The organism is uncultured Eubacterium sp. (genome assembly GCF_937958975.1).
Classification (GTDB): Bacteria; Bacillota; Clostridia; order Lachnospirales; family Lachnospiraceae; genus Eubacterium_G.
In genome coordinates, this window is record NZ_CALGRE010000014.1 from 1 (window position 1) to 115,343 (window position 115,343).

The 115,343-nt window shown below is 34.8% G+C and carries 109 protein-coding genes (1 of these 109 running past the window's edge); 94 read left to right on the forward strand and 15 right to left on the reverse strand.

The window, feature by feature from the left end; genetic code table 11:
* Window positions 1-801: 801 nt before the first annotated feature.
* From udp to Q5O86_RS01720, 21 genes are all read left to right on the forward strand, one after another.
* A complete protein-coding gene (gene udp, locus Q5O86_RS01620) occupies window positions 802-1,560 on the forward strand; it encodes a uridine phosphorylase (RefSeq protein WP_302625400.1) in 759 nt (252 codons plus the stop codon).
* A gap of 16 nt (window positions 1,561-1,576) precedes the next feature.
* On the forward strand, window positions 1,577-3,715 hold the full coding sequence (locus Q5O86_RS01625; protein ID WP_302625401.1) for an LTA synthase family protein: 2,139 nt from the start codon (window positions 1,577-1,579) through the stop codon (window positions 3,713-3,715).
* A 53-nt stretch (window positions 3,716-3,768) separates the two neighbouring features.
* Window positions 3,769-4,983 carry a D-alanyl-D-alanine carboxypeptidase family protein gene (locus Q5O86_RS01630; RefSeq protein ID WP_368074721.1) on the forward strand — a complete coding sequence of 405 codons (1,215 nt, stop codon included), beginning with the start codon at window positions 3,769-3,771 and terminating at the stop codon, window positions 4,981-4,983.
* An 80-nt stretch (window positions 4,984-5,063) separates the two neighbouring features.
* A complete protein-coding gene (locus tag Q5O86_RS01635; protein ID WP_302625512.1) occupies window positions 5,064-5,807 on the forward strand; it encodes a ScpA family protein in 744 nt (247 codons plus the stop codon).
* A gap of 17 nt (window positions 5,808-5,824) precedes the next feature.
* On the forward strand, window positions 5,825-6,391 hold the full coding sequence (scpB, locus tag Q5O86_RS01640) for an SMC-Scp complex subunit ScpB (protein ID WP_302625402.1): 567 nt from the start codon (window positions 5,825-5,827) through the stop codon (window positions 6,389-6,391).
* Between the two features lie 121 nt (window positions 6,392-6,512).
* Window positions 6,513-7,655: a D-alanyl-D-alanine carboxypeptidase family protein gene (locus tag Q5O86_RS01645; RefSeq protein WP_302625403.1), complete on the forward strand. Its 1,143-nt coding sequence runs from the start codon at window positions 6,513-6,515 to the stop codon at window positions 7,653-7,655.
* 154 nt (window positions 7,656-7,809) lie between these two features.
* Complete coding sequence (dapF, locus tag Q5O86_RS01650) at window positions 7,810-8,643, forward strand: diaminopimelate epimerase (RefSeq protein ID WP_302625404.1); 834 nt, start codon at window positions 7,810-7,812, stop codon at window positions 8,641-8,643.
* A gap of 20 nt (window positions 8,644-8,663) precedes the next feature.
* A complete protein-coding gene (locus Q5O86_RS01655) occupies window positions 8,664-10,139 on the forward strand; it encodes a UDP-N-acetylmuramoyl-L-alanyl-D-glutamate--2,6-diaminopimelate ligase (protein WP_302625405.1) in 1,476 nt (491 codons plus the stop codon).
* 30 nt (window positions 10,140-10,169) lie between these two features.
* Window positions 10,170-12,053: an asparagine synthase (glutamine-hydrolyzing) gene (gene asnB, locus Q5O86_RS01660; protein WP_302625406.1), complete on the forward strand. Its 1,884-nt coding sequence runs from the start codon at window positions 10,170-10,172 to the stop codon at window positions 12,051-12,053.
* Between the two features lie 266 nt (window positions 12,054-12,319).
* Window positions 12,320-13,771 (forward strand): acyl-CoA carboxylase subunit beta, encoded by a 1,452-nt coding sequence (locus Q5O86_RS01665; RefSeq protein ID WP_302625407.1) that lies wholly within the window; start codon window positions 12,320-12,322, stop codon window positions 13,769-13,771.
* 13 nt (window positions 13,772-13,784) lie between these two features.
* Entirely contained in the window at window positions 13,785-14,621 is an 837-nt protein-coding gene (locus Q5O86_RS01670; protein ID WP_302625408.1) for an OadG family protein, read from the forward strand.
* A 30-nt stretch (window positions 14,622-14,651) separates the two neighbouring features.
* On the forward strand, window positions 14,652-15,011 hold the full coding sequence (locus tag Q5O86_RS01675) for a biotin/lipoyl-containing protein (RefSeq protein ID WP_302625409.1): 360 nt from the start codon (window positions 14,652-14,654) through the stop codon (window positions 15,009-15,011).
* 32 nt (window positions 15,012-15,043) lie between these two features.
* On the forward strand, window positions 15,044-16,183 hold the full coding sequence (locus Q5O86_RS01680) for a sodium ion-translocating decarboxylase subunit beta (RefSeq protein WP_302625410.1): 1,140 nt from the start codon (window positions 15,044-15,046) through the stop codon (window positions 16,181-16,183).
* A 72-nt stretch (window positions 16,184-16,255) separates the two neighbouring features.
* Window positions 16,256-17,662, forward strand: coding sequence for an oxaloacetate decarboxylase subunit alpha (locus Q5O86_RS01685; protein WP_302625411.1), 1,407 nt, complete (start codon window positions 16,256-16,258; stop codon window positions 17,660-17,662).
* Window positions 17,663-17,771: 109 nt separating this feature from the next.
* The gene (locus tag Q5O86_RS01690; protein ID WP_302625412.1) at window positions 17,772-19,001 is read left to right on the forward strand and encodes an NAD(P)/FAD-dependent oxidoreductase; all 1,230 of its coding nucleotides are present in this window, start codon (window positions 17,772-17,774) and stop codon (window positions 18,999-19,001) included.
* 13 nt (window positions 19,002-19,014) lie between these two features.
* Window positions 19,015-19,671 (forward strand): (d)CMP kinase, encoded by a 657-nt coding sequence (gene cmk, locus Q5O86_RS01695; protein WP_368074723.1) that lies wholly within the window; start codon window positions 19,015-19,017, stop codon window positions 19,669-19,671.
* Between the two features lie 10 nt (window positions 19,672-19,681).
* Window positions 19,682-20,563: a 4-hydroxy-3-methylbut-2-enyl diphosphate reductase gene (gene ispH, locus Q5O86_RS01700; RefSeq protein WP_302625413.1), complete on the forward strand. Its 882-nt coding sequence runs from the start codon at window positions 19,682-19,684 to the stop codon at window positions 20,561-20,563.
* Window positions 20,544-21,671, forward strand: coding sequence for a 30S ribosomal protein S1 (gene rpsA / locus Q5O86_RS01705; RefSeq protein WP_302625414.1), 1,128 nt, complete (start codon window positions 20,544-20,546; stop codon window positions 21,669-21,671). The genes ispH and rpsA overlap by 20 nt, the downstream gene beginning before the upstream one ends.
* A 100-nt stretch (window positions 21,672-21,771) precedes the next feature.
* Window positions 21,772-22,335: a 16S rRNA (guanine(966)-N(2))-methyltransferase RsmD gene (gene rsmD, locus Q5O86_RS01710; protein ID WP_302625415.1), complete on the forward strand. Its 564-nt coding sequence runs from the start codon at window positions 21,772-21,774 to the stop codon at window positions 22,333-22,335.
* Window positions 22,332-22,811 (forward strand): pantetheine-phosphate adenylyltransferase, encoded by a 480-nt coding sequence (coaD, locus tag Q5O86_RS01715; RefSeq protein WP_302625416.1) that lies wholly within the window; start codon window positions 22,332-22,334, stop codon window positions 22,809-22,811. Before rsmD ends, coaD begins: the two co-directional genes overlap by 4 nt.
* Window positions 22,812-22,823: 12 nt before the next feature.
* The gene (locus tag Q5O86_RS01720) at window positions 22,824-23,417 is read left to right on the forward strand and encodes a vacuolar family H+-ATPase subunit H (protein ID WP_302625417.1); all 594 of its coding nucleotides are present in this window, start codon (window positions 22,824-22,826) and stop codon (window positions 23,415-23,417) included.
* Window positions 23,418-23,488: 71 nt separating this feature from the next.
* On the opposite strand, the gene Q5O86_RS01725 is transcribed toward Q5O86_RS01720, so the two are convergent.
* Complete coding sequence (locus tag Q5O86_RS01725) at window positions 23,489-24,418, reverse strand: nucleoside recognition domain-containing protein (RefSeq protein WP_302625418.1); 930 nt, start codon at window positions 24,416-24,418, stop codon at window positions 23,489-23,491.
* A gap of 112 nt (window positions 24,419-24,530) precedes the next feature.
* Between Q5O86_RS01725 and Q5O86_RS01730 the strand changes: the two genes are divergently transcribed.
* Genes Q5O86_RS01730 through Q5O86_RS01740 form a run of 3 tightly spaced genes read left to right on the forward strand, consistent with a single transcriptional unit; the run spans window position 24,531 to window position 27,036 of the window.
* Window positions 24,531-25,340, forward strand: coding sequence for an MBL fold metallo-hydrolase (locus Q5O86_RS01730; RefSeq protein ID WP_302625419.1), 810 nt, complete (start codon window positions 24,531-24,533; stop codon window positions 25,338-25,340).
* 31 nt (window positions 25,341-25,371) lie between these two features.
* Window positions 25,372-25,644 carry an ACT domain-containing protein gene (locus tag Q5O86_RS01735; RefSeq protein ID WP_302625420.1) on the forward strand — a complete coding sequence of 91 codons (273 nt, stop codon included), beginning with the start codon at window positions 25,372-25,374 and terminating at the stop codon, window positions 25,642-25,644.
* A gap of 27 nt (window positions 25,645-25,671) precedes the next feature.
* Window positions 25,672-27,036, forward strand: coding sequence for a PFL family protein (locus Q5O86_RS01740; protein WP_302625421.1), 1,365 nt, complete (start codon window positions 25,672-25,674; stop codon window positions 27,034-27,036).
* 108 nt (window positions 27,037-27,144) lie between these two features.
* Here the strand turns inward: Q5O86_RS01740 and Q5O86_RS01745 are convergent, their stop codons facing one another.
* The gene (locus tag Q5O86_RS01745) at window positions 27,145-28,374 is read right to left on the reverse strand and encodes a nucleotidyltransferase (RefSeq protein ID WP_302625422.1); all 1,230 of its coding nucleotides are present in this window, start codon (window positions 28,372-28,374) and stop codon (window positions 27,145-27,147) included.
* Between the two features lie 179 nt (window positions 28,375-28,553).
* Between Q5O86_RS01745 and pta the strand changes: the two genes are divergently transcribed.
* From pta to Q5O86_RS02050, 61 genes are all read left to right on the forward strand, one after another.
* The gene (gene pta / locus Q5O86_RS01750; RefSeq protein WP_302625423.1) at window positions 28,554-29,549 is read left to right on the forward strand and encodes a phosphate acetyltransferase; all 996 of its coding nucleotides are present in this window, start codon (window positions 28,554-28,556) and stop codon (window positions 29,547-29,549) included.
* Between the two features lie 17 nt (window positions 29,550-29,566).
* Window positions 29,567-30,760: an acetate/propionate family kinase gene (locus Q5O86_RS01755; RefSeq protein WP_302625424.1), complete on the forward strand. Its 1,194-nt coding sequence runs from the start codon at window positions 29,567-29,569 to the stop codon at window positions 30,758-30,760.
* Between the two features lie 68 nt (window positions 30,761-30,828).
* Complete coding sequence (locus Q5O86_RS01760) at window positions 30,829-31,353, forward strand: DUF177 domain-containing protein (RefSeq protein WP_302625425.1); 525 nt, start codon at window positions 30,829-30,831, stop codon at window positions 31,351-31,353.
* A gap of 3 nt (window positions 31,354-31,356) precedes the next feature.
* Complete coding sequence (rpmF, locus tag Q5O86_RS01765; RefSeq protein ID WP_021953116.1) at window positions 31,357-31,536, forward strand: 50S ribosomal protein L32; 180 nt, start codon at window positions 31,357-31,359, stop codon at window positions 31,534-31,536.
* Window positions 31,537-31,661: 125 nt separating this feature from the next.
* Window positions 31,662-33,185, forward strand: a complete 1,524-nt coding sequence (locus Q5O86_RS01770; protein ID WP_302625426.1) for a DUF6056 family protein — start codon at window positions 31,662-31,664, stop codon at window positions 33,183-33,185.
* A gap of 112 nt (window positions 33,186-33,297) precedes the next feature.
* Window positions 33,298-34,308, forward strand: a complete 1,011-nt coding sequence (plsX, locus tag Q5O86_RS01775; protein ID WP_302625428.1) for a phosphate acyltransferase PlsX — start codon at window positions 33,298-33,300, stop codon at window positions 34,306-34,308.
* Window positions 34,309-34,323: 15 nt separating this feature from the next.
* Entirely contained in the window at window positions 34,324-34,557 is a 234-nt protein-coding gene (gene acpP, locus Q5O86_RS01780; RefSeq protein WP_302625429.1) for an acyl carrier protein, read from the forward strand.
* A gap of 69 nt (window positions 34,558-34,626) precedes the next feature.
* A complete protein-coding gene (gene rnc / locus Q5O86_RS01785; protein WP_302625430.1) occupies window positions 34,627-35,316 on the forward strand; it encodes a ribonuclease III in 690 nt (229 codons plus the stop codon).
* A 1-nt stretch (window position 35,317) separates the two neighbouring features.
* A complete protein-coding gene (gene smc / locus Q5O86_RS01790; RefSeq protein ID WP_302625431.1) occupies window positions 35,318-38,878 on the forward strand; it encodes a chromosome segregation protein SMC in 3,561 nt (1,186 codons plus the stop codon).
* A 31-nt stretch (window positions 38,879-38,909) separates the two neighbouring features.
* A complete protein-coding gene (gene ftsY, locus Q5O86_RS01795) occupies window positions 38,910-39,830 on the forward strand; it encodes a signal recognition particle-docking protein FtsY (protein WP_302625432.1) in 921 nt (306 codons plus the stop codon).
* Window positions 39,831-39,862: 32 nt separating this feature from the next.
* Window positions 39,863-41,083 (forward strand): threonine ammonia-lyase, encoded by a 1,221-nt coding sequence (gene ilvA, locus Q5O86_RS01800; RefSeq protein WP_302625433.1) that lies wholly within the window; start codon window positions 39,863-39,865, stop codon window positions 41,081-41,083.
* Between the two features lie 288 nt (window positions 41,084-41,371).
* Window positions 41,372-46,192 (forward strand): DNRLRE domain-containing protein, encoded by a 4,821-nt coding sequence (locus Q5O86_RS01805; RefSeq protein WP_302625434.1) that lies wholly within the window; start codon window positions 41,372-41,374, stop codon window positions 46,190-46,192.
* 13 nt (window positions 46,193-46,205) lie between these two features.
* Entirely contained in the window at window positions 46,206-47,189 is a 984-nt protein-coding gene (locus tag Q5O86_RS01810) for a hypothetical protein (RefSeq protein WP_302625435.1), read from the forward strand.
* 47 nt (window positions 47,190-47,236) lie between these two features.
* Complete coding sequence (locus Q5O86_RS01815; protein WP_302625436.1) at window positions 47,237-48,217, forward strand: hypothetical protein; 981 nt, start codon at window positions 47,237-47,239, stop codon at window positions 48,215-48,217.
* 115 nt (window positions 48,218-48,332) lie between these two features.
* Window positions 48,333-48,668, forward strand: a complete 336-nt coding sequence (gene ylxM / locus Q5O86_RS01820) for a YlxM family DNA-binding protein (protein WP_302625437.1) — start codon at window positions 48,333-48,335, stop codon at window positions 48,666-48,668.
* Between the two features lie 11 nt (window positions 48,669-48,679).
* The gene (gene ffh, locus Q5O86_RS01825; RefSeq protein WP_302625438.1) at window positions 48,680-50,032 is read left to right on the forward strand and encodes a signal recognition particle protein; all 1,353 of its coding nucleotides are present in this window, start codon (window positions 48,680-48,682) and stop codon (window positions 50,030-50,032) included.
* A 45-nt stretch (window positions 50,033-50,077) separates the two neighbouring features.
* A complete protein-coding gene (gene rpsP / locus Q5O86_RS01830; protein ID WP_302625439.1) occupies window positions 50,078-50,323 on the forward strand; it encodes a 30S ribosomal protein S16 in 246 nt (81 codons plus the stop codon).
* Window positions 50,324-50,341: 18 nt separating this feature from the next.
* Window positions 50,342-50,572: a KH domain-containing protein gene (locus Q5O86_RS01835; RefSeq protein ID WP_302625440.1), complete on the forward strand. Its 231-nt coding sequence runs from the start codon at window positions 50,342-50,344 to the stop codon at window positions 50,570-50,572.
* A gap of 86 nt (window positions 50,573-50,658) precedes the next feature.
* Window positions 50,659-51,174 carry a ribosome maturation factor RimM gene (gene rimM, locus Q5O86_RS01840; RefSeq protein WP_368074722.1) on the forward strand — a complete coding sequence of 172 codons (516 nt, stop codon included), beginning with the start codon at window positions 50,659-50,661 and terminating at the stop codon, window positions 51,172-51,174.
* Complete coding sequence (gene trmD, locus Q5O86_RS01845; RefSeq protein WP_302625442.1) at window positions 51,174-51,908, forward strand: tRNA (guanosine(37)-N1)-methyltransferase TrmD; 735 nt, start codon at window positions 51,174-51,176, stop codon at window positions 51,906-51,908. Before rimM ends, trmD begins: the two co-directional genes overlap by 1 nt.
* Window positions 51,909-52,010: 102 nt before the next feature.
* The gene (rplS, locus tag Q5O86_RS01850) at window positions 52,011-52,355 is read left to right on the forward strand and encodes a 50S ribosomal protein L19 (RefSeq protein ID WP_302625443.1); all 345 of its coding nucleotides are present in this window, start codon (window positions 52,011-52,013) and stop codon (window positions 52,353-52,355) included.
* Between the two features lie 101 nt (window positions 52,356-52,456).
* Window positions 52,457-53,296, forward strand: a complete 840-nt coding sequence (ylqF, locus tag Q5O86_RS01855; protein ID WP_302625444.1) for a ribosome biogenesis GTPase YlqF — start codon at window positions 52,457-52,459, stop codon at window positions 53,294-53,296.
* Window positions 53,297-53,311: 15 nt separating this feature from the next.
* The gene (locus Q5O86_RS01860; RefSeq protein WP_302625445.1) at window positions 53,312-54,067 is read left to right on the forward strand and encodes a ribonuclease HII; all 756 of its coding nucleotides are present in this window, start codon (window positions 53,312-53,314) and stop codon (window positions 54,065-54,067) included.
* Between the two features lie 15 nt (window positions 54,068-54,082).
* Window positions 54,083-54,433 carry a YraN family protein gene (locus Q5O86_RS01865; protein WP_302625446.1) on the forward strand — a complete coding sequence of 117 codons (351 nt, stop codon included), beginning with the start codon at window positions 54,083-54,085 and terminating at the stop codon, window positions 54,431-54,433.
* An 11-nt stretch (window positions 54,434-54,444) separates the two neighbouring features.
* Window positions 54,445-55,299, forward strand: coding sequence for a peptidoglycan editing factor PgeF (pgeF, locus tag Q5O86_RS01870; RefSeq protein WP_302625447.1), 855 nt, complete (start codon window positions 54,445-54,447; stop codon window positions 55,297-55,299).
* 25 nt (window positions 55,300-55,324) lie between these two features.
* On the forward strand, window positions 55,325-56,647 hold the full coding sequence (der, locus tag Q5O86_RS01875; protein WP_302625448.1) for a ribosome biogenesis GTPase Der: 1,323 nt from the start codon (window positions 55,325-55,327) through the stop codon (window positions 56,645-56,647).
* Window positions 56,647-57,303 carry a glycerol-3-phosphate 1-O-acyltransferase PlsY gene (plsY, locus tag Q5O86_RS01880; protein ID WP_302625449.1) on the forward strand — a complete coding sequence of 219 codons (657 nt, stop codon included), beginning with the start codon at window positions 56,647-56,649 and terminating at the stop codon, window positions 57,301-57,303. The genes der and plsY overlap by 1 nt, the downstream gene beginning before the upstream one ends.
* Window position 57,304: 1 nt before the next feature.
* Window positions 57,305-58,318: an NAD(P)H-dependent glycerol-3-phosphate dehydrogenase gene (locus Q5O86_RS01885; RefSeq protein WP_302625450.1), complete on the forward strand. Its 1,014-nt coding sequence runs from the start codon at window positions 57,305-57,307 to the stop codon at window positions 58,316-58,318.
* A gap of 53 nt (window positions 58,319-58,371) precedes the next feature.
* Entirely contained in the window at window positions 58,372-59,940 is a 1,569-nt protein-coding gene (gene cls, locus Q5O86_RS01890) for a cardiolipin synthase (RefSeq protein ID WP_302625451.1), read from the forward strand.
* 69 nt (window positions 59,941-60,009) lie between these two features.
* Window positions 60,010-61,476, forward strand: a complete 1,467-nt coding sequence (gene spoIVA, locus Q5O86_RS01895) for a stage IV sporulation protein A (protein WP_302625452.1) — start codon at window positions 60,010-60,012, stop codon at window positions 61,474-61,476.
* 130 nt (window positions 61,477-61,606) lie between these two features.
* Entirely contained in the window at window positions 61,607-64,513 is a 2,907-nt protein-coding gene (locus Q5O86_RS01900; protein ID WP_302625453.1) for a glycoside hydrolase family 71/99-like protein, read from the forward strand.
* 192 nt (window positions 64,514-64,705) lie between these two features.
* Window positions 64,706-65,932, forward strand: a complete 1,227-nt coding sequence (tyrS, locus tag Q5O86_RS01905; protein WP_302625454.1) for a tyrosine--tRNA ligase — start codon at window positions 64,706-64,708, stop codon at window positions 65,930-65,932.
* Window positions 65,933-65,960: 28 nt separating this feature from the next.
* The gene (gene alaS, locus Q5O86_RS01910; RefSeq protein ID WP_302625455.1) at window positions 65,961-68,597 is read left to right on the forward strand and encodes an alanine--tRNA ligase; all 2,637 of its coding nucleotides are present in this window, start codon (window positions 65,961-65,963) and stop codon (window positions 68,595-68,597) included.
* A gap of 135 nt (window positions 68,598-68,732) precedes the next feature.
* Entirely contained in the window at window positions 68,733-68,909 is a 177-nt protein-coding gene (gene rpsU / locus Q5O86_RS01915) for a 30S ribosomal protein S21 (RefSeq protein ID WP_005362674.1), read from the forward strand.
* A 119-nt stretch (window positions 68,910-69,028) separates the two neighbouring features.
* Window positions 69,029-69,280, forward strand: coding sequence for a YabP/YqfC family sporulation protein (locus Q5O86_RS01920; protein WP_302625456.1), 252 nt, complete (start codon window positions 69,029-69,031; stop codon window positions 69,278-69,280).
* On the forward strand, window positions 69,261-70,523 hold the full coding sequence (locus Q5O86_RS01925; protein ID WP_302625457.1) for a sporulation protein YqfD: 1,263 nt from the start codon (window positions 69,261-69,263) through the stop codon (window positions 70,521-70,523). The genes Q5O86_RS01920 and Q5O86_RS01925 overlap by 20 nt, the downstream gene beginning before the upstream one ends.
* A gap of 29 nt (window positions 70,524-70,552) precedes the next feature.
* Window positions 70,553-71,524 (forward strand): PhoH family protein, encoded by a 972-nt coding sequence (locus Q5O86_RS01930; RefSeq protein ID WP_302625458.1) that lies wholly within the window; start codon window positions 70,553-70,555, stop codon window positions 71,522-71,524.
* Complete coding sequence (gene ybeY / locus Q5O86_RS01935; RefSeq protein WP_302625459.1) at window positions 71,525-72,025, forward strand: rRNA maturation RNase YbeY; 501 nt, start codon at window positions 71,525-71,527, stop codon at window positions 72,023-72,025.
* A 1-nt stretch (window position 72,026) separates the two neighbouring features.
* Window positions 72,027-73,112 (forward strand): DUF3048 domain-containing protein, encoded by a 1,086-nt coding sequence (locus tag Q5O86_RS01940; RefSeq protein ID WP_302625460.1) that lies wholly within the window; start codon window positions 72,027-72,029, stop codon window positions 73,110-73,112.
* 14 nt (window positions 73,113-73,126) lie between these two features.
* Window positions 73,127-74,782, forward strand: a complete 1,656-nt coding sequence (locus tag Q5O86_RS01945; RefSeq protein ID WP_302625461.1) for a polysaccharide biosynthesis protein — start codon at window positions 73,127-73,129, stop codon at window positions 74,780-74,782.
* A 57-nt stretch (window positions 74,783-74,839) separates the two neighbouring features.
* A complete protein-coding gene (locus tag Q5O86_RS01950) occupies window positions 74,840-75,184 on the forward strand; it encodes a hypothetical protein (RefSeq protein ID WP_302625462.1) in 345 nt (114 codons plus the stop codon).
* A 27-nt stretch (window positions 75,185-75,211) separates the two neighbouring features.
* Window positions 75,212-76,393 carry an aminoacetone oxidase family FAD-binding enzyme gene (locus Q5O86_RS01955; protein WP_302625463.1) on the forward strand — a complete coding sequence of 394 codons (1,182 nt, stop codon included), beginning with the start codon at window positions 75,212-75,214 and terminating at the stop codon, window positions 76,391-76,393.
* Window positions 76,390-77,973, forward strand: coding sequence for an NAD(P)/FAD-dependent oxidoreductase (locus Q5O86_RS01960; RefSeq protein WP_302625464.1), 1,584 nt, complete (start codon window positions 76,390-76,392; stop codon window positions 77,971-77,973). Before Q5O86_RS01955 ends, Q5O86_RS01960 begins: the two co-directional genes overlap by 4 nt.
* Before the next feature lie 75 nt (window positions 77,974-78,048).
* Window positions 78,049-79,248 carry a hypothetical protein gene (locus Q5O86_RS01965; RefSeq protein WP_302625465.1) on the forward strand — a complete coding sequence of 400 codons (1,200 nt, stop codon included), beginning with the start codon at window positions 78,049-78,051 and terminating at the stop codon, window positions 79,246-79,248.
* A gap of 1 nt (window position 79,249) precedes the next feature.
* Entirely contained in the window at window positions 79,250-79,462 is a 213-nt protein-coding gene (locus tag Q5O86_RS01970; RefSeq protein ID WP_302625466.1) for a DUF896 domain-containing protein, read from the forward strand.
* A 13-nt stretch (window positions 79,463-79,475) separates the two neighbouring features.
* Window positions 79,476-80,030: a 5-formyltetrahydrofolate cyclo-ligase gene (locus Q5O86_RS01975; protein WP_302625467.1), complete on the forward strand. Its 555-nt coding sequence runs from the start codon at window positions 79,476-79,478 to the stop codon at window positions 80,028-80,030.
* Between the two features lie 9 nt (window positions 80,031-80,039).
* Window positions 80,040-81,446, forward strand: coding sequence for a tRNA (N6-isopentenyl adenosine(37)-C2)-methylthiotransferase MiaB (miaB, locus tag Q5O86_RS01980; RefSeq protein ID WP_302625468.1), 1,407 nt, complete (start codon window positions 80,040-80,042; stop codon window positions 81,444-81,446).
* Between the two features lies 1 nt (window position 81,447).
* Window positions 81,448-84,138: a DNA mismatch repair protein MutS gene (mutS, locus tag Q5O86_RS01985; protein WP_302625469.1), complete on the forward strand. Its 2,691-nt coding sequence runs from the start codon at window positions 81,448-81,450 to the stop codon at window positions 84,136-84,138.
* Between the two features lie 22 nt (window positions 84,139-84,160).
* Window positions 84,161-86,047, forward strand: coding sequence for a DNA mismatch repair endonuclease MutL (gene mutL, locus Q5O86_RS01990; RefSeq protein ID WP_302625470.1), 1,887 nt, complete (start codon window positions 84,161-84,163; stop codon window positions 86,045-86,047).
* A 15-nt stretch (window positions 86,048-86,062) separates the two neighbouring features.
* A complete protein-coding gene (miaA, locus tag Q5O86_RS01995) occupies window positions 86,063-87,028 on the forward strand; it encodes a tRNA (adenosine(37)-N6)-dimethylallyltransferase MiaA (RefSeq protein ID WP_302625471.1) in 966 nt (321 codons plus the stop codon).
* Window positions 87,015-88,307: an aminotransferase class I/II-fold pyridoxal phosphate-dependent enzyme gene (locus tag Q5O86_RS02000; RefSeq protein WP_368074724.1), complete on the forward strand. Its 1,293-nt coding sequence runs from the start codon at window positions 87,015-87,017 to the stop codon at window positions 88,305-88,307. Before miaA ends, Q5O86_RS02000 begins: the two co-directional genes overlap by 14 nt.
* Before the next feature lie 226 nt (window positions 88,308-88,533).
* The gene (radC, locus tag Q5O86_RS02005; RefSeq protein WP_302625473.1) at window positions 88,534-89,220 is read left to right on the forward strand and encodes a DNA repair protein RadC; all 687 of its coding nucleotides are present in this window, start codon (window positions 88,534-88,536) and stop codon (window positions 89,218-89,220) included.
* Between the two features lie 65 nt (window positions 89,221-89,285).
* Window positions 89,286-90,317 carry a rod shape-determining protein gene (locus Q5O86_RS02010; RefSeq protein ID WP_302625474.1) on the forward strand — a complete coding sequence of 344 codons (1,032 nt, stop codon included), beginning with the start codon at window positions 89,286-89,288 and terminating at the stop codon, window positions 90,315-90,317.
* A 56-nt stretch (window positions 90,318-90,373) separates the two neighbouring features.
* Entirely contained in the window at window positions 90,374-91,225 is an 852-nt protein-coding gene (gene mreC, locus Q5O86_RS02015; protein ID WP_302625475.1) for a rod shape-determining protein MreC, read from the forward strand.
* Between the two features lie 22 nt (window positions 91,226-91,247).
* Window positions 91,248-91,781, forward strand: coding sequence for a rod shape-determining protein MreD (gene mreD / locus Q5O86_RS02020; RefSeq protein ID WP_302625476.1), 534 nt, complete (start codon window positions 91,248-91,250; stop codon window positions 91,779-91,781).
* Window positions 91,771-94,602 carry a penicillin-binding transpeptidase domain-containing protein gene (locus Q5O86_RS02025; RefSeq protein WP_302625477.1) on the forward strand — a complete coding sequence of 944 codons (2,832 nt, stop codon included), beginning with the start codon at window positions 91,771-91,773 and terminating at the stop codon, window positions 94,600-94,602. The genes mreD and Q5O86_RS02025 overlap by 11 nt, the downstream gene beginning before the upstream one ends.
* A gap of 78 nt (window positions 94,603-94,680) precedes the next feature.
* Window positions 94,681-95,478, forward strand: coding sequence for a septum site-determining protein MinD (gene minD / locus Q5O86_RS02030; RefSeq protein ID WP_302625478.1), 798 nt, complete (start codon window positions 94,681-94,683; stop codon window positions 95,476-95,478).
* Window positions 95,475-95,720 carry a cell division topological specificity factor MinE gene (gene minE, locus Q5O86_RS02035; protein WP_302625479.1) on the forward strand — a complete coding sequence of 82 codons (246 nt, stop codon included), beginning with the start codon at window positions 95,475-95,477 and terminating at the stop codon, window positions 95,718-95,720. Before minD ends, minE begins: the two co-directional genes overlap by 4 nt.
* Before the next feature lie 25 nt (window positions 95,721-95,745).
* A complete protein-coding gene (locus Q5O86_RS02040; protein ID WP_302625480.1) occupies window positions 95,746-96,894 on the forward strand; it encodes an FtsW/RodA/SpoVE family cell cycle protein in 1,149 nt (382 codons plus the stop codon).
* A gap of 105 nt (window positions 96,895-96,999) precedes the next feature.
* A complete protein-coding gene (locus Q5O86_RS02045) occupies window positions 97,000-97,398 on the forward strand; it encodes a methylglyoxal synthase (protein WP_302625481.1) in 399 nt (132 codons plus the stop codon).
* Between the two features lie 102 nt (window positions 97,399-97,500).
* Window positions 97,501-97,914: a twitching motility protein PilT gene (locus tag Q5O86_RS02050; RefSeq protein ID WP_302625482.1), complete on the forward strand. Its 414-nt coding sequence runs from the start codon at window positions 97,501-97,503 to the stop codon at window positions 97,912-97,914.
* 66 nt (window positions 97,915-97,980) lie between these two features.
* Here the strand turns inward: Q5O86_RS02050 and Q5O86_RS02055 are convergent, their stop codons facing one another.
* On the reverse strand, window positions 97,981-98,196 hold the full coding sequence (locus tag Q5O86_RS02055; protein WP_302625483.1) for a DUF378 domain-containing protein: 216 nt from the start codon (window positions 98,194-98,196) through the stop codon (window positions 97,981-97,983).
* A gap of 135 nt (window positions 98,197-98,331) precedes the next feature.
* Between Q5O86_RS02055 and Q5O86_RS02060 the strand changes: the two genes are divergently transcribed.
* The 8 genes from Q5O86_RS02060 to Q5O86_RS02095 all read left to right on the forward strand — a co-directional run bounded on the left by Q5O86_RS02060 (window position 98,332) and on the right by Q5O86_RS02095 (window position 105,195).
* Window positions 98,332-99,741 carry an HlyD family efflux transporter periplasmic adaptor subunit gene (locus Q5O86_RS02060; protein ID WP_302625484.1) on the forward strand — a complete coding sequence of 470 codons (1,410 nt, stop codon included), beginning with the start codon at window positions 98,332-98,334 and terminating at the stop codon, window positions 99,739-99,741.
* Window positions 99,742-99,769: 28 nt separating this feature from the next.
* Window positions 99,770-100,462, forward strand: coding sequence for a YggS family pyridoxal phosphate-dependent enzyme (locus Q5O86_RS02065; protein ID WP_302625485.1), 693 nt, complete (start codon window positions 99,770-99,772; stop codon window positions 100,460-100,462).
* 19 nt (window positions 100,463-100,481) lie between these two features.
* Complete coding sequence (locus tag Q5O86_RS02070; protein ID WP_302625486.1) at window positions 100,482-101,069, forward strand: cell division protein SepF; 588 nt, start codon at window positions 100,482-100,484, stop codon at window positions 101,067-101,069.
* A 6-nt stretch (window positions 101,070-101,075) separates the two neighbouring features.
* Window positions 101,076-101,831, forward strand: coding sequence for a YlmH/Sll1252 family protein (locus tag Q5O86_RS02075; RefSeq protein ID WP_302625487.1), 756 nt, complete (start codon window positions 101,076-101,078; stop codon window positions 101,829-101,831).
* A 15-nt stretch (window positions 101,832-101,846) separates the two neighbouring features.
* The gene (gene lspA / locus Q5O86_RS02080; RefSeq protein WP_302625488.1) at window positions 101,847-102,380 is read left to right on the forward strand and encodes a signal peptidase II; all 534 of its coding nucleotides are present in this window, start codon (window positions 101,847-101,849) and stop codon (window positions 102,378-102,380) included.
* A gap of 24 nt (window positions 102,381-102,404) precedes the next feature.
* The gene (locus Q5O86_RS02085) at window positions 102,405-103,316 is read left to right on the forward strand and encodes an RluA family pseudouridine synthase (protein ID WP_302625489.1); all 912 of its coding nucleotides are present in this window, start codon (window positions 102,405-102,407) and stop codon (window positions 103,314-103,316) included.
* A 103-nt stretch (window positions 103,317-103,419) separates the two neighbouring features.
* Window positions 103,420-104,127 carry a tRNA 2-thiocytidine biosynthesis TtcA family protein gene (locus Q5O86_RS02090; protein WP_302625490.1) on the forward strand — a complete coding sequence of 236 codons (708 nt, stop codon included), beginning with the start codon at window positions 103,420-103,422 and terminating at the stop codon, window positions 104,125-104,127.
* Between the two features lie 12 nt (window positions 104,128-104,139).
* Window positions 104,140-105,195, forward strand: coding sequence for a tyrosine-type recombinase/integrase (locus Q5O86_RS02095; RefSeq protein WP_302625491.1), 1,056 nt, complete (start codon window positions 104,140-104,142; stop codon window positions 105,193-105,195).
* A gap of 82 nt (window positions 105,196-105,277) precedes the next feature.
* On the opposite strand, the gene Q5O86_RS02100 is transcribed toward Q5O86_RS02095, so the two are convergent.
* A complete protein-coding gene (locus tag Q5O86_RS02100; protein ID WP_302625492.1) occupies window positions 105,278-105,673 on the reverse strand; it encodes a LysM peptidoglycan-binding domain-containing protein in 396 nt (131 codons plus the stop codon).
* Window positions 105,674-105,911: 238 nt separating this feature from the next.
* Between Q5O86_RS02100 and lexA the strand changes: the two genes are divergently transcribed.
* The gene (gene lexA / locus Q5O86_RS02105; protein WP_302625493.1) at window positions 105,912-106,529 is read left to right on the forward strand and encodes a transcriptional repressor LexA; all 618 of its coding nucleotides are present in this window, start codon (window positions 105,912-105,914) and stop codon (window positions 106,527-106,529) included.
* Window positions 106,530-106,591: 62 nt separating this feature from the next.
* Here lexA and Q5O86_RS02110 read toward each other — a convergent pair whose 3' ends face one another.
* The 11 genes from Q5O86_RS02110 to Q5O86_RS02160 all read right to left on the reverse strand — a co-directional run.
* A complete protein-coding gene (locus Q5O86_RS02110) occupies window positions 106,592-107,851 on the reverse strand; it encodes a GTP-binding protein (protein ID WP_302625494.1) in 1,260 nt (419 codons plus the stop codon).
* 81 nt (window positions 107,852-107,932) lie between these two features.
* Window positions 107,933-109,234 (reverse strand): alpha-amylase family glycosyl hydrolase, encoded by a 1,302-nt coding sequence (locus Q5O86_RS02115; protein ID WP_302625495.1) that lies wholly within the window; start codon window positions 109,232-109,234, stop codon window positions 107,933-107,935.
* An 11-nt stretch (window positions 109,235-109,245) separates the two neighbouring features.
* The gene (gene rsfS, locus Q5O86_RS02120) at window positions 109,246-109,593 is read right to left on the reverse strand and encodes a ribosome silencing factor (RefSeq protein ID WP_302625496.1); all 348 of its coding nucleotides are present in this window, start codon (window positions 109,591-109,593) and stop codon (window positions 109,246-109,248) included.
* Window position 109,594: 1 nt separating this feature from the next.
* Window positions 109,595-110,785 carry a nicotinate-nucleotide adenylyltransferase gene (gene nadD / locus Q5O86_RS02125; RefSeq protein WP_302625497.1) on the reverse strand — a complete coding sequence of 397 codons (1,191 nt, stop codon included), beginning with the start codon at window positions 110,783-110,785 and terminating at the stop codon, window positions 109,595-109,597.
* 18 nt (window positions 110,786-110,803) lie between these two features.
* Entirely contained in the window at window positions 110,804-111,097 is a 294-nt protein-coding gene (gene yhbY, locus Q5O86_RS02130; RefSeq protein ID WP_302625498.1) for a ribosome assembly RNA-binding protein YhbY, read from the reverse strand.
* Window positions 111,098-111,122: 25 nt separating this feature from the next.
* Window positions 111,123-112,406, reverse strand: coding sequence for a GTPase ObgE (gene obgE, locus Q5O86_RS02135; RefSeq protein ID WP_302625499.1), 1,284 nt, complete (start codon window positions 112,404-112,406; stop codon window positions 111,123-111,125).
* A 78-nt stretch (window positions 112,407-112,484) separates the two neighbouring features.
* A complete protein-coding gene (gene rpmA, locus Q5O86_RS02140; RefSeq protein WP_302625500.1) occupies window positions 112,485-112,769 on the reverse strand; it encodes a 50S ribosomal protein L27 in 285 nt (94 codons plus the stop codon).
* Window positions 112,770-112,771: 2 nt separating this feature from the next.
* Complete coding sequence (locus tag Q5O86_RS02145; RefSeq protein ID WP_302625501.1) at window positions 112,772-113,095, reverse strand: ribosomal-processing cysteine protease Prp; 324 nt, start codon at window positions 113,093-113,095, stop codon at window positions 112,772-112,774.
* A gap of 14 nt (window positions 113,096-113,109) precedes the next feature.
* Entirely contained in the window at window positions 113,110-113,418 is a 309-nt protein-coding gene (rplU, locus tag Q5O86_RS02150) for a 50S ribosomal protein L21 (RefSeq protein ID WP_302625502.1), read from the reverse strand.
* 141 nt (window positions 113,419-113,559) lie between these two features.
* A complete protein-coding gene (locus tag Q5O86_RS02155) occupies window positions 113,560-114,732 on the reverse strand; it encodes a DUF4317 domain-containing protein (protein ID WP_302625503.1) in 1,173 nt (390 codons plus the stop codon).
* A gap of 19 nt (window positions 114,733-114,751) precedes the next feature.
* Window positions 114,752-115,343, reverse strand: the 3' portion of a protein-coding gene (locus Q5O86_RS02160) for a vancomycin high temperature exclusion protein (RefSeq protein ID WP_302625504.1). Its footprint extends 146 nt past the window's final position; 592 of the gene's 738 nt are visible here — the last part of the coding sequence; its start codon lies beyond the right edge, outside the window — the gene reads right to left on this strand; it ends in the stop codon at window positions 114,752-114,754.

The following is a 115,343-nucleotide window of genomic DNA, read 5'->3' on the forward strand; positions in this document are numbered from 1 at the left end:
GTTCTGACGTGTGCTCTTCCGATCTGTCTTAAAAGAGTACGGAAAGGAACATATAAAGACGGGAAAACCAATTGTTTATACTTCGGCAGATAGTGTATTTCAAATAGCATGTCATGAAGATGTTTATCCATTGGATGAATTATATCAATTGTGTCGTAATGCAAGAGAGATACTGACCGGTAAATATAAAGTGGCAAGAGTGATTGCCAGACCTTTTATAGGGGACGATAATAATTTTGTAAGGACATCCAATAGGAAAGATTTTTCGGTTGAGCCGGAAGATAATTTATTAACGAAGCTAAACGCGAATGGGATTAATGTATACGGTGTTGGAAAGATTCATGACATATTTTGTGGAAAAGGTGTTACAAAAAGTATACATACAAATGATAATATGGATGGTGTGAATCAGACGCTCCAATTGATGAAACAAATTGAAAAAGGATTGATTTTCACGAATTTAGTGGAATTTGATTCGAAATGGGGGCATAGGAGAGACGTACAAGGATACGCAAACGGACTGATTGATTTTGATATTCGATTAAGGGAAATTATGAATTGTTTGAAAGATGATGATTTGTTAATTGTTAATGCTGACCATGGATGTGACCCTACTTATCAGGGAACAGACCACACAAGAGAATATATACCGGTTTTGATGTATGGGAAAAAGGCAGGAAAAAATGTGAATCTGCATACATTACAGTCTTTTGCAGATATTGGTCAGACGATAGCAGATAATTTTGGATGTCAAATTCAAATGGGAAATAGTAAATTAAAAGAGATTGTAGGAGAAAGAGAATGTGCGAACAAATGCATTTAAAAGTGAAAAAAGGTGATATTGGGAAATATGTCATTATGCCCGGTGACCCGGGACGCTGCAAAGAAATTGCAAAGTATTTTGATAATTCTTATCTTGTTGCAGAGAATAGAGAATATACCACATATACGGGTACGCTTCTGGGAGAAAAAGTTACAGTTACATCTACCGGAATTGGTGGTCCGTCCGCTGCCATTGCTATGGAGGAGTTAGTAGCATGCGGAGCAGATACATTTATAAGAATAGGTACATGTGGTGGGATTCATTTGAATGTAAAAGCCGGTGACTGTGTTATTGCTACAGGAGCGGTGAGAAATGAAGGAACGAGCAGAGAATATGCTCCGATAGAATACCCGGCAGTTTCTGATTTTGATATTAATAATGCATTGGTAAATGCTTGCAAAAATTTGAAAATGCGTTATCATTGTGGAGTGGTACAGTGTAAAGATTCTTTTTACGGACAACATAATCCGGAACGCATGCCGGTTTCTTACGAACTCTTAAATAAGTGGGAAGCGTGGAAGCGGCTCGGGGTGCTGGCAAGTGAGATGGAGTCGGCGGCATTGTTTACTGTGGCGGCAAGTCTGGGCGTAAAATGTGGTTCGGTTTTTCATGTTATATGGAATCAGGAACGCAAACAAAAAGGTTTTATGGAGCCTGACTGCTTTCGTACGGAAAATGCAATTAAAGTTTCCGTGGAGGCTATGAGATTAATCATAGCAGAGAAACAGTTACTTTAGGAGGCACAAAGTTTAGATGAAAGAAAAAATTAAAAATTATATAACAATAGTAAAAGAAAAATATCATGTGATGCGAGGATTTTTTAAGGAAACATATAATAAACATATTATTTATATGTACTTAATTACAGCAATTCTTATAAATCTCTTTATAGAAATGCTGGCTAGAAAATCTTTTTTAAAAGGAATATATTTTCTAATAGGAAATCCATATGTTTTTATATGTAATGCAGTAATAATATTGATGACATTGTCATTTACATTACTTATGAAAAGAAGGTTTTTTGGACTTACCCTTATTTCGGTGATTTGGATTATATTGGGAAGTGCGAATGCAGTTTTATTGGCAAATAGGGTTACACCATTCACCGCGGTGGATTTGATGCTGATAGACAGCGCCTTTGGAGTTATCAATAAATATTTCTCTGTGTTTCAAATTGTTTTAGTGGTAGTGGCATTATTATTAGCAGTAGCCGGACTTGTATTTATGTTTCTCAAGGCACCAAAAGTTCATCATGAGATAAAATATACAAGAAATATTGTTGCAATTATTATTATATGGGTAATTGGTCTGGGAGCAATTAATCTTGGAATTGCATCCAATCTTATTTCAATGAAATTTGGAGAACTTCGAGTATCCTATTATGATTATGGATTTGTTTATTGCTTTACGAACAGTCTTATAAATACCGGAATTGACAAGCCAAATACTTATTCGGGCGAGACAATTGAAAAGATAGTAAAAAATGATGACAATGAAAATAAGATTAAAAAGGCAAAAAAGAAACCAAATATTATTTTCTTACAGTTAGAATCCTTTTTTGATATGAATAATTTAAAAGGAATTACTATGTCGGAGAATCCGGTTCCCAACTTTGAAAAGTTAATGGAGAAGTATCCAAGTGGATATTTGAATGTACCAATTGTCGGCGCCGGGACTGTAAATACTGAGTTTGAGGTGATGACAGGAATCAATCTCGACTTTTTTGGACCGGGTGAGTATCCATTCAAGACGAAACTTGTCGATACCACATGTGAAAGTATTTGTTATAACCTAAAAGAATATGGGTATAATTGTCATGCAATTCATAATAATACAGCAACTTTCTATGGAAGAAATGTAGTGTTTTCAAATCTTGGATATGATACATTTACATCAATAGAAAATATGAATATTGATGATTTCACACCAATGGGATGGGCAAAAGATTATTTTTTGACAGATTATATACTTAAGGCACTGAAATCGACAAAAAAACAGGATTATATTTATACGATATCCGTTCAGGGACATGGAAGTTATCCGACAGACGGGGATTATGATTATCCAATTAAAGTTACAGGTGTGGATGATGAGTCTGTGAAAAATCAATACCAGTATTATGCGTGGCAGACAAATGAGATGGATAAGTTTATTGGAAAATTGATTAAAGCCTTAAAAGAGTTCGGTGAGGATACAGTTCTCATAATGTATGGTGACCATCTTCCAAGCTTTGGAATTACAGGTGAGGATTTGGTGAATGGAGATGTATACCAGACACAATATGTAATTTGGTCAAATTTTAAAACCAATTATACAAATGAGGATATTGAAGCGTACCAGTTACAGTCAAAGGTCTTAGGCGGACTGAACATGAATTCCGGAAAGATAAATAATTATACTCAGCTTCATAAAGCAGATGATGAGGAGACTTATCAGGAAGGATTAAAAAATCTTTCTTACGACTTGTTATATGGTGATAATTATGCTGCAAATGGAGAAAATCCATATCGTCCAACGGAAATAAAACTGGGGTTAAACGAAGTGAAGGTTAGTTCCATTACTCCTATGGATGATGAATTGGGAACGATATATATTTATGGAAATTATTTTACAAGTTACAGCAAAGTTTATATTAATGATGAAAAGCAGCAAACCGTTTACATTGACCCTAACACCTTAATGATTGTTTATCCTGAATTACAGGAAGGTGATAGTTTTTCTGTATATCAGCAAAATTCTGATGAACATGTTTTGACGAAGACAGAGCCGTATTCTTATAATGCAGAGGAAATGAAGCCTTCCGGAAAAAAGGCTGCGACATCTAAGAAAAAATCAAAGAAGAAATCAAAGAAAAGTACCAAAAATAAAGAGAAGGAAACATCAAAAAAATAGCATAAAATTTTTTTACTCCATTACAATGTATTAAAGGTGTAATGGAGTTTTTTATGAAAAAAATAGGATTATTTGAAAAAATAGGGAGAATTGTTTTAGAAAGAATAACTGTTTTTATAGTTATATTAAGTATGATTGCAGGCATTTCACAGGTTTCTGTCAGTGCAGAAGAAAAAAAAGAAACAGATGTTGAGGTTCAATGTAAAGCATCTGTGCTAATGGAAGCTTCTTCCGGAACAGTTATTAAATCAAACAATGAAAATGAAAAGCTGAGCCCGGCAAGTATAACAAAAATCATGACAATGATACTTATTTTTGATGCAATACATAGTGGTAAAATAAAATTAGAAGACATGGCAACGACCAGTGCGCACGCAAAAAGTATGGGTGGCTCTCAGGTTTTTCTGGAAGAAGGAGAGCAACAGAGCGTAGAGACACTTATTAAATGTATTATTATTGCCTCGGGAAATGATGCCTCGGTTACGATGGCAGAACATATTGCAGGTTCAGAAGAAGAATTTGTCAAAATGATGAATGAGCGGGCACAGGGGTTAGGAATGAAGAATACGCATTTTATTGATTGCTGTGGTTTGACAGATTCGGATGACCATTATACGACGGCTATGGATGTTGCAATTATGTCAAGGGAACTGATAACAAAATATCCGGAAGTGTTTCAATATTCTACGATTTGGATGGAAAGCTTTACACATAAGACAAAAAAAGGCGAGAGCGAATTTATGCTTTCTAATACCAATAAATTGTTAAAGACCAATCAGTACGTCAAAGGTCTTAAAACAGGAAGTACATCCAAGGCGAAATATTGCGTTTCCACTGTGGCTGAAAAAGATGGTGTAGAACTGATTGCAGTTATTATGGCAGCTCCGGATTATAAAGCCAGATTTGCGGAGGCACAAAAGCTGATAAATTATGGTTTTTCAAATTGTAAGGTTTATAAAGATGAAAAAAATCATGTAAAAGAAGTAAATGTTAATGGTGGCAGAAAAGGAACTGCCTCTGTGAAAAATAATAAATTTTCTTTTGTGGACACAGAAGGAAAGGACTTAAGCAAGATGAAAACAGAGGTAAAAATGAATCAGCAAATTAATGCACCGATAAAAAAAGGAGATGTCGTAGGAAAAATAGAGTATACTTTAGACGGTAAAAAAATAGGAGAGACAAATATTGTTTCAGATGAAAATGTAAAAAAAGCGGATTATAAATTTACATTTGTAAATATGATGCGTTACCTGCTGCAAATTTCCTAAGGGCAAATCTATTGAAAAATTATTAAAATTTATGTATAATAAAGTTTTGAGAAAAAAGTGGAGACAAAAGAAATAAAATGATAGAATTGGAAGTGAAATTAGAAGCATTTGAGGGACCCTTGGATTTGCTTTTACATCTGATAGAAAAGAATAAAGTAGATATATATGATATTCCCATTGTTGAAATAACAGAGCAGTATCTGGAATATGTCAGTAAGATGCCGAAAGACGATTTAGACCTCACCAGTGAGTTTCTTGTTATGGCGGCAACTTTGATTGACATTAAAAGTAAGATGCTGCTTCCAAAGGAAATTGATGAGAATGGTGAGGAAATCGACCCTAGGGCAGAGTTAGTAGAAAAACTGATTGAATATAAGATGTATAAGTATGCTGCCGGTGAGTTGAGGGATATGCAGGTATATGCGGGAAAGTCTATGTATAAGGTACCTACGGTTCCGGACGAGGTGAAACAGTATGAGCCTCCAGTAAATTTGGACACATTGTTGTCGGATATAGATTTATCAAAATTAAATGAGATATTTCAGATGGTTTTGAAAAGACAGATGGACAAAATTGACCCTGTAAGAAGTAAATTCGGAAAAATAGAGATGGACGAAGTCAGTTTGCCGGATAAAATCAATTATGTGTCTAATGCCATAAAAAAGAAAAAAAGGTGCAGTTTTAGACAGCTGTTAGAGACGCAGAGTAGTAAAATGGAGATTATTGTATCTTTTTTGGCAGTTTTGGAATTGATTAAAGTTGGAGAAATTGAAGTGCATCAGGACAAGACATTTGATGATATATACATAGATTCTATAGAGTAGATGAAGAAGAGGTTTATATGGAGAATAGTTACAAAGCAAAGATTGAGGCAATATTATTTACTATGGGTGAGTCGGTGGATGTTACAAAGATAGCGAATGCCTTAGAATTAAAGCCCAAAGAAGTAAAAGAAATAGTAAAGGAAATGCAGGCAGATTTAGAAAATGAAGATAGAGGAATCAAGATTATTGAGTTAGATGGAGCCTATCAAATGTGCACAAAACCTGAAATGTATGAGGCGCTCATTAAAGTGGCAAAACAGCCAAAACGGCAGGTTCTTACCGATGTTTTGATGGAGACGCTTTCTATTATCGCATATAAGCAGCCGATTACAAAATCAGAGATTGAGCGTATCAGAGGTGTAAAGTCCGATTTCGCAGTGAATAAATTAGTTGAATATATGCTTGTAGAAGAGATTGGAAGGATGGACACTCCGGGAAGACCGTTATTGTTTGGGACAACGGAAGAATTTTTGAGGAGATTTGGTGTTGCCTCAGCGGAAAGTCTGCCAATAGTCAGCCCTGACATTATAGAAGAGTTTAAGCACGAAGCAGAGGAAGAAGTTACTTTAAAGTCTAATGATTAATTATGAAAGCAGCAATCAGTTTTTATGATAGCTGCTTTTGTTTCGTTTGAAATGGTTCTGTATTTATGGAAAGTAGAATATATTATATGGATAAATTTGCATAATGGTATAAGGAGACCATATGAGAAAAATATTGGCGTGTATCTTGTGTATTATGTGCGTGAGCTGCAATTGGGGAAACATATATGCTGAGGAAAGGGAGGATATCAATGAAAAAAGTCTGATAGCAAAATCGGCGGTGCTGATTGACGGAGAAACAGGAAGAGTATTGTTTGGAAAAAATTATGAGCAGAAAATGGCTATGGCAAGTACGACCAAAATTATGACATGCATCGTCGCTCTGGAAAATGCTGAGATGGATAAGGTTGTTGATGTCAGTGCAAAGGCTTCTAAGATGCCGAAAGTACATATGAATGTTATAAAAGGAGAAAAATATTATTTAAAAGACTTATTGTATGCGATGATGCTCGAGTCCTATAATGATGTGGCGGTAGCTGTGGCAGAAGGTGTTGCGGGAAGTGTAGAAAATTTTGCAGAGCTGATGAATCAAAAGGCAAAGGAAATCGGAGCATATCATACAAACTTTGTCACGCCTAACGGATTAGATGCCAAAGGACATCTTTCTACAGCCTATGATATGGCATTGATTGGAGCGTATGCAGTAAAAAATGAAGAGTTTGTAAAAATCACAAATACAAAGTCATACAGTTTTTCTAATGTGCAGGGAAAAAGAAATTTTACAGTAGGTAATAAAGATGCTTTTTTATCTATGGATAATGAGGCAATTGGAATAAAAACCGGATTTACGGGCGAGGCGGGTTATTGCTTTGTAGGAGCAGTGAAGAGTAAAGGGCGTTTGTTTGTTTCCTGTGTCTTAGCTTGCGGATGGCCGCCAAATAAATCTTATAAATGGAATGATACAACAAAACTGATGAATTATGGAAAGAATCACTTTGCGTATGAAAATATTCTTGAAAAAGACAGGGTGGTTCATGTCAATATTGAGAATGGTACGAAAGATAAGATTTGTGCTAAAGTGGTTGGAGAATATAATGCACTTTTATCGAAAAAGGATGAGATTAAAACGCAGACAAAAATTAAATACAATTTACCGATTGAGAAGAATAGTGTAATTGGTGAAGTTGATATCTTAATTAATAATCAATGTATGGAAAAATGTAAAATTAGAGCGATGGAAAGTGTAGAGGAATATGACTTTTTTTATTGTCTGAGAAATACTTTCAATTCTTTCATATTTCAATAATAGCTTTATTTATAGTGATAACTGTGGTATATTTAAACCGAATTATGTTTCGCACAAAATGTTGGGAATAAAAATGTTCGACTTACAAAATGTTGCTATAAATATGGATTGAAACTTATATCATATGGTTTGAAAAGAAGAGTAAGGAGCGTTTATGGAATTTACAAAAATGGAAGGCTGTGGAAATGATTACGTTTATGTAAATGGTTTTACCACAAGGCTTGAAAATCCAAATAAAGTGTCAGAGATTGTCAGTGACAGACATTTTGGCGTGGGGTCAGATGGACTGATTGTAATTAATCCATCTGAAGTAGCAGATTTTAAAATGAGTATGTATAATGCAGACGGTTCTGAAGGAAAAATGTGTGGTAATGGTATCCGTTGTGTTGCAAAATATGTTTATGACAATAAAATGACGGATAAAAAAACAATTACTGTAGAAACGTTATCCGGCATAAAAACCTTAGTATTAAATGTGGAAAATGAAACAGTGAAGACTGTCCGGGTAGATATGGGTAGACCTGTCATATTGGCAAAAGAGGTTCCGGTGATATCTGACAGAAAAGAAGTGATTGACGAATCGTTGCTTGTGGATGGAAAAGAATATAGAATAACGTGTGTTTCTATGGGAAATCCTCATGCAGTGACATTTGTCGATGATACGGATAATCTTGAAATAGAAAAAATAGGTCCTCAATTTGAAAATAATGAAATTTTTCCGGACAGAATTAATACAGAATTTATTCAGTTAATTGATAGAAATACAATAAAAATGAGAGTTTGGGAGCGGGGGTCAGGAGAGACTCTGGCGTGTGGTACAGGCGCGTGCGCAAGTGTGGTTGCCTGTGTTCTCAATGGTCTTACAGAAAATAAAGTTACAGTAAAGTTAACAGGAGGCGATTTATTGATAGAGTATAACAGAGATGAGGACACTGTATATATGACAGGTCCAGCAAAAATTGCTTTTACAGGAAATATTGAAATTTAATATAGAAAGTGTGTGAAATCATGTTATTACAAAAATTAATAGAAAAAATAGATTATACATTGATTCAAGGAGATGAAAAAATTGATATTGCACATCTCCGGAGTGATTCAAGAAAAGTTGGCAGGGATGATGTATTTGTATGTATTCAGGGTGCAGGTTTTAACGGACATAAATTTATAAATGATGTAATAGATAAAGGAGTCACAGCGCTTATTGTTATGGAAGAAGTGGATGTTCCTGAAAACATTACCGTAATTCATGTAGAAGACACCAGATATGCTTTGGCATGTATGTCAGCAGCATATTTTGATTATCCGGCTGAAAAAATGATAACTATAGGTATTACCGGTACAAAGGGGAAAACAACAACGACATATATGGTAAGACAGGTGTTAGAGAGTGTTGGAATTAAGACAGGACTTATCGGTACAATTGAGACGATTGTTGATGATGAGGTAACACCGGCGAAAAATACGACACCGGAGTCGTATATTGTACAGGAGACCTTTGCAAAGATGGTTGAAAAGGGATGCAAGTGTGTGGTTATGGAGGTTTCGTCACAGGGACTGATGCTTCACAGGGTATCAGGATTTCTCTTTGATTATGGGATTTTTACAAATATTGAACCAGACCATATCGGACCAAACGAACATAAAGATTTTGATGATTATTTAAAGTGCAAGAGCATGTTATTAAAACAGTGTAAGCAGGGCATAGTAAATATGGATGCGGATTTTGTTGACAGAGTATTAGATGGACATACCTGTGAGATAGAGACTTTTGGGGTCTGTGGAGATTATGATTTTAAGGCATCCAATATTAATTTGTTTACAAAACCGGGTTGTCTTTGTGTATCATATCATTTAAATGGAAAAATGAATTTTCCTGTGGAGATACATGTTCCAGGAAATTTCAGCGTCTATAATTCTTTGTGTGCCATTGCTATCTGTAGTCATTTTACGAACGATATTGAAAAGATACAAAAGGCACTGTTGGATGTGAGAGTTAAGGGCAGAGTGGAAATAGTACCAATTTCTGAGAGATTTACTCTGATGATTGATTATGCGCATAATGCAATGAGTTTAGAAAGTCTTTTGACGAGTTTGAAAGAATATCAGCCGAAAAGACTTGTCACGGTATTTGGTTGTGGTGGAAACAGAGCCAGAGATAGACGTTTTGAGATGGGAGAAGTATCTTCGAGATTATCCGATTTTACGATTGTTACGTCTGATAATCCCAGATTTGAGGAACCGATGGACATTATTGATGATATTCTGGTCGGTATACATAAGGCTGATGGAGAATATGTCACTGTGCCTGATAGAAAGGATGCAATACGCTATTCTATTTTGAATGCAAAAGATGGAGATGTTATTGTATTGGCAGGAAAGGGGCATGAAGATTACCAGGAAATAAAAGGGGTAAAATATCCTATGGATGAACGTGTTCTTATAAGTGAAATTATTCAGGAAGAAGAAGTGAGAGCTGTACTTTAAAATGAAACGAATGAAAGAGAGATTGATGATATGTGTGGAATTTGTGGCTTTATAGGAGAAGTGAAAGAGAGTAAAGCAGTTTTAAAGAAAATGATGGATAAAATTGCCCATAGAGGTCCGGATGATGAGGGAATGTATGTGGATAAGCATGCGGCGATAGGACATAGACGACTGAGTATTATTGATTTAAGTCATGGTGCTCAGCCGATGTACAATGAAACAGGAGATATAGCAATTGTTTTTAATGGAGAAATTTATAATCACTTAGAGGTCAGAAAAGAATTGCTTGAAAAAGGACATAAGTTTGCCAATGATTCTGATACAGAATGTTTGATTCACGGTTATGAGGAGTACGGAACAGAATTACTTACAAAATTACGGGGAATGTTTGCCTTTGTGATTTGGGATAGCAGAACAAATACAATGTTTGGGGCGAGAGACCATTTTGGGATTAAACCTTTTTACTATTCCAATGTAGATGGAAAACTTGTTTTTTCATCTGAGATAAAGGCAATATTAGAGTTTCCGAATTTTAAAAAGCAGGTAAATGAAGAAGCGTTGGAACAGTATTTGAGTTTTCAGTATTCCGTCTTACCGGAGACCTTTTTTAAAGGAATATATAAATTACCGGCAGGCCATTATATGATTTATAAAGATGGAAAGATGGAGATAGAAAGATATTTTGATCCGATGATGGAGCCGGAAGAAAATGGTGACTTAGAACAGACTGTCTCTAAAATTGAGGATGTGGTTCATAATACAGTAGATGCACATATGATTGCCGATGTTGAGGTTGGTTCTCTTCTCTCCAGTGGTGTGGATTCCAGCTACGTTGTTTCTGAGTTTCCGGGAGAAAAAACATTTACTGTTGGTTTTTTGGATAAGCAGAGTAAATATAATGAAATCCGCTATGCAGAAGGCCTTGTGAAAGAGTTGGGGAAAAAGAATTTTAGCAAAAACATAGATAGTGATGAATATTTTGATTCTATATCTACAGTAATGTATTATATGGACGAGCCGTTAGCAGACCCTTCCTGTATCGCACTTTATTTTGTCGACCAGCTTGCGGCAGAACAGATTAAAGTTGTATTATCCGGCGAGGGAGCTGACGAGTTTTTTGGAGGATACAATATTTATCATGAGCCATTGTCTTTGAAAGGATATCAGAAAATACCAAAATGTATCAGAAAGGGCCTGGCAAAGATTGCCTCTGTAATGCCTGATATTAAGGGTAGGGATTTTATTATTCGGGGAAGCAAAAGTGTAGAGGAGAGATTTATTGGAAATGCCAATATGTTTTCCGTAAAAGATAGAGAAAAATTATTAAAAAATCCGGTAACACATATATCACCGCAGGAAATTGTTTCAACAACATACGATAAGGTGGGGCATTTGAATGACATCGCAAAAATGCAGTATATTGACACAAATTTCTGGCTTCAGGGAGATATTCTACTGAAAGCCGATAAAATGAGTATGGCACATTGTTTGGAATCCAGAGTACCATTTTTGGACGTAGAAGTTTTTAAATACGCAAAAACACTTCCAATTGAATTTAGATGTAATGAAGAGGCAACAAAGAGAGCGTTTAGAATTGCTGCGAAGAGACATATTCCTGAAGCTACGGCAAATAAGAAAAAACTTGGCTTTCCGGTGCCAATCAGAGTGTGGCTGAAGGAGGAAAAATATTATAGTAAAGTGATGGAAATGCTTACCGGAGATGCTGCAAAAAAATATTTTAATATAGACATTCTTGTAAAATTAATGGAAGAACACAGAGCAGGAAAGGCTGATAACAGCCGAAAAATATGGACGGTCTATGTTTTTCTCGTATGGTACAATGTATATTTTGAAAAGGAAGATTTTAAACCGCTCAACAGTAATTGGATAGAGAATAGAATTAAGACGGCATAATATAATTAAGTTTTTTGTTTGTTTTTTAGAATAAAATTAACTTGATATTTGACAAAAAAAGGGTTAATCTATATAAGGCAAAAAATTTGGTTGATATTTGACCTGATGAATACATTTGTATTTGTTATATATTTTGCTCACACATATTTCTATAGTAATATAGGCATATGTGTGGGCAAAATGCATGTTGATGATAAATATATATGTTTGCCATTAGTATCCATTTTATGGATGAAAAAGTTAATTAATTTATTGGAGGACTGATTATGAGTACAACAGCTAAAGTTACAGCAAGAGAGAGAATAGAAACTCTTCTTGATGATAACAGTTTTGTTGAAATTGGTGGTTTGATGAAAGCAAGAAGCACTGATTTTAACATTCAGGCAAAAGATACTCCATCCGATGGTGTTATTACCGGATATGGTGTTATCAATGGAAAGTTAGTGTATGTTTACAGTCAGGATGCATCTGTATTGGGTGGTTCTGTAGGTGAAATGCACGCCAGAAAAATTTCAAACCTCTACGATATGGCTATGAAGATGGGAGCGCCTGTGATTGGATTGATTGACAGTACAGGACTTAGACTTCAGGAGTCGGTAGATGGACTGAATGCATTTGGACAGATTTATATGAAACAGTCACTTGCTTCAGGTGTGATTCCACAGATTTCTGCAATATTTGGAAATTGTGGTGGAGGTTTGAGTGTTGTGGCAGGACTTTCTGATTTTACATTTATGGAAAGCGAAAAAGCACAGTTATTTGTTAATTCCCCAAATGCAATTGATGAAAACAGAAAAGAAGTCTGTGACAGTGCTTCTGCTAAGTTCCAGAGTGAAGCAGCGGGAAATGTTGATTTCACAGGAACTGAGTCAGAGATACTTGAGGGAATGAGAGAACTTGTATCCGTTCTCCCTTCGAATAATGAAGATGAGGCCGCAGATTTTGAATGTGAGGATGATTTAAACAGAGCCGCAGCGGGAATCGAAAATTGTGTCGAAGATACATTGCTTGCGCTTGAGAATATCTCTGATAGCGGGTTTGTTGTAGAAGTAAAGAAAAATTATGCACCTGAGATGGTTACGGCTTTTATTAAATTAAATGGAGCTACAGTAGGTGCTGTTGCAAATAGAACAAAAATATATGATGAAGATATGAATGTATCTGAAGAATTTGAAGCGAAACTTACATGTAATGGATGTGATAAGGCAGCTGAGTTTGTGACATTCTGTGATGCTTTTAATATTCCGGTTCTTACGCTGACAAATGTAAATGGTTACAAAGCAACAATGTGTCAGGAAAAGAGAGGTGCGAAAGCTTCTTCCAGATTAGTTTACGCTTTTGCGAATGCTACAGTTCCAAAAGTAAATCTCATTTTAGGTGAGGCTGTCGGAAGTGCATATGTAGCAATGAATAGTAAGGCAACCGGTGCAGATGTCGTTTATGCATGGCCTACAGCAAAAGTCGGAATGATGGATGCATCAAGCGCTGTTAAGATTATGTATGCAGATGAAATAGAATCGGGAGATGCAGGTACTGTGATAGCAGAAAAGACAGCAGAATATCAGAAGCTTCAGGAAAGTGTTATGTCTGCGGCTGCAAGAGGATATGTGGATAGTATTGTAGAACCGGTTGATACAAGAAAATATATAATTGGAGCATTTGAGATGTTATACACGAAGTTTGAAGATAGACCGGGAAAAAAGCACGGAACAGTTTAAATAGGAGGACAATATGAACATAAAAAGAAAATTGCGTTTGATATTTTCTCTTGCTTCTGTGCTGGTTTGTTTTGGTTTGAGTAGTACCTTTGTTCTGGCTGACGATATGGTAGATTTCAGCAATATGGAGACTCAGCAGGAAACAACATTATCTGCCGAGGATATGAAAACATATGCTGGTGGTAAGATAACGATGGCACAGGCAAAACAATTAGTAGAACAATATGCAAATGCGGTTGCACAGTATTCTAATTGTAATCATGACGAGTTAGAATATCTCGGCGAATATTTTGATTATCAGACAGATGCATTTGTGAATTTTGCCAAGACTGTGGGAGACGAAAAGTGTGGCAATTATAAATCTTATGATGATGTAAATATTGCTGAGACAGAAGAGGAAGGTATCGATGTAAGTGCGATACTCCATTTTGAAAAGAGAGATTTAAAAATGATTTTGCATGTTTCTCTCTTTGATAATTTAGGAACAGTTCCTACATCCGTTGAGTTTAGTCTTCCGGATAATGGTGATGAATCTATAGGAGCAAAAATGACTTCGGCAGCTGTGAATACTCTGATGGGTATGGGAACAGTTTTCGCTGTACTTATTTTTATTTCGCTTATCATTTCATGTTTTAGGGTAATTCCAAAGATTACAGAGGCAAAACAGAAAAGAAAAGCAAATAAAACGAAATCAATTCATACAGAACAGGTTGAGGCGAGAGAGAATACAGCAGATGTAATGCCTGTAAATGATAATTCAGAATTAATAGCAGTAATTGCAGCGGCAATTGCGGCAAGTGAAAATACGTCAACAGATAGTTTTGTTGTCAGAAGCATCAGAAGACGTTAGATTACTTATGTATATTTAGGAGGAAATAAAATGAAAAGTTATACAATAACAGTCAATGGAAATGTATATGATGTTACTGTGGAAGAGACAGGTTCATCGGCAGGTACACCGGTAAGACCGGCAAAACAGTCAGCAGCGCCTGTAGCTAAGGCACCGGCATCAGCAGGTACAGAGGGAAGTATAAAGGTTACAGCTCCTATGCCTGGAAAAGTATTGTCAATTAGTGCAAATCCGGGTCAGGCAGTAAAAAAAGGTGATACAATTTTAGTATTTGAAGCAATGAAGATGGAAAATTCTGTTGTTGCTCCAGAAGATGGAACAGTTGCAAGTATAGCATTTGGCGTAGGTGATTCATTTGATGCCGGAGCAGTTATTGCATCATTAAACTAGTTAGTATTTTATAATAAAACTGGAGGTAACAAATGAATATCATAGATACATTAGAAAATCTGGTGGGACAATCAGCGTTTTTAAGCTTAAGCGTTGGAAACTATATTATGATTGTTGTTGCTTGTATTTTCTTATACCTGGCAATCAAAAAAGGTTATGAGCCATTATTACTGGTTCCTATTGCTTTTGGTATGCTTTTAGTTAATATGTATCCGGACATCATGAAAGCACCGGCAAACGGTGAAGCAGGAGGATTACTTCATTATTTTTATATTTTAGATGAATATAGTATCCTGCCATCACTTATCTTTATGGGCGTAGGTGCAATGACTGATTTTGGACCATTGATTGCAAATCCAAAAAGTTTCCTGCTGGGAGCGGCAGCACAGTTTGGTATATATTCGGCATATTTTTTGGCAATTTTTATGGGATTTGGCGGAAAGGCTGCGGCTGCTATTTCGATTATTGGTGGTGCCGATGGACCTACCTCTATATTCCTTGCGGGTAAACTGGGGCAGACAGATTTGTTAGGACCGATTGCGGTGGCGGCGTATTCCTATATGGCATTAGTTCCAATTATTCAACCGCCAATTATGAAATTGTTGACAACAGAAAAAGAACGCAAAATAAAAATGGAACAGCTCAGACCTGTTTCACAATTGGAAAAGATTTTATTCCCAATTATTGTTACAATAGTAGTTGTTATGATATTACCTACAACAGCCCCACTGGTTGGTATGCTTATGTTAGGTAACCTGTTTAGAGAATCAGGTGTTGTAAAACAGTTACAGGAAACAGCTAGTAACGCATTAATGTATATTGTAGTTATTTTGCTTGGTACGAGTGTTGGTGCTACGACAAGTGCAGAGGCATTCCTTAATATCAGCACAATCAAAATTGTTGTTTTAGGTTTGGTTGCATTTGCAGTGGGTACGGCAGCCGGAGTTTTATTTGGAAAATTAATGTGTATTGCTACACATGGCAAGGTAAATCCACTGATTGGTTCAGCCGGAGTATCAGCGGTTCCTATGGCTGCGAGAGTATCGCAGAAGGTCGGAGCGGAAGCGGACCCTACGAATTTTCTTTTGATGCATGCAATGGGACCAAACGTAGCCGGAGTTATCGGTACAGCCGTTGCGGCAGGTACATTTATGGCTATATTTGGAATCTAAGCATCAGCAGGAATTATCGCGTGTAAAATTTAAATAGTTTTCCAGTGAAACAGATACAAGGAGGAAATATAAATGGCAGAAAAAAGACCGGTAAAAATTACCGAAACAATATTAAGAGATGCTCATCAATCACTCATTGCCACGAGAATGCCAACGGAAGAGATGCTTCCAATCATTGATACAATGGATAAGGTTGGATACTATTCTGTAGAGTGTTGGGGTGGAGCTACTTTTGACGCTTCTCTTAGATTCTTAAAGGAAGATCCTTGGGAGAGATTGAGAAAGTTAAGAGATGGATTTAAAAATACGAAACTGCAGATGCTTTTTAGAGGACAAAATATATTGGGATATAGTCATTATTCTGATGACGTAGTAGAATATTTTGTTCAAAAATCATTGGCAAATGGTATTGATATTATCAGAATATTTGATTGTCTCAATGACCTTAGAAATTTAGAAACAGCAGTTAAGGCAGCAAATAAAGAAAAAGGCCATGCGCAGGTTGCCCTTTCTTATACATTAGGAGATGCATATACGCTTGATTATTGGAAAGACACAGCAAAAAGAATTGAGGACATGGGAGCAAACTCTCTTTGCATCAAGGATATGGCAGGTCTTTTGACACCTTATCAGGCTACTGAATTGGTTCAGGCATTAAAAGAGGGAACAGATTTGCCTATAGACCTTCATACACATTATACATCCGGTGTGGCTGCAATGACTTATATGAAGGCTGTAGAGGCTGGTTGTGATATTATTGACACAGCTATTTCACCATTTTCAATGGGAACGGCACAGCCTGCAACTGAAGTTATGGTAGAGACATTTAAGGGAACGGAATATGATACAGGATTAGATCAAAATCTTTTAAAGAAGGTTGCAGACCATTTTAAGCCATATAGAGAAGAATGCTTAAAGAGTGGGTTATTAAATCCTAAGGTTATGGGTGTTGATATTAACACACTCTTATATCAGGTTCCAGGAGGTATGCTTTCAAACATGGTTTCTCAGTTACAGGAAATGGGAGCTGAGGATAAGTTTGATGAGGTATTACAGGAAATTCCAAGAGTTCGTAAAGACTTTGGCGAACCACCTTTGGTTACCCCATCCAGTCAGATTGTAGGTACTCAGGCAGTATTAAATGTTGTTATGGGTGAGAGATATAAAATGGTAAACCAGCAGGCTAAGGATTTATTGGCAGGAAAATATGGTCAGACTGTAAAACCTTTTAATAAAGAAGTACAGAAAAAAGCTATTGGAAATGAAAAGCCGATTACATGCAGACCGGCAGATTTACTCAAACCATCTCTTGAGAAGTTTGAAAAAGAGTGTGCACAGTGGAAACAGCAGGATGAAGATGTTCTTTCATACGCATTATTCCCACAGGTTGCAAAAGAGTTTTTCGAATACAGAGAAGCTCAGCAGACAAAGGTGGACCCGACTGTTGCAGATAAAGAAAACGGAGCTTATCCGGTATAGAATTAAAATATAATAAAATATTGCAAACGAATATTTAAAATAAAAATATTCGTTTGCATTTTTTGTGCTATAAAGCAATTAGCTTGTGTAAAGTGTTTAGGTGTTGAATATGAGTAAAGTATTAGTCGTTGGTGGAGGTGCAGCTGGGATGATGGCTGCAATTGCCGCTGCATATAATGGTAATGAAGTCCATTTGTTTGAGAAAAACGAGAAACTTGGAAAAAAATTATTTATTACCGGAAAAGGAAGATGTAACATTACAAATGCGTCAGATATAGAAAATCATTTTGCGAATATTATGAGAAATGCTAAATTTTTATACAGTGCATATCATTGTTTGGATAGCGAGGATGTATGCAGAATGATTGAGAGTGCCGGAGTAAAAACTAAAATTGAGCGTGGAAACCGTGTTTTTCCGGCAAGTGACAAATCATCAGATGTTATTTTTGCGTTTAATAAAATGATGCAGGATGCAGGTGTTACAATTCATTATAAGTGGAATATTGTTTCTTTAGAAAAAGAGGAAGATATTTTTATTTTAAAAGATAATAAAAGCAGAGAATTTCGGGGAGAATACTGTATAATTGCTACCGGAGGAATTTCCTATCCGTCTACCGGTTCTACAGGAGATGGATATCTGTTCGCAAAGAGAGTGGGACATGTTGTGCAGGAAACATATCCATCTCTTGTACCATTTGAGATTGAGGAGGAGTTTTGTAAAAGTCTGCAGGGACTCTCTTTAAAAAATGTTGAATTAAAAATTTTAGATGAAAAGAAAAAAATATATTATAGTGAAATGGGAGAAATGCTTTTTACGCATTTTGGAATTAGTGGTCCGTTGGTTTTATCGGCAAGCGGATATATAAGTGATAAAATAGAAAACAATACATTCAAAGCTGTGATTGATTTGAAGCCGGCATTGGATTATGAAATGCTGAATAAGAGAATCTTAAAAGATTTTAAGGAAAATATAAACAGGAATTTCAATAATTCATTAGATAAGCTTCTTCCTAAAAAAATAATACCGGTTATTATTGCGTTATCGGGGATTAATCCTTATAAAAAAGTAAATGAAATTACAAAAGAAGAACGCGAAAATTTGATTTTAACAATAAAAAGTTTATCAATGACAATTACCGGAACAAGGGGATTTCATGAGGCAATTATTACGAAAGGTGGAGTATCTGTAAAAGATATTAATCCCAAAACAATGGAATCAAAATTGATGAAAAATATATATTTTGCAGGAGAAGTGTTGGATATAGATGCGTTAACCGGAGGATATAATTTACAGGTTGCCTGGAGTACAGGTTATCTTGCGGGAAGTAGCATTTATTAAAAGAATGGAGGATATCATGTATAATATAGCAATTGATGGACCGGCAGGAGCCGGAAAGAGCACAATCGCAAAAATTGTGGCAAAGGAGTTGGGGTTTATTTATGTGGATACAGGAGCAATGTATCGTACAATGGCATTGGCGTGTTACCGGGATGGCATCAGGGCAGACGAGGAAGAAAAAGTTGTAGAAAAATGCGGTAAGGTTCATATTTCTTTAAAATACGAGAATGGTGTACAGAAAGTATATTTGGATGATGAAGACGTGAGTACGTTAATTCGGCAGGAAGAAATCGGAAATATGACAAGTGCAATTGCTGTGTATGGTCCGGTTAGACAAATTCTTGTTGCAATGCAACAGGAGTTAGCAGGTAAAAATAATGTCGTTATGGATGGAAGAGATATTGGAACAGCAGTGCTTCCGTCGGCTGATTTAAAAATTTATCTTACTGCGAGCGCCAGAACAAGAGCAGAGAGAAGATATAAGGAGTTGTTGGAAAAAGGTCAGTCATGCAATATTGATGAGATAGAAAAAGATATCAGGGAACGTGATTTCCGGGATATGAATAGAGAAATATCTCCGCTTGTACAGGCAGAGGATGCTGTCTTGGTGGATTCATCAGATATGGATATTGAACAGGTAGTAGAAACGATAAAAAAACTTGTTGATTAGGTGGGATAACATGGATATTATTTTGGCGAAAAGTGCGGGATTCTGTTTTGGAGTGCAAAGAGCAGTGGACAGTGTTTATAGTGAGATTGGAAAACAACATGATAGAATTTATACATTGGGACCGATTATTCATAATGAACAGGTTGTAAGTGATTTCGCATCAAAGGGAGTTAAGGTTGTTGAAGATATCGAACAATTGAAAAGACAAAATAATGAAACAGTTATTATAAGGTCTCACGGTGTGGAAAAAAAGGTATATGATACCTTGGAAAAGGAAAATATTAATATTGTTGATGCAACATGTCCCTTTGTGAAAAAAATTCATAAAATTGTTTTGGAGGAGAGCAGTCAGGGCAAACAGATAATTATTATAGGAAATGATAAACATCCGGAAGTTGAGGGAATTAAAGGATGGGTTGATGGGACTGCAATCGTAATAAATGAGCCGGAAGATATAGAAAAAATTGATTTCAACAAAGATTCAAAGGTGTGTGTAGTGTCTCAAACGACATTTAACCACAATAAATTTAAATATTTGGTTGAAATTATACAAAAAAAGGGTTATGATATTAATGTTGTAAATACGATTTGTAATGCGACACACGAAAGACAAGCGGAAGCGAAAGATATTTCGTCAAAAGTGGATGCTATGATTGTCATTGGCGGCAGACATAGTTCTAATACACAAAAGCTGTATGATATATGTAAAAAAGAATGTAAGAATACATTTTATATTCAGACCGCAGAGGATTTAAAAGAAGGGTCTGAGTTTGATACTTATATTAAATCGTGTGATGATAATTCATTAAAGTCTATAGGTATTACAGCAGGGGCATCTACCCCAAAGAATATTATTGAGGAGGTCGTTCTTAATGTCAGAGATGAGTTTTGAACAAATGTTGGATGAATCATTCAAGACAATTCACAACGGTGAAGTTCTTGAAGGAAAGGTAATCAGTGTAAGAGAAGACTACGCAGTTCTTAATATAGGTTATAAGGCTGATGGTATTCTTACAAGAGATGAATACTCTAACACACCTGTAGATCTGACAACTGTAATTAAAGTAGGCGATGAACTGACAGTCAAGGTTCTCAAAGTGAACGATGGAGATGGACAGGTTGCTTTATCGTATAAGAGAATTGCTGCAGAGAAAGCAAATAAGAGACTTGAAGAAGCTTTTGAAAATAAAGAAGTTCTCAAAGCACCAGTTGTACAGATTTTGAAAGGTGGTTTGGGTGTTGACGTAGAAGGCGGAAGAGTATTTATACCGGCGAGCCTTGTATCAGATGTGTTTGAAAGAGATTTGAACAAATATTTAAATCAGGAAGTTGAATTTGTTATTACAGAATTTGACCCTAAGAAGAGAAGAGTTATTGGTGACAGAAAACAGTTAGTTGCAGCTGAAAAAGAAGCAGCAAAGAAAGCTTTATTTGAGAAGATAGCTGTTGGAGATACTGTTGAAGGTGTTGTCAAGAGTGTTGTTGATTTTGGTGCTTTTGTGGATATCGGGGGAGCTGACGGTCTTCTTCATATTTCTGAAATGTCATGGGGCAGAGTAGGAAATCCAAGAAAAATCTACAAACCTGGTGATAAGGTGACAACATTTATTAAAGAAATTAATGATGATAAGATTGCTTTGAGCCTTAAATTTGAAGACACAAATCCATGGGCAAATGCAAGTGAAAAGTTTGCTGAAGGTGTGATTATAACAGGAAAAGTTGCAAGAATGACAGATTTTGGTGCATTCGTTGAAATTGAGCCTGGTGTTGATGCGTTATTACATGTTTCACAGATTGCAAGACATCATGTTGAAAAACCGGCAGATGAATTGAGTATTGGTCAGGAAATTGAAGCTAAGATTGTTGATTTCAATGAAGAAGAAAAGAAAATCAGCTTAAGCATAAAGGCATTACTTCCAGATGAAGACCCTGTTGAGGATAGTTATGATGTGGAAGAAGAAGTTGTTGAGACAGAAGAGGCAGAAGCTACAGAAGAATAAAATGGTATAGACCATTTCATTTACAATATAAAAGCAGGCAAATTATTTGCTTGCTTTTACTGTTTTTAGCAGAAATCTTTTTAGGAGATGAATATTATCAATGAGAGTTATTGCGGGAAAGGCACGAAGATTGCAGCTTAAAACGGTGCAGGGAATGAATACCAGACCGACGACAGACAGAATTAAAGAAACATTGTTTAATATGATAAATGATTTGTTATATGATGCGGTTTTTCTTGATTTGTTTAGCGGTAGTGGTGGAATTGGTATAGAGGCGTTAAGTCGTGGTGCAAAAAAGGCTTATTTTGTGGAAAACAATAAAGAGGCATTTGACTGTATCAAGGATAATTTAAAATTTACAAAATTAGAAGAAGATGCTACTGTAATGCTAATGTCCTTTAAAGAGGCATTAGAACAGTTGAATGGCAAGATTGTATGTGATATTATTTTTATGGACCCGCCATATAATAAACAATTGGAAAGAGAAGTGTTGATTTTTCTCTCAAAATCTGATTTAATAAATGAAAATTCTTATATTATCATTGAGGCATCGTTGGAGACCGATTTTTCTTATGCAGCTATGTTAGGATTTGAGATAATAAAAGAAAAAAAATATAAGACAAATAAGCATATATTTTTAAAATTATGTGGAGACAAGCTATGACAAGAGCAATATATCCTGGAAGTTTTGACCCCGTCACTCTGGGGCATTTAGATATCATATATAGAGCATCAAAAATTGTAGATGAATTGATTGTAAGTGTTTTGAATAATAAATCGAAATCGCCGTTGTTTTCGGTCGAAAATCGTGTTAAAATGCTAGAGGAAGTCGTAAAAGATATTCCAAATGTTAAAGTAATGTCGTTTGAGGGATTGTTGGTTGATTTTGCAAAAAAGGTGGATGCAAAAGTTATCGTGAGAGGGTTAAGGGCAGTCACCGATTTTGAGTATGAACTTCAAATGTCGCAAACGAATATGGTTTTAGATAGTGATATTGATACGATTTTTTTTACAACGAGCTTAGAATATGCGTATTTAAGTTCGAGCACAGTGAAAGAAGCTGCGTATTATGGCGCAGATATCAGCAGATTTGTACCTAAAACGGTTGTCAATCAAGTTTATGATAAATTTAGAAGATAAAGGAGAATTGAAATGAGTAAAATTGAGCAGATTATTACAGAAATTGAGGAATACATTGATAATTGTAAGTTTCAGCCATTATCAACATCAAAAATAATTGTAAATAAAGATGATATTGATGAATTATTGGCAGAACTGAGATTGAGAACTCCTGATGAAATTAAAAAATATCAGAAAATAATTGCTAATAAAGACGCAATTCTCAATGATGCAAAAGAAAGGTCAGAATCAATGATAGCTGAGGCAACAGCGCATATTAATCAGTTAGTCAGTGAACATGAAATTATGCAGAAGGCATATAATGAAGCAAATCAGATTATTGAACAGGCACAGCAGGAGGCACAGAACATACTTGATTCTGCCACAACAGAAGCAAATGATTTAAGAACAAGAGCAATGCAGTATACAGATGATATTTTGTCAAATGTTCAGAGTATATTAACTACAGGAATGAACAGTTTTGAGAGCGCTCAGAGTACAATGATGACTTCCCTGAACAGTTCGTTAAATGTTGTAGTGGAGAGCAGAAAAGAATTGGGCGGACAGGATGAAAGTGACATAGCATTAGATGAGGATGATGATGATTTAACAGTAGATTTACTTTAATGTTTTGTTGAATTATAAAAAAGAAACAAAGCTTTTGCTTTGTTTCTTTTTTATATGATATATCGGTATTTTTAAAATTTATTATTCAGGTATAAAACAATAATAAAAAGAACTGAAAAGATAATTATACTTTCAATTTTGCCTAAAATATAATACTTTTTTAATGTTTTATTTTTTAGTTGTCCAAGAGATTGCATGGTAATGGAAAAACCACCAAAAACAGTGCATAGTAGTAGAAAATAAATACATATTACGGGGTGGCTTATAGAAGCGGTAATGATTGGAGCTCCCGAAGTTATTTCTAAAAATCCGCAGATGAGTGCCTTAAATTCAGTATTGATTGATGTACTGGCAATTAAACCGGAAAATATCGTAAAACAAATAACGTAAACGCATAAGATAGATAGCGACTTTACAGATGAGAGGATTGGATTCCCACTGTATAATACAGGAGACAAGTGGGAGGAGTTTATGTATGTTTTGTTCCAGAATCTATTTATAATTCCTGTTAATACCGCAGGCGCATAGACAAGGAAAAGAATTATGACTGTGGTGTATGGTGTTGAAAAAAATGTATTCCATAAATTTTTTACAAAGTTAAAATAAATATAATTAATTAAAAAGGAAATGCTGCAGTTATTGCAGAAAGTTGCCAGATAGCGGGCTTCAGATAATGTTATTTTTCCTTGAGAATGCAGGTCGGAAATTACTTTTGCTCCCATTGGATATCCGCAGGAAAAACCTATGATTACAGCAAAACAGCCATTGTCGGTAATGTGAAATAGTTTGTTTAGAAATGGTTTTGTAATATAGCTGATATATCTGCAATAATCATATTTTTGCATAATATTAACAATAAGCATAAAAGGCAGTAAAGCGGGCAGTACATTATAAAGGCAAAGGATGATTCCATCCTTTACGCTTTCGGTGATTATTTTGGGAAATGAGAGAATAAGTATAATTGCAATAATACAAAAAAATGTTCCTGTTAGTTTTTTCATAAAAGCCTTTTTTATATATATTATTTCAAATATTTTTGTTTATTCCCATAATATAGGTTGAAATTAGAACAAAAATACAATAAAATGTACAAGGAAGTTTTGAGGTGTACATATGAGATTAGCATCAATATCCAGTGGAAGCAAAGGAAACTGTATTTTGATTGAAAATGCTGAATCAACAGTAATGCTGGACGCTGGAATTAGCAAAAAGAGAATTGAAGAAGGTCTAAACTTTTTTCATAAAAAACCGGAAGATATCGATGGAATAGTGATTACACATGAGCATAGCGACCATATAAAGGGATTAGGGGTATTTCTGAGAAAATATAATAAACCGGTTTATGCAACAGAAAAAACAATAGAATACATATTAAATTCATCTTCCATTGGTAATGTTGATAGTGATTTATTTCACGTTGTTGTTCCGATGAAAGAGTTTCTTGTTGGTGATACACAAATTTTACCGATGCGTATCAGTCATGATGCTGTAGACCCTGTTTGCTATAAGTTTATCAGTAACCTTTCGACAGAAGACAAGTCTTGTGCTGTCGTAACAGATTTGGGAGAGAGCAATGATATTCTTGTCAATCATATAAAAGATATAGATGCTTTGTTGTTGGAATCCAATCATGATATTGGAATGTTGCAGACGGGTCCTTATCCATATTATTTAAAACAACGTATTTGGGGAAATAAGGGACATTTGTCTAATGAAGCATGCGGTGACCTGATTAATCAAATAATCAGTGAAAAACTAAAGCATATTATTCTTGGGCATTTAAGCCATGAAAATAACTATCCGGAATTGGCCTTTCAGGCAGTAAGAAATGAGATAAATTTTGGAATGCATGATTTTTGTGCAGATGATTTAGATTTGAAGGTGGCTAGTAGAAATGAACCATCGTCCGAGATTGACTTTTAATTATATAAAGATAAATTATTAGGAGGATTTTATGAAAAAGACAATTATTACAGTTGTTGGAAAAGACACAGTAGGTATTATCGCAGGGGTATGTACATATCTTGCGGAAAATAACGTAAATATTCTGGATATTTCTCAGACAATCGTTCAGGAGTATTTTAATATGATGATGATTGTTGACTGCAACAATGCTTCAAAGCAGGCTCACGAGCTCGCAGATGATTTGGATAAACTGGGAGAAAAAATTGGTGTGAGCATCAGAATGCAGCATGAAGATATTTTTAACAGTATGCATAGAATATAATCGATTGACTGGAAATGGAGAAATACAATGATTAATAAATTTGAAGTAATTGAAACCAACAGGATGATTGACAACTACAATCTTGATGTCAGAACGATTACCCTTGGTATTAGTCTCATGGATTGTATCAGTGATAATCTTGAAACCTTAAATAATAATATATACAATAAAATAAAAAAACTTGCCGGAAATCTTGTACAGACAGGTGAGGATATTTCAAAGGAATATGGTATCCCTATTGTCAACAAAAGAATTTCCGTAACGCCAATTGGATTGATTGGTGCAAGTGCATGTAAAACACCTGAAGATTTTGTTACAATTGCTATGACACTCGATAAAGTTGCAAAAGAGGTTGGCGTGAATTTTCTTGGAGGATATTCTGCATTGGTAAGTAAGGGAATGTCAACGGCGGAAGAAAATTTGATTAAATCAATTCCACAGGCTCTCGCCTGTACAGAGCGTGTCTGTAGTTCGGTAAATGTTGGTTCCACAAAAACAGGAATCAATATGGACGCAGTCAGACTTATGGGAGAAATTGTATTAAAGACAGCAGAGGCAACAAAGGAACAGGATTCTCTGGGCTGTGCAAAGCTTGTCGTGTTTTGTAATGCACCGGATGACAATCCGTTTATGGCAGGAGCTTTTCACGGTGTGACAGAGGCAGATGCGGTAATTAATGTGGGTGTTTCAGGACCGGGTGTAGTAAGACATGCATTGAAGAAGGTGAGAGGAGAAAACTTTGAAATTCTCTGTGATACAATTAAGAAAACGGCATTTAAGATTACAAGAGTCGGTCAGTTGGTTGCAAAAGAAGCTTCTAAGAGATTAAATATACCTTTTGGAATTATCGATTTATCTCTTGCGCCTACTCCGGCAATTGGTGACAGTGTTGCAGATATTTTGGAAGAAATCGGTTTACAGAGAGCGGGAGCTCCGGGAACGACGGCAGCGCTTGCTATGCTTAATGACCAGGTGAAAAAGGGTGGTGTCATGGCATCCTCTTATGTGGGTGGTCTCAGCGGTGCATTTATTCCGGTCAGCGAAGACCAGGGAATGATTGATGCGGTCAAGGAAGGAGCTTTAACGCTTGAAAAATTAGAAGCTATGACTTGTGTATGTTCTGTGGGGCTTGATATGATTGCTGTTCCGGGAGATACCAAAGCAACGACGATTGCTGGAATTATTGCAGACGAATCTGCAATTGGTATGGTAAATCAGAAAACGACGGCAGTTAGAATTATTCCGGTAATAGGGAAAAGCGTAGGTGAAACGGTAGAGTTTGGAGGACTCTTGGGATATGCTCCTATTATGCCTGTGAATAACTTTGCCTGTGATAATTTTGTAAATAGAACTGGTAGAATACCTGCACCAATTCATAGTTTCAAAAATTAATAAAAATAGTTGAAGCAAGGGATATTATGACTTTTCTGTTATAATATCCCTTATTGTGATTGTAAGTTCGATAATAGAGGGTTATATGAATACAAACGGGAGGAGGTATTATAAGATAAAAATTTCCCGTTCAAATTCTGTGGGTAATTCTATTTTATATTTGTTCATAAAAACCATTCGGTAGAGTGAGTCGGCCTGCAAATTGATATCAAGCATTTTTTTTGACAATATATCACAATGGTTATAGTAGTCTGAAAATTTACCGATAATATCTATTGTGCTGTTTTTTTTGATTAGAGACAATATGTTTGACTTTTTATGAAAACCCAATAATCTTCCATAAAATATAAAATTATTCTGAATAAACTGTTCCATATCTTCTTTCGTAATTTCTAATACAATATGACAGAGTCCCCTTGATATTCTGGAAAAAGTATAGTTTTTTGAGTGTAATGTAGAAATAAAACTGTTTATGTCCATAAAAGTATATTTTAATTTGGTGATTCGATTGGATAAAAATTGGGTGATATCGTAGTATTTTTCAAAATCATTTTCCGAAATCAGTTTATAACCTACAATTTTGTTAAAATCTTCGGGGATAATAAATTTATTATCCTTTAGAAAGGCATGCGTATTTTCAGGTATAAATTTGCGAATACTATTTATATGATTACTCATGATTTCCTGACGGATACCGGTTGCAGAAGCAAAATCTGCCTTAAGTATTGTTGAATGATATCCGGCGCCAATTCTTTGAATAAATACTGGTTCAATAGAAGTATTTAGCTTTTTCATTGCCTTTAAATACTCAATTGCCAATATATTATTTGGAGTGGATAGAATATTAGCTATTTCGTTGTTATCTGCCAAAATACAACTAAAATCAAGATAGTTTTTTAGAGCATATAATCTTGCTGTAGGGAAAGATACACCGGTTTTTAGCTGTTTTGAAAGATATGTTTTATATTCCTCCGGTTCATTTGCAAGTATAGAGGCTATCAGCTCTAGCATTTTTGTATTTGTAGTTTCACAGCCAAAGCACAAATAATCAATACAATTTAATTTGGATAGAAAGGCAACGGAAGCGGTGGCAAATAGTTCAGCAGATGCAGTGGAATAACAGACCGGAAGCTCAAAAACGGCATCTGCACCGTTTAATACTGCCATTTTCGCTCTGAGTGTCTTGTCAAAAACAGCAGGCATTCCCCTTTGTACATAGTTACCGCTGCAAATAACAACAACATTGTCGGCATTTGTTGTTTTTCTGGCGGTTTCTATGAGATACTTATGACCGTTATGAAACGGATTAAATTCTGCGATGATTCCTACTGTTTTCATAATTTTTACCTTTACTTTTAATAAAATATTTTGTACGTTTAAGTACGTTTTTATTTTAACATTATTCCGTTATTCAATCAATTCATTGATAATTAAATTGTTGTTGTGTATTGAAAAAAGGTATATTATAATAATTTGTATGATTGGAAAATATATGAAGAAACGAGGGAAAAGGTATTATGGGTTTTATCGGGCATTTAAAGGACAAAGCGAGACTTGATAGAAAGACAATTGTTCTTCCGGAGGGTATGGACAAGCGTACTTATGAAGCGGCAGAACAGATTATCCGGGAAGATTTTGCAGATATTATTCTGCTCGCTACAGAGGAAGAAGTCGCAAAATATGGAAAAGACTATGATATAAAAGGTATTACGATAATTAATCCGAGAAAATATGAAAAAACAGTAGATTATGCTGAGGACTTTTATCAATTGAGAAAAGCAAAGGGAATGACAAAAGAACAGGCATATGCAATTTTAGTCAGTGATTATATGTATTTTGCATGTATGATGGTCAGGGCTGGAGATGCGGACGGAGTTGTATCAGGAGCATGCCATTCCTCAGCAAATACATTAAGACCATCACTGCAAATTATAAAAACTAAGCCCGGCAGTAAACTTGTCTCAGCCTTTTTTGTGATTTGTGTTCCGAATAAAGAAATGGGAAGTGATGGTGTATTTGTCATGGGAGATTGTGGATTAAATCAGAATCCGAACCCGACACAGCTCGCAGATATTGCGGCAAGCAGTGCACAGTCTTTTGAATATCTTGTAGGCGAGAAGGCAAGAGTGGCAATGTTATCACATTCGTCTCATGGAAGTGCTGCTCATAATGACGTAGATAAGGTTGTGGAAGCGACAAAAATAGCCAAGAAGGAATATCCACAATACTTAATTGACGGAGAATTACAGACAGACGCAGCGCTTGTACCGGAAATTGCAGAGTTTAAGGCGCCGGGAAGTCCGGTAGCGGGAAAAGCGAATGTGTTAGTGTTTCCGGATTTGGATGCCGGGAATATTGGATATAAATTATTACAGAGATTAGGACAGGCAGAAGCATATGGTCCTCTGTGTCAGGGAATTGCAAAGCCAATCAATGACTTATCAAGAGGATGCAGCGCCAGAGATATTGTCGGCGTTGTGGCAATTACTGCTGTACAAGCGCAGATTGATTAATTTAGTAGGAGTTTGAAATGGAAGTTTTAGTTATAAATTGTGGCAGCTCGTCATTAAAATTTCAGTTGATAGATTCTGAAAATGAGAGAGTTTTAGCTAAGGGACTATGCGAAAGAATCGGAATGGAAGGAAGCTCTATCACATATGAGAGTATACAGTGTGATAAGAGTACAAAAGAAGTGGAGATGCCAACTCATAATGAGGCAATGAATGCTGTCATTTCAGTTTTGACAGATGAAGAAACAGGCGTAATTCAAGATATGAGTGAAGTAAAGGCTGTAGGACATAGAGTGGTTCATGGAGGAGAATTTTTCTCCCAATCTGTATTGGTAACAGAAGAGGTTCTAGACAAAATTGAGCAATGCAATTATCTTGCACCGCTTCACAATCCTGCAAATATTATTGGTATAAAAGCGTGTATGGAAATTATGAGGGATACACCAAATGTGGCTGTTTTTGATACGGCATTTCATCAGACGATGCCCGAAAAAGCATATCTGTATGCACTACCGAGAGAATATTATGATAAATATAAAATAAGAAGATATGGATTTCATGGTACATCACATAGCTATGTATCTAAAAGAGCAGCTGAAATTGTTGGACAGCCATACAAAAAATTAAAGACAATTGTATGTCATCTTGGAAATGGAGCAAGTATTTGTGCGGTGGATTGCGGAAATTCTGTTGACACCAGCATGGGCCTGACACCGCTTGCAGGTGTAATTATGGGAACTCGTTCCGGAGATATTGATCCGGGGATTATTGAGGTTATTGCACAACATACAAATAAAAACATTTCTGAGATTATAAATATGCTAAATAAAGAGTCGGGGATTGCCGGTCTCTCAGGTGTGTCCAGTGATTTTAGGGATATTATAAAGGCGATTGACGAAGGAGATGTAAATGCAAAATCTGCATTTGATGCATATGTTCATAATGTAGTAAAATATATAGGAAGTTACGTTGCTGTCATGAATGGTGTGGACATGATTGTTTTCACCGCAGGTGTTGGTGAGAATAACGGACGTGTGAGAGAAGCAGTTTGCGAATATTTTGGATACCTTGGTATTGAAATAGATGATAAGGCAAACGAAAAACGTGGGGAAGAGATTATGATTTCTACGCCAGATTCTAAAGTCAAAGTTTATGTAATACCTACAAATGAAGAATTGGCAATCGCGAGAGAGACAGTAGAAATTCTAAAATAAAATAAGTATCTTGACAAAAATATAACAGATATGTATAATTGTTAAGGTGTCTTTGAAGAAGGAAGATTATGTTAATTGATTTATACGAATTATTACAGGAAGAAGACGGTCACAGAAGCGTCGAACCAAAACTCGAAATCAGTGAGTTTAAACTGAAAAAGGAATGTTTTCCTATCAAAAACAGTAAGATAAACATGTCGTTTCACAATAAAGGAAAAAAGCATATTGCTTTTCAATGCATCGGAAGTGTTACCTTAATAATTCCGTGTGATAAGTGTTTAGAGCCTGTAGATTATAAGATTAATATAGAGTGTTTCAAAGATTTGGATATGAATAAGACTTCAGAACAAAAGATTGCCGAATTAGATGAAGAAGTTTATCTGGAAGGAACTAAGTTTGATACTGAGGTATTTATTTATAACGAGATTCTGGTTAGTTTACCTATGAAAGTTCTATGCAAAGAAGATTGCAGAGGAATTTGCAATAGATGCGGCGCTAATCTCAATATGGGAGCCTGCAAGTGCGATGACGCAGAACCAGGTACGGGAATGTCGAAAATTTTAGATGTTTTTAATCAGTTTAAGGAGGTGTAAACCATGTCTATCTGTCCAAAGAACAAATCTTCTAAAGGAAGAAGAGATAAGAGAAGAGCTAACTGGAAGATGTCAGCTCCAAATCTTGTTAAGTGCAGTAAGTGTGGAGCTTTGATGATGCCACATAGAGTGTGCAAGGCTTGTGGAAGCTACAACAAAAAAGAAATTGTTTCAGTTGACTAATTATAAAAATAAGACTTTGTGGAAGACACAAAGTCTTATTTTATGTAATCGTAACGAGATGATTATGTTATAAATTGGTGGTAATACTTTATAAAGGAATCAAAAAATAATATGGAGTATAGAATATGAAAAAGAATTGTGTAAAATTAAAAGATAAAAAATTGCAGATAATCATGTTATTTTCAATATTATATATGATTATGCTTATATTTAACCCGCGTAATCTTGATGATTGGGCTTGGGGAACGAAAACAGGAATAGAACGTCTGCAACATGGATTTCAAGGATATAACGGTAGATATCTTAGTAATATAATTACCTTAATTTTTACAAGAATGCCTTCAATCCTATTTGCTATGATAGGAGCATTGATTGTTTTTACTATTTTGTATCAAATTTCAAAATTGGCACGAAAAAGTATTTTAATATTAGTGCCGGTTGTGCTGATTCTATTGATGCCGAGAAACACTTTTGTACAAACTTTCGGATGGGTGTCAGGTTTTACAAATTATGTGATTTCACTTATGATGATAATAACTTATTTGTTATTTTTGAAAAAATACTACAGTTATAAAAAAATATCTGTGAAAATGGCAGTATTTCTTTTGGTTTCGGGCATTGGAGTACAACTTATATTGGAGAATACAACAATATTTTTTGTATTAGCTGGTGTATTTTGTATTATATGGAGTGTTTATTATAATAAAAAAATGAATTTCCATTATCTATCATTATTTATCGGAAATATAATTGGAATGATTATAATGTTTACCAATTCAGCATATTTAAGCGCTGCAATTGATAATGGAAAGACATATAAGAAAATAGATATAGACTTTGATAGAAAGTCTTTTATACAACAGACATGGAAAAGTTTTTCTGGCAAAATAATAAAATATTGGTTTACGGAAAATATTTGGCTTATTATTGTCTTGGGATTGACTATGATTGGCTTTTGTATCGTTGTTGATATGAAATTTAAAAGAGTACTTTTAGGTATATTTTCGGCGATGACGGCAATGTTTTTTCTAAATAGTGTAGATGCTGATCAAACTTTTTATTTTCCTTCTATCAATAGTTTAAAGGCAGTTGCAATTATCATCTTTTGCCTGGCAATGGTAGCAGCGATAGCACTGGGGATTAAAAATTCCAAAGAGAAATTAATTTTATTAGTGACATTGTTATCCCAAATTCCATTAGTATTGCCATTGATTGTATCTGAGCCGGTAAATGCAAGATGTTTTATGAACAGTTATGTAATGTTTGCCGTTTTTGAGATGCAATTGATTTACTACATTGTGGAATATACTGAAAATAGATTCCAAAGAGATGATTTTTGTAATATGAAAAAGAATATTTGTAAATATTCTTTTCTTGTGGCAGCGTGTTTTATTCTATTTAGATTTGGCATGGATACAAACGGTTGTATTTTTATAAAGAAAGCTTTATCAGAAAGAAATAATTATATTGAAAAGATGGTCAGTGAGGGGAAAGAAAACTTTATTGTACCGTATATTCCGATGTCTGGCTTATATTGCGTAAATATGAATCCAAAGGATGAGAACTGGCAGGAGTGTTATAATGATTATTATGGTTTTCCGAGTAATATACGATACACATATATTAATTATTGGGAGTGGGAAAAATAAGATTATAATAAATAAGAGCTTTGGGGTCTATCGGTGTTGAAAACTTTCTTTATTCTTGATTTTACGGCCATTTTTTAGTATATTATCATTATGCGAAAAAGGAGGACATACAATGTCAGAGACGATAATAGCGTTAGACTGCATGGGCGGAGATAATGCACCGGAGGAAATTGTAAAAGGTGCTGTTTTAGCATCGAATGAAAACAAAGAAGTTCGTATCAAATTAGTAGGCAGAAAAGAGGCTATTGATGCGGAACTTTTAAAATATACATATGATAAAGAAGCATTAGAGGTTGTTAATGCAACAGAGATGATTGAAACGGGAGAACCACCGGTTGTGGCAATACGGAGTAAAAAAGATTCCTCGCTCGTAAAATGTATGTATATGGTAAAGAAAGGAGAGGCTGATGCCATGGTTTCAGCCGGAAGTACAGGAGCGAATCTTGTAGGAGGACATGTTATCATTGGAAGATTAAAAGGTGTTGAGAGACCACCTTTGGCTCCGTTGATTCCAACAAAAAACGGTGCGGCGCTTCTGATTGATTGTGGAGCGAATGTTGACGCAAGACCTTCCCACCTGATTCAGTTTGCGAAGATGGGGGCGGTCTATATGGAAAGTATTGTCGGTATTAAAAATCCAAAGGTTGCCATTGTAAATATTGGAGCGGAAGAAGAAAAGGGAAATTCTCTTGTAAAAGAGACATATCCTTTATTGAAAGAATTAAAAGATATTAATTTTATTGGAAATATTGAAGCCAGAGAGATTCCGGAGGGCGTGGCAGATGTCATTGTCTGTGATGCATTTGTTGGAAATGTGATTTTAAAATTATATGAAGGCGTAGCAGGAGTTTTAATTGAGAAAATCAAAGGTTCTATGATGAGCACCTTGAAGACAAAGATTGGGGCACTTTTAATTAAGAAAAGTTTAAAAAACACTTTAAAGGGATTTTCTCTTGAGGAACATGGAGGAGCTCCATTATTAGGATTAAACGGTCTTTTGGTTAAGACACATGGTAGTTCTAAGGCAATAGAAATAAAAAATTCAATTCTTCAATGTCACACATTTAAAGAAATGAATTTAAATAATAAATTTAAAGAAAAACTGAATTTAGAAAACAAATAGGTTTTAGGAGGAAAAATGGAATTAGAAAGATTAATTCAGGCAATTGCAGATGTTTTAGATTTGGACGCATCTACAATTACAGAGGAGAGTAAGTTTGTTGATGATTTAGGAGCAGATTCATTAGATGTGCTTGAGATTGTAATGGGAATTGAGGATGAATTTGGTATCCAGGTTCCTACAGACGAGGCACAATCCATTATTACAGTTGGAGATGCCTACGATAAGATTAAAAAAGCTCTTGAAAAATAGTGAAATGTTTTTTTGATTAAGCCCTAGAAATAGGGCTTAAAATACGTTATAGGAATTTAGAGGAAGAATATGAATACTGATTATACTCAGTTAGAAAATAATATTGGATATATTTTTACAGACAAAGATTTACTAATGAATGCATTGACGCATACATCCTTTGCTAACGAACATAAAAATAAAAAAATAAAAGATAATGAACGTCTGGAGTTTTTAGGAGATGCTGTTCTTGAGCTTGTGTCCAGTGAATTTATATTTAAGACAATGCCGGAGATGCCGGAAGGAGATATGACAAAGTTAAGGGCGAGTCTTGTGTGTGAGCCTACGCTTGCCGAAGATGCCAGGGAGATAATGCTGGATGAATTTATATATCTGGGAAAAGGTGAGGAAGAAACAGGTGGCAGAAAGCGCGATTCTATTGTTTCGGATGCTTTTGAGGCTTTAATTGGCAGTATATTTTTAGATGGTGGAATAGAAATGGCAAAAGATTTTATATTAAATTTTGCCTTGAATGATATAGATAATAAGAGATTGTTTCATGATAGCAAGACGATACTTCAGGAGAGGGTCAATATTGTAAAAGCAGGGAAGCTTTCTTATGAAATTATTCATGAAAGCGGACCAGATCACAATAAATCTTATGAGGCGGTAGCAAAACTGGATGAGAAAATCATAGGAAAAGGCATTGGGCATACAAAAAAGGCGGCAGAACAGCAGGCGGCGTACAGTGCCTTAAAGACTTTAGATAAGAGGGATTAACATGTATTTAAAAAGTATAGAAATACACGGATTTAAATCATTTGCAAATAAAATAAATTTTGAATTTCACAATGGAATTACGGGAATTGTAGGACCCAATGGTTCCGGTAAGAGTAACGTGGCAGATGCAGTGCGGTGGGTTTTGGGAGAACAGAAGACAAAACAGCTGAGAAGTTCTAAAATGGAAGATGTTATTTTTGCGGGAACAGAGAACAGAAAACCAATGGGTTATGCTTATGTTGCCATTACATTTGATAACGCAGACCATAAACTAAATATTGATTATAATGAAGTAACTGTTTCCAGAAGACTGTTTCGTTCCGGGGAAAGTGAGTATATGATTAACGGAACGCAGGTCAGATTAAAAGATATCAATGAAATGTTTTATGACACAGGAATCGGTAAAGAGGGATATTCTATTATCGGGCAGGGTCAGATTGATAAGATTTTAAGTGGAAAGCCCGAAGAGAGAAGAGAGTTATTTGACGAGGCGGCAGGAATTGTTAAGTTTAAACGCAGAAAAAATGATGCGATGAGAAAGCTTGATGACCAGAATCAAAATCTTGTGAGAGTGTCAGATATTTTGGGGGAATTGGAACGTCAGGTAATTCCACTGGAAAAACAGTGTGAAAAAGCTAAGAAATATCTTGTTTTAAAAGAAGATTTGAAGGTCAATGATGTAAATATGTTTTTAATTGAGTTTGATGAAATTAAAAACAGGCTGGTGCAGATTGATGAAAAAATTAAAATTGCATCTGCTGATATGCAGAATGCCACGGATGAGTTTGAAAAAATTAAAGCTGATTATACAAAATTAGAGCAGATTCTTGAAGAAATTAATAATTCAATTGAGACTAAGAAGGCAACTTTAAACGAGACGATTTTAAGTATAGAGAAATTTGAAGGACAGATTAACGTTATTAAAGAGCAGATTAATTCGGCAAAAAATAATGAGTCTTATATCAATCAGAGAATTGATTCGATTCATACAGAAATACAACAACAGCAAGGCGAATTGGAAAAGTCTGAAAACGAAAAGTCTGAAAACGAGAAAAGATTGAGTGAGGTGATTGCATCTCAGGCAGATATTAACGGGGATATTGCAAAAAAAGGTCAGGAACTTTCTGACTTAGAAGCTGAAATTGAGAGCAATAAATCAAAAATTATTGAACTTTTAAATGCAAAAGCGCTGATTAAAACAAAAATTCAAAGATGTGATACTTTGCTGGAACAGATCAATATAAGAAAATCCCAATTGAATCAAAAATTAATTGCATTTCAGAGCCAGAAAGACGGTCAGGAAAACGTAATAAATCAGTTAGAAGGACAACTTGAGGAGTCAGAAAACGATATTGAGAATATCACAGCCACATTAAACCAATACAAAAATGATTTGGCAGATAAAAGAGTTGAAAATAGCACGCTGACAAAGAATTTGTCTGAGAATCAGGAAAAATATCATAAGTTAAAGTCGAATTTAGATGCTCTTAAAAACCTTACAGAACGTTATGAGGGGTATGGAAATAGTATTAAGAAAGTAATGGAGTTGAAAGAAAGCAAAAAGGGGATAATTGGTGTTGTTGCTGATATTGTGAAGGTTGAGAAAAAGTATGAAGTGGCAATTGAGACGGCACTCGGTGGAAATATTCAAAATATTGTTACAGACACTGAGACGACCGCAAAAGAAACCATTGAGTATTTAAAGAAAAATAAATTTGGCCGTGCAACTTTTCTGCCTCTCAGCAGTATGAGTAATAAAACAAATTTTAATGCTCCGGATGCATTAGAGGAAAAGGGTGTTTTAGGTCTTGCAAGTGAATTGGTTGAGATTAAGAAAGAGTATGAAGGGGTTGCTAAATATCTTCTTGGTAGAGTGATGGTTGTGGATACGATAGACCATGCCATCGCTATTGAAAGAAAATATCGTTATACGGTGAGAATCGTTACATTGGAGGGAGAATACCTTAATGTCGGTGGTTCGATATCCGGTGGTGCATTTAAAAATAACAGTAATCTTCTTGGGCGAAGACGTGAAATCGAGGAGATTGAGAAGAAGCTGGTTTCATTGAAAGAGGAAAAAACAGCTTTAGATAAGGCGCTCGTAGACAATAGAAGTGAAATGAGTCTCATTTCTGAAGAGATTAATAAAGTTTCAAAAGGTCTTCAGGAACAGCTTCTCATAAAAAATACGATAGAAATTAACCTGAAACAGGCAAGAGATAAGAAGGATAATATTGTTCAGGAATATAAGGGCTATACAAAAGAAAATGATGATATTACACTTGAGATGGAAGATATCAATCAAAATAGTTCAAAACTCAGTGAAGAGTTGACGGGAACAGAAGATAGAAGCGGATTTCTTGAAAAAGAAGTAGTTGAAAAGACGAAAAAATTGTCAATGATAAAAGAAGAATTATCAGAGAAAAACAGCGTTCTTGAGGAAATTAATATTGAAATTGCAAATTTTAAACAGAAACATGAATTTATTGTGGAAAAGATTCAGAAGTCAAGTAAAATAATTGAAGGTTTTTTGAAAGAACTGGAAGAGATTAAAAATAATTCTAAGGAAAATGACAGTGAAATTTTATCAAGAGCAGAAGCAATTGAAAAATTGACAGAAGAAACAGAAAAGAATCGTAAGTTGATTCAGGTTCTTGAGAAAGAAATTGAGAATGCTAAGAAGGAAAAAGAAAATCAGAGCAGAGAACATAAAGAGTTTTTTGAAAAGCGTGAGGCATTATCTGAGAGAATATCTGTTTTAGATAAGGAGGTTTACAGATTAAGCAGTCAGAAGGAAGCATTAGAAGAAAAATCTGAAAACAAAGAAGCCTATATGTGGAACGAATATGAGATTACATATAGAAAAGCTGCTGAAATGAAGAATCCTGAATTTAATGATAAGTCAGCGATTAGAGAAAATATTGCGAATATCAGAAAAGAGATGAAGTCTCTTGGAGATGTAAATATCAATGCCATCGAAGAGTTTAAGGAAGTCAATGAACGATATCAATTTATGAAGAGTCAGCATAATGATTTGATGGAAGCAAAAGAAAATCTTCTCAAGATTATTGATGAGCTTGAAGTAGGCATGCGCAAGCAGTTTAAGGAAAAATTCGAGGAGATTAAGATTGAATTTGATAAAGTATTTAAAGAACTGTTTGGAGGTGGCAAAGGAACCATTGAACTGACAGAGGCAGAAGATATTTTAGAGGCAGGGATTCAGATTATTTCACAGCCTCCTGGAAAGAAATTGCAGAATATGATGCAGCTATCGGGTGGTGAAAAGGCATTGACGGCAATTAGTCTATTATTTGCAATTCAGAACTTAAAACCGTCCCCATTCTGTCTTTTAGACGAAATCGAGGCGGCGTTAGATGGTTCCAATGTTGTGAGATTTGCAGAATATCTTCATAAACTGACAAAAAACACACAGTTTATTGTGATAACACATAGACGTGGTACAATGAATTGTGCGGATAGGCTATATGGTATTACAATGCAGGAAAAAGGGATTTCCGCATTGGTTTCTGTTGATTTGTTAGAGAATGATTTGAGTAAATAGAAAGGAGGCGCAGTTTTTGCGCATTTAGAAAATGGCAGGAAAATTTTTTGAAAAACTTGTTTCAGGGTTGTCGAAGACAAGAAACAATATTGTGTCTGGTTTAAATTCTATATTTACAGGATTTTCTAGTATTGATGATGATTTCTACGAGGAATTGGAAGAAACACTTATAATGAGTGATATTGGTGTGAATACGACAGAAGAAATTCTTGAAAGCCTGAAGGAACAGGTGAAAGAACTAAAAATCAAAGAACCGATAGAATGTAAAGAGCTTCTCATTAAAAATATTGAGGAGCAAATGAATATTGGTGAGAATGCATATGATTTTGAAGATGAAAAATCAGTTATTCTTGTGATTGGTGTTAATGGAGTAGGAAAAACTACATCTATTGGAAAACTTTCCAGCCAGTTTAAAAATAATGGGAAAAAGGTTGTCTTAGCTGCTGCTGACACTTTTAGAGCAGCGGCGGCAGAACAGTTGATAGAGTGGGCTCACAGAGCAGGCGTAGATATTGTATCAGGAAAAGAAGGGTCGGACCCGGGTTCTGTTCTGTTTGACGCAATATCTTCTGCAAAAAATAAAAATGCGGATATTCTTTTGTGTGATACTGCCGGTAGACTTCACAATAAAAAGAATTTAATGGAAGAATTAAAAAAACTTGACCGAATTATTGAAAAGGAATATAGTGGTTGTCGGAGAGAAAATTTTATCGTATTAGATGCCACAACAGGTCAGAATGCTCTCGTGCAAGCAAAACAGTTTAAGGAATGTGCGGATATTACCGGTGTTATTTTGACAAAAATGGACGGTTCGGCAAAAGGTGGAATTGCTATTGCAATTCAGTCAGAGTTGGGGATTCCTGTAAAATATATCGGTGTGGGAGAGCAGATTGATGATTTACAGAAATTTGATGCGCATGAGTTTGTAGAAGCATTATTTAATCAGGAATAAATTGGTAACAGAAGAAAGAAGAGTGATTGAAGATGAGTGATAAGTTAAGTTTAAAAAAATTTGAGGAAGCAAGTGAGATAGTCAAGAAAGTTACATTAAATACGAGTTTGATTTATAGTGACTATTTTAGTGCTCAGACAGGAAATCAGGTATATATCAAGCCCGAAAATATGCAGTTTACCGGTGCCTATAAGGTTAGAGGTTCTTATTATAAAATAAGTACATTATCAGAAGAAGAAAGAGAGAGAGGGTTGATTACTGCATCTGCCGGAAATCATGCTCAGGGTGTGGCATATGCTGCAAAATTATACGGTGTAAAGGCGACTATTGTCATGCCGACAGTAACGCCTCTAATGAAAGTAAACAGAACGAAAAGTTATGGGGCAGATGTTATTTTATACGGTGATGTGTATGATGATGCATGCAATTATGCATTGAATCTTGCTTCAAAACAGGGATATACATTTATTCATCCTTTTGATGACTTAGATGTTGCCACAGGCCAGGGAACGATTGCGATGGAAATTTTCAAGGAGCTTCCTACCGTGGATTATATTTTAGTTCCAATTGGTGGCGGTGGACTTGCTACAGGTGTCAGTACACTGGCTAAGTTACTGAATCCAAGAATTAAAGTTATCGGTGTAGAGCCGGAAAATGCGGCATGTATGAATGAAAGTCTGAAAGCGGGGGAAGTGGTAACGCTTGACAGCGCAAATACGATTGCCGATGGAACCGCAGTAAAAACACCGGGAGAGAATATTTTCCCATATATTAAGGAAAACATTGACGAGATTATTACGATTAAAGATGAAGAATTGATTGATGCTTTTCTCGATATGGTCGAAAATCATAAATTAGTTGCAGAAAATTCCGGCTTACTCACTGTGGCTGCACTGAAACATCTCACATGTAAGGATAAGAAGGTTGTATCCATTATCAGTGGTGGAAATATGGATATCATAACAATGTCGTCTATTTTACAGCATGGATTGATTCAGCGTGGCAGAGTGTTTACTGTATCTGTCTTGCTTCCGGATAAGCCGGGTGAATTAGTAAAGGTTGCAAACAAGATTGCAGAACAGCAGGGAAATGTTATTAAATTGGAGCATAATCAGTTTGTATCTGTAAACAGAAACGCAGCTGTGGAATTAAAGGTTACATTGGAATGTTTTGGGCATGAGCATAAAAAGCAGATTTTGAAAGCATTAGCTGAGGCGGGATATAATCCAAAAGAGCAAATGCCAAATTTATAAAAATATAAACGAAAAAGAGACTGTCGCATGAATGAATGCGGCAGTTTTTTGAGATGGCGACGAGGAAAATGGACATCATGCCTGCATAGATGGACATTTGACGACCGCTTCCGGTGATTGTTTATATTTTTATAAAAAAGGTAAAATATTTTTGGTAAAGTATTCCAAATTGTAAAAATTTTTGTTATTATTATAATTATTATATGATAAATGGGAGAATATCAATTAAAGGGATAAGTACGGAGTAGCAGAGTAAATATTAAAGTGAAAAACGAGGGGAGTAGGAAGATGAAAAAGAAAAAAATTAAAAGAAATTTAGTGGCTTTATTATCAATTGTAACATTAACAGTGACGGGATTGCATACTGACATCATGTCAGCTCCTATTTATGCAACACAAAAAAATAATAAGGAAAATATAGGAGCAAAAAAAGAAATAAGTGTCGTAAAAGAATTGACAGAGGAACGAACGGAAAATTCCAATACATATTTAATGAGCGATGGCTCAAAAAAATTAGAAATACTTGGAGAAAATATAAGATATAAAGAAAATGGAAAGTTAAAAGACTATAATACATGTTTGTCTAATATTAATAAAAATGATAAAAAGAGAATCAGAAAAGCATTGGCAGTGAATGCTCCTGAGGATTTTGATTATGTAAATGTGAGTGGAGATTCAAAACATTACTTTCCGGATGAATTAAAAAATGGCAGTGAAATTGTGATGAGCAAAGATAAGTATTCATTGTCTTTTTTGCCGTGTATCAATAAAGAAAATATTTTAATGTCAGAGGTAAAAGATAATGAAATTACATATACGTCATCGAATACAGAGATTGAATATCAGTATACTTCTTTAAAAAATGGTGTAAAGGAAAACATTATATTTAACAGCAGACCGGAGACAAATGAGATAAAATTCATTCTAAAAAGCAGGCATATTTACTATGAATTACAGGAAAGTGGAGAAATTGGAATATATGAGGAAGGGACAAAAAAACAGGTCGGAAAAATTGTTGCTCCGAATATGATAGATTCAGAAGGAAATATAGATTATACAAAAGTTAGATATGAGCTTAAAAGAGATGGAAACGATATTGTTTTAAAGATAATAATAGATAAGGAATATTTAGATGATAAGAGTACGAAATATCCTTTGACTGTTGACCCTACGGCAGTCTGGTTTGGGGATAAGCTTCCGGCGGCAATTGTAAACAGTGTAACCGGTCGGAGTGATGATATTGTTCTTAACAATTCTCTTATTTTAGAAAATAATTATGAATATAATGAGACGAAAGATAAGAGAAGCAGTAAGGTTTATATTGATACAACAAATTTAATTGGAGGTACAGACTGGCTGGTTGGAACACCGGAAATTAGTGGAAAATATATAGAAAATTCATATTTGTATTTAGGAGAGCAGACAGCAAGCAAAGAATATGTAAAGGTGGAAGTAAAAAGCCCGGAGAGTGCATGGAATATAAATACAGTTACATGGACTAATCAACCTAAAATAAATGATGAAGTAATTGCAACTACATGGAATAAAGGAGAAGATGGAAGAAATCATGGAGTAAATCTGACAAAGTGGGTACAGGCAATTGCCGATGGAAGGAAAGAGAATTATGGATTGGTATTGGAAGCGGCAGAAGATGGAACACAGTGCTCTTATTATGGAACCTTGAAACCAGGTCAAAATTTTATGTGTATTGACATCATTTATAGAGATATTGAAAAATATGATACATCAGTGAAACTATCAGCAGAATATACGCAGGAAACAGGAAAAATAGGTGTAGCCATAGAAGATACGAATAAATTAGAAGCGGGAGTGACTATAAAGGGTTACAAAATATATGTAAGAGAAAATGATGAAGCTAGATTTTCAAGTATATATCAGGGAGATGATGTAAATGAAAAGGTGGAAATGGAAATTGATTCCGGGTGTAATAAAATAGACTACAGAGTTTGTGTTTTATATTCCGACGGGACAGTGAAACCATCGAATATAGTTTCTTTTGAAAAGCAGACGAAAACTCTTGAGAGGAATGGAATAAATGAAAATACAACTGTGTCATATAAGCAGACAATTTTTGATACAGACGGTGATGGTTTGCAAGATGGTTATGAGATTTGGGATTTTAAAACATATTGGAATACTGAAACACAAGACAGTACAGCAGAAAATCCTAGTTATAAATTGGATACAGATGGCGACGGCTTTCCAGACAGCTATGAGGTGTTTGTACTTGGAACCGACCCGGCGGTGGCAAATGAAGAAGGGAAAGATAGTGATAGAGATGGTTTGATAGATATAGATGAATTTCATCGGGGGACAGACCCGCATTTGACAGATTCAGATTTTGATGGAATCAATGATTTGAATGATTATGGCTCTACGAATCCAAGAAAAACGGATAATCCTAATATTAAGGGAACAGATCAATCAATAGCTTATAGCTCTCCTATACATATTGGATTATATGAAAGAGAATATTCAGAAGAAAACAATGGTGTAACATATTCCTATATAAAAAATATATATAGGGATAATATAAAACAAGTTGAAATTGATTATGGGAATAGTTCTCTCAATAAAACTATAAAATATTTTTATAATGCAAATGGCAACTATACTGCGATTATTGAACAGTATGATACCGAATACGACCCATTACATGAACAGACGGTATGTATTACCTATACATATGATAAAAATAATAATATTGAATTTATATGTGACCGCGAAACCAAATATACTATGTTATATAACAATGGAAAATTAAAGAATTTTAAAATCGGTGAGCAGGAAATTGTAAATTATGAAAATATTGTAAGCATGGATAAGACGGAACAAGTGAATACACTTGATTTTGGTGATATTATAAAATGTGACACAAATGAGATTAACTATAAAAATAATCAGAAGATAAAAACGAGAACTTATAGATATAAAATACAGGATAATGATTTTGATTCTACAGCATATTTGGTATATATATATTACGATTCGGCTTCGAGTCCTAGTTATCAGATTCAATATAATATAGAGGGGACAATTTTAAAACTTATTGATTACACCGAAGGTGTAAGTAATCCTGTTACATATAATTATACAAGTAGTAATGGCAATACTATGGTGACAAGAAGTGATGGATTTACGAAAAGCGTTTCCAAAAAAGAAGAAACAGATGCTGATAATAAGACGCATACGACTACAACCACAACCAGCTATACTTACAAAGATTTGAAAGGTGCAACTAAAACTAAGAGTACATCCTTGGTAACAAAGATAGATGAAGATAATCATGTGTCTTCTGAGCTAAATATGTATGATAAAGATAAGTTTATATATAGTGCTGATTCAAATAAGAGAGCTGCTACAGAGAGAATATATTCAACAGCTAAAAAGGAATATATTCTTAATATGTCGCAGATTATTCACGATAATTCATCAGTGACAAGATTTATTAAAGGTTTGGCACTTGATGAAAATGATGATTATATAACGAATAATGTAGAATATATATATGATTTAGCAGGAAATATTATACAAGTAAAGGAAAACAATGAATTAGTCCATATGTACTCCTATAATCCTAGTGGAAAAATTATAGAAGAAACTGACTTAAAAAATCGCAGAACCTATATGTATGAATATGATACAGTAGGAAATGTTACGAAAATGACTACTTATATATTAAATAAGGTTGGAGAATTAAAGAAAGTAGAGGAATTTGAATACAATAGTAGTCAATGGTCGGGACAGTTGACTGCGTATAAAGAAGAAGAGAACAAATATGAAATAACGTACGATAAGGCAGGAAATCCGATTCATTTTATTGATGGTCAGGTATTATCTTGGAATAGAGGAAGACTTCTGGAAGGAATAAGTTGTGATAATAAGTCAGATGTGACTTATAGATACAATGAAAACGGATACAGAACCTATAAATATGTAACTGATTCTAATAATGCCGAAGGTGTAACTACTATCTATGAGTGGGATGGAAATAGGCTAATTAAAGAGCGGAATATAAATGAAACAACAAATAAAACTTATGATATCTGGTATTTATATGATGATAGGGACAATATCATTGGATACGATTATGTTTATGCTGATACAAATAATACGATAAAATCCAGCCGAGTTTATTATGAGAAAGATATTCAGGGAAGCGTAATAGGATTGTGGAATGAAAATGGATATAAGTTTGCCTCATACTATTATAATTCTTGGGGTGATTTAATTCAATCGACATGTAATCCTAAGTGGAATGATTTGTATGAAGTTAATTATATTGGATACAAGGGATATTATAAGGATAATGAAAGTGGATTTTATTATTCAGGTCAGGGATATTATGTACCAAAGCTTGGAAGAAAATTAAATTTAGATGAACCAACAAAAATAATAGAACAAGAAAAAAATAAAGCAAATCAATATTTCAGTTACAAAAATTTTATATATACAACTGCTAATACTAGTTTACTTCCAACAGATAAAACGGGATATGAGATAGATTATGAAGTAGATGAATATGTAGAATATTGTGATACAAAATCATTAATATTTGAGAGCATGAATAGCTATAATACAAATTGTTATGGGTTTGCGATAAATTGCTGGACATATAAAGTTGAAAATGGTTATCATTCAAGCATTTTACCGGGAATGTGTAGAGGAAATATTGACTACTATGTATATGCTACCAGTGCAACTATTGCGGGATATGTTAAGCAGGATATGGAATATTGGGGTAAGGAAGCCACCATTTTAACAGGAAATGATAACAATCCTTATTATAGAACAGATGATGAACATTGCCTTATTGCTGTTAGAACTATGGATAAACAAAGTTTTGAAGCGCATCCAGAAGCAGATTATTGTCATTTTATGATAAGAAAGGATGATGGATGGTATTTTAAAAGTGGATGGCAGGTAGGAATATTTAAACTAAAGGGAAATCATACTCCAGATACTGTTATTTGGACACAGTATGATTATGATACAAATAATAAGGTTAAAGATCATTTTGATTATGCCTTTTATACATCTGATATTCAATACATAGTAATTCCCAAATTGCCATTGACGATAAAATAAAGAGAGGAGTAGTATGATGAAAAAAACAACAGTTATTATATGTATAATTACATTAATATTTACCCTAGGAAGTGGCATAGAGGTGACAGCTGGACAGACAGAGATAATTTACAACAATGAAGAAAAGGTGACGCATATTACTAATATTCAAGCAAAAGAACTGTATACACTTCCTGCGAAACGTTTTGGATATGGAAGTTTTGTTCCATATTATACGAGAGAGGATATTATAAAACGTATGGGAGCAGAAGCATATTGGCGAAAAGGGAAAGAGAATATAGATTATGGAATTTACAAAACGGATTTAACACATTATCTAATTGTTACATCTTATGGTGGCTCATTTTTAGATAGATGGTATGTCTCGAAAATAACATCTAAAGAACTTTTTGAAAAATATATAAAAATAGGAACAACGATGGAAGTTGTAAAACTGCTTGACCCAGATACTACAGATTCAACCAATGGAGCATTTCCGAATTATGCACTTAGTAATCATAGATTTAAGGATGGAACATTTCGATATGTGCATTATGAAAAAAATGAACAAGGAGACTTTGTTGTTTCACGAATTGATTATGAGGAAGATATCATTCCAGTAGTCAACAATCTTCTTGACATTGATTATCAATTAATTAAAAATGATAATCCGAACGAAGAAGCAGAATTTTTAGAGAAGCTAAAAAAATTAAATGAACGGCCGGTAAAACCTGTTCAAAATAAGCCAACAAAGGTAAAAATTAAATCAGTAAAACGCATTAAGAAAAAATCTATTCGTATTAAATTTAAGAAAGCGAAATATGCGAAAAAATATCAAATTCAATGCGCCTCCAATAAAAAGTTTAAAAGGGCTAAGATAAAAACCACAAAGAAAAATTATTGTACAATTAAGGTTTCGAGCAAAAAAACTTACTATATCCGAGTGCGTGGTGTAAATGGAACAAAAAAAGGTAAATGGTCCAAAATAAAAAAGGTTAAAAAAATAAACAAGTCATAACATTAATTTAGAAAAAAATATACTAGATAAAAAGAGGAGGAGATGGTATGACGAAAAAAGCAATAGTAATTTTATGTATGATTGTATTATTGTTTTCAACAGAAATCAAAGCAGAAGGGTTATACAATAATGAGGAAAAAGTGACACGAATATCCAATGTTGCTACAAAAGAATTATATACTATTCCAGCAGAAAGTTTTGGGTATGGAAGTTATATTCCGTATCGTGACAGAGAATATATTATAAAGAATGTAGGTTCAGATCCATATTGGCGTAAAGGAAAAGAAAATATTGATTATGCAATGTATAAAACGGATGCAACACATTATTTGATTTTAACATCTTATGAGGGGTCATTTTTAGATAGATGGTATGTTTCTAAAATAACATCTAAAACTCTTTTTGAAAAATATGTAAAGATAGGAACATCTATAGATGTTGTGAAACTGATTGATTCGGATGCTACAGATATTATTAATGGTGCGTTTCAGGATTATATACTTTGTCATCATAGATTTGCTGACGGAACGTATTGGGATGTGCATTATGGGAAAAATTCAAAAGGAGAATTTGTTGTTGAAAGAATTGATTATAGGAAAGATAAGATACCGGTGCTTGAAAATCTCCTTGACATTGATTATCAGTTGATTAAAAATAATAATCCGAATGAAGAAGCAGAATTTTTAGAGAAGCTAAAAAAATTGAATGAAAAGCCGAAAAAGGATGATGTGGTAAAACCGATTCAAAGGAAACCGACAAGGGTAAAGATTCAGTCAGCAAAGCGCATTAAGAAAAAATCAATTCGCATTCAATATAAGAAAGCGAAATATGCAAAAAAATATCAAATTCAGTATGCATCAAATAAAAAATTCAAAAAGGCTAAAATTAAAACAACAAAGAAGAATTATTATACAATTAAGGCGTCGAGTAAAAAAACTTACTATATCCGAGTGCGTGGTGTAAATGGAACAAAAAAGGGAACATGGTCTAAAATCAAAAGAGTTAAGAAAGAATCCGCTAAAAAGTAGATTCTAAATTATAAAGCAATAGGTGTCAAGAAAAAATACTTGACACCTATTGCTTTATGTTGTATGATACTCAAGGTGACAAAAAGCCGGTTCGTATCGAAAGGTCTGGTTTGTTATGAAAGATATATTGAAAAGTTCCATGTTATATGATTTTTATGGAGAACTTCTCACAGAACATCAAAAGGAAATATATGAAGATTTTATGCTAAATGATTACAGTTTAGGCGAGATTGCTCAGGAGAGAGGAATTTCGAGGCAGGGTGTACATGATTTAGTAAAAAGATGTGATAAACTGTTAAATGGATATGAAGAAAAATTACATCTTGTAGAGCGGTTTTCTAAGACAAAAGAAGATGTGAAAAAAATCTGTATGTTAGCTGACGGAGACATGAATCAGGAAAATATATCACAAATTAAAACAATTGCACAGGAAATTTTAGAAAATTATTAGGAGGTATGGCTTTGGCATTTGAAAGCTTATCCGATAAATTACAAAATATATTTAAGAATCTTAGAAGTAAGGGCAGATTAACAGAAGAAGATGTGAAAGCTGCGCTGAAAGAAGTTAAGATTGCACTGTTAGAAGCTGATGTCAGTTTTAAGGTTGTAAAAGATTTTATTAAAAAAGTTCAGGAACGTGCCGTAGGTCAGGATGTGATGAGTAGTTTAACTCCCGGACAGATGGTGATTAAGATTGTGAATGAAGAACTTACCGCTTTGATGGGCTCGGAGACAACGGAGCTCAGACTCCTTTCCGATAATGAAAATACTGTTATTATGATGATGGGACTTCAGGGTGCAGGTAAAACGACAACCACTGCAAAGATTGCCGGAAAACTAAAAGCAAAAGGAAAAAGACCTTTGCTTGTGGCATGTGACATTTACCGTCCGGCGGCAATAGAACAGTTAAAAATTAATGGTGAGAAACAACAGGTTCCGGTTTTCTCTATGGGAGATAAACAGAAACCGTTAAATATAGCAAAGGCGGCAATTGAGCACGCCAGAAAAAATGGAAACAATGTTGTCATCTTAGATACAGCAGGACGTTTGCATGTGGATGAAGACATGATGAATGAGCTTGTTGAAATCAGAGATAATATTGAACTTACGCAGACAGTTCTTGTTGTAGATGCAATGACAGGACAGGATGCGGTTAATGTCGCAAAAGAGTTTAATGAAAAAATAGGAATTGATGGTATTATTGTCACAAAATTAGATGGTGACACGAGAGGTGGTGCAGCTTTATCTATTAAGGCGGTGACCGGAAAACCGATTCTTTATATCGGTATGGGAGAGAAACTTTCTGATTTAGAACAGTTTTACCCGGACAGAATGGCATCTCGTATTCTGGGAATGGGAGATGTGCTGTCATTAATTGAAAAAGCTGAGCAGGCAATCGACCAGGATAAGGCAAAAGAAATGGAACAGCGTTTGAGAAAGGCACAGTTTACATTTGATGATTATCTTGAGTATATGGGACAGATTAAAAACATGGGTGGATTATCTTCTCTCCTCAATATGATACCAGGAGTTGGTGGGCAGATTAAGGAGGATATGCTTCCTGACGATAAACAGCTTGGAAAAATCGAGGCAATTATTTTCTCAATGACAAAAGAAGAAAGAGGAAATCCTGATTTGATAAATCCGTCAAGAAAGAGACGTATTGCAAATGGTGCCGGTGTAGATATCAGCGAGGTCAACAAACTTGTGAAACAGTTTGAGCAGGCTAGAAAGATGATGAAGAGTATGCCTGGCATGATGGGGGGCAAAGGAAAGAAAAGACATGGTGGATTTAAAATGCCTTTTGGCTTTTAGATAAATAAACAGATTAATATGTAATTTTACGGAGGTAAAGAAAAAATGGCAGTAAAGATGAGATTAAAGAGAATGGGAAAGAAAAGACATCCTATCTACAGAATAGTTGTTGCTGATTCAAGATCACCAAGAGATGGTAGATTTATTGAAGAAATCGGAACATATGACCCGAATCAGGAACCAAGTGTATTCAATGTAAATGAAGAAGCTGCAAAGAAATGGTTAGCAAATGGAGCTCAGCCAACAGATACAGTTGGAAAACTCTTAAAGATTGCTGGAATTGAAAAATAGTAATTGGAGGGAAAATCCATGAAAGAATTGGTAGAAACAATTGCAAAAGCGCTTGTTGACTCTCCAGATGAAGTTGTGGTTTTAGAAACTGAAAATGATAGAGAAATTGTAATTCAACTACATGTTGCTCCAGAAGATATGGGAAAAGTAATTGGAAAACAAGGCAGAATCGCTAAGGCAATTCGTTCAGTAGTAAAGGCTGCTGCTTCTAAATGTGATAAGAAGGTTAAAGTAGAGATAGCAGAATAAGTTTATACTTTAATACAAGTGCAACAAGGCTGGATTTTTTCCAGCCTTGTTATTGTTCGGTGGAAATTATAAATTGTATTAGGAGAATGAATTTGGAAAAATATTTGAGAGTAGGTGTGATTAGTTCTACGCATGGCTTACATGGTGAGGTTAAAGTTTATCCTACAACAGACGATATAAAGAGATTTGATTATTTAAAAGAAGTGGTATTAGACACAAAAAAAGAATATATAAATCTGGATGTTACAGGTGTAAAATATTTTAAAAATATGGTGATTTTAAGATTTGCGCAGTTTAATAATGTGGATATGGTTGCGCCGCTGAAGGGAATGGATTTGTTGGTAACGAGAGAGAATGCAATTCCTTTAGCTGAGGGTGAGAACTTTATTGTTGATATGGTTGGCTGTAAGGTGATTACCGATGAAGATGAAACATTAGGTGAATTAGTGGATGTTATGCAGACAGGTGCAAATGATGTCTATATCGTAAAAACAAAACAGGGAAAAGAAATTTTATTACCTGCGATTAAAGAATGTGTATTAGAGAAAGATATTGAAAACAAGTTGATTCGAGTTCATATTATGAAAGGATTGTTAGATTAATGAATTTTCATGTTTTGACGCTATTTCCTGAAATGATAGAACAGGGGATAAATACAAGTATTACAGGAAGAGCCATAAATAATGGATTCATCAGTATAGATGCCATCAATATCAGAGATTTTGCCGGAAACAAATACGGACAAATTGATGATTATCCATATGGTGGTGGAGCAGGGATGGTGATGCAGCCGGAACCTGTCTATAAAAGTTATCAGTCTGTAGTAGAAAAAATAGGGTATCAGCCAAGGGTGATATATTTGACACCTCAGGGAAAAGTTTTTAATCAAAAAATGGCAGAAGAATTTTCATTAGAAAAGGATTTGGTATTTCTCTGTGGACATTATGAGGGAATTGATGAGAGAGTGTTAGAAATGATTGTGACGGATAATGTATCGATTGGTGATTATGTATTGACGGGAGGAGAATTGCCGTCTATGGTGATGATGGATGCGATATCCAGACTTGTACCGGGAGTTTTGAACAATGATGTGTCTGCTGAATTTGAGTCATTCCATGATAATCTCTTAGAATATCCACAGTACACCAGACCGGCAACTTTTATGGATAAAGAAGTTCCGTCTATTCTATTATCAGGAAATCATCCGAAAGTAGAAAAGTGGAGAAGAGAACAGTCTATATTAAGAACAATAGAGAGACGTCCTGATTTAATGCAGGATGCGGTTCTTACAAAAGAAGACATTAAATTTTTAAAAAGTCTTGCCAAAAATGGTTAGTTATGTTAATATAACAAATGCTGTATAAAAGTAATAAAAGATGTTCCTCTGATAAACTATGTTGTAAGTATTAAGAACATCGGAATATATGAGGAGGATATTATGCAGGAATTAATTAAAGAGATTGAGGCAGCTCAGCTGAAAGAAGTGACAGAATTTAAGGTTGGTGATACAATCAGAGTTCATGCTAAGATTGTCGAAGGAAACCGTGAAAGAGTTCAGGTTTTTGAAGGTCTTGTGATTAAGAAGCAGGGTGGAAGCAACAGAGCTACATTTACTGTTAGAAAAAATTCAAATGGTATTGGCGTGGAGAGAACATGGCCATTATATTCACCATCTATCGCAAACATCGAAGTAGTTAGAAGAGGTAAAGTTAGAAGAGCTAAACTTAACTACATCAGAAGCAGAGTTGGTAAAGCTGCTAAGGTTAAAGAATTGGTTAAATAATAATGACTACTTTCAAAAGGAGCGGGTTTTACTCGTTCCTTTTTTGTAGCTGATGGCTAAACTGTTACAACAATTTATAATAGAAAGATTGGGTAGATATTATGGATTATCAGTGGTATCCGGGACACATGACGAAAGCAATGCGTCAGATGAAGGAAGATATAAAACTTATTGATTTAGTGATAGAGTTATTGGATGCAAGAATACCTATTAGTAGTAGAAATCCTGATATTGACAGCTTAGGGCAGAATAAGGCAAGACTTGTACTGTTGAACAAGTCTGATTTGGCTGATGAGACGCAAAACAATAAATGGATAGAATATTTCAAAGAAAAGGGTATTATTGCACTAAAAATAAATTCAAAAAATAAACAGGGCATAAAAGAGATAAATAATGCTGTAAACATTGCATGTAAAGAAAAGATAGAACGGGATAGAAGAAGAGGAATCATTAACCGACCGGTAAGGGCAATGGTGGTAGGCATTCCAAATGTGGGAAAATCTACGTTTATTAATGCATATGCAGGAAGAGCATGTGCAAAAACGGGAAATAAACCGGGTGTCACCAAGGGAAAACAGTGGATTAAACTAAGCAAAACTTTGGAATTATTAGATACACCGGGAGTTTTATGGCCTAAATTTGATGACCAGAGTATCGGTCTCCATCTTGCTTTTATTGGGTCGATGAACGATAATAATTTAGATATGACGGAGTTGGCATATCAATTGATAAAAAAATTGAGTGTTTCGTATCCGGAAGTGATTATTTCAAGATATGATATTGCGGGTGATGAAGACCCATTACAGATTATGTATCAGATTGCGGAAGTGAGAGGATGTAAATTAAAAGGAAATAAACCTGACTTGGAAAAAACATCTTCTATTATTATGGATGATTTTAGAAGCGGAAAATTAGGAAGAATTACAATAGATTTACTATAGACATCGGGAGTTTATATGCAAAAGATTAGCGAGATAAAGGAAGTGTTGGATAACACAGCACCGGAAAAATTATCGGAATTTATTTGTGAGTTTGAAAATGACGAGCGTGCAGGTGTAAAAGCATTGGTAAAAAAGGCCGACAAAAAGATTCATGATTACAAAACAGAGCTGGAGCGAACTTACGCCTTACAATTTTTTGAGAGGAAATATAGCAATTATCAGTATATTTGCGGTATTGATGAGGTTGGCCGAGGCCCGCTTGCAGGTCCGGTTGTGGCAGGTGCTGTTATATTACCGAAGAATTGTGATATTCTATATATCAACGATTCAAAAAAGTTGACAGCTTCTAAAAGGGAAGCATTAGCAGAGATTATTTTGGAAAAAGCAGTCAGTGCAAAGACGGCACTGGTCAGCCCGGAATATATAGACGAAGTAAATATCTTACAGGCAACATATGAGGCGATGAGAAAGGCAATAGCGTCTCTTGAAGTGGAACCGGATTTATTGCTGAATGATGCAGTGAACATACCAGGAATCCGCGTAAAACAGGTTCCGATTATAAAGGGAGATGCAAAGAGCATTTCAATCGGTGCCGCGAGTATTATCGCAAAGGTTACAAGAGATGCAATGATGATAGAATATGATAAAATATATCCTCAGTATGATTTCGCCTCAAATAAGGGGTATGGTTCTGGGAAACATATTGAGGCACTCAGAAAATATGGTCCCTGTCCGATTCACAGAAAATCTTTTATTAGGAATCTGGTATAAGGGTTGAGGGGATAGATGAATAGACGAAATATTGGAAGCTTATATGAAGAGATTGCCGTCAATTATCTAAAAGATAATAATTATACAATAATTGAACAGAATTTTAGATGTAAGGCGGGGGAAATTGATATTATTGCATTTAAGGATGGAATATTACGCTTTGTTGAAGTAAAATATAGAAAAGATACAAAATATGGATATGCAGTGTCAGCAGTTACTGACCACAAAAAGCACAGGTTAGAGAAAGCTGCCATGTGGTATCTGAACATACATAGTGAATTTCAGGAAATGCAGTGTAGTTTTGATGTAATTGCAATACAGGGAGATAATGTTGAATATATTTTTAATAGCTTTTCATCTTTTTAAATGAGGTATATATGAAAAAAATAATTGTCTTAAATAAATATAATAAAAATAGTACAAAACTAAATATAAGAAAGAATGTACCCTATATATCATATCCGGCATTAGATAAAATTTCATGGCTGGTTCATGGTTTTTCTACTCGATATGGTGGGGTGAGTCGGGAACATTTGTCTAGTATGAATTTAGGAATAGCAAGAGATGATTTATATGAAAATGTGGTGAAAAATCATGAAATTATTGCGGAAACGATAGGATTTGACGCAAAAAAAATCATTGCAAGCAAACAGACACATACTACAAATATAAGAATTGTTTCCAAAGAAGATTGTGGTAAGGGAATTTATTTGAAACGTGACTATGAGGATATAGACGGACTTATTACAAATGAACCGGGATTGGTTTTGGCTACATATTTTGCAGATTGTGTTCCACTTTATATTGTAGATACCAAAAATAGAGCCATTGGATTATCTCATTCTGGTTGGCGTGGGACTGTAGGAAAAATAGGAAAAGTTACCATTGATTTGATGCACCAGACATATGGAACAAAGGCAGAAGATGTGGTTACATGCATTGGACCCTCTATATGTCAGAACTGTTATGAAATCAACAGGGATGTGGCAGAAGCATTCCAAGAAGCCTTTCCGGATTATATTTCTGATATTCTCATAGAAAAAGAAAATGATAAATATCAGCTTGATTTATGGGAGTGTAATCGTATTATCTTTCGGGAGTGTGGTGTTTTAGCAGAAAATATCCATCTGCCTGATATATGTACATGCTGCAACAGTGACGTTTTGTTTTCTCACAGAGCGTCCAATGGAAAAAGAGGAAATTTGGCAGCATTTTTAAGTATAAAACAATAGATGTTTAAATGAGAGGTGAACATATATGAATAAGCCTATTGTTGCCATTGTCGGCAGACCAAATGTAGGAAAATCAACATTATTTAATGCTTTAGCCGGACAGATGATTTCTATCGTAAAGGATACTCCGGGTGTCACGAGAGATAGAATTTATGCTGATATTGACTGGTTGAACTATCAGTTTACATTGATAGACACAGGCGGTATAGAGCCTGACAGTAAGGATATTATTTTATCCCAGATGCGGGAGCAGGCACAAATTGCAATTGATACAGCAGATGTTATCATTTTTATGACAGATGTGAAACAAGGATTGATTGATGCTGATGCAAAGGTTGCCGATATGCTTAGGAGAAGCAGAAAACCGGTAATCCTTGTCGTAAATAAGGTAGATAATTACAACAAGATGATGGCAGACGTTTTTGAATTTTACAATTTAGGAATTGGTGACCCGGTACCGATTTCTGCGGCGCAGAGAAGTGGACTTGGCGACATGCTGGATAAAGTGACAGAGCACTTCGCTTCACTGAACTTAGAGGACAATGAAGATGACCGACCGAGAGTTGCCATTGTTGGAAAACCAAATGTAGGGAAGTCTTCTATTATCAATAAACTTACAGGAGAGAGTCGTGTTATCGTCTCTAATATTGCAGGAACTACGAGAGATGCCATCGATACAGATGTAAAATGGGATGGCAGAGAGTATGTTTTTATCGACACTGCCGGGCTTAGAAGAAAGGCAAAAGTAAAAGAAGAAATAGAGAGATACAGCATTATACGAACAGTTACAGCTGTAGAACGTGCCGATGTTGTAGTGATTGTTATCGATGCAGTAGAGGGCGTCACAGAACAGGATGCTAAAATTGCAGGGATTGCTCATGAAAATGGAAAAGGCATTATTATAGCTGTCAATAAATGGGATGCGATTGAAAAGAATGATAAAACGGTATATGAATACACTAATAAGGTAAGACAAATTTTATCATTTATGCCCTATGCGGAAATTATGTTTATTTCTGCTAAGACAGGTCAGAGACTGCCGAAACTTTTTAATATGATAGATTTTGTAATTGCAAATCATTCTATGCGTATAGAGACAGGTGTATTGAATGAAATTATGGCAGAGGCGGTCGCAATGCAGCAACCACCATCAGATAAAGGAAAGAGATTAAAACTTTACTATATAACGCAGGTGTCGGTAAAGCCACCTACTTTTGTAATATTTGTAAATGATAGGGAACTAATGCATTTTTCGTATACGAGATATATTGAAAATAAGATTCGTGAGGCATTTGGTTTTAAGGGAACACCGCTTAGATTTATTATAAGAGAGAGGAAAGAGAAATAATGGTTTGGCAGAAAATTCTTTGTATTTTAATAGGCTATGCTTTTGGATTGTTTCAGACAGGATTTATCATCGGTAAAATGCACCATATTGATATTCGTGAGCATGGGAGTGGTAATTCCGGTACTACCAATGCAATGAGAACATTGGGGAAAAAATTTGGATTTATTACTTACTTTGGAGATGCACTCAAGGCCGTTTTTGCTATCATAGTTACCTATTTTATATTTCGAAATGAATGTGACGGTCTTATGCTTATGGCATTATATACAGGGCTTGGCGTGATTTTAGGACATAATTTTCCGTTTTATATGAATTTTAAAGGGGGAAAGGGAATTGCTGCTTCCTCGGGCGTAATTTTTGCGCTTGCATTTTTCGATTGGAAGTTTGTAGTTTTAGGATTTTGTACGTTCTTTATTGCGCTTGCGCTGACAAAATATGTGTCTTTCAGCTCCCTTTGTCTGATGACCGGATTTTTAATTGAAATGATTGTGTGGGGACAGCTTGGAATGGTACATCATTTAAATAAGAGTGATAAAATTGAGGCATATATATTAGTTTTTATCATGACGTTACTATCGTTTATCAGACATAAAGATAACATTAAGAGACTGGCAAATGGAACGGAGAGAAAAATCGGTCAGAAAAAGGAGGCTTAATATGGAAAAAGTTACAGTATTAGGCGGTGGCGGATGGGCTATCGCATTGGCAAAGGTTTTATGTGAAAATGGAAATGATGTTACGCTGTGGTCGTTTCTTCAAAAAGAGGTGGATGCGTTAAAAAAAGAGAGGGAGAATAAGACAAGTCTTCCGGGAATCAAAATACCTGACGGGGTAAAGATTACAAATAATATGGAAGAGGCTGTGAAAGACTCGGCAATGATTGTAATGGCGGTTGCCTCCTCCTTTGTGAGAAGTACATCAAAAAATCTCAAAGGAATTGTTAAAGAAGGTCAGATTATTGTAGATGTGGCAAAAGGCATAGAAGAGGGAACATTTTATACAATGACAGAGGTGATTGAAGATGAATTGCCGCAGGCTGAAGCAGTTGTTTTATCAGGACCAAGCCATGCAGAGGAGGTGGGAAGAAATATTCCTACTGTTGTTGTTGTGGGTGCAAAAAAGAAGGAAACAGCATTGAAAGTGCAAAGTCTTTTTGCAAATAAATATTTTAGAACTTATATTAGTCCGGATAGAAAGAGCATTGAGCTTGGTGGTTCCTTAAAAAATGTAATTGCTCTTGCTGCAGGAATTATAGACGGTTTGGGTTTTGGAGACAATACCGAAGCGGCTCTGATTACAAGGGGAATCAAGGAAATTACCCAGCTCGGTGTCGAGATGGGAGGACATTCGAGAACTTTTTACGGTCTTTCAGGAATGGGGGATTTGATTGTTACATGTAACAGCAAACATTCAAGGAACAGACGGGCAGGAGTATTGATTGGAAAAGGATATACACTAGCCGAGGCTGTGAAGGAAGTAAATATGGTCGTAGAGGGTGCTGTATCGGCAAAAGCAGCTTTGGAATTAGCAAAAAAATACAATGTAAACGTGCCAATTATAGAAGCTGTGAATCAGGTTCTTTTTGAGGACAAGCCTGCCATTGAAAGTATGTGGGAGCTGATGGCTAGAGAGCAGACCAATGAATATCAGGATTTGCAATGGGATGAATAGAGAGCAGGAAAGAGTAATAAATTGAGATATACAAAGTTTTAAGGAGAATGAAGATGGAGCATAGAAAGGTAAATAAGCCGGAACACAAAGGAAAAAAAGGGCTTGCTGCATTCCTGTTCAGCCGTATTTTTATATTTGGTCTTATGGTAGCATTACAGGTGTTAGTTTTCGTTCTTCTGGCTTATAATGCATCTCTGAGCAAGGGAATGTCATATTTTATATCGTTTATGCAATTTGTTGTGGTAATTTATATTGTAAATGATAAATCAGACCCAACGATGAAACTTATCTGGGTAATATTTATTATGTTTGTGCCGGCTCTTGGAATCTTAATGTATTTTTATGCAAAGTTTCAGCTTGGTTCTATTATACTTAAGAAAAGGCTTGAACATATTGATGTAAGATCTGAACGTTATTTGCAGCCGGATCAGAATATTTATAATGATTTGCAGATTCAGGATAAGCAAGTATCTATGATTGCAAAATACATTTATGATAATACAGGATGCCCGGTATATAGAAATACGGAAGTCACATATTTAAACTGTGGAGAAGAAAAGTATAGAGCATTGATAGAACAGCTGGAAGAAGCACAGGATTTTATCTTTATGGAATATTTTATTATTGAAGAGGGACGTGTGTGGAATTCTATACTGAGAGTTCTGGAAAAGAAGGTACAGCAGGGTGTGGAAGTCCGCGTTATGTATGATGGGTTATGTTCCTTAACAAAACTTCCAATAGGTTATTTTAAGAAGTTGAGAAAAAAAGGAATTAAGTCAAAGACTTTTGCACCGGCAAGACCGTTTTTTACGACACAGCAGAATAACAGAGACCATCGGAAAATATTAGTGATTGACGGTAAAGTAGCATTTACGGGAGGCATCAATTTAGCAGACGAATATATGAATGTAATTGACAGATTTGGTTACTGGAAGGATACAGCAGTAATGCTTAGGGGAGATGCGGCAAGAAGTTATACACTCATGTTTCTTCAGATGTGGAATGTAAGCGAAAAGACAATCGGAAATTTTGACAGATATTTGGATGTAGAGATACCGCTGCAGTTTCCTAATAATGGTTATGTGATAGGATATGGAGACGACCCTTTTGGAAAGGAGCGAATCGGTGAGTCTGTATATTTACATATTATAAATACCGCGAACCGATATTTACATATTGTCACACCATATCTTGTCATTGATAATGTAATGATGTCTTCGCTGAAGTTTGCAGCGAAAAGAGGGGTGGATGTGAAAATTGTAATGCCGGGCATACCGGATAAAGCCTATGCTTATTGTATTGCAAGAACATATTATAATGAACTGATTGAAGCCGGTGTGGAAATATACGAGTATACTCCGGGATTTACACATGCTAAGATGTTTATCAGCGATGATGAGAAAGCAACGGTGGGAACGATAAATTTAGATTATAGAAGTTTATTCTTACATTTTGAAAACGGTTGCTTTATATATAAAAATAAAACAATTCTTGATATTGAGCAGGATTACCAGCAGATGCTGTCAGATTCTAAGAAAGTTTCGTTAATTGAATGCAGAAACAGACCAATCGTATACAAGGCATGCGGAAAGCTTTTAAGGCTTCTGGCGCCATTGATGTAATTTATATTAGGAATATATTTGTCCTCTTTGCATATATTTTAGTATTAATGTATGCAAGGGGGATTTTTTATGGATTTTAATGTATATAAAGACATTGAAAAAAGAACAAATGGAGAAATTTACATAGGAGTAGTCGGACCTGTAAGAACGGGAAAATCTACATTTATCAAAAATTTTATGGATGTTGCTGTAGTGCCAAATATTGCAGACCAAAATGAGGTGAAAAGGACAATGGATGAACTTCCGCAGTCTTCTTCCGGAAAAACAATAATGACTACGGAGCCAAAATTTATTCCAAATAATGCGGTATCCATCAAAATAGGCGGCAAGGCAAATGTCAAAGTACGGTTGATAGACTGTGTGGGATTTATGGTAGATGGGGCAACCGGTCATATGGAAGAAGATAAAGAGAGAATGGTAAAGACACCTTGGTTTGATTATGATATACCATTTTCAAAAGCTGCGGAAATCGGTACACAGAAAGTAATCTCAGAACATTCTACGATTGGAGTTGTAATTACATGTGACGGCAGTTTTACGGACTTGGACCCGGCTGAGTACAATAAAGCGTTAGATAAAACCGTGAGGGAATTAAATAGTATTAATAAACCTTTTATTATACTTGTAAATTCTCTTAATCCTGAGTCGGAGCAATGCCTTAAATTAAGAGAAGAAATTGCTAATAAATATAATGTTTCTACGCTTGCGATAAACTGTCTGAAATTGAATGAGAAGGATGTAAATAATATTCTTGAAAATATTTTATTTGAGTTTCCTATTACAGAAATCGTATTTAACGTACCGAAATGGCTGGAAATTATGGACTTCCAGCATGAGTTGATGAAGTATATTGTAGATTATTCCAAAGAAATCTTAGGAAAGGTGATTAAGATTAAAGACATAAAAAAATTAAAGCTTTTGCCGGATAAAGAGTATATGAATTCAGCACAAATGGCATCGGTAGAATTATCAAATGGAAAATTGGTGTTGAATTATGATATTGACGATAAATATTACTATGAAACTTTAACGGAAATGACAGGAACGAAGATTGACAATCAATTACAGCTGATTAAGATGGTGAGAGAACTTTCTATGCAGAAAAATAATTATATTAAAGTGAATGAGGCAATTAGTAAGGTGAGAAGTACAGGGTATGGTATTGTGACACCGGAGAAAGAAGAAATTGTGCTTGAGGACCCTGAATTAATTAAAACAGGTAGTAAGTATGGCGTGAAAATTAAAGCAACGGCGCCGTCAATTCATTTTGTAAAAGCGAATATTCTCACAGAAATTTCACCAATTATCGGAAGTGAGGAACAGGCAAAGGATATGATTAATTTTATAAACAAAAAAGAAGAGGGAAAAAGTATATGGGATACAAATATATTTGGTAAGTCAATTGGACAGATTGTTGATGAAGGAATCACCAATAAAATTAATAATCTTACAGAGGAAACTCAATCGAGAATGCAGGGAACAATTGAGAAGATTACAAATGACCAGAGCCGGGGAGTTATATGCATATTGCTGTAAAAAGGTGAGAAAATATCGTTTTTATTGTAAAATATGCTTGTTTTCTTTTTCTTTCAATGCTACTATATAGCCATATAGAGGTTTAACGTTTAACTAAATTATCAATGTTAAATGATAGGAGGGAGAAAACATGAAAAGAATATTTTCGATTTTACTTGCTTTAACACTATTACTTACAGTTATGCCGCAGCCGGCATTGACAGATACTGTTAAAGCGGCAGATGTGGCGGCATCTGGGGATTTTACCGGGGGAAATTATGAAGGACAAAATTTAGCATTTGTAGATGATTCAAATACAAGTGCCGAGGCGTATACATATAAGGTCTCTAAAAATGGAATTTTAGGAAGAATGATTGACAATAATAAGTACGCATATTTTAAAGTGGAAAATAATGCAATCACACAGAATGACCATAATCTTTTTGTTGAGATTACTTATTTTGATGAAGGAAACGATTTTTTTCAGCTTCAGTACAATGCAGTCAGTGGAAATTACAAGCAGGCGGCAATTAATAAATCAAATTCTAACACTTGGATTACAACAACAGTGTGTTTAGAAGATGCCAGCTTAAAAAAGGCACAAAACGGCGGATGCGACTTTAGAATTTGGGGACGTGGAAATGATGGAACAGTGATATCAAAAATCAGGCTGACAAAGCAGTCCGTGAATCCGGATGCAGAGCCTCTTGGAAAAAGGACAGGGGGAACGGAAAGTTCAGAATTTAGGGGGAAATCATTTACAGGATATCAGGGCTGGTTTGGAACCGGTGGACAGTATAATTCATGGCAGCATTATGCATATGGGGACGCTGACAGCGATGGAACCCGATGGCCGAGAAAGAATAAAATATCGATTGATATATTTCCTGATGTGACAGAATATGCAGATAGTTCATTGGCACAGACAGGGTTTGCCAATTTAGGAAATGGGAAAAATACGAAATTGTTTGATTCTAATGCCAAAGATGTCATCAATACACACTTTAGATGGATGAATGAGTATGGTATTGATGGTGCAGCAATTCAGCGTTTTGTCGGAGGACTTACCGGAAGAACGATTACGGGCAGTCAGGAGGCAACACAGCTAAAGAAAATACAAAACGCGGCAGAGTCAAATAACAGATTGATGTATGTTATGTATGATATCAGTGGAGGGTCACAGATTAGTGATGCAAACGATACGACATCTATCAGTTCCTATGTAAAAGATATCAAATTTGACTGGGTTTACAATATTGAACAATCTTTGGAAATGCTAAATTCATCTTCTTATGCTACGGTGAAAGGAAAACCGGTTGTATGTGTATGGGGATTTGGATTTGACAATGCAGAAAATACCAGACCAAGCAGACGTGTTGACTATGAAGAAATGATTGACTTTTTCCATGCAAGGGGATGTTATGTAATTATTGGCGTTCCAAGAGATTGGAGAAATCAGAATCAATATATAGATATATATAACAAAGCCGATATGATTTCACCTTGGTATGTGGGGGCATTGGGAGCTGATGAGGCAAGTGTAAATTCTATTTACAATAATTATTTAAGTCCGGATTTACAGTATTGTAAAAATCATAATATGGATTATTATCCTGTAGTATTTTCGGGGTTTTCATGGACATTATGGCAGGGTGGAAAACCAAATATGATTGCGAGAAATGCAGGTCAGACATTTTGGAATCAGGCATATAAATTAAAACAGCTGGGACTTGATTCATTTTATATTGCAATGTTCGATGAATATGATGAGGGGACAGCCATTGCAAAAAATGCCAGTGACTATTTTGATATTCCGACAGACCAGTATTTTGTTACAGCAAGCTGCGATGGATATTGGCTGTCATCAGATTTTCAGTTGCGGGTAGTGAGCGAGGCAGTTAAGATGATGAAAAATCAGCGGAGTGTGGTAAAAGAGGTGCCGGTGGCACATTCTAACGGACCTGTCTATTATCGAAACAGCTTTGAAAGCAAGTATGTTACCTGCTTAGAGGGGCAGTATAGTGGCAATTATCCGGTGGATCCCTGCTTTAAGAATGACAAAGAACTTCTGGCAAAGAATGCGAGTGGAAATGCCCGGATTTTAAAAAATTCTACAGCAAAAACAGGTGATTATCTGGTTTCATTCAGTGGAAATGGAAATGCTGAAAATTCATCGTACATATATAGAATTTCTGAGACAGCAATCAAGATAAAAAAAGGAATGCAGCTTTCATATTCCATGTATGCAGTAAATGATTTGGGTAAAAATACATATGTTGACTTGCTTTTAGATGATGGAAGTTATGTGAGTACAAGAGGTATAACCTCCAACGGAGTCTTAATGGGGGGAGGAGCAGCAAAAGGCAATGTTGGAAGCTGGAGTGATTATACTTTTACATTTGGAAGTGATAGTTTGGCAGGAAAAAGTATTGTAGGTATTGTTTTGGCATATGGCGGTAATTTGGGAAATTACAGCGCTTATTTTGATAATATTATTATTGAAGACGGTCAGGGCAGTGTCGAAGAGGAAACAACAAATGTAAAGCTTACGGTAAACGGATATCAGATTAGTTCCACGCTGGAAGGTATTAGGACGGTTTACTCCGTGAAAGATACGGATAAAGAGGTATCAGAAGTGGGAATGATTTATGGTCTTTCAGACTATATTTCAGATGATGATATGAAAGTGGGAAGCAGTAGTCAATATGTTTTTGACAATAAAGCCACAGAAGAAGGAAAAAATGCATTAAAGTTAACGGATGATATTGACACAGATAGTTATACGATGACGATGCAGTTTGGAAATAATATAACAAAAGATTTTTTCAGTCAAAAGATTTCTGTTAGAGCATATGCAAAATTAAAAGATGGTAAATATGTGTATAGCGGTATCAAAACACTGACTGTTTATGCTGTTGCAGAGGCATTATATCAGAATAGGCGGATGAGTACCCATTCAGCACATAATTACCTTTATGAAAAAATATTAAATGCTGTAACTCCGGGATATAAAAAAGTCGACTACAACTGGAATGATATTATAGTTAAAGTAGAATAAAAATGAAGAAAATTGCCACATATTTGTGTGGCAGTTTTTTATTTTATACACTAAACGGAAGATGTCAAGCGATTAATCTTTAGGATGAAGTAATCAATAACAGTTTATTTCTTGAAATAATCATTTTCCTATGTTAAAATTATACATTGAATTTTATGAGAAAGAAATAATAAGAAAGGAATGTATGGTGTTATGAATACATACGAAGAATTAAAAGCGAGAGGACTGATAGCACAGGTCACTGATGAAGAATTGATTCGTGATTTGATTAATAAGGGAGAAGCGGTTTTTTATATCGGTTTTGACCCTACGGCTGACAGCCTTCATGTGGGACATTTTATGGCACTTTGTCTTATGAAAAGACTCCAGATGGCTGGAAATAAACCGATAGCCTTATTGGGCGGAGGAACAGCCATGATTGGTGACCCTTCCGGTAAAACAGATATGCGTAAAATGATGACAAAAGAGACAATTGACCATAATATTGAATGTTTCAAGAAACAAATGAGCAGATTTATTGACTTTTCTGATGGTAAAGCTCTGATGGTTAACAATGCTGACTGGCTTTTGGATTTAAATTATATTGATGTTTTGAGGGATGTCGGCTCTCATTTCAGTGTAAATAGAATGCTGACAGCTGAATGTTATAAGCAGAGAATGGAAAAAGGTCTTACATTCCTTGAATTTAATTATATGATTATGCAGAGTTATGATTTTTATAGATTATACCAGGATTACGGTTGTAATTTACAGTTTGGTGGTGATGACCAGTGGAGTAATATGCTGGGCGGAACAGAACTTATCAGACGTAAATTAGGAAAAGATGCCTCTGCCATGACAATTACGCTACTTCTTAATTCAGAGGGAAAGAAGATGGGAAAAACAGTCAGCGGTGCCGTGTGGCTTGACCCTGAAAAAACTTCTCCATATGAGTTTTATCAATACTGGAGAAATGTGGATGATGCGGATGTTATTAAATGCCTTAAAATGCTGACTTTTGTTCCATTAGAAGAAATCGAGGCAATGGAACAATGGGAAGGCAGCGAATTAAACAAGGCAAAAGAAATTTTGGGATATGAGCTTACAAAGCTGGTTCACGGTGAAGAGGAAGCTGGGAAGGCTCAGGAGGCATCCAGACAGATTTTTGCCAATGGAGGTATTTCCGGTGACATTCCAACAACAACTTATGCAAAGACAGATTTAGATGAGGGAAAGGATATTCTTACTATTTTAGTGGACGCCGGACTTGCAAAATCAAGAGGTGAGGCAAGACGTCTTGTACAGCAGGGAGGCGTTTCTGTAAATGGTGAGAAAGTATCTGCCATAGATTCAAGTTTTACAACAGCGGATTTGAATGAGGATGGAGTGTTACTTGTAAAAAAAGGAAAAAAGGCATTTCATCAGATTAAGGCAGAATAATGAATTGAGATAACCGGAGGAAGAATAAATGAAGAAATATGGATTAAATGAATTAAGACAGATGTTTTTAGATTTTTTTGAGTCTAAGGAACATCTTGTAAGGGGAAGTTATTCATTAGTCCCACACAATGATAAAAGTTTATTACTTATAAATGCAGGAATGGCTCCGTTAAAGCCTTATTTTACAGGGCAGGAAGTTCCACCGAAAAAAAGAATGGCTACATGTCAGAAATGTATTAGGACAGGGGATATTGAAAATATTGGAAAGACTGCCAGACATGGTACTTTTTTTGAAATGCTTGGAAATTTCTCGTTTGGTGATTATTTTAAAACAGAGGCGATACATTGGTCATGGGAGTTTCTCACAGAAGTTGTAGGTCTTGAGCCGGACAGGCTTTATCCGTCTGTATATCTTGAGGATGACGAGGCTTTTGATATCTGGAATAAAGAAATGGGTATCCCGAAAGAAAGAATTTTTAAGTTTGGAAAAGAAGACAATTTCTGGGAGCATGGTGCCGGTCCATGTGGTCCGTGTTCTGAAATTTATTATGACCGTGGTGAAAAATACGGTTGTGGAAAGCCTGACTGTACTGTCGGGTGTGAATGTGACAGATATATTGAAATCTGGAATAATGTATTTACACAGTTTGAAAATGATGGAAAAGGTAACTATGAGACCCTAAAAAATAAAAACATTGATACAGGAATGGGACTTGAAAGACTGGCAACGGTAGTGCAGGATGTGGATTCAATCTTTGACGTCGATACCATCAAGTCTCTTCGTGATAAAGTTTGTGAAATTTCCGGAAAAGAATACAAAAAAGAGTATAAATGGGATGTTTCTATTCGAATTATTACAGACCATATACGTTCGGCGACATTTATGATTTCCGATGGTATTATGCCATCAAATGAGGGAAGAGGATATGTTCTGAGAAGACTTATCAGACGTGCGGCAAGGCATGGCAGACTGTTAGGTATTGATGGAATGTTTCTGTCAAAACTTTCCGAAACGGTTATTGAAAGTTCAAAGGATGGATATCCTGAACTGGAAGAGAAGAAGAGCATGATTTTTAAAGTGCTTACAGAGGAAGAAAATAAGTTTAATAAGACAATTGATACAGGACTTAATATTTTGGCCGAAATGGAAGAGGAAATGAAAGCAGCCGGTGAGAAAGTCTTATCCGGTGATAATGCGTTTAAACTCTATGACACTTATGGTTTTCCACTGGATTTGACACAGGAAATACTGGAAGAAAAAGGATTTTGTGTAGATGAAACAGGCTTTCAGAAAGCTATGGATGTACAGAGAGAGACAGCCAGAAAGGCACGCAAGACAACAAATTATATGGGAGCAGACGAGACTGTTTATGAAAGTCTTGACAATCAGTTGACTTCAGTTTTTGTTGGCTATGACAGATTGACAGAAGATTCTGTTATCACGGCACTCACTACGGAGAAAGAGATTGTTCATGCATTGACAGATGGCGAACAGGGTACCATTATTGTCGAACAGACACCGTTTTATGCGACAATGGGTGGACAGGCTGGTGATAAAGGTATTATCAGAACAGCGAACGGTGAATTTAAGGTTGTGGATACGATAAAACTTCACGGAAGCATGATTGGACATGTTGGATATGTCACAAAAGGCATGTTGCAGGTGGGGGATAAAGCGGCACTTTCGGTTGAAAGTAATCTGAGAAATGCTACCGCAAAAAATCATAGCGCAACGCATCTGCTTCAAAAAGCTCTTAAACTGGTTTTAGGAGACCATGTTGAGCAGGCCGGTTCTTATGTAGATGCAGACAGACTTCGTTTTGATTTCACTCATTTTCAGGCAATGACACCGGAAGAACTGGCTAAAACAGAAGGTTTGGTGAATGAACAAATTGCAAATAGTCTCGATGTTGTCACGAAAGAAATGAGTTTAGAAGAGGCTAAAAAAACAGGAGCTATGGCTCTCTTTGGTGAAAAGTATGGTGATACGGTAAGAGTTGTATCTATGGGAGATTATTCCATAGAGCTTTGTGGTGGTACTCATGTATCCAACACAGGCACAATTTCATATTTTAAGATAGTATCGGAGGCAGGTATTTCGGCAGGAGTCAGACGTATAGAGGCGCTTACAGGTGCGGGACTTATGAAATACTATACGGATATTGAAAATAAATTACATGAAGCGGCAAAAATCGCTAAAACAGAGCCGAATAATCTTTCTAAGAAGATTGAGGCACTAAATAATGAAATCAAGGCTTTATCCAGCGAAAATGAGAAATTAAAAGCAAAAATTGCCAATGAATCTGTCGGAGATATCATGAGCCGGGTTATTCAGGTCAATGGTGTAAATCTTTTGGCTGCAAAGGTATCTGATGTTGACATGAATGGTCTGAGAAATCTGGGAGACCAGTTAAAGGAAAAGATGGGCGGCGGTGTCGTAGTTATTGTTTCCACAATGGCAGATAAGGCAAATGTAATTGTTATGGCAGATGATGATGCTGTTTCAAAAGGCGCCCATGCAGGTAATATGATTAAAGAAGTGGCTAAACTTGTTGGCGGTGGCGGTGGAGGACGCCCGAATATGGCACAGGCGGGAGGAAAGAATCCTGCCGGAGCTGATGAGGCAGTAGCTGCCGCAAAAGAAATTTTGGCAAAACAGTTATAAAAGTAACATAAAAAAGCATAATAATTATAATAAAATTGTTGACGACATGGAAATATATGTTATAATATTTAAGGTGTTTTAACACAAATACCTACAGTTTTAGGAATCTATAACTGAAGGGAGGTCAGGAAGAGAATGTCAAGCGTTATCGTGAAAGAAAACGAATCAATCGACAGTGCATTACGTCGATTCAAGAGAAATTGCGCAAAAGCTGGTATTCAGCAGGAGATTCGTAAAAGAGAACATTACGAGAAGCCAAGCGTAAAGCGTAAGAAGAAATCAGAAGCAGCTAGAAAGCGCAAATATAATTAATTATAAAAATACAGGACGTTTGTCCTGTATTTTTCTTTGTATAACGGGAAATATTTTAGAATGTTCTAAATAGAATCTCAGACAACATACAATATAATGAATATATTTGGGAGAAATATATGTTTAATGTAGATAATGCATATGATATTCCTAGAGATGTAATTAAGCACGAATGTCTTTGTCAGGTGACGGGGCGCAGTGAGGTTGTTGTGGAAAATTATAAGTGTGTGAAAACAATAACAGAAAATGAAATAGAAATATTGTGTAAAAAATATAAAATCCATATTACAGGAGAGAAGTTAGTCATAAATTATTATAATAGTGAGTCAATGGTTATAGGCGGTTGTATTAATGAGATTGTATTTTGCTAATTCTATATTTTCCTGTTTCAGTGCTGTAAATTTTCATTATTGCGTTATAGAAATCAATGAAAATTATATTTACAGACTTCTAAATCATTCGGGAAATATCAAATTAAGAAATATTATATCCAAAGATAATAAAACAAAAATTACAGTCCAGTATAGTGATAAGGAAAGAGTCATTGCTCTTTTAGAAAAATTAAATATCAATATATTAAATATACAGGATGGCGGAACATATACTCTTTTAACAAGAGTTCCGGTGGTAAAGGCAGCAATTCTTGTCTCAATGGTATTTATATTGCTTATGATGATAAATTCTTTATTTATATGGAATATCACTGTTGAGGGAAATTATTCCTATACAGCTTTGCAAATCAAAGATTTTTTAGATGAGATTCAGATTAAGGAAGGAATTAGGAAAAAAGTCATTGACAGTGATAAAATAGAAAAAGAAATCAGAAAAAAATATGATGACATCAGCTGGGTATGCGCAGAAGTAAAGGGAACGAATTTAATCATACATATTAAGGAAAATTATATGACAGAAATTTCTGTGAAAGAAGATAAACCATATAATATTGTCGCCAACAGGGATGCAGTGATTCGGTCTGTGTTGGTGAGAAAAGGGAAAAGTATGGTAAAGTCCGGAGATAAAATAAAAAAAGGAGATGTCTTAATATCGGGGATTGTAGATGTTTTTGACGAAGCGGAACAAAAACTTTTTTCTAAACTGTGCAATGCAGACGGAGATATTATAGGAGAAACAAATCTTGATTACAGTGATAAATTAAATATTAAATATACAATTAAAGAAATAACAAAAAATAAAAGTATATATCTTCCTTCAATTACAGGATATAAATGGTTTGGAATCGGAGATAATAATAACCAGAATATTGTGTATACAGAAAAAAAGGTAAAAGCTTTTGGAAACTATTATCTGCCGTTTGTAATACAAAATTATAAGATAACAAGTTATGAAAAGAGAGAGGGAGAATATACAAAAGAACAGGCAGAAAAGATTTTAAATAAACATTTAGTTTATAAATTATCGATATTGGAGCAAAAAGGCTACAAAATCGTACAGAAAAATGTTAAAATAAACAAGGAAAAAAATTCCTATATTTTATCAGGAAAAATAAAGTGTTTAGAACCGCTCGGCAAAGTTTCTTATATCAATGCAGAACAGATGGATGAGATTGAATCGGAAAATCAACAATTGAAGGAGACTACAAGCGGAGCAAATTAGAGTACAATATAAAATAAGGGGCAGAATATATGAGCGTAATTGAGAATATTATTGACATTCCCACAGAACATGAAAAAAATGTTTTTGGTCAGTTTGACTATAATATAAAAAAAATAGAGAAAACTTTACATGTTACGATTATTTCAAGAAACGGAGAACTTAAAATAATCGGCGGCGAAGTTGCGGCAAAAAGAGCGAAAAGTGTGTTTCAGCAATTGTTAGAATTGTCAAAGCGGGGAAATGAGATAACAGAGCAGAATGTAGATTATGCATTATCACTTAGTTTTGAGGAAAAAGAGACGGTGATTGTAGATTTGGATGATGATATTATTTGCCGTACGATTATGGGAAAACCGGTAAAACCAAAAACATTGGGACAAAAGTCATATGTTGACCAGATAAGAAAAAAGATGATTGTCTTTGGCATTGGACCTGCCGGAACAGGAAAAACATATCTGGCAATGGCAATGGCTATTAATGCGTTAAAAAATAATGAAGTAAATAAAATAATACTCACAAGACCTGCTATTGAAGCGGGAGAAAATCTCGGTTTTCTTCCGGGAGACTTACAGAGCAAAGTAGACCCATATCTGAGACCTTTATATGATGCACTGTATCAGATTATGGGGGCGGAGAGTTTTCTCAGCAATAGCGAAAAAGGAATTATAGAAGTTGCACCGCTTGCCTATATGCGTGGACGTACTTTAGATAATGCCTATATTATTTTAGATGAGGCTCAGAATACTACACCGGCACAGATGAAAATGTTTTTGACCCGTATTGGCTTTGGCTCTAAGGTTATTGTCACAGGCGACAGAACACAGAAAGACCTTCCAAGGGATACTGTATCAGGTTTAGAGGTCGCATTAAAAGTTTTGAGAAAAGTAGATGATATTGGATTTTCTTTTTTGGATAACAATGACGTAGTGAGACACCCTCTGGTACAAAAGATTGTTAAAGCTTACGAGGATTACGAAGAAGGAAGGAAAGGCAGGAAATAAATGTCGGTTTTCATAGAGAATGAATATAAGAACAATATAGAGATAGATTATAAAAAGATTATTATAAATGTAGTAAATGAGGCAATAGATTTTGTGGAATGTCCCTACGAATGTGAAATTAATGTGACCATTGTAGATGATGACAGCATTCAGGAAATCAATAATTCCCAGAGAGGTATTCATTGTGCTACAGATGTCTTATCTTTTCCGTTTGTGGATTTTGAAAAACCGGCAGATTTTTCTCGTTTGGAAGAACAGATGGATTGTTTTCATCCGGATTCCGGAGAATTAATGTTGGGGGATATTGTAATATCTTATGACAGAGTAATTCGTCAGGCGGAGGAGTACAATCATTCGGAGATAAGAGAAATTGCTTTCCTTACTGCTCATAGTATGCTACACTTATTCGGTTATGACCATATGGAAGATGAGGAGCGCATCGATATGGAAAATAAGCAGAATATTATTCTAAATAATTTAGGAATAACAAGGGAGATTTAAAATGAACAAAAAAAGTAAGATAATCATCGCAATTGTGGCTGCTGTATTCGTGTTATCAGCTGCTACAGTTGTCGGTATGAATCTGCTGTCGAAGAAAGATTCAAAAGTAAAAAAGACATCAGAAACTACAGTAGCTGCAACTGAGGAAATAACAAAAAATCCATATGAAGGCAAAACAATAAGTTTTCTTTCAGGGGAATATGTTAAGCAAAAGACGGCAAAGAGAAGACCTGTTGCCTTGATGTACAATAATATCATAAATGCTATCCCCCATTCGGGTCTGAGCAGTGCAGACGTATGTTATGAGGCGCCTGTTGAGGGCGGAATCACTCGCATTATGGGAATTTTTGAAAATTATGATAAATTAAAAAAGATGGGTTCTGTTAGGAGCTGCCGCATTTATTATTGTGCATTTGCCTTAGAGTGGGATGCTATATACAGCCATTTCGGACAATCAAAATATGCTTTAGATTTTTTAAAAAGTGATAATATTGATAATGTAGGAGCTTTGAATGCAGAACGTGCTTTCTACCGCACATCAGACAGGGTGGCTCCTCACAATGCATTTACATCAGGAAAAAACTTAAATAATATGATTCAGACTTTGAAATATCGTAAAAATTACAATAAAAAATATCACGGGCATTTTAAGTTTGCGAAATTTGGAACAAAAATTACATTACAGAGTAAAAAGAATGCGAGTAAAATTGATTTAGGCTATGTGATTAATAAACCATGGTATCAGTATAACAGCAAAGATGGGCAATATTACAGATATCAATATGGGGACAAGCATGTAGACGACCAGAATAATAAACAGATTCATTGCTCTAATATTATTATTCAGTTTGTTGATTCAGCTATGTATCCTGATAATAAAAGTTTAGATATCACATTGAGTGGCTCAGGTCAGGGATGGTTTATTTCAAATGGCAGGGCAGAAAAAATCACATGGCAGAAGGACAAGCAGTTACAGGGACAGACAAAGTATTTTGACAAGTCAGGAAAAGAGATTGTATTAAATACAGGAAAAACATGGATTCATATCGTACAGAACGAATATGCAGATAATGTTAAGATTAAGTAGATAAGGATAAACAAATGGGAAACAGAAAAAAAAGAAACAGCTTTATTATACAGGGAAGTATATTAGCCTTTGCCGGAATACTTGTAAGAGTAATCGGTTTAATATATCGTATTCCGCTGAACCGCATATTAGGGGAAGGCGGTATGGGATATTATAGTACGGCATTTGAAATATATAATGTTCTTATTTTGCTTTCTTCACAAAGTATGCCTCTTGCCGTATCTAAAATTGTCTCAGAGAAATTGCAGAAACGACAGTATAAAAATGCACATAAGGTTTTCAAAGGCGCCATGATATATGGCACAATTTTAGGTGTAGTATTCGGACTCTTAGCATTTTTTGGAGCGGACTGGATTTCCGTAAAGATATATAAGTTGCCTCAGGTAGCGATTGCCCTCAGAGTTCTTGCACCTACCCTTACAGTTGCCTGTATATTAGGAGTTTTGCGAGGATATTTCCAGGGAATGGGAAATATGATTCCAACATCTGTGTCGCAGATTTTTGAACAGATTGTAAATGCAGTGGTAAGTATTATTGCTGCATATGAACTGGGCGCTTATGGTTATTCATTGTCTAAAATTACAAGTGAAGCAGAAACATATCAGGCATCTTATTCAGCAGCCGGAGGAACTCTTGGAACATTATGCGGAGCGTTGGCAGCTTTATTTTTTATGTTTTTTATTCTTTATATTAATTATGGATACATTAGTCGTAAGATTAGGAAAGCTCCCAGAACCAGGACAGACAGCTACGGTACAATTACAAAAGTCATTTTATTTACAATTACACCGGTATTAATCAGCACTACCATATATAATATTGGAAATTTACTCGACAACCCTATATTTCAGAATATAATGCATAGTGTATTTCATGTAAAAGAGGAGACAAGAAATGCACTTTATGGAAATTATGCCGGGATTTATAGGACGTTGACTACAATGCCAATTGCAATTGCCTCTGCTTTATCGACAGCGATTGTTCCATCTCTTGTGCGTTCATATATAGCGGGCGATAAATCAATTGTAAAAGAAAAAATAGAAATGGCATTAAAATTTTCTATGATAATAGCGTTTCCATGTGGAATGGGATTATCTGTTCTTGGTGTTCCTATTAACAGTTTACTGTTTGGAAGTAAAGGTGACGGTGCCGCTTCCATGATGATTTTTAGCGTGTTTACAGTTATCGCATTTTCATTATCTACAATCAGCAATGCTATTTTACAGGGAATTGATAAATTAAAAGTACCAATAAAAAACTCAGCAATCTCTCTTGGAATACATTTAATCGTTTTGCCATGTCTGTTGATTCTTTTTAAATTGGATATATATGCAGTAGTTATTGGTGATATTTTATTTGGCGCTACAGTTTCCGTATTAAATGCCTTTTCCATCAAACGATATTTAAATTATAAACAGGATATGAGAGAGACTTTTTTAAAACCACTCATTTGTTCCGGTGTAATGGGTATCGTATGTTTTGGAATATTTCGACTGTTTATGTTTATTTCGGGTATCAATGCAATTAGTACATTGATGGCTGTATTATCGGCGGTAATTGTTTATGGAGTTATGCTTATATTTACCCGGACAATCACAGAAAATGAACTGTCCGCTATCCCAAAGGGTGAAGTATTTATCAGAATATTAAAAAAAATCCATATTTTATAATAGAAATTGTATAAAAATACAAAAAATGTAAAAAATATATGCAAGGAGTGAAATAAGATGAATAAACGTGCATATATTTTTTGTTTAATTGTATTTATTTGTGGTTTTGCGATTGCCTATATTGTAGGTGTAAAAATCGGAACAGACGAGGGGGATAGTTTAAAAGAAAAAGTGGTAAATGTTTCCCCTGAAAAAGAAAAAGAGACAGAAGCAGAGGGATATTGGGTAAAAACAACCAATAATAAAATAATTGTATATCAAAGTGATGGTACAACTGTTGTTGCCGAGACAGATATCGATATTTCGAGATTGCCTGAGACAGACAGAAGTGTTCTTGAGCACGGTATTTATTTAGAAAGTGCAGAGGAATTGTTTAAATATTTAGAGGCGAATACAAGCTGACAATTTGCAAAGGATATTGAATACAAAATGAAAGTAGTGATTATTGGAGCGGGAGCTGCCGGATTAACGGCTGCGATTTGTGCGGCAAAAAATGGAGATAAAGTTACAGTTATTGAACATGAAAAGAAATCGGCGAAAAAGATAGCGATTACCGGAAATGGGAAATGTAATTTGACAAACAGCAGTATGTCGGAAACTCATTATTATGGGGATAAAAAGTTTGTCAATATTGTATTGGAACAATGGGGATATCGGGACAGTCTGAAGTTTTTTAAGGAAATGGGAATATTTTGTTATGAAAAAAACGGGTATTATTATCCGATGAGTAATCAGGCTGTCACGATATGTAATGCACTGAGAGATTGTGCATTACATCTTGGCGTATCTATAAAAACAAATAACTTTGTGAAAAAAATTGCTTATCATAGTGGACGATTCGTAGTAGATGTGGGAATCGATATACAGTGTGATAAGCTTATTCTTGCTACAGGTGGAATGAGTGCACCTAAAACCGGAAGCGATGGAAGCGGTTACATATTAGCGGAACAGTTTGGACATCATATTGTAAAACCTTTGCCGGCTTTGACCGGGCTGGTTTGTGAAGATACGGACCTAAAGAAAGCTTCCGGTGTGAGAGTTCGGGCAAAAATTTCAATAGAAAACCAAGATATTTCGGATATGGGAGAACTGCAGATTACTGATTATGGAATCTCAGGAATCCCTGTATTTAATATTAGCAGAATGACACAAAAGGGAACAAGCGTCTGTATAGATTTTCTGCCCGAATATACATATGAATTGCTTCAGGAAAAGCTTCGGTTTCTGATACAAAGAAATAAGACAAATATGATTGCTACTGCATTAAACGGAATGTTTCATGAAAAATTAGTGGTCTCTTTTCTGTCAAAGTTAAATATAAATCCAAACACAAAATGCTGTGAAACTTCTGAAAAAGATATAAGATTAATTGTAGATTTAATAAAAAATTATAAGGTTTTTGTGATAAAGCGAAAAGGATTTGATTTTTCACAGGTAACGCAGGGTGGTGTGTCTACCGACGAAATAGACCCATATACGATGAAATCTGTTTTTTGTGAGAATCTTTATTTTGCAGGTGAAATAATTGATATTGATGCAGAATGCGGAGGGTATAATTTGCAATTTGCATGGAGTACGGGCATGATTGCAGGAGGATATAAGAAGAAATGAAATTTTTAAAAGTATCAAATATTAAATTGAATATACAACAGACCGAAGATGATGCTTTTAAAAAAGCTATAAATATTGCAGGAGTATCTTTTGATGATGTTATTGAGAAAAGGATATTAAAGTATTCTATTGACGCAAGAAAAAAGCCGAAAATTCAAAAAAATTATACAATTGAACTTGCCGTAAAAAGATATAACAAAACCAGAAAAAACGTAACAGTGTCTGATGCGAGAAAGCAATATTATTTCACTCCTGAGGGAGAGGAGCAGCTTGATAACAGACCTGTGGTCGTAGGTTTTGGTCCTGCCGGCATGTTCTGTGCCTATATGCTGGCAAAATACGGTTATAAACCGATTATTGTGGAACGTGGCAGTAAGGTGGAAGATAGAATCCGTAAGGTCAATTGTTTTTGGGAAAGCGGAGAACTGGATACGGAATGTAATGTGCAGTTTGGAGAAGGCGGAGCCGGCACATTCTCAGACGGAAAACTCAATACAGGAATTAAAGATAGAGAAAATAGAATACAGTTTGTATTAAACAGGTTTGTGGAATATGGTGCAAATAAAAATATTTTGTATGATGCAAAACCTCATATTGGAACAGATATTTTAATAGAAGTAGTAAAAAATATGAGATGTGATATAGAAAGGATGGGAGGAACATTTTATTTTGACACGGCATTAAAAAAGATTGAATATAAAAATCAAAAAATCAAGGCGGTTTACCTGTCAAATGGAATGAAAATTGATACAGAGATATGCGTTTTGGCAATCGGTCACAGCGCAAGAGATACGTTTGAGACTTTATATGAGCAAAAGATTCCTATGGAGTCCAAGCCTTTTGCTGTAGGAGTCAGAGTCGAGCATAGACAAACTACAATTAATAAAAGTCAATATGGCTTTGAGGACAACAGGATTGGAGCAGCAAATTATAAGCTTACATATAAAACAGTGAAAGGTAGAGGAGTTTATTCTTTTTGTATGTGTCCCGGTGGATTTGTCGTAGATGCCTCCTCAGAGAAAGAAAGAATTGCTGTTAACGGAATGAGTTACTCGAAACGTGACGGTGAGAATGCTAATAGCGCTATTGTTGTAACAATAACACCTGAGGATTTTATACAGGATGGTCCTTTAGCAGGAATGTATTTTCAGAGAGAAATAGAAAAAAATGCATTTATAGAAGGAAGTGGCAAAATACCCGTGCAGACATTTTTAGATTTTAGGGAAAATAAAAGGACAGAAGCATTGGGAGAGATTGCCCCTCAAATAAAAGGAAATTTCAGATTAGGAAATATAAGAAATGTTCTGCCTGAGTTTGTGTCGGAGGCAATCGAAGAAGGAATGGAATATTTCGGTAATCTTATAGAAGGGTTTGATGCCTCGGATGTGGTTTTATCTGCTCCGGAGACAAGAACATCTTCCCCAATCAGAATATTGAGGGATGAGAGTTTTCAATCAAGTACAAAAGGGTTATATCCTGCCGGAGAGGGAGCAGGATATGCAGGGGGAATTACGTCGGCAGCAATCGACGGAATCAAGGTATTTGAAGCAATTGCACGAAAATATAAGTCCTTTGATTAATGACTTTTTTATATTTTTGTAGTATTATATAAAGATGTGTTTAAAATGGAAAAACATGTTTTAAGGAGATACATTATGAATATACGTTTTTTGGCGCAATCAGAATATTTTAATGGTCTACATCTAAAAGATGACATTATTCTGGAAAAAGAATATGAACAGGGACCATTTCACAACCTTCCAAAGGTAAGATATTTTTTATACTATCTTGAAGAAAATGTCAGAAAAGAAGTTATGCCTTTTACTGATAAAGTAGACGTTTTTCATATTACAGACTGCCAGTATGATTCAGATTTTTTATATTTTACAGAATATACCGATATGCTGGACGGTGGATATACATTTAATATCATAAGATATAATATTACGGACCATACCCATACGAAGATTATTTCTCTCAAAGATAATATTAATTTATATCCCGATAATAAACAAATTAAAATATATATATTGGATGACTCTAATCTGATTATTCAGCGTGCACTTCCAAAAGTCAGCGAAAATGGTTTATTGAAGGAGTTTTTTGATTTTACGCTTGTCTTATTTGATTTTGTAAAAAATAAACAGATTGTTATTGAAGACGAAAATCTTATAAGAAATGGAATAGAGTTTATATTACCATACAATGAAACGAGCTGCGTTATGAAAACGGGTTATTCCGTTTTTGAAAATGACAGGCATGCAAAATTAAAAAAAGAAGAAGCAGCGATTGAGAGCCTTATGGTGATTAATATTCAGCAGTTTATAAGTGACTTAAAATTAGAACAGCAGAATCTGGTGATGAATACAGTAGACCAGTCGTATTATGATACTACTGTGATTAATGCCAAGATTATTGATAATTTTCTTATTTATTCAAAGTATAATTACGAAAATTCTGATGAAAATATTATATTTTATGATATTGCAACAAAAAATGAGGATGAAAAGGTATATACATGTATTAATAAGACTACAACCGGCGAATATTTACTTAAAAATGCTACTGTGATAGACAATAAGCCATATATGATTAAGAAAAATTCATCGGGGACACAGTTTTTCAATCTTATTACAAATGATGTAGATGCAGCTTATCCGGAAGAATATGATATTAGATTTGTAAATAATAATACGGTTATTTCTACATTTTCAGAAAAAACATTGTTTGGCAAAGAATATTCTTTGGTGGGAATACATCGTTTTCCGTCTAAAAAAGTTATATTACAGGAAAGGGGCGAATATATAGGGTCCGTTGCATCCAATAACGAGACTTCCTATATTTTCTTAAAATAATATGGATGAAAAAAAGATTGCTCGAATTAATGAATTATATAAAAAATCAAAAACAATCGGTTTGACAGAAGATGAAAAAGAAGAACAAAATCGTCTTCGCACAGAATATCGGATGTCTATTATCAACAATTTATCCGGTTCTCTGAATCATATGAGTATTCAATATCCGGATGGAACCGTAAAGAAAGTGGAATCCAATAAAGAAAAACATTAAAGGCAGGATGAAAATGGAAGATAAAAATTCATTCAGAAATAAAATCCTGGAGATAAGAAAGAATCTTACAACGACTCAGGTCAAAGAGATGAGTGCCAATGTTTGTAAAATATTGTTATCTGGCGATTTATACAGACAATCTCAATCAATTTTTTGTTATTCTGCCGTGCGGAATGAATTAGATTTAACTTTTTTTATGAAAGAAGCGCTGCGTGATGGAAAAATTATTTCCCTGCCAAAAGTAATTGACAAAAAAGGTATAATGAAATTTTATCAGATACATTCTATCAATGAGTTGGAAAGAGGAACTTTTGGCATATTAGAACCATCTATGGAAAAAGAGAATACAATTGCTGATTTTATTCTTGTTCCCGGTGTTGTTTTTTCAGAGGAGGGAGACAGAATCGGACAGGCAGGGGGGTTTTATGACCGTTTTTTAGAAAAAAATAACATTTATTCTGTTGGCATATGCTATGAGTTTCAGCTGTTTGACAAAATACCTCACGAAAAACATGATAAGAAGATGAATAGAATCATTAGTGAACAAAGAGATATAGATATAAAATAGGAGATTGCAATGAATTTCACAAACGAGACAGAAAAACAAAAGTATTACATAAAACAGTGCAGGGAACTGGTAAAAAATAAAGAGCAGGAATATGGACGAAAACTTACAGCATGTGTTGTTACATTCGGCTGTCAGATGAATTTTAAAGATTCTGAAAAATTGATGGGTATTTTAACTGAGATAGGTTACGAAGAAACGGATGATGAACATGCTGATTTTGTGTTGTACAATACATGTACAGTCAGAGAAAATGCCAATCTGAAAATATATGGAAGACTAGGCTATTTATCTAAGATAAAAGAAAAAAATCCGGATATGATTATCGGGCTTTGCGGCTGCATGATGCAGGAACCTCAGGTTGTAGAAAAGTTAAATAAAAGTTACCGGTTTATTGATATTATTTTTGGAACGCACAATATATTTTTGCTTGCCCAGCTTTTATATGAGCGTCTTATCAATGGGCATAAGGTTGAGGATATCTGGGAGGGAACCACTGAAATCGTAGAAGAACTTCCGACTGTCAGGAAATACAATTTTAAGTCAGGGGTTAACATTATGTATGGTTGTAATAATTTTTGCAGCTATTGCATTGTCCCATATGTGAGAGGACGGGAGAGAAGCAGAAATCCCGAAGATATTATTGCGGAAATAAAGGAATTGGTTAAAAATGGTGTTGTCGAGATAATGCTTTTGGGGCAGAATGTTAATTCGTACGGTAAGACATTAGAAAATCCGGTTACATTTGCAGAATTATTGGAAAGAATCGAAAAGATTGAGGGGTTGAAACGTATTCGTTTTATGACTTCTCATCCAAAGGATTTGTCAGATGAGTTAATTGCGGTTATGGCAAAATCAGAGAAAATATGTAAACAAATGCATCTTCCATTACAGTCGGGAAGCAGTCGGCTTTTAAAGATAATGAACAGACATTATGATAAAGAGCAGTACCTGTCTCTTGTTCAAAAATTAAGAGCGGCAATTCCGGATATCGGAATCACAACAGATATTATCGTCGGTTTTCCAGGGGAGACAGAAGAAGATTTTGTTGAAACTTTAGATGTTGTAGAAAAAGCACAGTATGATTCCGCATTTACATTTATTTATTCTAAAAGAACAGGAACACCGGCTGCTGAAATGCCGGAACAGATACCGGATAATGTGGTAAAGGAGCGGTTTGACAGGCTTTTAAATCTTGTAAATAAAATTTCAAAAGAGAAGACCCGGATATTAGAGGGAACAGTGCAGGAAGTCCTTGTGGAAGAATTAAACAAAAAAATCCCGGGGTATGTCACGGGAAGACTCAGCAATAATTCGGTTGTACATTTTAAGGCAGATGAGGATTATATTGGAAGTATTGTTTTTGTGAAATTAAACGAGGCAAAAGGTTTTTACTATATGGGAGAAATGGTGGAGTAGTATGAGTTTACCACAGATGATGCAGGATGTATGGGACAATCACTTAGATGACCTGACACCTATGATGAGAATGTATATTGAGACAAAAAAACAAAATGATGACTGTATCATTTTTTATCGATTAGGTGATTTTTATGAAATGTTTTTTGATGATGCGATTACTGCTTCAAAAACGATGGAAATTACGCTTACCGGTAAAAGCTGCGGATTAGAGGAGAGAGCGCCTATGTGTGGCATTCCCTATCATGCAGTCGATACATATATTAATAAATTAGTGACGAGAGGGTTTAAAGTTTGTATTGTGGAACAGACAGAAGACCCTGCACAGGCAAAAGGATTGGTGAAAAGAGAGGTTGTGCGGATTGTCACTCCGGGAACAAATCTAAATATGACTGCAATGGATGAAGGAAAGAATAATTATCTGATGTCTATTGCATATGTGGGCGGCAAATTTGGAATTTCCATAGCAGATGTTACCACTGGTGATTACTATGTAACAGAGGTTTCCAGTGAAAGAAATGTACTCGACGAAGTCAATAAATTTATGCCGAGTGAAATTATTTGTAATCATTCATTTTTAATGTGTGGTATGGATATTGAAGATATTAAAAATCGTCTGTCCATATCTGTTTTTGAGTTAGAAGAATGGTATTTTGATGAGGAAAATTGTTCTGAGGTTCTGAAAGAACATTTTAATATCTTAGATTTGTCAGGGCTTGGCATTTCGGAGATGGGGCTTGGCATTATCGCATCAGGTTCCCTTCTGAAATATCTTTATGAAACTCAGAAAAATTCTTTATCCCATTTATCAAGGCTGATTCCTTATTCCACAAGCACTTTTATGATTTTAGATACTTCCACGAGAAGAAATTTAGAATTGTGTGAGACTTTGAGAGAAAAGCAAAAAAGAGGTTCTCTTTTGTGGGTTTTGGATAAAACAAAAACTGCAATGGGTGCAAGAACTTTAAGAAGTTATATTGAACAGCCATTAATTTCAAAAGAGGAAATTATCAACAGGCAAAAGGTAGTTGCAGAGCTAAATAGTTCTTTGATTACAAGGGATGAACTCAGAGAATATCTGTCTCCAATTTATGACTTAGAAAGACTTTTAAGCAAAATATCATACCGTTCTGCAAATCCGAGAGACCTAATTGCATTTAAGACTTCTCTTGAGATGATTCCACATATCAAAAATATTATTAAAGATTTCAAATCACCGCTGTTCGTAGATATATTTGAGCGGCTAGATACATTAGAAGACATTACAAAGTTAATTACAGATTCTATTGCGGAAGATCCGCCGATTAATATTAAGGAAGGCGGTATTATTCGAAATGGATATCATGAGGAAATAGACAAGCTTAGAAATGCTAAAACAGAGGGAAAAACATGGCTTGCCCAATTAGAGGCTGAGGAAAAGGAAAAAACAGGTATTACGAAACTTAAGATAAAATATAATAAAGTTTTCGGATATTATATTGAGGTTTCTAATTCATTTAAAAGTCTTGTGCCGGATTATTATATCCGCAAGCAGACATTAACAAATGCTGAGCGATATACGACGGATAAGCTAAAAGAACTAGAGGAAGTAATTGTGGGAGCGGAAGATAAACTGTTCTCATTAGAATACAATATTTTTACGGCTATCCGTGATGAAATTTTTCAGCAGATTAATAGAATACAACAGACTGCAAAAGCAATTGCAATGATTGATGTATTTGCCTCTCTGGCATTTGTGGCAGAGCGCAATCATTATGTAAAACCCAAAATAAATGAAAAAGGTATTATCGATATTAAGGATGGAAGACATCCTGTAGTAGAAAAAATGATACCCGAAAATATGTTTATAGCAAACAATACTTATCTGGATATGAATCATAATAGATTATCTATTATAACAGGACCTAATATGGCAGGAAAATCTACATATATGAGACAGACAGCTCTGATTGTTCTTATGGCGCAGATTGGTTCTTTTGTGCCGGCATTGGAGGCAAATATTTCTATATGCGATAAAATATTTACCAGAGTCGGTGCCTCTGATGACCTTGCCAGTGGTCAGAGTACATTTATGGTAGAAATGACAGAGGTTGCAAATATCTTAAGGAATGCCACATCGAAAAGTCTTTTGATTTTAGATGAAATCGGACGTGGTACAAGCACCTTTGATGGATTGAGTATTGCCTGGGCAGTTGTGGAACATATATGCGATAAAAAAATTCTCGGTGCGAAGACCTTGTTTGCAACGCATTACCACGAATTAACGGAATTAGAAGGAACGCTTCCGGGAGTAAATAATTACTGTATCAGCGTGAAAGAACAGGGAGATGATATCGTATTTTTAAGAAAGATTGTCAAAGGCGGGGCAGATAAGAGTTATGGTATTCAGGTAGCAAAACTTGCCGGGGTTCCGGATTCCGTATTGCATAGGGCAAAGGAATTAGTAATTGAATTGAGCAATGCTGATATTTCGGCGAGAGCGAAAGATATTGCGGCCGGATTGCAACCGGGAAGCAATGTACTTCCGGGAATAAATGATGATGCAGAGGCACATCAAATGACATTATTTGACGCAGTAAATGAAGATGAGATTATAAGAGAGATACAGGAACTTGATTTAGGAGAAATGACACCTATCGAGGGATTAAATTACCTGTTTAAATTGCAAAATCAGTTAAAAAACCGTTGGTAAATAATATTTGCAGGAGATACATATGAACAAAATTCAGGAACTGGACCAAAATACAATTAATCAAATTGCGGCAGGAGAAGTAGTTGAGAGACCGGCATCTATTGTAAAAGAATTGATGGAAAATGCAATTGATGCCGGAGCTACTATGATTTCTGTTGAAATTGAAGATGGTGGCACTTCTCTGATTCGGATTACGGATAATGGTTCCGGAATCGAGACAGAAGATATTAAGATTGCTTTCTTAAGACATACAACAAGTAAAATCAGAACTGCCATCGATTTATTAAGCGTTTCATCTCTTGGATTTCGAGGAGAAGCGCTCTCAAGTATTGCCGCTGTTTGTCAGGTAGAATTGATTACGAAAACAAAAGGGAATTTGACAGGAAACCGCTATAAAATAGAAGGTGGAAGGGAAATTCTTTTTGAAGAAATCGGTGCGCCGGAAGGAACCACCTTTATTGTTAAGAATATTTTCTTTAACACGCCTGCCAGACGAAAGTTTTTAAAGACACCTCAGACAGAAGCAGGTTATGTATCGGATATAGTCGAAAAAATTGCTCTGTCACATCCTGAAATCTCTATAAGTTTTAAGAGCAATAAGCAGATTAAAGTTCATACGGCAGGAAATGGTAATTTAAAAGACGTCATTTATAATATTTACGGACGTGATGTGACAAAAAATATTATAGAAGTTTGTCAGGAAAATGAGTTTATGAAAATGACCGGTTTTATTGGCAAAGCAATAATCTCCAAGGGAAACAGGACTTTTGAAAACTATTTTATTAATGGAAGATATATTAAGAGTAATATTATTTCAAAAGCAATTGAGGCAGGCTATAAATTTATTTTAATGCAGCACAAATATCCTTTTACCGTATTAAACTTCACAATTAATCCGGAATATTTAGATGTAAATGTACACCCGTCAAAAATGGAGTTGAGATTTCGGAAAGGAGAACATATTTATCCATGGATAGAGGAGTGTATTAATGATGCTTTGATTGAAAAACCAAATATTATTGATATTGCATTGGAAAAAGAACAAAGGTTACATGAAGATGTTCGATATATTCCTGAACCTTTTGAGAAAAAACGTCAGGAACTGCATAAAATAAATTCCGGTTTGGAAGAACATATTTGGGGTGATACAGAGATTTATAAAAAACCGATTGAAAAAGTTTCCGAAGGAATAGATTACAAAGTATCTGATAATGGTAATACATTTTGTTTGAGTGGGAATAATCAAAATTATACAGATAACGCACAAAAAAAGGAAAATATACAAAAGGAATTGACAGATGTATATGATACGTTTCTTACTGATATTGCAAGACCAAAGCATAAACTGATTGGACAGGTTTTCGGTACATACTGGATTATAGAGTATGATAATAAAATGTATATTATTGACCAGCATGCCGCCCATGAAAAGGTTATGTTTGAGTCATTAATGGATAAATTTCATCATAAGACAATCAGCACACAGATGATGAATCCTCCAATTATCCTTTCATTATCAATGAATGAGGCATCATTGTTAGAAAAGTATATGGATAATTTTAAGGAAATTGGTTTTGAGATAGAGCATTTTGGAGGACAGGATTATGCGGTAAGAGGGGTACCGTCTGATTTGTATACTTTAAACAGTGAAGAGGTATTGATGGAGATTATTGATAATCTTTCCAATGAAAATGCCAGAATGGTACCGGACAGTATTACAGATAAAATTGCTTCCATGTCCTGTAAAGCTGCCGTAAAGGGAAACAGTACATTGTCAACAAATGAAGCAAATGCGTTGATTGAGCAATTATTATCTCTGGAAAATCCATATAATTGTCCGCATGGAAGACCGACAATTATCTCGATGAGTAAATATGAATTGGAAAAGAAATTTAAAAGAATCGTTTAGGAGTGTTTATTTTCAATGAATAATAATCTTATTATTGTGACCGGACCGACAGCGGTGGGAAAGACAGCATTGGCAATCGAACTTGCAAAAAAAATAAATGGTGAGATTATAAGTGCCGATTCTATTCAGGTTTATAAATATATGAATATTGGTTCGGCAAAGGTTTTGCCAACAGAAACAGGTGGTATCAGACATCATTTGATAGATGTCCTGACCCCGGATGAAGAATTTAATGTTCACACTTTTCAACAGATGGCAAAGCAGTGTATAAAGGACATCTATGATAGAGGAAAGATTCCAATTATCGTTGGTGGGACAGGTTTTTACATTCAGTCTGTTTTATACGATATAAAATTTGACAAAACAGACGAAAATCATGTATATCGGAGAGAACTGGAACAATTAGCAATAGAAAAAGGAAATAAATATGTTCATAATATGTTAAAGTGTGTGGACCCTAAAGCTGCTGAAAATATTCACTTTAATAATTCCAAGAGAGTTATTAGAGCGTTGGAATATTATTATGAGACAGGGAAACAGATTTCAGAACATAATGAACAGCAGAGAGAAAACACATCACCTTACAATTTCGTATATTTTGTTTTAAATGATGAGAGAGAAGCTCTGTATTATAGAATTAATCAACGTGTGGATATTATGGTGAAACAGGGACTGTATGATGAAGTAAAGGAAATTCTTGATTTGGGTTACAGCGAGACGCTGCCTTCTATGCAGGGAATTGGTTACAAAGAGATGGCGCAATGTGTCAAAGGTAATATGAGTCTGGAGGATGCAGTTTATAACATCAAATTAAATACAAGGCATTTTGCCAAAAGACAGCTTACATGGTTTCGACGTGAGAAGGATGTGACAATGATTCATATTAATGATTATAATTATAATCATGCAAAGATTTTAGATGAAATGCTTATGATTTTGGAAAAAAGACACATAATAAAGAAAGAGGATTTACATGACTGAGATAAAAAAAATGTATAATGAAATGGGAATTTCTGACGAAGTTTATGATTTTTCTAAAAAAATTTCTGAAAGTTTGATACAAAGATTTCAAAAAATTGACATAATTGCCGAGTACAATCAATTAAAGGTGACTCGTGCAATGCAGAAAAATCAGGTTTCTGAAGCGCATTTTACAACAACTACGGGATATGGTTATAATGATTTAGGGAGAGATACATTAGAAAAAGTATATGCCGATGTTTTTCATACCGAGGATGCTCTGGTCAGACCCCAGATTACATGTGGTACTCATGCATTGTCTATTGCGCTGTCAGCTAATTTACGTCCCGGTGATAAGATGGTATATATTTCAGGTAAACCATATGACACTCTTGAGGAAGTTATTGGAATCAGGGAATCAAGAGGCAGTCTCTGCGAATATGGTATTACATATGCCCAGGTTGACCTGTTGGAAAATGGCGGGTTTGATTTTGATGGTATCAAAGAAGCAATGACACCGGATGTTAAGTTAGTCGGAATACAGCGCTCTAAAGGTTACGCTACAAGACCTACATTATCTGTTGAAAAAATCGGTCAGGTGATTTCATTTATAAAATCGATGCATCCGGATGTAATTATTATGGTAGATAATTGTTATGGTGAGTTCGTTGAGACGATAGAACCTTCGGATGTGGGAGCAGATATGATTGTAGGCTCCCTCATAAAAAACCCGGGAGGCGGTCTGGCTCCGATTGGCGGATATATTTGCGGAAAAAAGGAATGTATTGAGAATTGTGCATATCGACTGACAACTCCGGGACTTGGAAAAGAAGTCGGGGCAAATCTTGGTGTGATTACATCTTTTTATCAGGGACTCTTTCTTGCACCTACAGTCGTTGCATCGGCGCTGAAAGGAGCAATATTTGCTGCGAATCTTTTTGAAAAATTTAACTTTAAAGTGATTCCTGACGGAAATGAAAGTAGACATGATATAATTCAGGCAATTGAATTTGGTAATCCTGAATGTGTTATTGCTTTTTGTAAGGGGATTCAGGCAGCTGCACCTGTCGACAGCCATTTAACTCCGGAACCTTGGGATATGCCCGGCTATGATGCACCGGTTATTATGGCAGCGGGAGCGTTTGTCTCCGGTTCCTCTATAGAACTCAGTGCAGACGGTCCTATAAAACCACCATATGCAGTTTATTTTCAAGGTGGTCTGACATGGCAGCATGCCAAACTTGGGATTTTGAAAGCCTTTCAGAATATGGTGAATGACGAATTGATTACATTAAAATAAGTTTTTGTCATTATTTACCTTTTATTGTAAAAAACGTATACACATAATTTTTATTGTGCTAGAATAACTTGTAACCATTTTCTGAAAGAAAATGATTACCTGCTTATGGCACATCTGCGAAGCAGATTTTTCATGTGCCATAATACCAATATACTTGTAACCATTTTCTAAGAAAAAATGGTTACCTGCCAGTTCTGAACTTGGAGAGAGACAGAAATGGAGTTATATGAAAAAAATTAAAGACATCCCACAAACAGAGAGACCTTACGAAAAATGTTTTTCTTCCGGTCCCGAAGTGCTGTCAGACTGTGAACTATTGTCTGTTATTTTAAGAACAGGTACGAATGGGAGCAGTGCATATGATTTAGCCAATGAAATTCTAACGGATGAAGGAGGGAAGATAAATCTTTTATCTGTGATGCATATTTCAAAAGAAGAGCTTCTCCAAATCAAGGGGATGGGGATGGTCAAAACTGTTCAAATTTTATGTTTGGGTGAGTTGGCTAAAAGAATTTCCATAAAACCTTTTCACAATAATGTGAAATATGACAGCCCTCAAAAGATTGCAGGTTTTTTTATGGAAAAAATGCGGCATTTAGAGCAGGAAACATTAAATGTAATGTTTTTGGATGTGAAATGTAAGTTAATAAAAGATAAGGAACTCACGAGAGGAACCATCAGCCAGTCGCTTGTTTGCACAAGGGAGATTTTTGTTGAGGCGTTAAAGTGTAATGCAGCAAATATTGTTCTAATACACAATCACCCCAGCGGTGAGCCGACACCAAGTAAAGATGATATAAAAAGTACACTTAAGATTCGAGAAGCAGGTATTTTGATAGGAATTACGCTTCTTGACCATATTATTATCGGAGATAATAAATTTTCAAGTTTAAAAGAATTAAAATTTATATAAACCAGGTTGTAAACTTATAATCATTTCTCATAAGAACATAATTATAAGTTATGAAAGGATATACTATGAGTCGTAGTGTTTTTGGTATTGATTTTGGTACAAGCAATATTAAAATATATAATGGAATAACAAGAACAACATTAAATGAAAAAAATATTATTGCTATAAAAAACAAAAATGAATTATTTGAAATCGGGGATGAAGCATATAAAATGTATGAGAAGTCTCCTGAAAATATTAATGTTATATTCCCAATTAAATATGGTGTAATTGCTGATTTGAAAAGCATGAAGATGTTATTTGAACAGTTTTATAAGAAAATGACCGGTCCCAGAGGAAGTAAAATGGGAAGATTTTGTATTGCAGTACCCGCAGATATTACAGAAGTCGAAAAAAGGGCATTTTATGATGTTGTAGCGAAATCAGATATTAAAGCAAGAGAGATTAAAATTGTTGAAAAACCTATTGCCGATGCAGTCGGGCTTGGAATCGATATGTCAAGTGCCAGAGGAAACATGATAGTCAATATTGGCGCTGATACGACAGAAATTTCTGTAATTTCTCTTGGAGGTATCGTTGTCAGCAGAATAATAAAACTTGGTGGTAATAAATTAGACCAGATGATTTGTGATGTTGTCAAAAGAAAGTACAATATTTTGATTGGATTGAAAACAGCAGAGCAGATTAAAAAAACATTGTCTGATGCAATGTATGACGAAGATGACGATGGAAATGATGATATTCTTTATGTATATGGAAGGAACGTCATTACAGGACTGCCTTCCGAGAGAGGGGTTTCCAAAGAAACGATTTATGAGGCAATCAAGCAGTTTTTTGATGACATCACAGAAGCTATCAAAAATCTTCTTGAGAGAACGCCACCGGAGCTTTCGGCAGATATTATTGATACGGGAATTTATCTTACAGGTGGTTCCTCTTCTATAAAAAATTTGGACAAGCTCATTGCCAAAGAAACAGATTTAAAAGTGAATACCGTAAATAATGCACAGGATTCGGTGATAAGAGGTATTTCTGTAATTATGTCTGATTCCGGATTTAAGAAATTAATGTATGAACCGAGAGAAAGTTCATTCTAGCAGCGTTTACTTTTGTACAGATAACATGTAGTTAATTTAGTTATAGGATGAGAAGAATGAAAAGACCAACAAAGATTAATATAAAACCAAAAATTTTAATATTTATACTGACACTGATTTGTATTGCATCATTAATACTGTCAGTTGCTTTTTCAAGTTTTTCCAGACCGTTTAAAACAGTCGCAGGTATTGTTGTAGTTCCCCTGCAAAGTGGTGTGAATAATATTGGAAGCTGGTTTACGGATAAAACTCAGCTTTTAAAGACAGTAAAGCAGCTAAAAAATGAAAATACAAAACTGTCTGAACAAGTGAATGAGCTTACAGAGGAGAACAGCCTTTTAGCACAGAATAAATATGAACTTACACGCCTTAGAGAGTTAATGAAATTAGATGAAGATTATTCGGCATACGAAAAGGTGGCTGCAAAAGTTATCGGGAAATATCCCGGGAAATGGTTTAACATATTTACAATTAATCGTGGTTCCGATGATGGCATCCAAGTGGATATGAATGTGATTAGCGGCGGTGGACTCGTAGGAATTGTCTATGATGTAGGAAAAAATTACGCAAAGGTGCGTTCTATTATTGACGATGAGAGTAATGTGAGCGTTTCTTTTGCAAATACATCTGATACGGGCTATGCCAGTGGAGATTTAAAATTGTTTGACGAAGGTATTTTAAATATTACCGGGGTTGCAAAGGAAGCTAAAATTGCGGAGGGTGATATGGTTATCACATCACAGATTAGTGATAAATTTCTTCCGGGTATTTTGGTAGGTTATATGACTGAGACATCAAAGGATTCCAATGAACTCACACAATCGGGCAAAATGATTCCTGTTGTGGATTTTCAACATATTGATGAAGTTTTAGTTATCAAAAAGTTAAAAGAAGGATTAAAGGATTAATTCAATTCTAAGGGTAATATTTATGAAACACAGATTGATTAAAATAATAATCACGGCAGTTATTATTATCACTGCATTTGTTTTGCAGACTTCACTTTCCCGTGCAAATTATCAGACTGTTGCCACACCGAACCTACTGTTGATGACGACGTGTATTTTTGGTTTTATGCGTGGCTGCAACTATGGAAGTGTTACCGGGCTGATATGCGGACTGCTGGTTGACATATTTTTTGGTGATGTTATCGGGCTTTATGCACTGATATATATGTATGTAGGATTTTTTAGTGGATTATTTAAAAAAATGTTTTACAGCAATCACATTTTTATGCCAATGTTATTAGTTTTAGCCAGTGATTTCACATATAATCTGGCATGCTATACATTCCGATTTTTATTAAGAAACAAATTAGATTTTTCATTTTATTTCAATAAAGTAATTATACCGGAAATGATTATTACAACTTTTGTTACATTTTTACTGTATAAGTTATTTTATCTTTTGAATGAAAAAATATTTACTTTAAAACAGGAGAATATATTAAGTTTTGATAAGTGATTTTTTATATACCATATCTAAAATAATTAAATCGAGAATCTTTATTGTAAGTATTATAATAATTGGTCTGTTTTCTATTCTGTTATACAGAATTTTTGATTTGCAGATTGTCAATGAAAATTATTATTTGAATACATACATTAAAAAAGCTGAAAAGACTGTCTATACATCCGGTACCCGTGGAAAAATACTGGATGTAAAGGGGAATGTTCTGGCGTATGATGAGTTGGCGTATATTGTCAGAATGGAAGATAAGATTGACAGTTCTAATGAAAAAAACAACCAGATGAATTCCATTGTATATAAAGCAATCAATGTGATTGAAAAATATGGAGATAAGGTGATTATTGATTTTCCGATTACTTTAAATGAAGATGGAAAGTGGGAGGAAAGTTTTACATCTGACAGAGCGAAACAGCTTTTTATGGAAAATATTTTTGGTAAAGGGTTAAAATATCAGGGACATGATTATACGAATGCATCCACAGGTGAAATCATAAATTTTTTAAAAAATGATTTCTTTGAGATAGAATTAGACGTTGATGACGAAATGCTCCTTAAGATAATATCCCTTCGCTATAATGTATACGCAAATTCTTATCAGAAGTATGTGGGGATTACTATCGCAAAAGATATTTCCAGAGAGACAGCGGCAGCTATATACGAAAATGAGGCCGAATTGACAGGTGTTACAGTAGAAGAACAAACAGTTAGAAAATATAATAACAGCATTTATTTTGCACCGATTCTGGGATATACAGGTACTATTTCTGATGCGCAGTTAGAAGATTTTAAGGAAGAGGGAAAGAATTATACTTCCAGTGACATTGTTGGTAAGGCAGGAATCGAATCATCTCTGGAAAATTATTTACAGGGAAAACATGGAGAAGAAAAGATTTTTGTAGATAATACGGGAAAGAAGTTAAGTACCATTTCAAAAAAAGATGCGAAAGCAGGAAGTGATGTTTATCTGACAATAGATGCAAAATTACAAAAAGCTGTTTATACAATGCTTGAAAAAAGAATTGCTGCAATATTGATATCTGAAATTAAAAATTATGATGTAAATGAAAAAGAAGAAACAGATGAAGATTTACATTATATTTCCGTAAAAAAAGTATATGCACAGTTAGTCACAAATAATGTTGTGAGTATTAAGCATTTATCTAAAAAGTCAACAGACAATGAGGAACGCGTATACCAAAAATATAAAAACGGCGTTTCTGAAGCTGTCTCTAAATTAAAATCACAGTTAAATTCTGATGATGGAGAGATTTACAATGATTTAAATGATGAATTTAAAGAATATTATGATTATATTTATGATTTGTTAAAAAATGATGGTATTTTGCTTACATCCTCGATTGATACAAAGGATGAAACATACAATAAATATGTTGGTGGAAAAATCAGCATGAATGAATTTATCAGATATGCGATAAAGCAGAATTGGATTAATTTAGAGCCGCTTGATGTTTCAGATTCTTATTTATCTACAGAAGAGACTTATGATATTCTAAGAAAATATATTATCTCTGATATAAAGAAAAATACTTCATTTGGCAAAAAAGTAGTTTCATACAGGATTTATGATGGAACAATTTCAGGCAGTGAAATATGCATGCTTTTATATGACCAGAAAGTCTTAAAGAAAGATACGGAAACATATAATCGCTTGTCTACTTATGATACTTATGTAACATATCAGTTTATTATTAATCAGATAAAAAAACTAAATATTACACCGGCGCAGCTTGCATTAGACCCATGTTCCGGTTCGGTTGTAATTACAGACCCTGCAACGGGTAAAGTGAGAGCTTTGGTAACGTATCCAAGTTATGATAATAATATGCTTTCCGGTACGGTCGACCCTGATTATTGGGCAAAATTAGTAGATGACCAGTCTGAACCGCTGTATAACAGGGCTACACAGGGAGCTTCCGCTCCAGGTTCGACCTTTAAGATGTGCACAACGATGACAGCATTAGAAGAAGATGTTGTCGGACAGTATGACACAATAACCGATAAAGGTCAGTTTGAAGAAATAAAACCATCGCCAAAATGTTGGATTTTTTCACATGGTGCAACGCATGGAAGTATTAATGTAATGCAGGCGCTGGCGCAATCATGCAATTATTACTTTTATGAAATGGGATACCGACTGGGAAAAAATGGAAGTAACTCATATGACAGTTCTCTTGGACTCAATAAAATGGAAAAATATGCAACGGAACTCGGATTAAATTCATTGTCCGGTGTAGAAATTACCGAAAGAGAACCACATTTTTCTACAGAGAGTGCCGTCCACTCGGCAATCGGTCAGGGAAGTAATGCATTTACACCGGTTCAGTTGGCAAGATATGTATCAACAATAGCAAACGGTGGGAAAAATTATTCATTAACATTAGTGGATAAAGTAAAGTCTTCAAAGGGAAAAACCCTTTTGAAAAATAAATCTAAGCTTACAAATACAGTTGACGTTAACACAAGTACCTGGGATGCTATTCATGATGGCATGCGACAGGTTATTACAAACGGAACTGTATATAAATCTTTTAAAGATACAAAAATTAAGATTGCGGGAAAATCGGGTACGGCACAGGAAAATAAAAAGCGTAATCCACATTCCTTATTTGTGGCATACGCACCATATAATGAGCCTGAGCTTGCCACCTCTGTTGTAATACCTTTTGGTAATTCATCACATGATTCCGCAGAACTTGCAAAAAGTGTTATCCAATATTATTATGGTGAAATTACCGATAAAGACATCAAAAAAGAGGTCAAAATGGATAATACGAAAAATGTTACACAGGACTAATTTTGTTGTAATGTAATTACAAATCTCCTGGATAAAATACAAAGGATGACGATATTGATTTTATTTTAGGAGGAATAAATGGGAGAAGTAATAGTTGTAACTTCAGGAAAGGGCGGTGTAGGAAAGACAACAATTACCGCAAATTTAAGTATAGCTTTGGCAAAGATGGGAAACAGTGTAATTGCCATTGATACAGATATCGGCCTGCGAAATTTGGATGTTGTAATGGGATTAGAAAACCACATTATATATAATTTAGTGGACGTAATCGAAGGAAATTGCAGATTAAAGCAGGCAATTATCAAAGACAGAAGGCACAGCAATCTCTATTTGCTGCCGAGCGCACAATCACGGGACAAGGATTCCGTTACACAGGAGCAAATGATAGAATTGACTTCCTGTTTAAAAGAAGAGTTTGATTTTGTTATTATTGATTGCCCGGCCGGCATTGAACAGGGATTTAAAAATGCCATCGCAGGAGCAACAAAGGCAATTGTAGTGACAACTCCTGAGGTGTCAGCGATAAGGGATGCTGACAGAATTATTGGTTTACTTGAAAAGGATGGAATTGAACCGATTTATCTTTTGGTAAATAAATTGAGGCCGGAGTTGATTAAACGCGGAGATATGATGTCCTCAGATGATGTCGTAGAAATTTTGGGAACAGACATTATCGGTTGTGTAAATGATGATATCAATGTAGTCATTGCCACAAATAGAGGAGAGGCTGTCGTAGACCAGAATACAGTATCCGGCCGTGCAATTATGAAGATAGCCGAGAGAATTAGTGGTGTCCATATTACTGAAGACAAAACAGAGGGAAGATTTTCATTTCTGTTTTTCAAAAATATTTTTAGTAAGGGGGCGTCAAAATGATTTTTAAGAGATTTATATATAGAAAGCATTCCGGGAAAATTGCACGAGAACGTTTACAGATATTATTAGTTACCGACAGACTGGGGTGTAACCCTGACACGACAGAAGCCATCAAAAAAGATATCATTAAAGTTATATCAAAATACATAGACATAGATATTGACAACTGCCACATAGAGATACAACATGAAAAAGGTCCATGTCTTATGGCAAACATACCAATTAAGGAAATTAAAATTTAACAGTCAGATTTGAGGTCACAGATTAATGATTAGAAAAATACGAAATACCATAAAAAATTACAAATTGTCTAATTTCAATTTTAGATTACTGATATATGTTATTGCAATTACTATTATCGGAATACTATGTATTGGAAGTGCAACAGAAGGGGAAAATTTTCAATTCAAACAAATTCTGGGGCTGGTTCTTGGAATCATTGCAATTATCTTTTTTACATTTATCAGTTATAAATTTATATTTAAATTTTACTGGGCAATTTATTTTACTACGATAGGGCTGCTATTACTGGTTTTAGTATTGGGTTCCGTAAATAAAGGAGCAAAAAGATGGATTAATTTAGGATTTACGGAGTTTCAGCCATCAGAGTTTGCTAAAATATTTTTGATTATATTTTTAGCAACGTATATATATAAGAGATTAGAGACACTGAACACATTTAAAACCTTAGGCGGTGCAGTAGTTCTTTTTGGTATTCCTATGGTACTGATTTTATCACAGCCCGATTTATCAACGACAATCATTATCTGTCTGACTTTTGTGGCAATCATGTTTTTGTCCGGAATGAGTCATAAGATTGTAACGGCAGTTTTAGTTATCTCTATACCGGTTGCATGTATTTTGGGATATTTTATTATACAGCCGGATACCGGAAAAAAAATATTGAGTGAATATCAGTATAATCGTATTATCGGATTTTTCCAGGATGACAATGAGATAGCAAAAGGAATACGCTACCAGCAGGAAAATTCACTTCTTGCTATTGGTTCCGGTGGTCTTACAGGAAAGGGGTTATACAATAACACGGTCACATCCGTAAAAAATGGAAAGATGCTGTCAGAGTCCCATACTGATTTTATTTTTACAATTGTAGGTGAAGAATTAGGTTTTATTGGTGCGGCGGCAGTCATAATATTATTATTTATGATTGTATTAGAATGTTTTATTACGGGTTCCAGAGCCCCCACGTTTGCAGGAAAATTATTTTGCTTTGGTTTTGGAGCACTAATTGCAGTGCAGACGTTTGTAAACATTTCGGTAGCAACATTTTTACTTCCAAATACAGGTGTAACTCTGCCATTCGTTAGCTATGGTTTAACCTCACTGCTCAGTATGTATTGTGGTGTGGGAATTGTTCTAAATATTGGTTTACAACGTACAAAGGCAATGGTTTAAAAAATTTGTAATAAATAACTGAAAAAATAATTGAAAAATAAACATATTTGCTGTAGAACTTTTACAAATATTTAGGTATACTATTCATAAGAAATGGAGGGATTTATGAACATCGGATTAATTGCACACGACTCGAAAAAAAAGCTTATGCAGAATTTTTGTATCGCCTATAGAGGAATTCTGTGCAAGCATTCATTATATGCAACAGGAACCACAGGAAGATTGATAGAAGAAGCAGCAAATTTGAATGTTTATAAATATCTGGCAGGACATTTAGGGGGAGAACAGCAAATGTGTTCGCAAATCGAGCAGAATGATTTAGATTTACTGATTTTTATCAGAGACCCACTGAACCCAAAGTCCCACGAGCCGGATATTCATAAAGCAATCAGATTGTGTGACATGCACAATATTCCTTTGGCAACAAATATAGCCACAGCAGAATTGTTGATTAAGTCTCTGAACAGAGGTGATTTAGAGTGGCGTGAAATATATAAAAATTAAGTACCACAGTTCTTGATTTAAAATGTGGTACTTTCATTAAGATACTTTGAATAAAGTATTTTATAACATTAAAATTTAATAAAACCAAAGGAGGATAGCAACATGATTGAAGTTATTTGCGGTGAAAAAGGTAATGGAAAAACAAAAATTATGTTACAAAAGACCAATGAAATTATCTCACAGGCACAGGGAGCTGTAGTATATATCGATAAAAGCTCACAGCATATGTATGAACTGAATAATCAGATTCGGTTAATTAATATTACAGAATATCCTGTAACTACATATGAGGGTTTTATTGGTTTCGTATCAGGTTTATTATCGGGAAACCATGATATTGAATGTGTATTTATTGACAGTTTACTAAAGGTTGCTTATCTGGATAGAGATAACATTACTTCAGCCATTGAAACATTAGAGCGTTTAAGTAACAATGTAAAATTTATTTGTAGTATTTCTTTATCGGAAGGGGATTTACCGCAAAGTGTCAGGGAAAAAATAATTGTATCCTGCTAATAAATAAAACATCCATATACTAAGACATTTGTCTGATATATGGATGTTTTATTCGTTATATAGATTTTATCTGTTTTCTCCGAATGAACAAATTCTTCCGAATAAACTTATAATATAAAGCCCGCATATTCCTACAATTGCATACACAATTCTAGATAGCCATGTCAACTGACCAAAGAGAAATGCAACAAGGTCAAATTTAAAAAAGCCGATTAATCCCCAGTTGATTGCTCCAATGATAACAAGTGTTAACACCAAATAATCTAAACCTTTTGATTTCATAAATATTACCTCCTTTAAAGTCTGATATTATTTTTTCCAAAAGAATAAAAATAATACATTTTAAATTTATTTAGAAATATTGACTTACACTTGATAATATTAGATAATGAAAGTTAAGTTTTAGGAGAGAATAAGATGTCAAAAAGAAAGAGAAAACGTGTAATCAAATTTAATTCCCCATTTCATATTAATGTGGGAATCGTTGTTTTTGGTTTGATTTTAGTTTATATATTTATAAATTCGGTAATTTATTTTTCCACAGAAAAAACAAAATATTATGAAGTTACAACGGGAACCAATGCAGAAGTTGTAAATAAAACATATCTTGGTATTGCGCTTAGAAATGAAATAATAGAATATGCAAAACAATCAGGATATATAGATTATTATATCCGTGAAGGTTCACGGATATCAAAAAATTCTACCTTATACAGTATAGACTCTACCGGAAAATTAAATGATTTGTTAGCACAGGTAAGTAAAGATAATGCAAATATGACAGAAGAAAATATGAAAACGATTTCCAATATATTATATGATTATAGCAATAATTATAATGATATGGAGTTTTCTGATGTTTACGATTTTAAAAGTACATTAAAAGGGACTGTTGTGGATCTTGTAAATATGAATTCATTACAAAAGTTAGCAAAACGTAATGGTGGGAGTTTTACAATAGATAAATCTGAGGTTTCAGGAATTGTCCTTTATCGTGTAGATGATTATGAGACATTAGCTCCCAATAAGTTAAAGAAATCGCTTTTTAATAAATCAGAATATACTTCAGCGCTCTTTTCTTCCGGTGACAGGATTGAAAAGGGAATGCCTATTTACAAGTCAATAAATTCTGATGAATGGAGTATAGCGGTTCAGCTTTCTAAATCTCAGGCAAAAAAATATAAAGCTGAGGCAAAACAGAGAGATAGTGATTTTACTAATGTTAAAATTAAATTTATGAAAGATGGTCTGTCTACTACAGCCAATTTAAAAGTAGTAACTGGAGAAGATAAAAATTATTATGGTATCATTACACTTTCAAAGTATGTTGTGAGATATGCAACAGACAGATTTTTGGATATTCAGATTGTGGAAGAATCAAAATCAGGATATAAAGTCCCTAAATCTTCTATCGTGTCAAACGAATTGTATGTAGTACCAATAAACTATAGTACCAAAGGAAAAAACAATAATAATATTGGTTTTAACGTTCAAAACAGTAATCGTAAAAAAGATGAATCACAAATTTATTATCCGCCGATAGCATATAAAGATAAACATAATTATTATATTTCTAAGATTTATTTTAATGAAGGGGATGTTATTACAAAACCAAATTCCCACGAAAATTATGTGATTCAGCGTACAAGAGAGTTTATGGGTGCTTATAATATCAATAATGGATATACAATATTTACTGTTGTTAAAATTTTGGACAGCACTCCGGAGTACAATATTATAAAAAAGATGGATTATAGTTTGCAGATTTATGACCGCATTGTATTAGATGCAAGTAAAGTATCTGAAAATCAAGTTATTTATCAATAAAATCAGGAATAGGCAGGTTATAAGAATTATGATAATTGAAAATATTGAAAAAGTTAGAGAAAATATAAGAAAAGCTTGTGAAAAATCGGGAAGAAATATTGAGGATATAACCTTAATTGCCGTAAGTAAAACAAAACCAATTTCAGCAATAAAAGATGCGCTTCCTTCCGGTATTTTAGATTACGGTGAGAATAAAGTACAGGAACTAAGTGACAAGTATGACGAATTACCGAAAGATATCCGATGGCATATGATTGGCCATTTGCAGCGAAATAAAGTTAAATATTTAGTGGGTAAAGTGGACATGATTCATTCGGTTGATTCGTTGAGACTAGCAGAACAAATAGAAAAAGAATTTGCGAAAAAAGATATAATTTGTAATATTCTCATCGAAGTAAATATGGCGCAGGAGGAGAGCAAGTTTGGCATAACCGCCAAAGAAACAGAAGATTTAATATGCAAAATTTCCCAATTACCCCATATCAGAATAAAAGGTCTTATGACAATTGCTCCATATACGGAAAATGCCGAAGAAAACCGTATTTATTTTAAGCAAATGAAAAAATTATCGGTTGACATAAGAGATAAAAACATTGATAATGTTACTATGGATGTTCTTTCGATGGGAATGACCGGCGATTATGAAGTAGCTATTGAAGAAGGTTCTACGATGGTTAGAGTTGGCACCGGCATATTTGGAGAAAGAAATTATAATTTATAAAAATATATGGGAGAGAAGCATGTCAAAGTTTGGTGATAAATTTAAGAACATTTTTACTGTAGATTACGAAGATGATTATGAAGATGATTACTATGATGATTACGAAGAGGATATCGTTGAAGAAAATGAATCCATTGGCAGAAAGAGAAGAGGAGAGAGTGTTGTCAGGGAAGAAACACCACTGTCCCAAAGTACAACATCTAATCGTTCCCGGAATACAAGGGCTACTTCACAGGTAAAAAATAGCAGGAGCAGCAGAAATAGCAAAGTTGTTCCAATGAGAAGCAGCAATGATATGGAAGTATGTGTTATGAAGCCTACACATTACGAGGAGACGAAGGATATTATTAATACATTGTTAGAGGGTAAATCTGTTGTATTGAATCTTGAGGGAATGAAGTTAGATTTAGCTCAGAGAATTGTAGATTCTGTGAGTGGTGGTTGTTATGCCATACAGGGAAATCTTCAAAAAATCAGTGGTTATATTTATCTTGTAACTCCTAGTTCTGTAGATATTACAGGTGATTTCCAGGATACAATCAGTGAAAGAACAGCAGATTATAGCTCTTCTGCTTATGAGTCACGCAGAAATTATTATGGTGAATAATATATTATGAATAAAGATGAACATTATTTGCGCAGTCGGTTTCTAGACCTTGCGAATACAGCATTTCATAGAAATATTTATACATACACAGATTTTTTAAATATTAACGAAATTCATATATTAAAATGCATGGAAACTCAATTACCTCCTGTCAACATCCGGCTTACAGGAGGTAATAATTATGCTGAGAGAAAAATTGCAATTTTTTCTCCAATGGATATTTGTTATGATGAAACAATTCCAATTTCAATTATAAGGATTGCACCCAAAAATTCCAAGTATTCGGATATTCTTACTCATAGGGATTATTTAGGTGCTATTTTAAATTTAGGAATAACAAGAAATAAAATTGGAGATATTTTTATTTTAGAGGGAGAGGCATATGTTTACTGTATCACGGATATTGCAAAATATATTTGTGAGAATCTAAGCAAAATTAAATACACATTTATCACAATAGGAATTGTTGATAGTCCTGATTTTACTGTAAAACCGTCTCTGAAAAATGTTACAGGCACAATTTCCAATATACGTCTTGACAGCCTTATTTCAGTGGCTTTTCAAACATCAAGAAACAGTATTGTATCTCTTATAGAGGGAGGAAAAGTGTTCGTAAATGGCAGACTGGTGACCTCTAATGGCTATTCTGTGAAAAAAGACGATATTATTTCTGTTCGGGGTAAGGGAAGATTTATATATAATGGTATATTAAAAAATACAAAAAAGGGAAGAAATCTGGTTTCACTGGATTTATATATATAAAGGTGGACTCTAATTATGAAAAAATATAGTTATCTATTAAAAATTGCCTTATTTGAGCTTTTTTTGATTGTTTTTGATCAGTTGAGTAAATATTGGGCAACAAACTTCTTAAAAGGGAAAAATGACTTTGAAATTATAAAAGATGTTTTGTGTTTTCATTATTTGGATGGTGGAAATACCGGTGCAGCGTGGGGAATGTTATCCGGAAAAATTGTTCTTTTTATTCTTTTTACACTCTTAGCTATTATTATAATCTGCAAATTTATGTGTAATATATATCAATTAATGAAGCAAAAAGACAAATATGCCATTAGATTTTTAAATATTTCGATGGCATTACTTATGGCAGGAGCAATAGGAAATTTAATTGATCGTATTGTCCACCATTATGTAATTGATTTTATTTATTTTAAATTAATTAATTTCCCAATATTTAATGTGGCCGATTGCTATGTTACGGTTTCATGTATTTGTATTATTATCATTTGTGCCTTTAAAATAGACGAGGAAGAATTTAATTATATTATTTCATTCAAAAATAAAAAATAGTATCTATGATATAAGGAGACCTTTATGTGTGAAAAAATATATGCGGATGAACAGGGGCAAGGGATTCGGATAGACAAATACCTGGGCGAAGTATTACAGGATACATCCCGTTCTTATATTCAAAAACTAATAATGGAACAAAATATACTGGTAAATAATGAACCGTGTAAGTCAAATTATAAATTGAGAAATGGAGATATCATATCAGTTGATATTCCTGAGCCGATTTTTGCGGCGATTATTCCGGAAGATATCCCTTTGGATATTATATATGAAGACGATGATATTTTAATTGTAAATAAGCCAAAGGACTTCGTTGTACATCCTGCACCCGGTCATTATTCCGGAACATTGGTCAATGCGTTAATGTATCATTGTAATGAAAATCTTTCCAGTATCAATGGAGTTTTAAGACCGGGTATTGTTCACAGAATTGATAAAGATACAACCGGTGCATTAATTGTCTGTAAAAACAATTTTAGTCATAATTTTATTTCTGAACAGTTAAAAGTTCATTCTATTACAAGAAAATATGTCGGAATCGTACAAGGCTGCTTTGATACGTTATCCGGTGTTATAGATGCCCCAATTGGCAGACATCCAAATAATAGAAAACAAATGTGTATCAATGAAAAAAATGGGAAGCATGCAGTTACGCATTATAAAGTGTTAAAACAATTTACGAAATATGCGTTTGTTGAATTTCAATTAGAAACAGGGCGTACGCACCAGATTAGAGTTCATATGGCAAGTATCAATCATCCTTTACTGGGTGATGACATTTACAATCATAATAAATGTCCTTTTAAATTACAGGGGCAATGCCTGCATGCTAAAACCATCGGTTTTATACACCCGACAAAAAAAGAATATGTGGAATTTACAGCCCCGATACCGGAATATATGATAAATTTGATAGATAAGGTACTTGTTTAAAAAAAATTCTTTACAGTATTCTTCGTTAAACTTGTCTTTTGCGAATAGTTGTGTTATTCTGTTTACACAACTATTCGTTTTTTTATTTTAGGAGAAAAATTATATGAAGGCTCAAAAGTTATATAGCTACGTCAGACGTGCTGTTGATGATTATCAGATGATAAATGAAGGTGATAAAATTGCCGTTGGCATTTCAGGTGGAAAAGACAGTCTTACATTACTTTATGCACTAAGCGGTTTAAAAAGATTTTATCCAAATCATTTTGATATTGTTGCATTGACTGTCGACCTGGGATTTGGAATACAGGATTTCAGCAAAATATCTGAGTTCTGTCAGAAATTAAATATAGAATATCATGTGATAAAAACGGAGATTGCAGAAATTGTTTTTGATACCCGCAAAGAAACGAATCCTTGCTCTCTCTGTGCAAAAATGCGTAAAGGTTCCCTAAATGAATTTGCTAAAAATTTAGACTGCAATAAGATTGCATATGCGCATCATAGAGATGATATGATTGAGACTATGCTAATGTCATTGATTTATGAGGGACGCTTCCACTGCTTCCGTCCGGTTACTTATCTAGATAGAATGGATTTAACTGTAATTAGACCTATGATGTATATTCCGGAAATGGATGTCATTGGTTTTTCAAATAAGTATATGCTCCCAATTGCTAAAAATCCTTGTCCTGTGGACGGGCATACGAAACGGGAATACATAAAAAATCTGGTACAGCAGCTTAATCATGAAAATCCGGGATGTAAAGACAGATTTTTTACGGCTCTTTTACATGGAAGTTTTGATTTATAAGGAGTATATTGTATGGCTTCATCAAGAAATTATCATGAACAGGTAATTGTGAACAATAATTTAAAATTGAGAGAATTGCAAAAAAATCTTCCTCATTTTTGTGGCGAATTTTTTAGGGGAATTGAACCTACTACTTCTTCCCGGACCCGAATAGCGTATGCCTATGATTTGACAGTATTTTTTCATTATTTAAAAGCAAATAATCCCGATTTAAAAGATATTTGTGTTGTGGATTTTAATTTAAACCTGTTAGACAAAATAACTGCAACAGATATAGAAGAATATTTAGAATATTTGAAGTTTTATATTACTGAAGATGGAAAAGAACATACAAACAGTGAGCGTGGTATTATGAGAAAATTAGCATGTCTCAGAACTATGTATAAATATTTTTATAAAAAAGAAAAGATTTCTACTAACCCTGCATCTATCGTGGATATGCCAAAATTACACCAAAAAGAAATTGTGCGTCTCGATACGGATGAAGTCAGTATTCTTTTAGATGAAGTGGAAACTGGTGACAAGCTGACAAAATCCCAGAAAGGGTTTCATAATAAAACCAAAATAAGAGATATGGCAATTCTCACACTCCTGCTTGGTACAGGTATTCGTGTTTCTGAATGTGTTGGAATTGATATTACAGATATTGATTTTAAAAATTCAGGTATCAAAATAAGACGAAAAGGTGGAAATGAAACTATAATATATTTTGGTGAGGAAGTTGAAGAATGTCTTATGAACTATATTGAGGAACGAAAGTCTATTGTACCACTGACAGGACATGAAAATGCTTTATTCCTATCACTTCAGAAAAAACGTATCGGTGTCCGTGCAGTAGAAAACCTTGTAAAAAAATACGCATCCCTTGTAACAAACTTAAAAAAAATTACGCCGCACAAATTGAGAAGCACTTATGGCACTTCTCTTTATAAAGAAACCGGCGATATCTATTTGGTGGCAGACGTTCTTGGACATAAGGATGTGAATACTACTAAAAAACACTATGCTGCCATTGAAGACGAAAGACGGCGTAAAGCAAGAAATGCAGTAAAACTTAGAAAAGACTAAATTTTACTGCATCTGCCCTCTTTGTTTGTCACAAAGAAGTAAATGGGATAAATAAAAATATAAAAATAAATAATTGAAAGAATTATTTATATTCATCAGAATAATAAGAAACAACAATGAAGTTTCCAGCTGTAATCGTATCAGAAGAAAGCTCATTGTTTTTCTTTACTTCGGATATATAATCGGCCACTGAAATATTGCTGTTTACGGTGTATTTTTGTGCTATCGATGTCAAGGTATCTCCTGGTTTTATCTCATAGCTGGTGAAATATTTATAGGATGGATTTTCCGCATTATCTGTAGCTCTCACATTCACAAAACTGATAATGGTAATAACAGCTACTACAAAAAGACAAATCAAACTGATACATAATACAATACGCTTTTTTAATTCCCTGATACGAATATTTTTCTTATCTAAAATAATTTGTTTTCTTTCTTTATAATCTGTATATGATGTGGTTTCTATATTTCTCATCTGTTTACCTCCAAATATTCTTTATGTATGTAGGAACATCTGTTCGTTTCTAATACATATATTACCATCCGAACAAATGTTTGTCAATAATATTTTCGAATATTTGTTCGATATTATTATTGCGCTTTTTCCATATCTATGATAATATTATCATATAGTGAGTACCTTAAATGGGACTTACAAAAAGAAATTGAAACTATATGCTAATTATTTATAAACTAGGAGGAAAATTTAACATATGCCAGGAAAAATCACAGTAAAACAGCAACAGATTTTAGATTATATAAAAGAGGAGATTTTAGCAAAAGGATATCCTCCTACTGTCAGAGAAATATGCGAGAAAGTTGGATTGAAATCTACATCTTCTGTGCATTCTCATCTAAATACATTGGAGGAAAACGGTTATATAAGGCGTGATGCCACAAAACCCAGGGCAATTGAAATTATAGATGATGAATTTGGCCTCTCCCGCCGTGAGATGACAAATATCCCTGTGTTAGGACGAGTTGCAGCCGGTGCTCCTCTGCTTGCGGTAGAAAATATAAAAGATTACTTTTCACTTCCTACAGAGTTTTTACCGAATGCGGACACTTACATATTAGAAGTTCACGGTGACAGCATGATTAATGTTGGATTTTTAGAGGGAGATTATCTTATTATTGAAAAAACAAGTTCTGCCAAAAATGGAGATATTGTTGTTGCATTAATTGACGATTCGGTCACTGTCAAGAGATTCTTTAAAGAAGATGGATATATCAGGTTGCAGCCGGAAAACGACGATATGGACCCTATTATTGTACCGGATTGTACCATTGTCGGAAAAGCTTATGCCTTATATAGAAAAAATATTTTTTAAAATTAAAACCAAAGAGGTAGATATCATAATATTACGATATCTACCTCTTTGGTTTTCTTGTCTTAATATGCCAGACATTCATCTAATGATTTGATAATTGTCTCTTTATCCATGTCATGTCCGATAAATACGACTTTAATCATTCTGTCTCCTACTTCTTCGTCCCAGTCAGCAACTAAAGTAGGGTCTTCTTTCATCATTTTTTGACGAACTTTTCTTGGAGCTGTAGCAACCCATTGGCCGGCATTTGCAATGTTTATCTGTTTTCCGGCCTGCTCAAACATATAAGCATCATTGTTGTTTTCAGCCGCCCATATAATTCCCTTACTTCTTATAATTGATTTCGGCATTTCATCTAACCAATCCTCAAATTTTTCTTTTGCAAAAGGTTTTCTCCTATAATATACAAAAGAACCGATACCATATTCTTCGGTCTCGCCTTCACCATGATGATGGTGGTGATGATGTCCGTGGTGCCCATGTTTTTCTTCGTGTTTATGATGCTCATGTTCATCTTCATGACTATGCTCATGGTGTTCATGTTCTTCATGATGATGTTCGTGATGTTCCTCATCTTTATCCTCACCAGCGTTATCATAGGCTTCCAGTTCCTGTATCCAGCCGGCAGACATACTTGACTTTTCGAAATCAAATCGATTTGTATTTAATATTTCATCTACATCTATTTTACCATAGGTTGTCTCAAACATAACAGCTTCCGGCTGAAGCTTTCTGATAATTGCCTTTACTTTAGACAATTGTTCCGGTGAAACGGTATCTACTTTGTTTAAAATAATGGTATTACAAAACTCAATCTGCTGTATTAAAAGATTTTCAATATCTTCATCCTCAATATCATCTTTTACAAGATTTTCACCGCACCCAAATTCATCAGCCATTCTGGCAACATCGACTACTGAAACAATATTATCGAGACGTGCAATCTCCGCTCTCTTATCATAAGAACCGTCCAGCATGGTTATGGATTGTGCTATTGGTATCGGTTCACAAATACCACTTGCCTCTATTAAAATATAATCAAATTTTCCGGTACTTATTAAATCAATAATCTGATTGATAAGGTCGACTTTTAAAGTACAACAGATGCAGCCGTTCTGCAGGGGTACAAGATTTTCATCTTTTTGTGTAACTTGTCCTCCTTTGGCAATTAACGAAGCGTCAATGTTTACCTCTCCGATATCATTTACGATAACTGCAACTTTATATCCTTTTTGGTTTGAAAGAACCTGATTTAAAAGTGTTGTTTTTCCTGCACCTAAATAACCTGTAAGCAATGTGACAGGCACTAATCTTTTTTCCATTTTATCTACTTCCCTTCACTTAAAATATAGTTCTATGTTAAATAGCATATATTCCTTATTTATGAAATATATGTTAAATTTTTATTTTAAAATATATGCCCGGTATCCTTTCATTTCAAATTCACGATTCATCTGAAATTCCTCACCTGTGATAAGGTCTGTAACAATATCCGTATTGCAATGAAAATTGCAGCAAAAGTTATTTTCGTCAGCATTGATTGCCACATAAACATCCGTATTTTCATAGCTTCGCTTAAAAATACACTGCTTATTTGTCAGAACAACTGAAGAAAAATCGCCATAATTTAATGGCAGTGTATTTTTCTTTATTTCTGATAATTTTGAAATATAAGCTGACAGTTCATTATATATTGGTTTATCAAAACAAGGACGTAAGGCAGGGTCACCCTGGCTCTTTTCTGCTTTTTCTCCCCATTCACTGCCATAATATACACATGGTATTCCGGGCATCCCAAACAATAAGGCATAAATAAGAGGCAGGTGATTGGGATTTGAAAGGATACTTGCAATTCTTGTCACATCATGATTATCCACAAAAGACAATAAATGCTTTCCTTTATATAACGTCCATTGTTCCGGTCCGAACTGTCTCAACAGAGAATGATTGATTTCAAACATATTCATGCTGTTAAAACTCGAATATAATCCTTTATAACACTCATAATTTGTTGCCGAATGCAGCATCCCATCATTCATTCTTTGATTATAATCTCCATGCAGCATTTCCCCAACAAGGAAAAAGTCCTCTTTCAGAGAGTCGACATGACTCCTTAATCGCTTTAAAAAGTCATATTCTAAACAATATGCCACATCTAGTCGTATTCCATCAATATCAAATTCATGAATCCAGAAACTTACAGCCTCTAAAAGATACTCCACAACCTCATTATTTTGAAGATTTAATTTTACAAGGTCATAATTGCCTTCCCAGCCCTCATACCAGAGTCCGTCATTATAATTAGAATTACCATTCAAATCAATATGAAACCAATTCAGATAGCGTGAATTTTGCCTGTTTTTACACACATCTATAAATGGTCCAAATCCACGTCCTACATGATTGAAAACGCCATCAATAACAACTTTTATATGATTGTTATGCAATTCCTGACATAAATCTCTAAAATCCTCATTTTCGCCGAGTCTCACATCTATTTTTTTATAATCCCGTGTATTATATCCATGCGTATCGGACTCAAAAACCGGTGAAAAATAGATTGCATTTGCTCCTAGTTTTTTGATATGAGGAATCCAATCAGATATTTTTCTGATTCGGTGCTCGCATACACCATCGTTTTCAAAAGGTGCACCACAAAACCCTAAAGGATAAATTTGATAAAATACACTTTCATTTGCCCACATAATAGAACTCCCTATAAATCACTTATTTTAACTACGCTTCCGTCACGCCAGATTCTTTCTAAATCGTAAAACAATCTGTCGTCCTGATTGAATATATGGATGATAACATCAGTAAAATCCATCAATATCCAGTTTGCATTATTATATCCTTCAATATTCTTAGCATTGAGTCCGGCTTTTGCTAATTCTTCTTCTATATTATCTGCAATTGCTTTTACCTGATTATCATTGCTGCCTCCTGCAATAATAAAATAGTCTGCTAATATAGAAATTTCAGATATGTCTATGATAGAAATATCTATCCCTTTTTTGTCATCTATCGCATCATATGCAATTTTAGCTATTTCCTTTGATGTCATATTACCTCTCCTCAATTATTTTTTTATAATAAATATATGCTTTTTTTGTATTTTCATCAATACTGACTATCTCTGATTTCGTTAGATAATCCATAGTATCCTTTAAAATATGATAAACAAGCAAATCTAAATCTTTCAGTGCAATACTTCTAAGATATTCCAGATTCGGCTGTTTTGTTCTCCCCGGCTCAATATAATCTGCTGAAAATATAATTTTCTCTAAAGAACTCATATCTTCTTTTCCGGTAGTATGCCATGTCACTGCCTGCAAAATTTCTCTATCTGTTATTCCATATTTTTCCTCTGCCAAAAATGCGCCTGCTTTTCCATGGAGTAAATATGGAAGTCTTCTTTCTGTATGAGTAATTTCAATATGATTCTTTTCACACAATTCAATTAATTCATCTTCCGTCTTATTTTTTGCGCAGTCATGTAAAATCCCCGCAAAATAAGCTTTATTGGGATTTACATGAAAATGTTCCGCCATGTCCTTCGCAGTTTTTGCTACATGAATCGTATGTTCAAATCGGGATACCTTTAATGTATTTTTTAAATCCTCAGTAATTTTATTAATAGACCATGCTTTATTAATATTATTATTGCAATACAATTTATTTTCTACAATATACGCATATACCTCACTCGGAACCATAGGAAGAATCTGAGAATAATCACTGCATCGGATATAGCTGGATGAAATATCCACTGCCGGCATGGATAAAATCTGAATCTGAGTGTCAAAAGTCTTTTCTATTTCAGAAACTCTTTCCTGCATTATTTTTGAACTCTCATCGTCTCTTTTGACAGCAATAAGTGTTGCAAACTTCAAAATAACATCCGGACGATACCAGCTCATAAAAGCAGCAATAGAATCGCTTCCCATAATAAAATAATATTCATCTTCTGGGTGCAATTCCTTTAACATATGAAGTGTATCAGCCGTATATGTGACATCATGGCTGTTCAATTCAAAATCTGAGAACTCAATATTTTCTAATGGATTAATTGCAATTTTTATCATATTTGCCCTGTGAAAATTACTTGCAATCTTCTCCTTATCCTTATGAGGAGGATTAGGAGTAGGCATAATCAATATTTTATCAAGACAAAATTGTTTTAACGCTTCCTGTGCAATTTTTAAATGCGCATTGTGAATTGGGTCAAAGGTTCCACCGAGTATTCCTACTTTCATAACATACTCCTTTATTTCCTATGGCAATATAATTTTTCTATCCTTTTCCTCTTTTGCAGGCCTGTATAAGACTATTTTTCTGCCGATAACATGTACAACCGTTGATTTTGTTCTCTCGGCTAACACTTCCGCAATCTGTCTGCAATCATCAAAACAGTTTTTTAAAACAGTTATTTTTATTATTTCTCTTTTTTCTAAAGCCTCATCGATAGCAGCTGTCAATTCAGGTGTTACAGAAGATTTTCCAACCTGAAAAATCGGCTGCTCCATAGCTGATATTTTTCTCAAATATGCTCTCTGTTTACTATTCATTATATCTCCATTTCAAAAATAAACTCTATTTATAATAATCAAAATGATGTCCATAAATTTTTACGGTATCACCATCCTGGATTCCAAGTTTCTCTAACTCTTCCAAAATACCATTATCTTTCATAAAATTCTGGAAGAATATAAATCCTTTTTCTGAATCAATATTTGTATAACCTAACATTCTTTCAATTCTAGGTCCCTCAACAGAATATAATCCGTCCTCTACTTTTTCTACCGTATACGGAAGTTCTGTTGTAATCTGATAATCTTCAGGATTGTACTCCTGTTCATATACAATCGGAGCATCATCAAATTGATTCAACATATCCTTTACATAATATAACAATTCTTTCAATCCTTTTCCGCTTACCGCAGAGATTGGAAAGACTTTGATTTCCGGTTCAAATTCAGAACGTATTTGTTCGATAACTTCATTTGTGTCTCCATAGATAGCATCAATTTTATTTGCGGCAATTACCTGAGGTCTTTTTAATAAATCAGGGTTATACGCTTCTAATTCTTTGTTGATTGCCTTAATATCAGCAATAGGCTCTCTGCCTTCAACAGAGGCCGCGTCAATCATATGGATAATTACTTTTGTTCTCTCGATGTGTTTCAAAAATTTATGTCCCAATCCAATCCCTTCAGAGGCACCTTCAATCAGTCCGGGAATATCTGCAATAACAAAACCTTTTCCGCCATCTAAGTCTACAACTCCCAGATTTGGATTTAATGTAGTAAAATGATAATTTGCTATTTTAGGGTCAGCATTCGTGACTCTGGAAAGAAGTGTAGATTTACCTACATTTGGAAATCCGACAAGCCCCACGTCTGCAATACTTTTGAGTTCAAGAGTAACATTTAATTCCATACTTTTCTGTCCCGGTTGAGCATACTTCGGTGCCTGCATGGTAGCTGTTGCATAATGCTGATTACCTTTTCCACCCCGTCCGCCTTTTAGTACAACAACTCTCTGATTTTCACCGCTCATGTCTGCAACAATTTTGCCTGTTTCTTCTTCCCGGATAATGGTTCCTTCCGGTACCTTTATAATAAGGTCCGCACCATTTTTTCCGGTCTTATTCTGCTTACCGCCCTCCTGACCAGGTTCTGCTTTAAAGTTATGGGTATGTCTAAATTCATAAAGCGTATTTAATCCTTTATCAACCTGAAAAATAACATCTCCACCCTTTCCGCCGTCACCGCCGTTTGGTCCACCGTTTGGTACATAGATTTCTCGCCGAAAGGAGACATGTCCATCTCCTCCTTTTCCGGATTTTATAAATATTTTTGCAAAATCTGCAAACATGATAACTCCCTCCTATAAAAGTATAAAATAGGCTCCAAATCAAAACGATTTGAAGCCCAATACTGTTTGATGTTTAAATTATTCAGCTACCGGATATACAGAAACCTGTTTCTTGTCTCTGCCTTTTCTTTCAAATCTTACGATTCCATCAACTGTAGCAAATAATGTATCGTCACCACCACGTCCAACGTTAACGCCCGGGTGAATCTTTGTTCCACGCTGTCTGTAAAGAATATTTCCAGCTAAAACAAACTGTCCGTCTGCTCTCTTAGCGCCAAGTCTCTTTGACTCTGAGTCTCTACCGTTCTTTGTAGAACCCATACCTTTTTTATGAGCGAAGAACTGAAGGTTCATCTTCATCATAGCTATACCTCCTTATAATCTAATGATATAAAATCTTTGTATTCTTTTTCTAATTCTACCAGTCCCAGGACCAGTGATTGAAATAATATCTCTGCATCTCTGCCGGGTTTCTCTTCCAACATATAATCGACAATCCCATCATTTTCATGTTCAAACATACTGAATTTTTCATCTGTCAGTTTCTCAATAGAATTTATGAAATTTATCGTCAAAACAGAAATACCTGCACAGACAATATCTTCCCCGCTATCTGCGTATCCGCAATGTCCGGATGTGCAAAAACCGATATAAGTATTATCTCTGCAATAAATTGTAATATTCGTCATAACTGCTACCTTTATTAAGCATTGATTTTGTCAATCTTAAGTTCTGTATACTGCTGTCTATGACCATTCTTTTTATGATATCCGGTTTTTCTCTTATACTTGTATACGACAACTTTTTTAGCTTTGCCATCGCCAACAACTGTAGCTTCAACGGATGCGCCGTCAACTGTTGGATTTCCAACTTTAACGTCATCACCACTAACGAGAAGAACCTGGTCAAAAGTAAACTTACTTCCGGCTTCAACACCGAGCTTTTCAACTCTGACTGTTTCACCTTCTGAAACCTTGTACTGTTTACCACCTGTTGCTATAACTGCGTACATTATGGGCACCTCCTATTACTCATTACTCGCCAGCTTCGGTGATTGCAAATGCAATACTTATAACCACACTGAGCGGCATACTTTGCTATAATAACATAAGTCAAGCTATATGTCAAATTTAACCATCAAAAATAAGTTATATTAGTTTATCCTAATACTGTCTTCATCAGAAACCGGTATTACGAGACATAACTCTCCATCAATAGTCTCTTTTCTGATAGATTCTTTTTTGTCTTCAGTTACTTTGATAATAATATCGCTTCCCATATCATTTACTTCTGCAATTTTTCTGTTTAATTCTTTAATTTCTTCTTTTAAAAGAATTTTTTCGTTGTTATCCTTCACTGCTTTTACTGCCTGATTCGGTATAATATCTCCCAATAAAGGTAAATCTTCTTTTTGAATTGCCGAAATATATTCTTTTCCAATCTGTGTTGCTTTACTCTCCTCAATACCGGCATATTCTAATGCACTTTTAATATTTTCTTCACTGACTGTAGTTTCTGGTTCAGCATCCGAAATTTGAGCCAGTTCAATATTTACAGACTGCATTACGTCTTTTAGTTCCTCTTCGGAAGTTATGTCAGAAACCATACCGCAGAGAACATCCTGTTTTTGTGCAAACGTTAATTTTTCACGGCATCCAAGAATATCCTCGATTAATTCCCTGTGCGGATTTTTGCTGTCAGCCGTATACATCAGTATCGAATGGATGTCACTGCTTCTGTCATTAAATGCCGGAAATACGAATCCTGTCTCCGGCATCCCAACCATCCACTCCCGATTTAAGGTTCCTATGCGCTTATCCGTCTTATGGTAGCCCAACCCCGGCTTAGATAGTATCATTGGGCAGATAGCACATATTATGTACTCATACACTTCTTCCGACTCATCTAATTTATTGTTATCAGACGTTTTTGTCATGACATCATATACATCATGAAATAGTAAAATAAGATAATTTCCAAGAGCATCATATCTATCGATTATCATATCATAAAATGTATGAAGCAGACCCTCATCTTTTAATCCGCTTTTTTTTAGTCCGAGCAAAAACTGTTGATGTCCTCCCGGCTTTTCTTCTTCCGGTGGGAAATCCAGCTCTAATATATTATTACCAATATTCGTAGACAAAATTTTTTTTGAAATTTCTAAATATTTATAATATTCTTCATCCTCTAAATTGAGAAATATTTCATCCATGTAAAGAACTTTATTCTTTTCATCATCAACATAACAGCCACACATTTTTGTAAATGTGCAGCTATCTTTTTTTAATCGTCTTCGAAGTTCACCAATAGATTTTTTATCCATATTCACCTCTTTATTCTATTTATTTCTTATCGTTTGTCACATCTCCACTTGCCTTAATATCAATCGGTTCTCCTAAATATTGAGATTCCGGTTTCCAAATACATTTTCCAAAAGCTTTTACTCTTGCAATGTATTCCCTGAATTTCCAATATGCCATTTTCTTACTGTAATATCGCAAATCTGAGGAGACTCCATAAGCTTCGAGTCCAAGACTTTTTGCAATATATAATGCCCTATACAGATGATACTTCTGTGTGACAATTACAACTTTTTTTACTCCAAATATTTCTTTTGCGCGGTACATTGTGTCATAGGTTTCAAATCCTGCATGGTCCATAAAGATATCTTCCGATGGAATACCTTCGTCTATCGCATATTTTTTCATAACATTCACTTCGTCATATTCTTTTCTTCCATGGTCACCGGACATTATTATTTTATTTGCGGCATTTTCATTATAAAGTCTATCACCAATAATAATTCTGTCTTCCAGCATTTTTGTCGGTGTATTATCATTTCTCACACCTGCACCAAGAACAATAATGCAATCCGCCCCTAAATCTTTTGCCTCATCCAACGATAATATATTATCTTTTACACTGCCTGTCATA

Bases quoted from the DNA above. Each gene is read 5' to 3' on its own strand.
- obgE (WP_302625499.1), bottom strand. From the start codon at position 112,406: ATGTTTGCAGATTTTGCAAAAATATTTATAAAATCCGGAAAAGGAGGA.
- rpsP (WP_302625439.1), top strand. From the start codon at position 50,078: ATGGCAGTAAAGATGAGATTAAAGAGAATGGGAAAGAAAAGACATCCT.
- mreC (WP_302625475.1), top strand. From the start codon at position 90,374: ATGAAAAGACCAACAAAGATTAATATAAAACCAAAAATTTTAATATTT.
- Q5O86_RS01740 (WP_302625421.1), top strand. From the start codon at position 25,672: ATGATTAATAAATTTGAAGTAATTGAAACCAACAGGATGATTGACAAC.
- Q5O86_RS01970 (WP_302625466.1), top strand. From the start codon at position 79,250: ATGGATGAAAAAAAGATTGCTCGAATTAATGAATTATATAAAAAATCA.
- ybeY (WP_302625459.1), top strand. From the start codon at position 71,525: ATGTCGGTTTTCATAGAGAATGAATATAAGAACAATATAGAGATAGAT.
- Q5O86_RS01865 (WP_302625446.1), top strand. From the start codon at position 54,083: ATGAATAGACGAAATATTGGAAGCTTATATGAAGAGATTGCCGTCAAT.
- rplS (WP_302625443.1), top strand. From the start codon at position 52,011: ATGCAGGAATTAATTAAAGAGATTGAGGCAGCTCAGCTGAAAGAAGTG.
- Q5O86_RS01675 (WP_302625409.1), top strand. From the start codon at position 14,652: ATGAAAAGTTATACAATAACAGTCAATGGAAATGTATATGATGTTACT.
- rpsA (WP_302625414.1), top strand. From the start codon at position 20,544: ATGTCAGAGATGAGTTTTGAACAAATGTTGGATGAATCATTCAAGACA.
- Q5O86_RS01625 (WP_302625401.1), top strand. From the start codon at position 1,577: ATGAAAGAAAAAATTAAAAATTATATAACAATAGTAAAAGAAAAATAT.
- Q5O86_RS01665 (WP_302625407.1), top strand. From the start codon at position 12,320: ATGAGTACAACAGCTAAAGTTACAGCAAGAGAGAGAATAGAAACTCTT.
- Q5O86_RS02110 (WP_302625494.1), bottom strand. From the start codon at position 107,851: ATGGAAAAAAGATTAGTGCCTGTCACATTGCTTACAGGTTATTTAGGT.
- ispH (WP_302625413.1), top strand. From the start codon at position 19,682: ATGGATATTATTTTGGCGAAAAGTGCGGGATTCTGTTTTGGAGTGCAA.
- Q5O86_RS01755 (WP_302625424.1), top strand. From the start codon at position 29,567: ATGGAAGTTTTAGTTATAAATTGTGGCAGCTCGTCATTAAAATTTCAG.
- rsfS (WP_302625496.1), bottom strand. From the start codon at position 109,593: ATGACATCAAAGGAAATAGCTAAAATTGCATATGATGCGATAGATGAC.
- Q5O86_RS01860 (WP_302625445.1), top strand. From the start codon at position 53,312: ATGCAAAAGATTAGCGAGATAAAGGAAGTGTTGGATAACACAGCACCG.
- plsY (WP_302625449.1), top strand. From the start codon at position 56,647: ATGGTTTGGCAGAAAATTCTTTGTATTTTAATAGGCTATGCTTTTGGA.
- ylqF (WP_302625444.1), top strand. From the start codon at position 52,457: ATGGATTATCAGTGGTATCCGGGACACATGACGAAAGCAATGCGTCAG.
- pta (WP_302625423.1), top strand. From the start codon at position 28,554: ATGGGTTTTATCGGGCATTTAAAGGACAAAGCGAGACTTGATAGAAAG.
- rnc (WP_302625430.1), top strand. From the start codon at position 34,627: ATGAATACTGATTATACTCAGTTAGAAAATAATATTGGATATATTTTT.
- Q5O86_RS02045 (WP_302625481.1), top strand. From the start codon at position 97,000: ATGAACATCGGATTAATTGCACACGACTCGAAAAAAAAGCTTATGCAG.
- minE (WP_302625479.1), top strand. From the start codon at position 95,475: ATGATTTTTAAGAGATTTATATATAGAAAGCATTCCGGGAAAATTGCA.
- ftsY (WP_302625432.1), top strand. From the start codon at position 38,910: ATGGCAGGAAAATTTTTTGAAAAACTTGTTTCAGGGTTGTCGAAGACA.
- miaA (WP_302625471.1), top strand. From the start codon at position 86,063: ATGAATAATAATCTTATTATTGTGACCGGACCGACAGCGGTGGGAAAG.
- Q5O86_RS01805 (WP_302625434.1), top strand. From the start codon at position 41,372: ATGAAAAAGAAAAAAATTAAAAGAAATTTAGTGGCTTTATTATCAATT.
- ilvA (WP_302625433.1), top strand. From the start codon at position 39,863: ATGAGTGATAAGTTAAGTTTAAAAAAATTTGAGGAAGCAAGTGAGATA.
- spoIVA (WP_302625452.1), top strand. From the start codon at position 60,010: ATGGATTTTAATGTATATAAAGACATTGAAAAAAGAACAAATGGAGAA.
- Q5O86_RS01760 (WP_302625425.1), top strand. From the start codon at position 30,829: ATGTTAATTGATTTATACGAATTATTACAGGAAGAAGACGGTCACAGA.
- plsX (WP_302625428.1), top strand. From the start codon at position 33,298: ATGTCAGAGACGATAATAGCGTTAGACTGCATGGGCGGAGATAATGCA.
- radC (WP_302625473.1), top strand. From the start codon at position 88,534: ATGAAAAAAATTAAAGACATCCCACAAACAGAGAGACCTTACGAAAAA.
- Q5O86_RS01735 (WP_302625420.1), top strand. From the start codon at position 25,372: ATGAAAAAGACAATTATTACAGTTGTTGGAAAAGACACAGTAGGTATT.
- Q5O86_RS01945 (WP_302625461.1), top strand. From the start codon at position 73,127: ATGGGAAACAGAAAAAAAAGAAACAGCTTTATTATACAGGGAAGTATA.
- cls (WP_302625451.1), top strand. From the start codon at position 58,372: ATGGAGCATAGAAAGGTAAATAAGCCGGAACACAAAGGAAAAAAAGGG.
- Q5O86_RS01745 (WP_302625422.1), bottom strand. From the start codon at position 28,374: ATGAAAACAGTAGGAATCATCGCAGAATTTAATCCGTTTCATAACGGT.
- lspA (WP_302625488.1), top strand. From the start codon at position 101,847: ATGAAAAAATATAGTTATCTATTAAAAATTGCCTTATTTGAGCTTTTT.
- Q5O86_RS01685 (WP_302625411.1), top strand. From the start codon at position 16,256: ATGGCAGAAAAAAGACCGGTAAAAATTACCGAAACAATATTAAGAGAT.
- Q5O86_RS01655 (WP_302625405.1), top strand. From the start codon at position 8,664: ATGTTATTACAAAAATTAATAGAAAAAATAGATTATACATTGATTCAA.
- Q5O86_RS01975 (WP_302625467.1), top strand. From the start codon at position 79,476: ATGGAAGATAAAAATTCATTCAGAAATAAAATCCTGGAGATAAGAAAG.
- Q5O86_RS01900 (WP_302625453.1), top strand. From the start codon at position 61,607: ATGAAAAGAATATTTTCGATTTTACTTGCTTTAACACTATTACTTACA.
- yhbY (WP_302625498.1), bottom strand. From the start codon at position 111,097: ATGAATAGTAAACAGAGAGCATATTTGAGAAAAATATCAGCTATGGAG.
- miaB (WP_302625468.1), top strand. From the start codon at position 80,040: ATGAATTTCACAAACGAGACAGAAAAACAAAAGTATTACATAAAACAG.
- Q5O86_RS01965 (WP_302625465.1), top strand. From the start codon at position 78,049: ATGAATATACGTTTTTTGGCGCAATCAGAATATTTTAATGGTCTACAT.
- Q5O86_RS01940 (WP_302625460.1), top strand. From the start codon at position 72,027: ATGAACAAAAAAAGTAAGATAATCATCGCAATTGTGGCTGCTGTATTC.
- coaD (WP_302625416.1), top strand. From the start codon at position 22,332: ATGACAAGAGCAATATATCCTGGAAGTTTTGACCCCGTCACTCTGGGG.
- mutL (WP_302625470.1), top strand. From the start codon at position 84,161: ATGAACAAAATTCAGGAACTGGACCAAAATACAATTAATCAAATTGCG.
- der (WP_302625448.1), top strand. From the start codon at position 55,325: ATGAATAAGCCTATTGTTGCCATTGTCGGCAGACCAAATGTAGGAAAA.
- alaS (WP_302625455.1), top strand. From the start codon at position 65,961: ATGAAGAAATATGGATTAAATGAATTAAGACAGATGTTTTTAGATTTT.
- Q5O86_RS02065 (WP_302625485.1), top strand. From the start codon at position 99,770: ATGATAATTGAAAATATTGAAAAAGTTAGAGAAAATATAAGAAAAGCT.
- tyrS (WP_302625454.1), top strand. From the start codon at position 64,706: ATGAATACATACGAAGAATTAAAAGCGAGAGGACTGATAGCACAGGTC.
- Q5O86_RS02050 (WP_302625482.1), top strand. From the start codon at position 97,501: ATGATTGAAGTTATTTGCGGTGAAAAAGGTAATGGAAAAACAAAAATT.
- Q5O86_RS01670 (WP_302625408.1), top strand. From the start codon at position 13,785: ATGAACATAAAAAGAAAATTGCGTTTGATATTTTCTCTTGCTTCTGTG.
- Q5O86_RS01960 (WP_302625464.1), top strand. From the start codon at position 76,390: ATGAAATTTTTAAAAGTATCAAATATTAAATTGAATATACAACAGACC.
- minD (WP_302625478.1), top strand. From the start codon at position 94,681: ATGGGAGAAGTAATAGTTGTAACTTCAGGAAAGGGCGGTGTAGGAAAG.
- Q5O86_RS02115 (WP_302625495.1), bottom strand. From the start codon at position 109,234: ATGTGGGCAAATGAAAGTGTATTTTATCAAATTTATCCTTTAGGGTTT.
- Q5O86_RS02085 (WP_302625489.1), top strand. From the start codon at position 102,405: ATGTGTGAAAAAATATATGCGGATGAACAGGGGCAAGGGATTCGGATA.
- Q5O86_RS01920 (WP_302625456.1), top strand. From the start codon at position 69,029: ATGTTTAATGTAGATAATGCATATGATATTCCTAGAGATGTAATTAAG.
- Q5O86_RS01770 (WP_302625426.1), top strand. From the start codon at position 31,662: ATGAAAAAGAATTGTGTAAAATTAAAAGATAAAAAATTGCAGATAATC.
- Q5O86_RS01885 (WP_302625450.1), top strand. From the start codon at position 57,305: ATGGAAAAAGTTACAGTATTAGGCGGTGGCGGATGGGCTATCGCATTG.
- Q5O86_RS01950 (WP_302625462.1), top strand. From the start codon at position 74,840: ATGAATAAACGTGCATATATTTTTTGTTTAATTGTATTTATTTGTGGT.
- Q5O86_RS02060 (WP_302625484.1), top strand. From the start codon at position 98,332: ATGTCAAAAAGAAAGAGAAAACGTGTAATCAAATTTAATTCCCCATTT.
- Q5O86_RS01645 (WP_302625403.1), top strand. From the start codon at position 6,513: ATGAGAAAAATATTGGCGTGTATCTTGTGTATTATGTGCGTGAGCTGC.
- Q5O86_RS02070 (WP_302625486.1), top strand. From the start codon at position 100,482: ATGTCAAAGTTTGGTGATAAATTTAAGAACATTTTTACTGTAGATTAC.
- dapF (WP_302625404.1), top strand. From the start codon at position 7,810: ATGGAATTTACAAAAATGGAAGGCTGTGGAAATGATTACGTTTATGTA.
- Q5O86_RS02040 (WP_302625480.1), top strand. From the start codon at position 95,746: ATGATTAGAAAAATACGAAATACCATAAAAAATTACAAATTGTCTAAT.
- Q5O86_RS01630 (WP_368074721.1), top strand. From the start codon at position 3,769: ATGAAAAAAATAGGATTATTTGAAAAAATAGGGAGAATTGTTTTAGAA.
- Q5O86_RS01835 (WP_302625440.1), top strand. From the start codon at position 50,342: ATGAAAGAATTGGTAGAAACAATTGCAAAAGCGCTTGTTGACTCTCCA.
- pgeF (WP_302625447.1), top strand. From the start codon at position 54,445: ATGAAAAAAATAATTGTCTTAAATAAATATAATAAAAATAGTACAAAA.
- asnB (WP_302625406.1), top strand. From the start codon at position 10,170: ATGTGTGGAATTTGTGGCTTTATAGGAGAAGTGAAAGAGAGTAAAGCA.
- Q5O86_RS02100 (WP_302625492.1), bottom strand. From the start codon at position 105,673: ATGAGAAATATAGAAACCACATCATATACAGATTATAAAGAAAGAAAA.
- rpsU (WP_005362674.1), top strand. From the start codon at position 68,733: ATGTCAAGCGTTATCGTGAAAGAAAACGAATCAATCGACAGTGCATTA.
- Q5O86_RS01720 (WP_302625417.1), top strand. From the start codon at position 22,824: ATGAGTAAAATTGAGCAGATTATTACAGAAATTGAGGAATACATTGAT.
- Q5O86_RS02145 (WP_302625501.1), bottom strand. From the start codon at position 113,095: ATGACGAATATTACAATTTATTGCAGAGATAATACTTATATCGGTTTT.
- mutS (WP_302625469.1), top strand. From the start codon at position 81,448: ATGAGTTTACCACAGATGATGCAGGATGTATGGGACAATCACTTAGAT.
- Q5O86_RS01680 (WP_302625410.1), top strand. From the start codon at position 15,044: ATGAATATCATAGATACATTAGAAAATCTGGTGGGACAATCAGCGTTT.
- scpB (WP_302625402.1), top strand. From the start codon at position 5,825: ATGGAGAATAGTTACAAAGCAAAGATTGAGGCAATATTATTTACTATG.
- Q5O86_RS02090 (WP_302625490.1), top strand. From the start codon at position 103,420: ATGAAGGCTCAAAAGTTATATAGCTACGTCAGACGTGCTGTTGATGAT.
- Q5O86_RS02055 (WP_302625483.1), bottom strand. From the start codon at position 98,196: ATGAAATCAAAAGGTTTAGATTATTTGGTGTTAACACTTGTTATCATT.
- Q5O86_RS01955 (WP_302625463.1), top strand. From the start codon at position 75,212: ATGAAAGTAGTGATTATTGGAGCGGGAGCTGCCGGATTAACGGCTGCG.
- acpP (WP_302625429.1), top strand. From the start codon at position 34,324: ATGGAATTAGAAAGATTAATTCAGGCAATTGCAGATGTTTTAGATTTG.
- udp (WP_302625400.1), top strand. From the start codon at position 802: ATGTGCGAACAAATGCATTTAAAAGTGAAAAAAGGTGATATTGGGAAA.
- Q5O86_RS02095 (WP_302625491.1), top strand. From the start codon at position 104,140: ATGGCTTCATCAAGAAATTATCATGAACAGGTAATTGTGAACAATAAT.
- Q5O86_RS02010 (WP_302625474.1), top strand. From the start codon at position 89,286: ATGAGTCGTAGTGTTTTTGGTATTGATTTTGGTACAAGCAATATTAAA.
- Q5O86_RS01930 (WP_302625458.1), top strand. From the start codon at position 70,553: ATGAGCGTAATTGAGAATATTATTGACATTCCCACAGAACATGAAAAA.
- nadD (WP_302625497.1), bottom strand. From the start codon at position 110,785: ATGAAAGTAGGAATACTCGGTGGAACCTTTGACCCAATTCACAATGCG.
- ylxM (WP_302625437.1), top strand. From the start codon at position 48,333: ATGAAAGATATATTGAAAAGTTCCATGTTATATGATTTTTATGGAGAA.
- rplU (WP_302625502.1), bottom strand. From the start codon at position 113,418: ATGTACGCAGTTATAGCAACAGGTGGTAAACAGTACAAGGTTTCAGAA.
- Q5O86_RS02075 (WP_302625487.1), top strand. From the start codon at position 101,076: ATGAATAAAGATGAACATTATTTGCGCAGTCGGTTTCTAGACCTTGCG.
- Q5O86_RS01690 (WP_302625412.1), top strand. From the start codon at position 17,772: ATGAGTAAAGTATTAGTCGTTGGTGGAGGTGCAGCTGGGATGATGGCT.
- Q5O86_RS01730 (WP_302625419.1), top strand. From the start codon at position 24,531: ATGAGATTAGCATCAATATCCAGTGGAAGCAAAGGAAACTGTATTTTG.
- rpmF (WP_021953116.1), top strand. From the start codon at position 31,357: ATGTCTATCTGTCCAAAGAACAAATCTTCTAAAGGAAGAAGAGATAAG.
- rsmD (WP_302625415.1), top strand. From the start codon at position 21,772: ATGAGAGTTATTGCGGGAAAGGCACGAAGATTGCAGCTTAAAACGGTG.
- Q5O86_RS01725 (WP_302625418.1), bottom strand. From the start codon at position 24,418: ATGAAAAAACTAACAGGAACATTTTTTTGTATTATTGCAATTATACTT.
- Q5O86_RS01925 (WP_302625457.1), top strand. From the start codon at position 69,261: ATGAGATTGTATTTTGCTAATTCTATATTTTCCTGTTTCAGTGCTGTA.
- rimM (WP_368074722.1), top strand. From the start codon at position 50,659: ATGAATTTGGAAAAATATTTGAGAGTAGGTGTGATTAGTTCTACGCAT.
- mreD (WP_302625476.1), top strand. From the start codon at position 91,248: ATGAAACACAGATTGATTAAAATAATAATCACGGCAGTTATTATTATC.
- Q5O86_RS01810 (WP_302625435.1), top strand. From the start codon at position 46,206: ATGATGAAAAAAACAACAGTTATTATATGTATAATTACATTAATATTT.
- rpmA (WP_302625500.1), bottom strand. From the start codon at position 112,769: ATGATGAAGATGAACCTTCAGTTCTTCGCTCATAAAAAAGGTATGGGT.
- trmD (WP_302625442.1), top strand. From the start codon at position 51,174: ATGAATTTTCATGTTTTGACGCTATTTCCTGAAATGATAGAACAGGGG.
- Q5O86_RS01815 (WP_302625436.1), top strand. From the start codon at position 47,237: ATGACGAAAAAAGCAATAGTAATTTTATGTATGATTGTATTATTGTTT.
- lexA (WP_302625493.1), top strand. From the start codon at position 105,912: ATGCCAGGAAAAATCACAGTAAAACAGCAACAGATTTTAGATTATATA.
- Q5O86_RS02155 (WP_302625503.1), bottom strand. From the start codon at position 114,732: ATGGATAAAAAATCTATTGGTGAACTTCGAAGACGATTAAAAAAAGAT.
- smc (WP_302625431.1), top strand. From the start codon at position 35,318: ATGTATTTAAAAAGTATAGAAATACACGGATTTAAATCATTTGCAAAT.